Below are 115343 nucleotides of genomic sequence, written 5' to 3'. Positions count from 1 at the left end.
GGGCACGATGATCGACAGGCTGGCGACGACTTCGTTGAACGTGTTGCGGACGGGGACGGCGATACCGGTCGCGTCCTCGTGGACGTGGCCGGGGAGGAAGGCGTAGCCCTGCCTGCGCACGGCTGCCCACGCGCGGTCGAGTTGGTCCGGGGTGGTGATCGTCGCCGCGGTGTAGCGGGGCATTGGCTGCTGCAGCACGCGATCTCGGACCTCGGGTGGTGCGTGGGCGACGAGCACGTGTCCGCTGGAGGAGGCGTGCACCGGCAGCCGTCCGGCGATCTGCGAGTAGTTGATCACCGCGTCGCGGGCGGAGAGGCGTTCGGCGAACAGCACGTCGTCGCCGTCGAGCACGCCGAGTTGGGCGTGGTGGCCGACGACCGCGTGCAGGTCCTCCAGGTAGGGCATCGCCGCGTCGCGCAGCGACGAGATGGGTGATGCTCGGGAGGCGAGTTCCCACAGCCGGACGCCGATCCGGACGTCGCGGTCGGGACCCCGGGCGAGCAGCCCGTGCGTGGTGAGTTCGGCGATGAGCCTGGAAGCGGTGGCGATGTGCAGTCCCGTGCGCCGCGCGATCTCGGTGACGGTCAGGGACGTCTCCTCGGCGGTGAACGCGGCGATGATCCGCGCGGCTCGCGCGATGGACGACTCGCCGGTGGCGGCTCGTGGCATCCCCTGAGTGTCGTGATTCACCGGTCGTCTTGTCCATTGAGAGTTCGTTTTGCGTTGATCCGGGCATCGGCGACGGTCGTGGGGCACGTCGAGGAAGGATCAACGATGACCCTGATGAGTGCGCGGGACGTGGCCAGGTTGCGCGTCCAGAGCAAGACCGCGGCGGCCGATGGCGTGGTGGCGGTCGAGTTGGTCGCCGCCGATGGCGGCCGGCTGAAGGACTGGACGCCCGGTTCGCACATCGACCTGGTGTTGCCGAACGGGATGACCCGGCAGTACTCGCTGTGCGGCGATCGCTGGGATCCGCGGCAGTACCGGCTCGGGGTGTTGCGCGAGCCCGGTGGGAGTGGTGGATCGGCTTACGTGCACGACACGCTCGAGGTCGGCGACGTGGTCGGTGCGGGTGGTCCGCGGAACAACTTCCCACTGGTGCCCTCGCCGGAGTACCTGTTCGTCGCCGGCGGTATCGGGATCACCCCGCTCCTGCCGATGGTGCGGCAAGCCGAGCTGCTCGGGGCCCGGTGGCGGCTGCTCTACGGCGGCCGGACCCGCGCGGCGATGGCGTTCCTCGACGAACTCGACGCCTGCGGCGACCGCGTCGAGGTCCGCCCGCAGGACGAGCACGGGCTGCTCGACCTACCCGGATTCCTCGGCGCCCCTCGCCCAGGGGTGACGATCTACGCCTGCGGTCCGGCGCCGCTGCTGGACGCGGTCGAGCACACCTGCTCCGCGTGGCCGCCGCACACACTGCGCACCGAGCGGTTCGTCGGCGACAACTCCGCCGCACCCGCCCGCGCAGCGCCGTTCGAAGTCGAGCTGGCCCGCACCGGCGGGAGCGTCACGGTGGCGACCGAGGCCAGCGTGCTCGACGCCCTCGCGGACGCGGGGGTCGACGTTCTGTCGTCGTGCCGCCAGGGGACGTGCGGCACGTGTGAGACGACTGTGCTCGCGGGCCGTCCTGAGCACCGCGACGCGATTCTGGAGGACCACGAACGCACCGCGGACGACTGCATGTTCGTCTGCGTGTCCCGTTCCCTGTCCGACCGGCTCGTCCTCGACCTGTGACCCGCGGAGGCAACCATGACGACTCCCACAACACCGTGTCCGGTCATCGTCGGTGACCCGTTCGATCACGCCGTCCTGGAAGACCCGCTGCCGTTGCACGCCGAACTGCGGGAAGCCGGGCCGGTCGTGTTCCTGCCCGAGCACGACGTCTTCGCCGTCGCCCGCTACGAGCAGGTGCGTGCCGCGCTCACCGACTGGCAGCGGTTCCAGTCCGCCGCAGGCGTGGGTCTGGCGAACTTCCGCACCGAAAAGCCCTGGCGGACCCCGAGTCTGCTGCTGGAGGCCGACCCGCCTCATCACGACGCGCCACGTCGGGTGCTGAGCAAGGTCCTCGGCCCCCGCGCCCTGCGTCGACTGCGCGAGCAGTGGATGGCCGACGCGGACGAGCTCGTCGACCAGGTTCTGGCCCGGGGAACGCGGTTCGACGGTGCCACCGAGTTGAGCCACGTCTTCCCGCTGCGGGTGTTCCCGGACGCCGTCGGCCTTCCGGTGGCGGGGCGGGAGAACCTGCTGCCTTACGGGGACCACGCGTTCAACGCGTTCGGCCCGAACAACGCCCTCGTCGCCAAAGGCGCGCCCCGGGTCGAGGAGCTGTCGGACTGGGTCGGCGAGCAGTGCTGTCGCAAAACCCTCGCCCCTGAGGGATTCGGTGCGGACATCTGGGCCGCCGCCGACCGCGGCGACATCCTGCCGGACCAGGCCCCGCTGATCGTGCGGTCTCTGCTGACCGCCGGAGTCGACACGACCGTGCACGCGCTTTCGGCCGTGCTGTACGCCTTCGCCACGCACCCCGACCAGTGGGCACGGCTGCGGAACAACCCCGGATTGGCGCGTGTGGCGTTCGACGAAGCCGTGCGATGGGAATCGCCGGTGCAAACGTTCTTCCGCACCACGACCACCGAAGTGGCTGCGGGCAACGTCCACATCCCGGAGGGCCGCAAGGTTCTGATGTTCCTCGCCGCCGCCAACCGCGACCCCCGTCGCTGGGAAAACCCCGATGCCTTCGACCTGTCCCGCGATCCCTCCGGCCATGTCGGGTTCGGCATGGGCCTGCACCAATGCGTCGGGCAGCACGTCGCCCGCCTCGAATCCGAAGCACTGCTCACCGCCCTCGCCCGCCGGATCGAAACCATCGAACTCGACGGCACACCCACGCGGCACCACAACAACACCCTCCGCGCATGGGACTCCGTTCCCGTCCGCGTGGGTGTCGCGAACTAACGCCCGTCGCCGAGGGCGATCGCAGTCGTTCGCACCTTCGACGCATGCGTCGGTACCCGTGCTGATGGGCGTTACGAGCCGTGCCGGAGTTCGCCGTGGACGAAGGTGGGGCTGGTGCCAGGGCTGAGCACCGGTCGGGCGGTCAGCTCGCTGGTGGGGAAGAACTGCAGAAACCGGCTGTCGCGCTGGGAGCGGTCGACGAGGGTCTTCTCCACCACGCAGGAGTTGTACTGCGCTGCGGTGGTTTCCAGCACGTTGGCGTTGAGGATGACCTCTTGGCCCCAGCTGCGGGCCCAGCCCTTCACGCCGGGGATCTTGCTGTGCTCCGGTGTGAGGCACTCGGTGGCGATCATGTTCTCCGACAGCGCCCACACGCCGGTGTCGGTGTTGAGGACCAGGGTCTGGTTTCCGGTGGCGTGCCCGGGAGTCCGGATGATGGCCACACCGGGGGCCAGCAGCCGGTCACCGTCGATGGGCATGATCCGCTCGGGGTCCAGATCGACGTAGGTCTCGGGCTGGTACCACGGCCGCTGCAGCGGGTGCAGGTCGCGCATGGCCTCCAGTTCGGTGCGCTGCACCACCAGCTTGGCGTTCGGAAGCCAGGCCGGGACCGGCGCGTTCGGTGAGATGTCGGCCTGCGGCTCGGTGGTGCCGATCAGGTGGCGCACGTCCTGGGTGTGCAGGTGGTCGAAGGCCACGTAGTCGACCTCGGCAGGGTCGATGCCCACCTCCGCGAGGCGTTCGAGCACCGTTGCCTTGAACTGGACCACGGCGCCCATCAGCAGCTTGGGGGTGCGGGCCTGCAGCGTGGCGAAGTAGGGGGTGTTGCCGTCCAGCTCGGTGTCGCTGGGCTCCCACAGCAGGGTCCTGCGCCGGCCGTCGGTGTCGGTCCAGCGGACGATCACCAACCGGTTGGTGATGAACAGGAACGGCGAGGGGGAGGCGGGGGCGCGCCACAGCCCGAACTTCGTCGGGTACGGCAGCGTGATCAGGTCGTGGGTGGACACGTGCGCGGGCGTACCGGTGGCGGTGAACTCGCGTTTGAAATCGGCCGCGGCCGTGCGCGCCATCCGCAAGCTCGCACCTGGGCCGCCCTCGGTGCGGTGGATGCGTTCCAACGTCGTGATCGGCGCGCCCAGCTCGACGACCTCCGGGACCGGGATGGCCAGCGGGTGGGCCTGGACCGGCGGGGCAGCGGTCGGTGCGGTCGGCAGTGGGTTGAGCCGCTTGCGCGCGGCAGTGGGGGTCGCGGTCATCGGGGTCTCCTCTTTCAGTGCGGTGCCCGGTTTTCGGGAGCGGATGCAGATCAGCGGGAAAGCCGGTTGAACATCTCGCGGATCAGCCAGGAGGGCGCCACCCGGTTGACCACGGCGGTGGCCTTCGTCCGGCGGCCGATGATGCGGTGGGGGTGCGGCAGCCGGGGCTGATGCTCGGCCGCGGCGAACACGGCCTTGGCCACCTTCTCGGCCGTCAGGCTGCCCGAGAGGCGTTTGATGCGGGTGCCGGGCATGGACACCGCGCCCATGTCGGTGGCCACGAAGGTCGGCTGCACATCGCACACGCGGATGTCCTGGCGCGACCATTCCAGTTCCAGGGACTCGGTCAGGGACCGGACCGCCGCCTTGGTCGCCGAATAGGTGGCCAGACCGGCTACGCCATACATGGCGCTGGCCGAGCACAGGTTGACCACGACCGAACCCGGGGTGCGCTTCAAGTACGGGAAGGCGGTGTGGCAGCCGTTGAGCATGCCCTTGAAGTTGATCTCCACGATGTCGGCGTGCCGGGAGAGGGGCACCTCGGCGAAGTCGCCGGTGGTGAGGATGCCGGCGTTGTTGACGAGCACGTCGAGCCGTCCGCCGGACGCGGACCAGAACTGCTCGAGGCAGGCCTGCCAGGCGGCGGGGTCGGCCACGTCGAGTGCGCTGGAGGTGGTGGTGTCCTCGCCGGTGGTAGCGGCGATTTCCTTGGCGGTGGTGGCCGCGCCGTGGGCGTCGATGTCGTAGAGGCCGACGAGGTAGCCGGCGCGGGCGAAGCTCTCGGCGGTGGCGCGGCCGATGCCGCGGGCGGCCCCGGTGATGAAGACGGCCTTGCGGCGCATGGGATCTCCTCGGATGTGCAGGGCGGTCAGTCGGGGTTGGGCTCGGCCGATGGGCCGTTGATGGCCTGGGCCGCAGGCGAGCTCGCCAGGTACGCCAGGGCCTGGTCGGTGGAGCCGTGCTCGATGGGGTGGTACTTGGGGTTGAGGAACTGCGGGATGGCCTCGAAGAGCAACTTCGGGCGTGGCAGCAGCCCTTGTTTGGCGGCTCGGCGCCATTCGCGCAGCACCTGCGCGTCGCGCAGCCTGCCGCGGTAGCGGCTCTTGGTTCGCTCGTCCACGGTGGGATCGGCCAGCATCAAGAACGCCGCGCCGTCGATCATCAGCTTCATCAGTCTGGGGAAGACCAGCGTCATCATGACGGTCTGGCGCAGCGGGTAGTTGCCCGAGATGTGCTGGTACGCGTCGAAGGCCACCGCTCGGTGTTCGACTTCTTCCGCGCCGTGCCAGCGCAGCAGGTCCAGCATGACCGGATCGGCTCCGACCGCATCGAGCTCCTCGGCGTCCAGCAGCCACTGGCCCAGCACGGCGGTGTAGTGCTCGAGCGCCGCGATGGCCGCGATCCGGGCTTCCAGCCATCGGTTGCGCAGGGCTCGCGGGGCGGTGTCGTCGCTGAGGATCTGGCTGAAGACGTGCTCGACCCGCTCCATGTAGGCGGTGCAGTCCATCCCTTGGGCCTGCAGGTGGTCCAAGGCGGTGGTGTGGGCCACGGCGTGCACGCCTTCTTGGCCCATGAAGGCCCGGACCTGCTCGCGCAGCAGTTCGTCGGTGATGCGGGGCAGGATCTGCCGGTAGTCGTGGATGAACCAGCGCTCCAGCGGCGGCAGCAGCATGTGGAACACGTTGATCATGTGGCCGACGAAGGGATCGTCGGCCTTGACCCAGTGCAGCGGGGTGTTCGACCAGTCGAAGCTGACCTGGCGCACGGTGGGGATCGCGGCGTGGTCTTCCGCCGAGGAGGTCGTGGGGTTCGTGGGCGTGTCTCCAGACGAGTCCATGGGTTTCTCCAGGGGTTGGTTCAGGATTCGATGCGGCAACGTCACAGGTCGTAGTTCACGACGACGGTGGGAGTGGTCGGCCGCGCTTGGCAGGTCAGCACGTAGTCGTCGGCGATCTCGTCGTCGTGCAGGGCGTTGTTGGCCGCCATCTCGACGCTGCCGGTGCAGACCTTGGCTCGACAGGTGGCGCACGCAGCGGCCAGGCAGGAGTAGGGCATGTCGCCGCGGATGCGCATCGCCGCGTCCAGGATCGTCTCGGTGCCGGGCACCAGTGGGAACGAGGTCTCCTCCTCGTCGACGATCACGGTGACCTCGCTGGGCGCCACTCCTGCGGGGGCGGCGGGTTCGTCCACCCCGGGCTGACGGGTGGACCCGGCGACGAACAGCTCCAGGTGCACGTGCTGGGAATCGACTCCGTGGGCCAGCAGGGTGTCGCGGGCGGGCAGGACCATCGGCTGCGGCCCGCACAGGAACCACTCGTCGGCGTCCTCCGGTGGCACGAACTCCTCGAAGAGGCCTGCCAGGGCCTCGGGGGTCAGCTGCCCGGCGGCCACGTCGTCATCGGCGAGGATCGGGCTGTCTGCGGGCTCGTCGCTGAAGTAGTGCCGGATGCGCAGCCGGTCGGGGAAGCGGCGCTGGAGTGCGGCCAGCTCGTCCCGGAACATGATCGAGTCCCAGGTCCGGTTGCCGTACAGCAGCGTGCACCGGCTCTTCTCCTCCTCCTCGAGGACCGTGGCCAGGATGGACAGGATCGGGGTGATGCCCGAGCCGCCGACGATGCCCACGTAGTGCTTGGCGTTGGCCGGATCCAGTTCGGTGAAGAATCGCCCGGTGGGCGTCATGATCTCCAGCACGTCCCCGACCTGCAGCTGCTCCATCGCGTAGGTGGAGAACGTCCCGCCCGGCAGGAGCTTGATGCCGATGCGCAGCCGACCGGAGCTCACCGGTTCGCAGATCGAGTAGTTGCGGCGCACGCCCTCGCCACCCAGGTCGGTCTGGACGGTGATGTGCTGGCCCTGGGTGAACCGGTAGGCCTCGCGCAGCTCCTCAGGTACGTCGAAGGTGACCGCCACGCTGTCGGCGGTCAGCAGCTCGATCTCCGCGACGCGCAGCGGGTGGAACGTGCCGTGCCGCGGCTTCTTCGCCGGGGCCTGGGCCTGCTCGCGCCGGGCGCGGTCCTCGGTGACCTCGACCAGCTCGCCGATCCAGTCCGCCAACCGCTCGGGGTGGGTCAGCTGGATCCAGTGCCCGGCCTCGGGCAGGTCCCGCCGCCACAGGTGGGGCAACCGGGAAGCGGTCTCCTCGTACATCCCCGGGGCCACGCACAGGTCGTGGCCGCCGATGACCACCTGCACCGGGACCTCGGTGCGCCCGTCTCCGGGGTGCAGCAGCTTGTGGGTGAAGTTGGCCCGGTACATCCACATGCCGCGCTTGGCGTCCGCGGCATTCGAGCCGGCGTAATCGGGTCCGGGGCGGATGCCCTCGCGGCGGCGCATCAGACCGAACCAGGCCCGGCCGGCTCTCGACAGCCACGCCAGCGGGGCGATCCCGGGCAGGTGGAACGTGAAGATGTACCAGGAGCGGGTCATCTGGTCGGCGAGGGCGGCCAGGCGGCGCGGGGTGGGGTGGCGCAGGCGGTCGCGGATCCACCAGGAGGCGTGATCCAGGCAGGGAGCGCCGAAGGCCGTGTAGGAAGCGAATCGGCGGGCGATGCGGGTACCGGTGACGGCCTCCCAACCTTGGATCGCTCCCCAGTCGTGGCCGACCAGGTGCACCTTCTTGCCGGGGGCGGTGATGTCCAGCACGGCCTTGAGATCGCCGACCAGCCGGTCGAGTTCGTAGCCGCCGTAGGACCAGCCCCGCCCGGACCGGCCGGACCCCCGCACGTCGTAGGCCACCACGTGGTAGCGGTCGATCAGGTGCGGCAGCAACGGGTTCCAGACCTCGCCGGTGTCGGGGTAGCCGTGGACGAGCACCACGGTGGGCGCATCCGGCTCACCCCATTCGCGGGCGTGGAGCGTGACCCCGCCGCTGCCGGAGATCCGGTGTTCCTTCATCGCTGCACTCCTTGGATCCACGAGGCGGTCGTCCACTGCCACGACCAGTCGTCGGAGGCCACAGCCGCCCTGAGCTGGGAAGCGAGTGGCGTTACGTCGACGTTAAAGATCGTGGGCGTTCACCGGGAGCCGCTCCGTGGCCAAGGATTTAACATTTCCGGACAGGCTCACAGGGAGGCTTCGATGAGCGATTGGGATCTGCCTCGCGCCCCGGCGAGCGCCCTGGTGCTGACCGGACTGGGCGTGGAGAACGGAGTGCCGCACGAAGTCAGCTTGCGCGGGACCCGTCTGGACCCGGATGCGCTCGCCGACACCCAGGCCACCGTGACCGCCCACCAGGAGCTTCAGATCATCCGCAACCTGCTCAACGCTCTTGGCGAGGACGTGCCGTTGGGGATCGAGGCCGGGATGCGCTACCACCTGACCACCCACGGCATCTGGGGCTTCGCCCTGTCCAGCAGCCCCACCTTGCGCTCCGCGATCGCCGTCGGCCTGCGGTACGTGAACCTGACCTTCGCCTTCACCCGGATGTCCGCCGTCGAGCAGGACGACGGGATACGACTGGTGCTCGACGGCTCGCACCTGCCCTCCGACGTCCGCCGCTTCCTGGTGGAACGCGAAATGGCCTCGAGCATCCACCTGGCCCGCCAGCTCTTGTCGGACCAGAGCGCCGTTTTCGAGGTGCACTTCCGCCACGCCGCTCCTGCTGCGAGCGCACCGCATGAGAAGGCGTTCGGCATGCGCCCGACCTTCCAAAGCGCCAACAACGCCGCCGTGGTCCCTGCCGAGCTGCTGGATCGTCCCCTGCCCCAGGCGGATGCCCACACCGCAGCGGTCACCGAAGACCAGTGCCGCCGACTGCTGGCAGACCGGCGGGCCCGGGCAGGCATCGCCGGCACGGTGCGCGATCGCCTGGCGGCCCAGCCGGGGGACATGCCCGACATCGAGACGGTCGCCGTCGAGCTGCACATGAGCTCCCGTTCCTTGCGCCGGCGGCTGACCGCCGAAGGCACCTCCTACCGGGCGCTGGCCGACGAGGTCCGCGAACACCTCGCCGAGGAACTGCTGGCCACCAAAGCGCTGAGCGTGGAAGAGATCGGCCGCCGCCTCGGCTACGCCGCCACGCCGGCCTTCACCACCGCGTTCAAACGCTGGAAGGGCATGTCACCCCAGGCCTACGCGCGCCGCTGAACCATTTTCGGTAGCCGGCTCGCCCGGCGGATCATCGTGGTGAGCCGACGCGGGGGCCTCCCGTCACCGAGTGAGCAGACCGCGCAGGTGCCCGCCAACTCAGTGAAATCGCTCCCGCTGGCGAGGACCGCCGGCACCAGCTGGTCGACATCCCGTCGTTGTCGCGATGCCCTCCGGTTTTGCGGCCACATGCGCTTCTGGCGGTCGCGAATTCGTCGACGTGGCGTGACATAGCACTCCCTCGCCCGGGTTGTGGATCTCGCCGTCGGGTCGTTACGGTCCCCGCCGGAACAAGGGTAGGCAAACCTAATTGGATCTGGATGGAGCCGCGCGTGAACAACCGCGGCCGGTCCGGCTGTTCCTCGCCGCTTCGCGGCGTGAAATCGCACAACCCGACTACGAGGTGGAGCGCACGTGACGATCAGTACCCAGCTGGCGGGTGGTAGCAGCGGTCCCGGATTCTTGCGTCCGCTGCTGGCCACCGCGCTCGAGGCTCTCGAGAAGGGGACTGTTGAGCGCGATGGCCCCTTGCCCGCGGGCGGTCCCGGCGCCGTCAGCTCGCTGTTCTCCGGCGAGGTGCTTCCGGCGGAGGGACAGGGCGCGGAGACCGCGCTCGCCGGTGTGGCGCAGGGCTTCACCGCAGGTGCGGCGGATCCGGCCGACCCGGGATGCGTGGCGCACCTGCACACGCCCCCGTTGGCGGTCGCGGTCGCGGCGGACCTCGTCGCAGGGGTGTTGAACTCCTCTTTGGACTCCTGGGACCAAGCGCCTTCGGGCACCCAGATCGAATCGGAAGTCGTGCGCGCGCTGTCCTCGCTGGTCGGCTACGACCCCGAGGTCGCCTCCGGGGCGGTGACCTCGGGCGGTACCGAATCCAACCTCACGGGCCTCCTGCTGGCGCGGGAACACGCGGTTGCTCGCGCTTTCGGCGCGCAGGCGGTCGATTCGGGAATTCCGCCGCAGGCGCACGGGCGGCTTCGGGTTCTGTGCTCAGCGACGTCGCACTTCTCGGTCGCGCGCAGCGCGGGAGTGCTCGGACTCGGCGAGGACTGCATCGTGCACGTTCCCGTCGATGACAAACAGCGGATGGACGCCAACGCACTTCGCGCGGTGCTGTCCGACTTGAGCGACCGCGGCGACATCCCGATCGCGGTGATCGCCACGGCAGGTACGACCGACCTCGGCACCGTGGACGCGCTGTCGGACATCGCCGACATCGCCGCCGAGCACGAGGTGTGGATGCACGTCGATGCCGCGTACGGCGGAGGTGCGTTGTTCTCCGAGCGGCTGGGTCCGTTGCTGGACGGGATCGAGCGCGCTGACTCGGTCGCCATCGACCTGCACAAGCTGGGCTGGCAACCGGTCGCGGCCGGGGTGCTGCTGGCACAGCGAGCCGCCGCGTTCGATCCGATGGAACGCAGGGTTGCCTACCTCAACACCGAAGATGATGAGGTCGCCGGATTCCAGAGCCTGCTGGGGCGTTCGTTGCGCACGACCCGTCGACCGGACGCGCTCAAGATCGCGGTGACCTTCCGCGCCCTGGGGCGTCGCGGGCTCGGTGAGCTCGTTGATCAGTGTCACGAGCAGGCGTTGCACGCCGCCGCGGTGTTCCGCGACAGTCCCGATTTCGAGCTCTACCAGGATCCTGTGCTGACCACGGTGATCTTCCGCTACCGGCCGGAATCCCGCGACTCGGACCAGGTCAACGCCGAATTGCGGCGGGCACTGCTGACCGAGGGCCGGGCGGTGGTCGGGCGCACCGAACTGGACGGCTCGGTGTGGCTCAAGCTCACGCTGCTCAACCCGCACACCACGCCCGTCGAGATCGCTGCGCTGATCGATGACGTGCGCGCCGCTGGAGAAAGGGAAAGCCGATGACCGGCATCGCGAGCGCGATGGACCACTCCCGTGTCGCCGATGCGGCGACCATCACCGGACTGCTGCGGTGCTGGTTGCGCGAAACCGCCGCGGAGGTACCGGAATCAGGGGTCCTTCGGTTGCCGCTTCCTGCCGCTGGGACGAGCGTGCACGTCGATGTGCTGCGCCGCTCGCCGACCGGTCACCACCAGTTCGGCGAGGTGCGGTTCCCCGGCGGTGGTGTCGTCAACGCCGTGACGTTGGCGGGGCTGCTGTCCGCGGAGAGCACGACCGACCCCGACACGGCCTCGGACCTCGTCGGACGCGTCGCGGACTCGCAGTACCGCACGGCTCGCCACCTGCGTGAACGTCGTGCCGAGACGGACGTCCCGCAGGGGATCACGCCGTTCCTGGCCGCCGAGCAGGCCCTCCTGCTGGGGCACCCCATGCATCCCACGCCGAAGAGCCGCGTGGGCTGGACCGATGCCGAGGCCACAGCCTACTCCCCGGAACTGCGCGGGGCTTTCCAGCTGCACTGGTTCGCCGCGGACCGGTCCGTGGTGTCCTCGCAAGGCGAAGTCGCCGACCTGCTGAGCGGGTATGCCCCGGAGGTTGACGCGGGAGCGGTCGCGGTGCCCTTGCACCCGTGGCAAGCGGCAGAGGTGCGCGAAAGGCCCGGTGTGCGAGAGCTGTTCGACACCGGACTGCTGCGCGACCTCGGACCATCAGGCGTGCCGTGGTTCCCCACCGCGTCGATCCGGACGCTGTACCGGCCGGACGCCCCGGTGATGCTCAAGTTCTCGCTGGGCATGCCGATCACGAACTCCAAGCGGGAGAACCTCCGCAAGGAGCTGCACCGCGGCGTCGAGATCGACCGCTTGTTGGAATCGGGGTTGGCCGCCGAGATCTCCGCGGCTCATCCCGGGTTCTCCGTCGTGCGCGACCCGGCCTGGCTGGCCGTGGACCCGGCCGCCGGCAGCGGCAGGCAGGAGAGCGGGATCGAGGTGGTCGTTCGGGACAACCCGTTCGGCGTCGACGAGCGCGCGGCATGCGTGGCCGGGCTGCTCGCCGAGCGCCCCGACTTGGGCCGATCCGCGCTCGGAGAGCTCATCGCGGGCTTGGTCGACCGGACCGGCACGACGGTCGCGGAAGTCTCCGAGCAGTGGTGCGCCCGCTACTTCGACAACGTGATCGCACCGGTGCTGTGGCTCTACCGTGCCCACGGGCTGGGACTCGAAGCGCACCAGCAGAACACCGTCGTGGCCCTGGACGCCGAGGGCTGGCCGTGCGGCGGGTGGTATCGGGACAACCAGGGCTACTACATCTCCGCGACTCGGGTCGGCGAGCTGGAGCGGTTCCTGCCGGGCGTGGGCGAGTTCGGTGACAACCGGGTCGAGGACGCCGTCATCGACGAGCGCCTGGGCTACTACATCGGCGTCAACAACCTGCTCGGGCTCGTCGGTGCGTTCGGCTCGCAGGGCCTGGCCGACGAGCGGCGGCTGCTGGGGCTGCTCGGCGAACGGCTGCGGGAGTTCTCCGACCTGCCGCTGGCCAAAACGCTCGCCGACGCGACGACCCTGCGCTGCAAGGCCAACCTGCTCACACGCATCGACGGACTCGACGAACTCGTCGGGCCGCTTGAAACCCAATCGGTCTACGTCGACATCGACAATCCGTTCGCAGAGGGGGAGACCGTCGCATGACCCGCGTGCACGACCTCGTCGGAGTCGGCATCGGACCGTTCAACCTGTCCCTGGCGGCCCTGGCCGACCCGGTGGAGGACCTCTCGGTCGCGTTCTTCGACGCCAAACCGGAGTTCTCCTGGCACTCCGGGTTGCTCATCGACGGCACCACCTTGCAAGTGCCGTTCCTGGCGGACCTGACAACCCTGGTGGACCCGACCAGCCGCTGGTCGTTCTTGTCCTACCTCCGCGAGCACGAGCGGCTCTTCCCGTTCTACTTCGCGGAGAACTTCCACATCTCGCGCCGCGAATACGACCACTACTGCCGGTGGGTGGCCGAATCGCTGCCGTCCTGCCGCTTCGGCCACCGCGTCACCGAAGTGCGCTGGGACGCCGACGACGAGGTGTTCCACGTCGAAGCCGAGGACGTCCAGACGGCGCGGCGGGAGACCGCGGTCGCCCGCAACGTGGTCCTCGGCGTGGGCACCGAGCCCGTGGTGCCGCAGCCGTTGCGCGGGCTGCTGGGCAAGGAGGTCTTCCACGCCTCGTCCTACCTGGAACGCCTGGAGTCGCTGCGCGGCGCCGAGGACGTGACGGTGATCGGCTCCGGGCAGTCGGGCGCCGAGGTCGTGCTCGACCTGCTGCGGCACCAGGAGGAAATGGGGTGGCGGCTGCGTTGGCTGACGCGCTCGCAGGCGTTCGCGCCGATGGAGTACTCGAAGCTCGGACTCGAGCACTTCACCCCGGACTACACCCGCTACTTCCGAACCCTGCCGCAGGAAACGCGGGACCGCGTGGTTCCCGCGCAGTGGCAGCTCTACAAGGCCAGCAGCGCCGGAACGCTCGCGGAGATCCACGACGTGCTCTACGAGCGCAGCATCGGTGGACGCTTTCCGGACGTGACGCTCATGCCGAACGTGGCCGTGACAGGTGCGCACCAGGACGGCTGCGGTCTTGAGCTGGCGTGCCACCACATCGAGCAGGATCGCGCCTTCGACGTCCGCACCGACCGGGTCGTGCTCGCCACCGGGTACTCGGCCAGCACGCCGTCCTGCTTGCACTCGCTGACCGACGTGATCGACTGGGACGACCGCGGTCGCTACCAGGTCGACGACCACTACCGGTTGGCGCTGTCCGACGAGGTCACCGGCGAGGTCTACGTCCAGAACGCGGAGATGCACAGCCACGGCGTGGGAGCACCCGACCTCGGACTGGGCGCGCACCGCGCCGCGGTGATCCTCAACTCCGTCTCCGGTCGCGACGCGTACGCGCTGCCGCAGCGCAACGCGTTCACGACCTTCGGCGTCGAGTGATGCGCTCGCGGCACGTCCTGCTCACGGCGGCAGGACTGCACATGGTGACCGAAACCGCACTGGCCCCGTTCTACCCGGAACTGTTCCGAGCCGCGTTCGGGGTGCACGACCTCGCCGCGACCGGCTGGTTCGTGGGCCTGAGCCGCATCGCGGCGATCCTCGCGCTCCCGTTGTGGGGGCTGGCCACGCGGCGGTGGCGCATGGAACACCTGGTGCTGTGCGGTCAATCGGTTGCCGTCGTGCTGACCGGATGTCTCGCGCTGGCGCCGAGCTGGGCGGTGTTCACCGCCATCGGCGTCGCCCTGGTCGCTGCCAAGGCGGTCGTGCTGCTGGCCTATCCAGCCACGGCCCGCACCCATCCGAACGGACTGCTGTCGGGCGTGCGCCAGTACGTCGCGGTGCTGCAGATCGCGATCGTCGCCGCGTCCGGACTTGGTGCGCTGATCGTCAGTGCTCCCGATCCGACGCAGGCGTTGCCGCTGCTCGCGGTGGTCGAGGGCGTGCTCCTCGTGGTGTGCGCCGTCGCGCTGCGGTCCCGACGGGCGACAGGCGAGGAAACGACGGTCAAGCCGGCGGACGTCGTGCCCCTCACGGCACGAGTGGTGCTACCGACGGCGGGGCTGGTGCTGGGTTTCCACCTCGCCGGCAACGTGGTGCGGCCCTACTTCACCGAGTACTCGTCCGAAGCGGGCTTCTCGGAATTCGCCGGTGCGTTGCTGTTCGTCGTCGCCCACCTCGCTGCACTTGTCGCCGTGAAGCAGGTGCGGACGAGGCCGCCTGGGCTCGTCGTGCCCTTCGCCGTGGCTGCGGCGGGACTGGTCCTGCAGGCCGTGACGGCGGACCCGTTGCTGCTCGCGCTCGGGCGCGCGGTGTTCGGGGCCGGCCTCGGCCTCGGTCAGGTCGCGCTGGACGTCCGGGTCCTGACGACCACCCGCGGCTCGGAGGCGGTCTACGGGCTGATCGCCGCTGCCCAGCACACCGCTCTGCTGTCGGCGCCGCTGATCGCCACCGCCGGCGCCACCTGGGACCTGGCCGTTCCGCTCGCCACCGGCGCCGGACTGTTCGCGGTGCTCGCGGTCACCACCGCCCTGGTTCCCACGACCCTTTTCCATCCCCGCTCTCCGGAGGTGTCAGATGTCCCTGTCCGTACCCGCTGAACTCACCGCGGACAACTGGCGGCGCGCCGGGCGCGATCTGCTCGCCAAAGCGCTCGGTGAGCTGTCCTACGAACTGCTGCTCGAACCGATCGAACTGGACGCCGGCCGGTACCGGCTCGACCTGCCCGGCAACGTGTCGTACCGCTTCGCCGCTCGGCGCTCCGCGTTCGGGCACTGGAGCGTCGACGCCGAGTCCATCGTGCGCACCGCCGGAGACTCGCAGCAGCCCGCCGACGATCCACTGCAGTTCCTCCTCGACGCCCGATCGACGCTGGGAATCAGCGGTGACACCGCAGGACATCTCGCCCGCGAGCTGAACGCCACGCTGGCCGCCGACGCCCGGTTGCTCGGCACCGATGGTGCCACCGCCGCCGAGCTCGCCGATCTGTCCTACGTCGAGCTCGAAGGTCACCAGACCGGGCATCCCTGGATCCTTCCGAACAAGGGCCGGGTGGGTTTCTCCGCCTCCGACGTCGCACGCTACGCACCGGAATCGCGACAGCAGCTGCGCCTGCCGTGGATCGCGGTGCACGCCTCGCTGGCCCAGTACCGCGGGGTCGAAGGCCTCACCGACGAGAGGCTGCTCAGCGGTGAGCTCGACGAGCAGACGCGCGGGCGCTTCGCGCAAGTGCTGACCGACGCGGGACTCGATCCGCAGGATTACGTCTGGATGCCCGTGCACCCCTGGCAGTGGGACGAGGTGGTGCTGCCCGCCTTCGCCCCGGACGTCGCTGAACAGCGGATCGTGCCGCTCGGCGATGGCCCGGACCTCTACCGGCCGCAGCAGTCGATCCGGACGTTCGCCAACATCGACGACCCCGGTAGGCACTACGTCAAGCTACCGCTGTCGATCCTGAACACCCTGGTCTGGCGAGGACTGCCGACCGAGCGCACGGTCGCCGCGCCGGCGCTGACGTCGTGGGTGCTCGGCTTGGCCGCCAACGACGAGTTCCTGCGCGACCACACCCGCGTGGTGCTGCTCGGCGAGGTCGCGTCGGTCACCGTCAAACATCCCGTGCTGGAGGAAATCCCCGAAGTCCCGTACCAGTACCTGGAACTGCTCGGGGCGATCTGGCGGGAGCCGATCAGCAACAAGCTCGACAGCGGCGAACGGGCCCGCACCCTCGCCTCGCTGTTGCACGTCGACCGCGATGGACGCGCGTTCGTCAGCGAGTTGGTCGAACGCTCCGGTGTGGACGCCAAGACGTGGCTGCGCAACCTCTTCGGCGCGCTGCTGCCACCGTTGCTGCACTTCCTCTACCAGTACGGTCTCGTGTTCTCCCCGCACGGTGAGAACACGATCGTCGTCTTCGACGGCGACGAGATGCCCGTCCGACTCGCCGTCAAGGATTTCGTGGACGACGTCAACGTCGCCTCCGCACCCCTGCCCGAACTGGAGGACATGCCGCGGGAAGTGGACGAGGTCCTGCTGCGCGAGGAGCCCCAGTTCCTGTGCCAGTTCATCCAGAGCGGGCTGTTCGTGGGTCACTTCCGGTACCTGGCTCCGCTGGTGGAGGAGCACCTCGGGGTGCCGGAGGGCGAATTCTGGGCGATGGTGCGCGCCGAGGTCCTCGCCTACCAGGCGGGTGCACCCCAGCTGGCGGACCGCTTCAAGATCTTCGACCTGCTCACCCCGGAGATCGAGCGGTTGTGCTTGAACCGCAACCGCCTGTTGTTGGACGCCTACCGCGACCGGCCTGAGCGTCCTCACGCCGCTGTGCACGGAACGATCCCCAACCCCTTGCACGAAAAGGGCGTCGACTGAGGAAGGAGCTCCTGCCGGGGAACGCGGCAACACCGCAGCGATCAGGTGATCGCTGCGGTGTTGGAGCGCCTGCCGCGCGTGGGTGAAAAGGCGGAGAAGCGCTGCGGCTCAGGCCGCGGCCGCGACCAGCTGCGGAGCCGCCGCCGGACGCCCGCCCTCGATGACCTCCAGAGCCGGAACCTCGCGCCGGGACTTGCGGTCCAGGCCGCTGGTCACCAGGGCCAGCGCCAGGCCCACCGCGGACAGCAGCATCCCCACCAGGTTCGGCGAGAGCAGGCCGAGCCCGTGGGCGATCATCAGACCGCCCGCGTAGGCACCGATCGAGTTCGCGACGTTGAAGGCGGACTGCAGCGCCGCGGACACCAGCGACGCCTCCCCACCGGCCTTCTCCATGACCAGCGCCTGCATGATCGGTGCGACCATGAAGCCGACGGCGCCGATGGCGAAGACGGTCACCGCGGCCGCCACCTTGTTGCCGGAGGTGATGGTGAACAGGCCGAGCACGACGGCGATCCCGATCAGCGCGGCGTAGACGCCGGGCATCAGGGCCTTGTCGGCGATCCAACCGCCCAGGTAGTTGCCGACCGTCATGCCGAGCCCGGCCAGCGCCAGCAGCAACGTCACCGCGGTCGGCGAGTACCCGGACACGTCGGTGAGGATCGGGGTCAGGTAGCTCAGGCAGGCGAAGGTTCCGCCGAGGCCGAATGTGACGACCGCCAACGCCAACCAGACCTGCGGCGACCGGAAAGCGGCGAGCTGGTCGAGCACGGCGGACTGTCCCGGCTCGGGGCGACCCTGGTCCGGGACCAGGCGCACGATGGCGGCGATGGCCACGACACCGATCGCGGCGACCACGGCGAAGGTGGCCCGCCAGCCGAACTGCTGGCCGAGCAGCGTGCCCAACGGCACGCCGACGACGTTGGCCAGCGTCAGGCCCATGAACATCATCGAGACCGCCTTGGCCCGGCTACCGGTCCCGGCCAGGCCGGCGGCGACCACGGCACCGGCGCCGAAGAACGCGCCGTGCGGCAGTCCGGCCAGGAATCGGAGGGCCACGCCGACCCCGGCGCTCGGCGCCAGCGCGAACAGCGCGTTCCCGGCGGTGAACAGCCCCATCGTCACGACGAGCATGGTCTTGCGCGGCAACCGAGCGCCGAGGATGGTCAACGCCGGAGCTCCGACGACGACGCCGAGGGCGTAACCGCTGATCAGGTGCCCGGCGGTCGGGATGGACACGCCGAGCTCGGCGGCGGCTTGGGGGAGCACGCCCATCATGACGAACTCGGCGGTGCCAATACCGAAAGCGCCAACGGCGAGCGCGAGCAGCGCGAAGGGCACAGTTCTCCTCTCGGGGAAGCAGACTCTGCGAGCAGTACGGGGGGATTCAGATCACCGAGGTCGGGGGACCCGACGATCTGTATCGATAAAGAAGAAGGTCAAAAGCAAGACAGTCGACCAAGCGGAACTCACGCTGTCATCGGCTGTCCTGATCCCAGTCTCGACCCCGAACGGCCCCGATGTCCAACCAGAGGAGCGTGAACCGAAACACTCCGTGCACGAAACGCACGCCGCAGCCACCCACACGAGTGAAGAACAGTCGCCAGCCGGTCCCGCAGTAGCACCCCGTCACCGCCCAGGTCATCGGCATGGCGTGACGGTTGGTGCGGGTGGTGTGCGTGATCCTGGCCGATGTCGAAGCGCCGTTCGCCTCGGAAATCTGCAGCACGGCAGCGGTCCGCCGCACCGAGCCCAACCGTGCCACGGCGGCGAACGCCGCAATTGTGTCGGTGCGGCACCGATCATCGACCTCGCCGATCGCGCTGGACAGCGCCTCTGGCGGGTAGCTTCGAGGTCTCTCGACCGAGCTCAGGGAACGTCGAGCGTCATGGTGACCGGGCAGTGGTCCGACGCCTTCGGGTGGTCCTGCCCGACGCCCGGGAAGCGCTCGTCGGTGTAGCGCGTCGCCCGCAACGGCAGACCTTTGCGGAGGATCTCGGGCTTCCCCGCATTGGCATCGGCGAGCGAGCGCGACAACAACAGGTAATCGAGTTGGTGGTACTTGTTGCCCTTGGCCCAGAAGTGCGTCCAGCGCTCGTCCTCGGGCAGCCGGTTGATGACGTTGTCGACCTGATCCCACTCGACGAGCTCGGTGATCCCGGAGTCTCCCTGGTCATCGGACTCCAGGTAGTCGTTGAGATCGCCCATGATGATGAAGGGATGATCACCCGGGTTCGACCCGAACCGGTCGGTGATGATGCGCTGCACCGCCGCTGCCTGCCGCATGCGGCGTGAACGCGTCGCGGCACGCCCACCCATCATCGACTTGAAGTGGTTGACGAAGAGGGTCACCATCGTTCGTTCCGTCAGCTGAACGTCGACTTCCAGGCAGTCGCGTGAGAACAGCGAGCTGGTGAGGGAGTCCGGGTCCGCGAGGTGCTGGTACGAGCGGATCCGGGTGATCGGGGAGCGCGAGAGCACCGCGACGTCGATCCGCCTCGGATCGTTGCCGTCCACGCCCGCGACGTGGGGATATTCGGAGCGTCCCCCGAGCGACCGCGCGCGGAAGTTCTTGAGCGTGTCGACGTTCTCGACCTCTTGGAAGCCGATGAGGTCCGCCTTCTCGCTGCGCACCGCCGCACCCGTGATCGCCTTGTCGCCGGCGCCGAGTTCGCTGAACAGCGTCTCGTTGACGGTCCAGCCGCTCGTGTTCGCGAGCGATGGGTCTATTCCCTCTTTGAATCGCCACCTGGCGAAGAGGTTTTCGACGTTGAACGTGGAGATTCGCACGGCGGTCATCTGCGATCCCTCCGGACGGTCAGGGTGGGCGTTGGTCTGTCCGGGTCACTGGACGTCCTCATCGGGCGGCGGCAACTGGAACGACGTTTCCCGTTCGACGGCGGCGACGCCGGGAAGCCGCTGGGCGCTGGTCAGACGATCCGCTGGAAGAGACCCGGTGATCACGCCGATATCGCCGAGCACCTGATCGATCCGCATTCCGGCCAGGCGCAGCCTCTCGGCGAGCTCACCGATCTCCGCCAACTGATCGTCATCGACGGTCACCACGACCTGCTGAGGCTCCGTCGTCACTGCGATGCCTGGGCCAGTCCCGCGCCCACGTCGATCGAGGGCAGTGGCAGTCGTCGCGCGGTGCGGGTGAGCATCGACCAGAGCGCCGCGCCGGTGGCTCCGGTCTGCTGCGCCCACAGCGAGGCGATGCCGGCCACGTGCGGCGTGGCCATGCTGGTGCCGCTGATGGTGTGGTAGCGCTTGGTCATCGGCCAGGAGGAGTACACCAGCACTCCTGGGCCGACGATGTCGACCTGGCCACCGCTGACCGGGTTGCTGCGGGCGGAGAACTCCGCGATGTGCAGCTGGGAGTCCACGGCTCCCACGGCCATGATCGACGGGCTGTTGGCCGGGATGCCGACGAAGCCGACGTCGCCGCTGGACCGGTCGGCGTTGTTGCCCGCCGCTGCCACGATCAGCGCACCGCGATCCAGCGCCCGGCGACCCACCGTCTCGTAGCGCTGCGACACAGCGGGGATGTCGGCGCCCAACGACATCGAGATGACCTTCGCGCCGTTGGCGATGGCCCAGTCGATCCCGGCGAGGATGTTGGTGTCGGTTCCGGACCCCTGATTGCTGAGCACCTTGCCGACCAGGATGTGCGCGCCGTGGTCCACACCGTAGCGGCGGCCGCCTGGCGGGGTCGGCGGGCGCTGCGGTCCGCAGGCGGTCCCGATGCAATGCGTCCCGTGGCCCTGACCGTCCTGCACCGTCTGGCCCGACACGAACGATTGGGCGGTGACGTTCCGGCCCGCGAAATCCGGGTGTCCGCCGTCGAACCCGGTGTCGAGCACCGCCACCTTGGTTCCCTGACCGGTCGGCTGCGCCGTGGCAACCCCGGTGGCCTGCAAACCCCAGGTCATCACGGGCGTGTCGACGAACTGCGCCGCCGCGGGCTCCGCCAGCATCGCGGCTCCGTCGGTTTCGCTCAACTGATCGCAGAGCAGGCTGGCCGCGTCGCGGAAACCGTGCAGGTAACCGGCCGTCAGCGCCTGCGGCTGGGCCAACGTGTGCAAGATCTGCTCGGGTTCGACCGCGATCACGCGGGAGTCCTCGTCTGCCGTGGCGATGATCGAACTCGCCCGGTCCGGGTCCGCGGACACCACGGCCACGCCCAGCTCGCTGAACACCATGGCATCGGCGGATTCGGCTTGGTCGACATCCAGCGCGCCGGCCGCGAAATCGCTCGACCGCGCGACGTTGGCGACCCCGGCCACCGACCGCAACGCCTCGGCTGTCGCGGTTTCGTCGCCCTGCACGTCGTCGGCGAGCACCACCACGTAACGTCCCGTCGGCGCGCCCAGCTCATCGGGTACTCGGCGACCGAACTCCGGATCACCGTTGGCGAACGACGGCATAGCCCCAGTCATCACAACCCCCACCGCGTACCTGCGGTTTCCCGCATGTCAAAAGGCTTTGTGCAGATCCAAAGTGGCATTCCGACGACACTTCACGACAGGGCCGTTGGACCCGGAAGCAACTTTCACAATCCGGATCCGGGCAGCTTGGGCCGTTGGCCATGCTTTTGTAGGAAGTGGCTTCGCCACTGTGAAATCGCCTCTGACTGATTGGCTGAAGCAGGCGCGCGGAGGGCTTTCAGCGTGAGCACCGAGGTTCAAGCTGAGGTTCAGTGAGGCGTCCGGCTCTCCGATTTGCGAGGCAGGTCGTCGAGGCCCGGAGCCGGGACCGCACGCATGACCGCTGTACCCCGCTCGTCGACGAACCGCGTGAACAACTGCTGGGCGGCTCCGAAGACGATGGCCCAGGCGATGATCTGCGCCGGGGTGTCGAGCGCGGTGAGTCCTGGCAAGAACTGCCCCTGCATGAGCAAGATTCCGAGGACGGCTGTGAGCGCCCCGGTCGGCAACTTGAGCACGGCGAGGGTGATGGGCACGTTGGACGCCGTCGCCGTCCCGCGGAGTTGTTGCAGGGCCGCGGCGCCGGTCACCGCGGCGGCGATCAGACCGGCCAGTTCAACCACGAGGTAGTCCCAACCCTGAACGGGTAGTGATCCAGGGTTCGGGGCTCCTCCGGTCGGGCACACCACCGCGTGGTGCGTCGGTGGAACGGGCGGTACTGGATGGAAGCACAGGGGAAGTGCTGTGGGGAAGTAGAACGCGAGGAGCGCGATCAGGACAGCAATGGCGAACAGGCCACCGGCCCACTTGTACACCAGGTAGGTGAAGCTCCGCTCACGGATGACCTCGCCCTCCTGCACGTGGTAGGAGGCGCGCATGGCTTCGGCGATGGTTCGCCTCTGGACGGCCGTGGGGATTCTCCCGTTGCCTTCTCCCCCTGGGGCACCCCCGTTCGCTTGCCGCGGCGGTGGTGAGTCAGCCGGGCCGGCGCCGCTCTCCCCGGCCACCCCTGCGGTGGTCACCCGACGCCGGTCGTGCGGCGGGAGGTGGCTTTCGATCACAGCGACGAGATCCGGAAGCATGGCCCGCAGGTCCTGGCGCGGCATCACCTGCAGCAGCAGCGCGTGCGCGGCGTTCATGTTCGCCAGCGCCCCGTCGACGGCACTGCCACGCCAGAACCAACGTGCTTCGAGCACAGCTCGTTCCGCGGTGTCCAGTTGGCCTTTGGCGTCGATCACCAGTGCCGTGCACGAGGCGCTCGACACCTGCTTCTCCACGTACCCCGCCAGTGCTCGCAACTCGCGGATGTGCGCGAGGGTTCGCTGGGCCCACGGCCAACGGCGGACGAATCGCGGTTGCTGAACCTCGGCCGCGTTCCGCTGCACCTCGTCCGATGCGGTCATCTCCGCTCACCTCGCTCGGCTGTACGAGACCACCGCGTGCGGGCGAAGCGCGCGGTGGGACCGCGGAACCCGTGCTCCCCAACATCGCCCCGTGGACGAATCTCCCGGGCGGCCTCAGCGGTGGCCGGTCTGCTGCGGAATGCAGATCTTCTGCCCTGGATGAATGGTGTCAGGATCGGCGAGGTGGTTGTAGTGCGCGAGCTTCTGCCACTTCACGTGGTACCGCTCACCGATTTCCGAAACCGTGTCCCCCGTGCGCACCGTGTAGACCTTGCACACCTGTCCATCGTGGGCCAAGCGGATTTCCTGACCCGGGTAGATCAAATCCGGGTCAGGGATGTCGTTGAGGTGCTGGAGCTCCTCCCACGGAACGTGGAACCACTCGCCGATCTCCGAGAGCGTATCGCCCCTCTGGACCGTGTAGGTGTCGCAATTCATCATGATGCCCTCCTCCGTGCACCCCCTCGGGTGCGGTCTGCTGCGGACGTGCGGTCGTTCTCAGGAAGGTGCGCACCCGTCCTCTTCGGCGATGAACCCGCTGGCTCCACCAGCAGGTGCGCTCGAACTTCTCTAGCCCGATTGAACGGTGAGCTCGACTGCTCCGGCGTTGTTGAAGTAGAACCCCCAGGCGTCGTTGGCGAAGGCGTAGAGGTAGCCAGGGCGGAAGACTTCGAAGTCGGTGATGCCATCGCCGATCTTGAAGGTGGTGTGGGGCTGCTGGAGTTCGGTGTGCGGGTCCAGCGCGCCGTCGGCGATCACGCCGACCAGGCACATCCAGGGGGTCGCGTTTCCGCTGCTGTCGGCGCAGACGCGTCTGGTGCCGAACACTCGCGCCTGATCGTTCCTCGTGGCTGCCCGGATTCCGGCTTGGAGCGCTTCCAGCGCCCGGAGACCTCCGCGCAGGAGTGCGGCGAGGCGCGCCCCTTCCGTCCGCGTTCCCGAAGGGCCAGTCGGACGCCGCTGTCGGACCATTCGCCTCGTGCTGAGATCCGATAGGTGCCTGGGGTGAGCCAGATCCCGGTGTCGTTCCACGCTTCGCGGGCCTGGACCAAAGTCTTCGCCTGTGGCGGATCTCCGACGAGCACTGTCTGAGGCCGATAGCCTTCGACGGCTTTGACGCGTTGAAGCGCGGATTCGTGGATCTCGCCCAGGGTGGTGTCGTGCCTGTTCGCGGCGAGCTGTGGGACCGCTCGCGGGTGCGGATTGACGAATCGGTAGAAGCTCCTGAGGTTCTCCGTGAAATCGCCGGAGGGGTCCGGGGTGAGCGGCAGCTGAGCGAAGGCGATGCCGCGTTCAACGGCCTGGTCGACCATCCACTGCAACGTCACGTCGGACAGGTGGCCGGTGCTGGCACCGGGCTCCTGCTCGCGGCCGGAACCACCGACGCTCCCGTGGTTTCCGGGGAACCAGACCTGGCGGAAGGTCGAACCGTTCGCGTCGGCTCGAGAGGTCCAGAGCGTGGGGGAGAACGGGCCTCGTCGCTCGTCGAGCGCGACGGCGTGGCGAGCGTGAATCACGTGATCGCTGAGGCGCGTGTTGTAGAACCGGTACTTGCCGGCGTCGAGAGTGTCGAGGATGCCGAACTCCGCGGGAATGCCGAGTGATCCCACCGTGTCCCACACGCCCAGGAAGTGCACCTGGACGGGATGTGCGAACCTGCGGTGGAACCAGCGGCGCCACACCGCCGCGCTGTCCGTGTTTCGATGGTACGCGGTATAGACGTTCTCAGCGTGCGTGCGGTCGGATTCGCTGGTGCTGGGCGCCACGGGTTCGATCCCGTAGGTCGTCAGCAGCCCCGCCAGGTTCCGCGCGAGGTAGGCGCCGCGGCTGAAGCCCACCAAGCTGATCTTGTCCGGACGACCGTCGGTGTTCTCGTGCTGGTAGTTCCGGGCCAAGAAGTCGTAGGCCTCGACCATCTTCGAGTCCAGCCCGAGCCCCACTGCTCCAGCGACGACGTCAGCGGGAAGGAAACCGGTGGTGCCGATCCCCGACACGTAACACTTCTTCTGCTCGCCGTCGGCGTTCTGATCAGCCACGGCATCGTGGAGACGACGCACGTTCGTCTCGTCGTGCGGGGAATTCCAGGTGCCGTCACAGCACACGATCAGGTGCTTCACAGCTGCCCCCAAAGCAAAGCTGGACCTCCCAAGTCTCTCCGAGGCACTCGCCACGCTGTACAGCCTTTGGTCCCGACTACACACCGCGATCGGCGAACGGTGCAGGGCCCGGGGCCTCAGGAATCGAGCGCGTGGGGCACGGTTGTTCGGCCCCTGGTCACCCCGGTCGGCACTTCAAGTTCGCGCGGGTGCAGCAGGTCCGGCGGCCCGGCTACCTGGCCACCGGCGAGGTCGTCGGTTCCACCGGGCAGGGCCGGATCTCGGGCGCTGCGCGGGCCGACTTCGCAACCGCTGCTGCCGCTGGCCTCACCGCCGGCGGCACCGAGTCACGCACCTACGAGCTGAGCGGGCCGTCGTTCGCCCCCCCGCCGAGCTCACCGACACGATCAACGCGGATGCCCTTGTGTCGCGGCTAGAACATGGGATTCCTGTGTCAGGACCGAGAAGAGAGAAATGAAAGGGCCTCCGCAACTGCGGAGGCCCTTTCTGGAACGTCAGCTCGAGTTTGACGAGCGTCTTTCGCACTTCTGAACTCCGCCTGCTCAAGAACTTCCGGCGAGGCTCAGGACTACGAACGTCCTTGACGTTGGACCATGCGTTCCTTCGGGGCTGTCGCGCCATCGCCCCTTCGGTTCACCAACCCTTTCAATCGATTCACCGCACCCTCAGTACACGCCCATCGAAGGCATAAGTCAATGAACCGTGAGCCGTCTGATCTGCTGAAACCTGAGCAGGCCCTGCTGCACGCGCCACCGCAAGCAGCCTGGCCTGAGGACGTGGAACGAGACGCCTTCGTCCGGATCAGCACGGTGGTGCCGGCTGCGACGCACTCCCGCGTGCGCATCAGCCTGGCTAGCCGCGTTCGTGGAATTCCTCGGCATTTGTTGCTGGATCGGATCCAGTGACGACACCCCGATCAACGTGCCGACAGGAGGTGAAGGCATTCATCGCCCAGGCTGGAATTCCTGCGGGTCGACTGCGGAGCTTCCTGTCGTTGATCCCGACGACCTCGCTGAGTAGCGCTTCGACGCAGCCGCTGCACTTCAGTGAGGATCGTCCCGAAAGCCGCCGTGAGGCGGAGCGGGTCCACCAGCCGGCTGGATCAGGGCCGGTCTGCGCGGTTGTTGCCACGCGGGGGAGCGGTGCGCTTCACCGTTCCCAGCAGCAGCTTTCGGTCACCGTCGATGACACTGCTTGCGTCGGGTCGAGTGCGCTTGGCGGTTGGTTTTGCGCGCCTCGGGCCTCATCGCGCGGTGGCGAGCTCGGTCTCCACGTGGCGGGGTTGGGCTGCGATGAGACCGACGATCAATTCGAGGACCAAGGTGGCGATCAGGACGATGAGGGGCACCGTCCAGGTCGTCGTCAGGTCGTTCAACGCTCCGATGGCGAGGGGGCCCAGGGCTGCGAGGACGTAGCCGCCACTTTGGACGAAGCCAGATAGCTGTGCCGCGGTGGCGGGTTCTCGGGCTCTGAGCGCGATTAGCGTCACTGCCAGCGGGAACGCGCCGTGCAGCGAGGCGAGCAGCATCACCCAGAGCAGGGGTGCGATGGCGGGCGCGAGGAGGAGACCGAGGTATCCGGCGAGCCCTCCCGCGACTATGGCGACGACGTAGCGGCGCTGGCTGCCTCGCCGGGTCGCGATTCGGGGCAGCGCGAGGCTGATGGGAATCGCGATCAACGCCGACACCGACAGCATCAGAGCCGCGTTGCGCGAGGAGAGTCCGGCGCTGGTCAGGATCGCTGGGAGCCAGCCCATCATCACGTACGCGTTGAGGGACTGAAGTCCGAAGAACGCCGTGAGGCTGAGCGCGGTCCGACTGCGCCACAGAGCGGCGGTCGAGCAGCCGCCGGGCTGATCATGTTCCACCGTCCCGTGGTGTCCAGTGCTGAGCAGGACCATCCAGGGGATCACGGCCACGGCGGCGAAGACCGCCCAGCTCCCGAGTCCGCCCCGCCAGCCATATCCGGTCGCGTCGATGAGGGGAACGGTGACTGCGGCGGGCAGCGCGACACCGGCTGCGGCGCTCATGGAGTAGATGCCCATCATCAGGCCGACTCGGTGCGGGAAGTGCCGCTTGATCAGGGACGGGAGCACGATGTTGGCGACAGCGATGCCCGCCAGTGCGAGCACGCTGCCCGCCACGAACCCCAGCGGTTCGCCCGCGGCGGCCCGGCCGCCCAAACCGACCACGATCGCGATGACCCCGACGAGCACCACCTGCTGTTCCCCGATGCGCCGGGACAGCGCCGGGGTGACCGCGCCGAACCCGGCGAAGCAGATCACGGCAACGCGGTGATCACGCCCGCCAGCGTCGCGCTGATCTCCAGTGATTCGCGCACCTGGTCCAGCACGACGCCGAGGCTGGTGACCGCGGACCGCAGGCTCAGCGCGGTCAGCACGATTCCGATGACCACGAGACCACGCCTCAGTCCGGTGCCGGCCAGGTGGGTGTCGCTGCTCTCCACTGTGACCACTCATCCTGTATAGCTGGTCGCATGTAACCAGTCAATGGTGTTCGCTGGTAACATCGGGGCATGGAGCTCCGCTACGAGCGGCCGGAGGACCGCCCCGCCGCCCCGGCGCCGCTCGACCGGGTGCAGGACTTCGTCAACACGCGGATCAACATCCGCGACACCGGTGAGTTCCGAGATGAGTTGTCCTCGCCCGCGGCGCTGCGGAACTGGATGAGCACCCGCGGGCTGATGGCCGAGCGCGTCCGCGTCAGCCGAGCCGATGTCGAGCGTGCCATCGTCGTCCGCGAGGGTCTGCGCGCTCTGCTCGCTCGCGACGGCGGCGCCGACGACGACTTGCGCGGACTCGACGAGGTGGCCGCGACGCTCCCGCTGCGGGTGAGATTCGGGACCGAAGCCGAGCCGACCCTCCTGCCCGCTGCCCGGCAGGGCGTCGACCACGCGCTCGGCACCCTCCTGGCGGACACCGTCGTAGCGCACTCGAACGGCACGCTGTCCCGGCTCAAGGCGTGCCGTGATGAGTCCTGCCGGTGGGTCTTCTACGACTCGTCGAAGAACCGGTCGGGTACCTGGTGCTCCATGGCCACCTGCGGATCCGCCGCCAAGAAACGCCAATTCAGCGAACGGCGTCGACAACAACGCCGTGGGTGATCCGTCACGATCTGACGGGGGTGGTGCTCGCAGCTCGGCCTAGGGCGAACCGTTGTCGACGTCTTGGCGTCGCAGAAGTCTCAGAGCTGTTCGGGAAGCAATGGCCGCATGAAGGTGCGCTCGTAGCGGAGCACGCACCCGCTTTCATCCCGGATGCGATCCGCTTCGACGAAGTCGGGATCGGTGCCGAAGAGTCCGCGGTACTCCTCGTAGGCGGCCAGGCTGGGGAAGCTGAACAAGGCGAGCGCTTTGTCGCTGGCGCCTTCTGCGGGCAGGAAGTAGCCGTGGTGAGTGCCGCCGTGGCGATTGACCAGTTCAATCCAACGACGGCCGAAGCGTTCGAACGCCTCGATCTTCGCAGGATCGATCACGTACTCAACAACACAGGTGATCACAGATGGATGCTAGCAACGCTGAGTCATCGGCAGAGGTGTGCGTGTCGGCTGTTCACCACGAGAGCGCGCCTGTGCATCAGGATCACGTCGCGCGTTTCGACACGCCACGATCAACGACGTCATCACACAGGTGTCAGTGACGATGCCGGCTGCTCCGGCGTGGCGCAGGAAGCTGGAATAGGCCCCGGCGTTGCCCCGCCGGGCGAGCATCGGATGATCATTTGGCCGACTGCGCGCGCCGGGACTGCGAGCATCGGGCGCTGTCATGGGCGGCATTACACGGCGAGCGCGGTACTGTCCGACTGTGGCGAGGAAGCCGTCCGCTCACCTGGCGAACCTGGACTTGAACCTGCTGGTCGTGCTTCGCGAGCTCATTCGCGAGCGCAACGTCACCCGCGCGGCCGAGCGGGTGGGCATATCCCAGCCGGCCGCCAGCGCCGCGCTCTCCCGGCTGCGCCGCCATTTCGACGATGATCTGCTCGTGCGCGGCAAGACCGGGTACGTGCTCTCCCCGCTGGGGATGCAACTGGCGGACCAGGTCGAACGGGTATACGCGGCGACCGAACGGCTGTTCGCCACCGGTAACGACTTCGACCCCGCAGTCTCGCGACGCGAGTTCACCTTGCTCATGGCGGACTACACCGTGGCGGTGCTCGGCGGGCACCTGTCCACCGAGTTGGCGGCGCATGCCCCTGGTGTTGATCTGCACATCCGGCTCGTCCGGGAGGCGTTCGCCACCAATGTCGCCGACACGATCCAGTTCATCGACGGGCTGGTGGCGCCTTCGGTGAGCCGTTTCGAACTGCCGGGTGTGCGGTCGGTCGATCTTTTCACCGACCGCTGGGTGTGCGTGATCGACGCCGGGAACCCGTATGCCGAGCAGGGTTTCGTGAGCCTCGAGGAGCTCTCCCGCATGCCCTGGGTCGTGCCGTTCCACCCGGACCGGGGGTCTCCCGCCGCAGCACCCATGAGCCGCCAGCTGATGCTCTTCGGCATCCAACCGCAGATCCGGGTGCGGGTGGAGAGCTATCAGGCCGTGCCGCACCTCGTCGCCGGGACCGACCGGGTGGCGCTGCTACAGGAACGACTCGCAGCCCAGGTGGCCGAACGTCTCGGGCTCGCGGTCCTGCCTTGTCCCGGCGAGCCCGAGCCGATCGTCGAGCGGTTCTGGTGGCACGCCGACAACGAAAGCGACCCGGCGCACCAGTGGTTGCGCGACACCCTCACCGCACTGGCGCATGCCCTCTGACGTGCACTTATAACTAGCGTTGATGCTAGGGCAGCCCGATCGTTTATTTCCGCGGGCCATGTCGAACTCCCTAGCCTATTGATGCATTCCACTCCCTGCTCGGTCGCGGCCTCGCCGAGATCGCCGGGCCGGGAGTCGAGTCCGCCGTCGGCTGATCGACCGCGACGGCTGGTTCTGGACACGGCCGACCAAGCCTCCGCAATCAGACGTGGCCAACAGCAGAGGAAGAACAGAGCGATGTCCACCGAGCTGCGAAGCAATCATCCGATCGGATCCTCACGCTGGGCCACGACGCGCACGCAGTGGAAGGCACTGGGCTACGACGACGAGGAGATCCGTCGACCCAAGATCGCCATCGTCAACTCCTCCTCCGGGTTGGCTCCGTGCTTCTCACACCTCGACGAGGTCGCGGAGGCCGTCCGCCGGTCGGTGTACGACGCCGGGGGCCTGGGCTTCGAGATCCGCACCGTCGCGCCGACCGACTTCATCATGGCTGCCGGCCGGGAGGCGGGTACGTGCTCTCGGGGCGCGACCTGGTGTCCTACGACATCGAGGCGGTCGTCGAGGGAAGCAAGCTCGACGGGATGATCTGTCTTGCCTCGTGCGACAAGACAACGCCCGGACAGTTGATGGCGGCCGCGCGGACCGACGTTCCCACGGTGATCGTGGCCTGCGGCTACCAGAGCTGCGGTGTCCTCGACGACGGCCGCCGCGTCGACATCGAGGAGGTCTTCGTCGACGCCGGCAAGCTCGCCGCGGGTGCCATCAGCTTCGACGACCTCTGCCAGATGTCCGACCGCGCCATCACCGGCCCCGGCGTGTGCCAGGGAATGGGCACCGCCAACACCATGCACATCGCCGCCGAAGCGCTCGGGATGGCACTGCCCGGCTCGGCTCCGACCCAGGCCAACAGCGAGACGATGTGGGCGGCCGCGAAAGCAGCCGGCCCGGTCGTCATGGCCGCCATCGAGGACGACCGGCGCCCCAGCACGGTGATGACCCCCGCTGCGTTCCGCAACGCGGTGACAGCGGTCATCGCGGTCAGCGGTTCGATCAATGCCGTCAAGCACCTGGAGGCGATCGCCGCGGAGCTGCCGCACGACATCGACGTCCACCGGCTCTTCGAGGAGATCGGGCGCGAGGTCGGGCCGATCGCTGCGGTCCAGCCCAACGGGCCCACGACGATCGACGAGTTCGACGCCGCGGGTGGTGCTCGCGGCGTGCTCCGACAGCTCGGTGACAAGATCGACGGCTCGTGCCCGACGGTCTCGGGCACGTCGATGGCCGCGGTCGTCGCTGACGCCCCCGTGGACGCGGAGGTGATCCGCGCCGAGCCGATGCGTCCCGATTCCACCATCGTCTTGGTGCGCGGCAACCTGTGCCCCGACACCGGCATCGTGAAACTGTCGGTGACCGAGAACCGGTCCCGCACTTTCCGCGGCACAGCACGTGTTTTCGAGTCCGCGCCCGAGGCCACCGAGGCGATCGAGCGCGGTGAGGTGCTGCCCGGCGAGGTCCTCGTGCTGCGCGGCCTCGGTGTCACCGGCACGCCGGGGATGGGCATGGCCTCCAGCGTGGTCTTCGCGCTCAACGGTGCCGGACTGAGCGAGCAGGTGGCGTTCGTGACCGACGGCCAGCTCTCCGGACTGGTCAACAAGGGCATCGTCGTCGGCGAGATCTCGCCCGAGGGCGGCGTTCCCGGTCCGCTCGGTGTCGTGCGCACCGGTGACGAGATCGCGATCGACGTTCCCAACCGGACCGTGGACCTCCTGATCGGAGACGACGAGCTCGACCGACGGATCGAGGCGTACGCCGAAACCCGCGCGCCGCAGACCTGGCCGGCCCGTCCCGGTTCCTGGCTCGACGTCTACGCCGGCGCCGTGGAACCGCTCGACCGAGGCGCGACCCTGCGCCGGAGCGCTCACTGAACCATCAATTCTCGGGAGAGAAGACAACACCATGCCCCACGCCCTGTCCGACCTCGTCGTCCACACGGTCTCCAAGCCGGTCGGTGACCCGACCGAACGCCTCGACGCCGACATCCTGGTCGTCGGATCCGGTATCGCCGGCCTCTCGGCAGCCATCCAAGCGCGCCGCCTCGGCCGCGACGTCGTCCTCGTCGACGCGCTCCCGGTTCTCGGCGGCCAGTGCGTGAACTCGATGATCGGGCTCTTCTGCGGGATCTACGGCAACGCCCCCGACTACCGGCAGCTCACCTACGGAATCTTCGGCGAGCTCTTCGAGGCGCTGGAGAAGACCAACGACCTCCACTACAACCGCACCCACACCCAGACGGTGACCTACGACGAGGTCGCCCTCGGCCGCTGGTTCGAGAACATCGTGGAGGAACTCGGCATCCGGGTGGTCCTGGGCGCTTCCGTCAGCGGCGTCGGGATGGACGGCGGCGTCATCGAGCGGGTCGACTTCGCCACCCGCTTCGGCCCGGTCAGCGTCACGGCCCGCGGATTCGTCGACGCGACCGGCGATGCGGCGCTCGCCTGGGAAGCCGGGCTGCCCTGCAAGGTCCCAGACCGCACGGTCTGGGGATCCCAGCAGATCCGCCTTGAGGGACTCGACGAGTCCGGAAAGCCGGAGCCCGCCGAGCTGGTCGCCCGGGTCGACGAGAAGGCCGCCGAGTACGGTCTGGTCCGCCGCGACGGGCTCGCGTTCTTCTTCCCGGGCCGCAACTCGGCCGTGATGAACATGACCCACGTCGAGGCGCCCCTGGGTGCAGTCGAGGCCGCCGACGCGCAACTGCGGGGCCGGGCCCAGGCGGACCGGGTCGTGGGGTTCCTCCGGCGGGAATTCCCGGCGGGATTCAGCAACGCCAAGGTCCGCGCCTACGGATTCCCGGGACGCCGGCAGACCCGATGGCTCGCCGCGGCCCACCAGCTGACCCTCGACGAGGTGCGGGCGGGGACGAGGTTCGACGACGCCGTCGCCCGCACCGCCTGGCCGGTTGAGCTGCACGATCGGGTCGAGGGCTACGTGTGGGAGACGTTCGGCTCCGACCACGTCCACTACGTCCCGCTGCGCAGCATGCTCTCGCCACAGGCGCGCAACTTCGTGGCCGCGGGCCGCTGCGTCGACGGGGATGCCGCCGCGCTCTCCAGCGTCCGTGTGATGGGCCCGTGCTCGGCGATGGGCCTCGCCGCCGCACACGCCTTGGATCTGACCCTGGGCGAAGACGTCCACCAGGTCGACTTGACGGCGCTGCGCGATCGCGTTCGCGACAACGTCGAGGACTGAGGAGGATCTGATGGTCGCTCTGACAGACGAAGGGAAAGCCATGCGCGAAGGCGTGATGGCGACTCCGTTGGGGGCGGCGATGGACCTGCTCTTCAGACCGTCACGGTGCACCCCGCATTGCACACCGGCACACACCCCTCAACGACGAGGAGACGTCCATGAGCGCCACACCACCCACCATGGAACTAGCCCCGATCATCGAACGCCAACGCGCGAGCCGGTCCTGGCTGACGATGTACGCGGTCTGCTGCCTGATCACCTTCCTCGACGGCTTCGACTTCCAGATTCTGTCGTTCGCCGCCACCTACATTAAGAAGGACCTCGGGCTCACCGGGACCCAGCTCGGCACATTAGGCACGATCGGGCTCTTCGGAACCATGGTCGGTGCTCTGATCATGGGCTATCTGGCCGACCGGGTCGGACGCCGCCCCACCATCGTCATTTCGGTCATCGGCTTCGGCCTGTTCATGCTCGGCTTCGCCTTCGCGGACACCTTCGAGCACTTGGCCGTCCTGCGGTTCGTCTCGGGGATCTTCCTCGGCGGGGTGCTCCCACTGACCTGGGCCCTGGCGGCTGAGTACGCGCCCAAGCGATTCCGGGTGACCGCGGTGGCGATCATCATGGTCGGTTATACGCTCGGCGGTGCCGCGGGCGGTCCTATCTCCAACTGGCTGGTTCCGGAGCACGGCTGGCGCTCGGTGTTCGTCGTCGGCGGTGCCTGTTCCCTGCTGACCGTTTTCGTGGTGCTCGCATTGCTGCCCGAGTCGGTCAGGTTCCTGGCGCTGAAGGCCCGTCCCGGTAGCGACGAGCGCATCGCCCGCACCCTGAGCCGCTTCCAGCCGGGCATGTCTTTCGCACCCGGTACCCACTTCATCGACACCGACCTGAAGCAGGCCGATCCGGGCAAGCGGTTCACGCCCATCCAGCTCTTCCGCGGTCATCTCGCGGGCGTCACCTCACTGCTGTGGCTGGCCTACTTCCTGTCCTCGGCACTGATCTACTTCATGGTCTTCTGGACCCCGATGATCAACGAGGTGATGGGCTTCAGCGTGAGCGCGGCCGCCACCATCGCTGCCTCGGCCAGCGTCTCAGGCGCTGTGGCGCAGCTGTTCATCAGCCGCTTCGTCGACCGCAAGGGCGCGGGCGCCATCCTGTGGATGCCCCTCGCGGCCGTCGTCTGCATGCTGCTGCTGGGCACTGGGTCCCTCGCTCCGGTCGCCTACATCGCCTTCGTCATCAGCGCCAAGATGTTCATCAACGGCGGCCATGGCGGTATCACCAGCATCGCGGGCACCTTCTACCCGACCGCGATCCGCGCCAACGGAGCGGGCTGGGCATCCTCGGTCGCCAAGGTTGGCGCCATGGTCGGCCCCTGGCTCGGCGGAGTCATCCTCGACGCCGGTCTCGGGGCAGGCGGAGCGTTCACCATTTTCGCAGCGGTCCCGGCCGTGATGGTGCTGGTGCTTTTCATGCTCGGCCGGCTCCAGCGCCGGATGCCTGCCGACGCGGAGGGCGCGCTGCCCGGCCAACCACCCACGACCGGCCCAGCAACGGAGAAGCCGTCAGTCCACTCCTGACGGCGACCGTCCCCTGACAGGGTCATGCCCTCCGCAGTGCCCGGCCGTGACTCCCGGCCGGGCGCTGGTCGGTGCCGCCCTGAGCATCACCCGGCGCGCATGTCACCACGAACACCGGTGGCGCCCGCGACCTCCTCAACTGTCCCTTCACCACCGCGATCGTCAGGCCCTGCAAGACCCCGGACGACCTCCCGGAAGCGTTGAGCGGTGTTGCTCTTGGCGAGCGTTCCGGGTCAGTAGTTGGCGGAGTCTCGCCAGAAGAGGTCGGCGAGGCGGTCGACCGTGCCCTGCATCTGCTGCAGGGCTTCGGGGATGTGGGCGCGGCCGAAGCGGCTGCGGGGGCCGTTGAGGGTCAGGATGGCGACCATGGTTCCCGCGCTGTCGCGGACCGGGCGTGACAGCGACAGCAGTTCCGGTTCGAGCTCGTTGTCGATGATGGCGAAGCCTTGTTCGCGGACTTGCTCCAGCTCCTTGAACAGGGCGTCGCGGTCGGTGATGGTGTACGGGGTGAACGCCTCGAGCTCGTCGGGCAGGGTTCGGCGCAGCTTCTCCGCGGGCTGTTCGGCGAGCAGGACCTTGCCGGTGGAGCTGGCGTGCATGGGATAGCGCTCGCCGACCATGTTGCGGGAGACGATGCCGACCACGTGCGAGCCGGCGGCCTCGGCCACCAGATCGAGGCCGTCCTGGGCGTTCGGGATCGACAGGGTCACCGACTCGTTGAACTTGTCGGCCAGCTCCTGCAGCAGCGGCTGGGCGTGGGCGACCAGGCCAGCGTAGGGGTCGGCCTGCCTGCCCAGGCGGGCGAGTTCCCAGCCGAGGACGTAGTTGGTGTCGATGCGGTCGACGAAGCCGCCTTGTTCGAGGCTGTGGAGCAGCCGGAACGCGGTGGGCCTGCTCAGGCCCGCAGCCTTGCCGAGGGTGGTGACCGTGGCGCCGGTGCGCGGTTGAGCGGCCAGTTCGCGGAGCAGGCGCATTGCCTTGGTGACCGACTTGTTGGCCAAGTCGGGGTGCTCGGGCTCGTCGCCCATCGCTGCTCGCCTCCTGATCGCGCGGGTCCTGTCGTGCGAACAGCCTAACAGGCGCGTTCACTTAGTGGACGCGCTGGCGAGGACGGTGCCGAGACGTCGTGCTCCTCGCTGGAGCGCCTCGGCGAGGTTGTGGCACCCGACGGGTGGAGTCGCCGCTGGTGAACGGGCATCGCGCCGCGGCAGGAGGTGCTGGTGCCGCCTTCCGCTCCGAGGGGTGCTAGTGGCGACGTCTTCGGGTCGACGCCGGTCGTTCCATCAGCCTCCATGAGTGTTTGCATTCTGAACGAATCGTTTGCCCGGCTGACCCTCCTTCGGGGCTTGCGGGTTGAGCAGAACCCGCAAGCCCCGAAGGAGGCAGGTCAGGCCGGGGAGACTTCGAACTGCACCGAGCCCCAGTCGGCGAACTCGCCGGTCCAGGTGCCGGGGGCGTTCATGCGGACCGCTTCCAGGCAGCTTCCCGGGAGGATGATCTGGCCGGGCTCGAACTCGACGTCGTAGGCGGCGAGGCGGTTGCACAGCCACGCGGTCGCCGACAGCGGGTTGCCGAGGATGCTGTTGGTGTTGCCCGACATCACCGGTTCACCGTTGAAGTGCAGGGTCCCTCCGGTGTCGCTGAGCCGGAGGTCGGTGATCCGGCGGGGCGTGCCGCCGAGGATCACCGCTCCGGTGGAGCCGTTGTCCGAGAGCGTGTCGGGCAGGTCGATCGCCCAGTTCTGCACCCGGGAGTCGATGATCTCGATCGCAGGCACGGCGTGCTCGACGGCGTTGATGACATCGGCGACGGTGAGGTTCGGGCCGCGCAGGTGTCGTTTGAGCAGGAACGCGGGTTCCAGCTCGACGAAGGGTTCGATGAACCGCGCGGGGTCGACCGTGGTTCCTTCGTAGGTGAACGTGCTGGCCAGCAGGAAGCCGTAGTCGGGTTGGTCGAGCCCGAACGCGGCCTGCATGGCCTTGGCGATGTTGCCGAGCTTGTATCCGACGACGCGGTCGCCCCCGGACACGGCCATCTCGACGGTGAGCCGCTGGACCTCGAACGCGGCATCGGCGTCGAGCTGCTGCCAGGTCTTGGTCGGTGCGGCGATCGGGGTGCGGTTGAGGCGCGCGTGGCGCAGCGTCGTGGCGATCTCGTGGAGTTCGGTTGTCTGCATCGGGGTTTCCTCTTCTTTGAGGGCTGGGGCGTCAGTGGCCCGCGGCGAGCGCGGCGTGGGCGTACTTGTGGCCGGGGTGGTCTTCGGCGAGCCGGGTGTTGCCGGGGCCGTGGAGCTTCTCGCGCAGCGTGCGGCCTTGGTATTCGGTCCAGACGGCCTCGCGGCGCTGGAGCTCGGGCACGACGAGCTCGATGAAGTCGGCGATGTCCTGGTACTTCACGGCGTTTCCGAGGTTGAAGCCGTCGATGTCGCAGTCCTCGACCCAGCTGATGAGCTCGTCGGCGACGGTCTGCGGGGATCCGACGATGGTGGGGCCGCTGCCGCCGATGCCGATGAACTCGGCGATGTCGCGCGGTGTCCACTCCTTGTCCGGGTCCATCTTGGAGAACAGGTCCACCATGGTCTGGCCAGCGTCGGTCTTGACGTGCCGCAGCGGCACGTCGGGGTCGAACTGGGACATGTCCAGCGCGGTCCAGCCGCTGTAGCGGGCCATCGCACCGGAGTAGCTGACCAGCTTGCGGTACTGCTCGTACTTGGCCTGCGCCAGCTCGTCGGTCTCGGCGACCACGACGTTGAGCATCTGCAGCACCCGCAGCGAACGCGGATCGCGGCCGGCTTCGGCGGCCTGCGCGCGCAGCGCGTCGACCTGGCGGCGCAGCGCCTTCTTCGAGACCGCGTTGACGAACACGCCTTCGGCGTGGGCTGCGGCCAGCGCACGGCCCTTCGACGAACCGCCTGCCTGGAAGATCACCGGGGTGCGCTGCGGCGACGGTTCGCAGAGCGCGAAACCGGGGACGTTGAAGTACTTGCCCTGGTGGTTGATGTCGTGCACCCGCTGCGGGTCGGCGTAGAGGCAGCGCTCGACGTCGCGGACCACGGCGTCGTCGTCCCAGGAGCCTTCCCAGAGCTTGTAGCAGACCTCCAGGTGTTCGGCGGCCACGTCGTAGCGCTCGTCGTGCGCGGGCAGCTGGCCGTTGCCGACGTTGCGGGCGGCGCTGTCGGCGTAGGAGGTCACCAGGTTCCAGCCGATGCGGCCGTCGGTGAGGTGGTCGAGCGTGCTGAACTTGCGGGCCAGCGTGTAGGGGTGCTCGTAGGTGGTCGAGCCGGTCAGGCCGAAACCGAGGTGCTCGGTGGCGGCGGCCATCGCTGAGATGACCAGCGCCGGGTCGTTGGCGGGAAGCTGCGCACCGTCGGCCAGCGCTCCTGCGGCGCTGCCCTGGTAGACGTCGTGGTAGCCGGCGTTGTCGGCGAAGAACACGCCGTCGAAGTGGCCCTGCTCGAGCAGCTTGGCGTACTCGGTCCAGTAGCGGACGTCCTTGTAGCGGTGGCCCTGGTCCTTCTCGTGCCGCCACAGGCCCGCCGAGAGGTGTGCGGGCCCCTGGAACTCGAAGGCGAACAGGCGCATGCGGCGAGACGGCATGTCTTCTACTCCTCTGTGAGCTTTCCGGAGAAGGGTGGAGGCACCTCGAGCCGCTTTCGGTTCGAGGTAGGGGAGAGGCCGGCGGGCTGGGGCCGCCCGCCGGCTCGTCGTCACTGCGGCGGAGCCCAGTTCTGCGAGGCGCCGGGCTGGTGGGTGCTGCGTGGCAGTCCGAGGGGGTTGGACTCGCGCAGGGCTTCCGGCAGCAGGAATTCGGGCGCGTTCTGGTAGGTCACCGGCCGCAGGAAGCGGTCGATGGCCGCGGTTCCCACCGAGGTGGTCGACACCGCGGTGGTCGCCGGGTAGGGCCCTCCGTGCTGCTGCGCCGGGGTGACCGCGACGCCGGTCGGCCACTCGTCGAACAGGACGCGTCCGGACCGCGAGGCGGCCAGCGCGACCAGGCCGGAGACCTGCTGCCGCTCGGCGTCATCGGGCTGTCCGGCCAGGTGCGCGGTGACCGTGAGCGTCCCGGGAACCGCCGAGATCACCTCGCGCAGATCGTCATCGGTGTCGTACTCGGCGATGACCGCGCAGGGGCCGAAGTTCTCCTCCATCAGCACGGGCTCGGACAGCAGGTCGGCCACCGATCCGGCGTGAAGGACGGTCGGGGACATCTGCGGGACACCGGAGGGGTCGGCGTGTTCGGTGCCGCGCACGAGCACCTCGACGCCCGGGCGTCTGCGAGCGCGGCGGTGCGTTCGCGGTAGCGCTCGGCGATGGCCGAGGTGAGCATCCGCGCCGGCGGAACCTCCTGGGCGAGTTCGGCGATCCGCTTGGGCAGCTCGGAACCGCGCGGCAGCAGCAGGATTCCGGGTTTGGTGCAGAACTGACCGGCGCCGAGGGTGAAGGAGCCGACGAAGCCCGCGGCGATCTGCTCGCCGCGCTCGCGCTCGGCCCCGCTGGTGACCACCGCGGGGTTGATGCTGCCGAGTTCGCCGAAGAACGGGATCGGGTTCGGCCGCGAGGAAGCGATGTCGAACAGCGCCCGTCCTCCGGCGACCGAACCGGTGAACGCACCCGCGGCGATGCGCGAGTCGCGCAGCGCGGAGACCCCGGCCTGCCTGCCGGTGAGCAGCGCGAAGGTTCCCTCCGGTGCTTCCGCGGTCCGCAGGGCGGAGTCCACGACTTCAGCGGTCTTGCGGGAGGTCTCGGGGTGACCGGGATGTTCCTTGAGCAGGACCGGGCAGCCCGCGGCGAGTGCCGAGGCGGTGTCGCCGCCGGCGACGGAGAAGGCGAAGGGGAAGTTGCTCGCGGCGTAGACCAGCACGGGCCCCAACGGGATCAGCCACCGGCGCAGGTCCGGCCGGGCGCCCAGCACGAAGTCCGGGTCCTGGCGGTCGAGGGCGATGCGCAAGTAGGAGCCGTCGCGCAGGTGCTCGGCGAACATGCGCAGCTGCACGGTGGTTCGCTTGAGCTCGCCGGTGAGCCGTGCCTCGGCGAGGCCGGTCTCGCGCATGGCCTCGGCGATCAGGTCGTGGCCGGCGGTGTCGAGCGCGTCGGCGACCGCCGACAGCGCGTCCGCTCGATCGTGCGGTGACCGCTGTCCCCAGTCGGCTGCCGCGGTGGTCGCGGCGGCCAGCAGCGCCTCGAGCTCCTCCGGGGCTTCTTCCGGTTCGGTCAGGTGCGGTGTGGTGTTCATCTGGTGGTGTGCTCTCACTTCGTCGTGGCAGGGCAGCGGGTTCAGGGCTGGGGCTGCTGGTAGGTGCCCAGTTGGCCGCGGTGGAAGATCAGGGGCTGGCCGTGGCCTGCTTCGAGGCGCAGGACTTCGGCGATGACGATGACGTGGTCGCCGCCTTCGAGTTCGTGCAGCGGTGTGCAGTCGATCCAGGCGTGGGCGCCGGTGATCTGGGGGCTGCCTTCGGCGGATTCGCGCCAGTCGAGCTGGGCGAACTTGTCGGCCTGCTTGCTGGAGAGGGCTTTGCAGACGTGGTGCTGGTCGTCGGCCAGGACGCTGGCGCTGAAGTGGCCGCTGCGGATCTTGGGCCAGCTGCTGGAGGTGGTGGCGACGCTGAAGGTCACCAGCGGCGGGTCCAGCGACAGCGATTGGAAGGTGCCCACCACGAGTCCGGCGGGGGTGCCGGTGGCGGGTTCGCGGCCGGCCACCACGGTCACGCCGGTGGGCAGGTGGCCGATGACGTCGCGGAAGTAGCGGGGTTCGATCGTCGGGGTCGACAGTGTCATGATCGCGTTGCCTCCCAGTCAGTGCCGGTGGTCGATGGGTGGTCAGGTGAGAGCGGTGGTGATGTCGCGGGCGACGCGGTGGCCGCTTTCGATGGCGCCGTCGATGAACCCGGCCCAGAGGTTGGCGTAGTCGCTGCCGGCGAAGTGCAGGACGCCTTCGGCGCGCTGCTGGGCGGCGAAGTAGCGGGTCAGCTGGTTCGGCTTCTGCATCAGCCAGGTCTCGCGGGAGTGCGGGTCGGCCATCCAGTCGTGCCCGGTGACCTCCAGGACCTCCAGGTCGTCGCGCCACACCCGCAGCGCCTCGGCGACGGCGTCGCGGTCGTTCGGGGAGATTCGGGAGGCGTCGGCGCCGAAGGAGACCAGCACCGCGTCGTCCTCGCCCAGGAACTCGGTGCGCACCACCGACAGCGGGTGCGCGGCCGAGGAGTAGGCGAAGAACGGCTTGATCGGGCCGCGCACCCGGATCCAGACCTTCACGCCCTTCGAGGCCGTGCCCTCCTTGCTAGCGGCCTGCTTCTCCGCGCACAACCCCGGTGAGATGTCCAGCTCGCCGAGGAGGTTCTGCGGCAGGGTCAGCACCACCCGCTTCGCTCTGATGCGCTCGCCGCCGGTGGTGGTCACGACTGCGCCGTCGGCGTCGTGCCCGATGCGGGAGACTTCGGTGGAGGTGCGGATGTCGGCGTCGGTGTCGGTGTCGGCCACGATCGCCTCGATCAGCGACCGAGTTCCCGTGGCCAGCCGGAACACCGCCGAGGCCTCGTGCATCAGGTGCCACGAGCCCGCGGTGGCCGCGGTCCAGCGCAGCGCGCTGGTGAAGGCGCCGTCGCCCAGCGGGGCGTTGAAGTGCCCCACCCACGCGGCTTCGTTGGCGCGGTACTCCTCGACGGGCAGGTCGAGCTCGTCGAGCTTGTCCTGCACGCTGAACCCGTCCACCGAAGCCAATTCGGGGTTCGACAGCGGTTTGTCGGGCCGGGGGATGTGGTGCATCGTGCCTTCGAGCAGGCGACGCATGCCCGGGTCGATGAGCTCCATGAACCCGTCGAGGGTCCCGGTGCGGACCTCGTCGCCGGCCAGCCAGTAGGCCTCCTCCGGTCGCGGCCCGCGAGTGACCTCCAAGCCGTAGCGGTTGACCTCGGCCCACGCGTGCGGCTGCACCCAGTGCAGCCAGGTCCCGCCGATCTCCAGGTCCCGGCCCAACCGGTGATCGGTCCACACCCGGCCACCCAGCCGGTCGCGGGCCTCCAGCACCGTCACGCGCAGGCCCTTGCGGCCCAGCTCGCGGGCGGTGATCAGACCGGCGACCCCGCCACCGACCACGACGACATCGGTTTCTTCAGACACAGCGGCACTCCCTCGCAGTCGGCAACGCCGGGTTTCACGCGCTCAAGATCGAGCAAATTTACGAACAGTGCGTTCAATATATGAACGCAACGGGGGATATTGTGACCCCGCTCGCTCGGCGCGTCAAGAGTCTTATCCGGTGCGGACTTGCAAGGTCAGAGGCGGATTTCTGCTTGACGGCGCACGGGCGCAGTGCGAGCATCCGTGAACAAGACGTTCATTACTTGAACGAGCGTTGCGGTATGTCCTTCGGACGGCCCAGCGCGCAGGATCCGGCCATCACTCGCAGCGGCGGTCAGCGTCCAGCCGGGTGATCCACGCGTGCAGGAGAGATCGATGCCCACGTCGAGCATTGCCGAAGCCGTCGCCACCCTCGCCGCAGGCGGGAAGGTCCTCGTCGTCGACGACGAGGACCGGGAGAACGAAGGCGACTTGATCATGGCCGCCGAACACGCCACCACCGATGAGGTCGCGTTCTTCCTCGAGCACACCTCGGGATTCCTGTGCGTGTCGGTCGACGAGCGCCGGGCCGCCGAGCTCGACCTGGACCTGATGGTTTCCGCCAACACCGAGAGCCACGGCACGGCGTTCCTGGTCAGCGTCGACTACCGGCACGGCACGACCACCGGCATCAGCGCGAGCGACCGCGCCGCCACGATCCGGGCGCTGGCCGATCCGACGCTGGCGCCCTCGGAGCTGGCCCGTCCCGGCCACGTGATGCCGTTGCGCGCCAAGCCGGGCGGGGTTCTGGAGCGCACCGGTCACACCGAGGCCGGCGTGGACCTGTGCCGCGCGGCCGGGCTCAGCGGTGCCGCTCTGCTGTGCGAGATCGTCACGCCGGACCGCAAGGCCATGATGCGCCGTCCCGAGCTGGATGCTTTCGCTGCGGAGCACGCGATTCCGATGATCTCGATCGCCTCCCTGGTGGACTGGATGCGCGAGCACGGCGGAGTTCGCCGCACCGGACAGGCCGAACTGCCCACCGACCTGGGGCACTTCCGCGCGCTGAGCTACGAGACGGCCGACGGCGTCGAACACCTCGCACTGGTGATGGGCGAGGTCGACGGCGAGGACGTGCTGGTCCGCCTGCACAGCGAATGCCTCACCGGGGACCTGCTCGGCTCGCTGCGCTGCGACTGCGGCTCGCAACTGCGCACCGCGATGGAATCGGTCGCTGCCGCAGGGCGCGGCGTCATCATCTACATGCGCGGGCACGAGGGCCGCGGCATCGGGCTCGGGCGCAAGCTGCGCGCCTACGAACTCCAGCAGCACCAGGGCATGGACACCCTGGAGGCCAATCGCGCGCTGGGCCTGCCGGTCGACAGCCGCGACTACGACCCGGCCGCGCTCATCCTCACCGAACTGGGTGTCGGGTCGGTGCGCCTGCTGACCAACAACCCCGACAAGTGCCGCGCGCTGGCCGATCGCGGCATCACCATCAGCGAGAGGCTTCCGCTGGAGGCCGAACCCAACGCGCACAACATGCGCTACCTGGCCACCAAGCGAGACCGCATGGGTCACATGCTCGAACAGCCGGCCTGAACGAGATCCTGGAGCCATCGATGACGGATTCGTCGCCGCGCACCATGCACGCGGTCCTGCTCAACGGCCACGGCGGCCTCGAACAGCTCGAGTACCGCACGGACGTGCCCGTGCCCCGGCCTGGTCCGGACGAGGTCTTGATCCGGGTCGCGGCGGCCGGGGTCAACAACACCGACATCAACACCCGGATCGGCTGGTACTCGAAGTCGGTCGGGCAGGCCACCAACACCGGTGGCGCGACCGGCTTCGACGAGGTGAACGACGCGGACGCGACCTGGTCGGGTGAGCCGATGCAGTTCCCGAGGATCCAGGGTGCCGACTGCTGCGGCCACGTCGTCGCGGTTGGAGATGATGTGGACCCGTCGCGGATCGGGGAGCGGGTCCTGGTGCGGAACATGCTGCGCAGCTACGTCGACTACCGGCCCTACGAGTGCTGGACCTTCGGCAGCGAGTGCGACGGCGGGTTCGCGCAGTTCGCCGTGGCACCGGCGCGCGAGACCCATGCGGTGGTCTGCGACTGGTCCGATGTGGAGCTCGCGGCCGTGCCCTGCGCGTATTCCACCGCCGAGAACATGCTGCACCGCGTCGATCTCGGCGCGGAGCGGGCGCTGATCACCGGCGCCTCCGGCGGTGTGGGCTCGGCCGCGGTGCAGCTGGCCAAGCGCAGAGGAGCGACCGTGATCGCGGTCTGCTCGCCAGCCAAGGCCGACGAGGTGCGCGCTTTCGGTGCCGACCAGGTCATCGATCGCGGAGCCGATCTCGTCGCCGAGCTGGGCGAGGGCTCGGTCGAGGTCGTGGTCGACCTCGTGGTCGACCTCGTGGTCGACCTCGTGGTCGACCTCGTGGTCGATCTCGTGGGCGGCGAGCAGTGGCCGGCGTTGCTCGACCTGCTGCGTCGTGGGGGGCGCTACGCCACGGCGGGCGCGATCGGCGGGCCCATCGCGCAGATCGACCTGCGTACGCTCTACCTCAAGGACCTGACGCTGGTGGGCTGCACCTTCCAGGACGACGAGGTGTTCGCCAACCTCCTCTCCTACGTCGAGGCCGACGAATTCCGGCCCCACGTCGCGAAGGTGTTCCCGCTTCACGAGATCGGGAAGGCGCAGGAGGAGTTCCTGAGCAAGAGGTTGATGGGCAAGCTCGTGCTGACGATGCCGGAGGACGAAGGGTGAGGATCGCCGAAGTCCACGTCTACAGCCACGATCTGCCCGTCCACGACGGACCCTACCGGATGGCCCACGCCGAGGTCTGGGCGCTGAAGACCACGCTGGTGAAGCTGGTCGCTGACAACGGGCTGACCGGCTGGGGCGAGACGTGCCCGGTCGGCCCCACCTACGCTGAGTCCCACGCGGCCGGTGCGGCCGCGGCGGTCTCGGAGATGGCGCCCGGGCTACTGGGGACCGAGGTGCTGCCGGTTCCGTTGCACCGGCGGATGGACGGGCTGCTGCACGGCCACCACTACGCCAAGGCCGCGATCGACATCGCCGCCCACGACCTGCTGGGCAAGCACCTCGGTGTCAGCGTCGCTGACCTGCTCGGCGGTGCGCTCACCGACCGCGTTCCCTCCTACTGCGCCATCAGCATCGGTGACCCGGGGGAGACCGCGCGCCTGGCTGCGGAGAAGCGCGACCAGGGCTACCCGCGCCTGCAGGTCAAGATCGGTGGCCGACCGGTGGAGCAGGACATCGAGACCATCCGCAAGGTCTGGGAGGTCACCCGGAGTGCGGGCACAGCCCTGGCGGTCGATGGAAACCGCAGCCTGACCACCCGCGACGCTCTGCGGATCAGCCGCGAGTGCCCAGACGTCCCCTTCGTCCTGGAACAGCCCTGCAAGACCGTCGACGACCTCCGCAAGATCCGCCCGCAGGTCGATCACGCCCTCTACCTGGACGAGAGCGGCACGAGCCTGGACGCGGCGATCAGCGCGGCCGGGACCGGACTGGTCGACGGGTTCGGGATGAAGGTCACCCGGCTCGGCGGACTGCACCCCATGCGCGGCTTCCGAGATCTCTGCGCAGCCCGGGGTCTGCCGCACACCTGCGACGACTCCTGGGGCGGCGACATCATCGCGGCGGCCTGCACTCACATCGGCGTCACGGTGGCGCCTGAGCTGTTGGAGGGCGTTTGGGCGGCGGCTGATCACATCGACGGCCACTACGACCCGGACAACGGCATCACCGCCGAGAACGGCCACATCAAGCGTCTCGATGACTCCGGGCTGGGCGTCACCCCGGACGAAAGCCTCTTCGGTGCTCCAACGGCGTCCTTCTGAGAGGACGCTGCGGTGAAGATCGAAGCTGCCCGGCGGAACGGATTTTTTGTGCTCGAGGGGCGGAAGACGATGGCGCTGGGCCGCCGCTGCTCGGTCCCGATCGTCTTCGGCACGTCTTGCGGACTGAGCATCTCGACGCTTCGCCAGAACCGGATGATGTTCGCAGACCGGTCGTCACTCACAGAATTCCCCCAGTGCCGTCGCGCAGTGTGTTCATCTGATTACCGCTCGGAGCAAGGGGCACTGTAGAACATGATCGGCTTCCCGTGGGCGGCAAGCGCGAGATCTCGTCGTCCGCCGTCACCACACGGGGCGTGGGAGGTCCTCCGGCAGAAAACCTGTCCGGAGAAATTGCGCTTCGCTGGATCTCTCGCTACCGCGGATGTGGGGCACCGTTGTAATGCCCTCTGTCGAAATGTGGCTGAGGGCCAATCGAAAGACGCGTTCTCCACTTAGGAGGTCACGGGTACCGGGGCGCCGGTGTCTGACTTCCAGCCGCTACCGTGCGGCGTATGGATTTCGCCGACCAGCTTGTCGTGGTGACCGGAGGCGGGCGCGGACTGGGTGCCGCGTTGGTGCGCGCGTTCACGAAGCAGGGCGCGCGCGTCGTGATCGACTATCGTCGCAGCCGTGAGCAGGCGGAAGCGCTGGCCCGCGAGCTCGGCGACCAGGTGATCGCCGTCGCGGCCGACGTCACCGACCAAGCCCAGGTCGATGCCCTGTTCGCCACGGCCCATGAGCGTTTCGGGACTCCGGTGACGACGGTGGTCAACAACGCTCTTGCCGATTTCACCTTCAACGGCGACGCCCGCTCGCACGCCGACGCGATCACGTGGGACGAGTTCGCCGGGCAGTTCGAGGGCAGCGTCCGCGGTGCGCTGCACACCACGCAGGCGGCTCTGCCGGGCATGCGAGAACTCGGTGCCGGCCGGATCATCAACGTCGGCACCAACCTGTTCCAGAACCCGGTCGTTCCCTATCACGACTACACGGCTGCGAAGGCGGCTCTGCTGTCGTTGACCCGCACCCTCGCTGCCGATCTCGGTCCCAATGGCATCACGGTCAACATGGTCTCGGGTGGGCTGCTGCGCACCACCGATGCGAGCGCCGCCACTCCCGAGGCGGTGTTCGACGCGATCGCCGCGAACACGCCGCTGCGTCGCGTGGTGACACCCGAGGAGTTCGCCGACGCGGCCCTGTTCTTCGCCTCGCCCTGGTCGCGGGCCGTCACGGGCCAGAACCTGGTGGTCGACGGCGGCCTGGTCAACGACTGAGCAGACACCTCGGAGGTTCCGAGGATGCGGAACGTTCGGGAACACGCCAACGCGGGTGGTCCGGTCACCGGAACCGGACCACCCGCGTCGGCGCTTCCTGGCTGTCCGGTGAACACCGCGGTCCTCCTCTCCAGGAACGCCTGAAGCCTCTCCGCCGCGTCGGCTGTCCCGATCAGGTCGGCGTCGCCCTTCTCCTCGCGCTCCAATCGAGGGGCAGCCCGTACCCCTCGTCGACGAGCCGCTTGAGCAGGGCGGTGGTGGCCGTCGGCTGCGCCGCGAGGCGGCGGGCCCGCTCGGCGACCGTCGCATCCGCAAGTCGCAGGCGAGCGACAACTCTGCGCTGCCGCCCAGCGCGTGGCCGTTCATCGCCGCGTCGACCGGCTTGGGGGTCCGCTCGATCACCCGCTGCACGTGGATCCAGCGGCGCGCATCCTCGCCTGGTTCTCCGCGGACAGGTCCCGCATGACGGCGAGGTCGGGCACAGGCGATGAAGAACCAGCCGGTGCCGGTGATGGGTCGCTGGTGCGGCGGCAGCCACAGCACCAGCGACTCACCGCTTTGGGCGTGTGGATTGGTTCGCCGGGACGGGCGCTCAGTCCTCTTCCGAACCATGATCGACCTGGCCACGGTCCTCATCTGGCCCTGAGGACACCCTGGGCGGGTTCGCCCCACACGCGGTGCGCCGCCGTTCCAGCTCGCCGTGGGCGTCCTCGACCTGCACGATCCCGCCGCCTTCGATCATGGCCGGGGCACCGGCGCGGGGGAGGTTACTGAGGTTCGGGAGACTCCGCGGTGGTGCGCAGCCTCGGGGTGAGTTGCTGGTGGCCGAGGGCAGGCAGACCGGCCTGGTCGATGTTCTCGGCGGTCTCGGTAGCGAAGGCGACCAGCTCCTCCACTGCGATGAAGTGCGGGGGATGGTGGCTGTAGGGCTGGATGTGCTCGGCTGCCCGGTGCAACAGGGCGGTGGCTCCGGTGATATTGCCTCGGCGTAGGTGGGTCAGGCCGACGGCGAGTTGGGCCAGGCCCTTCCACAGGGCGCGCTCCTCGCTGGGCGCGGTCTTCCATGCCCCTTCGAGGACTTCGTGGGCGTGGAACGGGCGGCCGTCGTCGAGGAGTTGCTGGGCCTGCTCCAGGCTTTCCTGCGGGGTGAGTACGAGGTCCTCGTCGATGCGTTCGACGCCCGGGGCGCCGTGCGGCAGCGGGCGGCCGAGCCCATCGCGCGGACGGGCATTGCGGGCCCGCCCCTGTGCATCCCGGTCGCGTTGAGCCATGCCCCCGAGTATTCCAGGTCTTCGGGTGCCGTCTCAGGGGCCGAGATGACGCAACGGGGTGTGTCCCGGGTGCTCAAGGGCTTGCTAGCCAGGTGTCCATGCGTAACCCGTGGACTCGTGCATCTCGGATGCGTTGCAGGTCCGGTTGGCCCGCTACCGCGACGATGTCCTGGCCAGAACACGACGACGGTGGTGTTCAAAGCCATCGAACACCTGCGCGCAGATCTTCCGGCGCTGGTGCGCACGGCACGCGCACGTCCGGCTTCACGGTGGGCCGCACCACCGTGGCAGCAGCGCTACCTGGGCTCCGGGCCGGTGCAGATCCGCCTGCGCCCTGGGGTCACCGAAGCCGACGTGCTGGGCCAGGTCTTTGCCGAATTGGGCGGTCAGTGCTCGCCTCAAGGCTCCGGACTCGAGCGTGAGCCCGATGACGGACAGCGGTGGGACCAGTGAGATCGCGAACGCCATCCCTGGCGGGGTGACGGAGCCATCCGAGCTTATGAGCGCGAACGGACCGACCGGATCTGGTGGCCAACGCGGCGACCAGGTCGATCAGACCCGGGTTGAACATCATCAGCGAAGCGCATGGCTTGATGAATCTTGGGAGGCGGCCCAGATCGTCATCGACACCTGTGGAGAACCACGCGAGGCGACTTCCTCGTTCCTGGTGCGGAAGCGGGTGACCAACGCAACTTCTCAATTCCCCATGTGGACTCGACCGAGCCCGCTATCGAGTGCAAGGTTCTTTCTGAAGATGTGCGCGCTTCTATCGAAGACAAGTCGTGGGTTCGAGAAAGCCGACGAGATCGCAGAGGCGTTGAGGGAGAGTGGAGTCGGTCCGGCGTGACTGGGCGTCGGCAGCAGGGACGGCGACGCCGGCCCTCAGTTCGGGGGTGGCCCCATGTCAGCGTGACGTCCGGGTACGCGTTGCGCGTGCCGCTGCCCGGGGCCCGGGCCGGTACGCGCGGCGAGGCGGTCGGCCACGAGTCCCGTGGTCACCGCGTACACGGTTTTGTGGATCAGGTCGACGGCGAGTTCATCGCGCGGCCACGTCCACGGCGGGGCACCGACTCCGGTCGCGTTCTCCAACGTTTGGTCGTTGGTCAGGCGCACGACCGCGAACATGGCGGATGAGAACGGCCCTCTCAAACCGGCGTGGGCCATGACTCCGCGGAGGGCTCCGAGGAGCATCCCCTGACCGAGGTGCATGAGGACGTTCATCCCTGCTGGTTCACGCGTCCTGCCCATCAGCCCTGCCATCGTCGCACCCGGCACGTGGGAGTTCGGGCGGCCGGTGAAGCGCTGTTCCAGCTTCTCGCTGAGCGTCATGGCAGCAACGCCGACGGTGCCGGCCACGAGACCGTGGACGACTCCCCGTCGAAAGACCTCCATTGAGGTCTGCTGCCGGGCTGGCCGGGCACGGCACCGTTTCGTCGCACTCATGCTCGAATTCCCATCCAGAGGTTCCACAGATGCACCCCATCAGTGCCTCACAACTGCGCGAGTCCCGCAATGGACCTTTGATGCGTCGCCTCGACTACCACTGGGAATCCCCGCTCTGAGCAAAGAATGGGCTGGTCATCCTGATCGGTTAGGTCGGACCCGTATGCCGCGCACGCGCTCGCAGGTACTGCCTCAACGCCCGCGCGGTCTTGGGACCCATCCGAACGCGCCGGGTCACCCTTGCCGTGATAGACCAGCGAATCCGTGCTCCAGTCGATGTCGTCCTTGTGGAGGTTGGCCACCTCGGACAGTCGTGCGCCGGTGTTGCAGAACGACCGAACTATTGCCTGATCCCGAAGGTTCATGAACCCAGAACCCGTGCAGGACGCCAACAGTCGAAGCCAGCAGAAGACGTGCTGTGGGATCTCCCGCTTGAGGTGAGCGATCCATCCAGCTGACTCCGTGGGCCGTGCTGCACGCGCTCGGCAAGCCCATCGCGCTGTCAAGACGAGGAGCCGCGCGCGGACTCGCCGAGCACCGGGAACCGCCGAAGTCACGCACCCGACTTCGCACGTGTTGGCGACCGACTCGCTGATCCCCCCGAGCACGTTCATCAGCACCTGCGCGAAGGATTCCGCCGAGGAGTCGTTCCAGACGGGCGGTGACCACGCGCTCGAGAAGGCCGGCCAGCGTCAAACCGCCAGGGACGCCGTGGGCGTCACGCGGATGACTTGGCCGTGTGCTGTTTATTGCCCTTCGGCCGGGGCTATGCCTGGGTGGCCAAGTTCGACATACACCGGAATTCCGGAGGGCAGTGCCGTGAGCAGTGCACAGGCCGAACGAGCGGAAGCCGCGACGCTTCCCGAGGGTGATGTGGTTCGTATCTTGTTGGAGCAGCACGCCGAGATCCGCGACTTGTTCGCGGAGGTCAAGAACGCGCAAGGTGAGCAGAGGAAGCAGCGGTTCGACGAGCTGCGGGCCCTGCTGGCGATCCACGAGACCGCCGAGGAGATGGTCGTGCGGCCCACGGCCAAGCAGACGGTCGGCGAGGCGGAGGCCGATGCCCGCAACCACGAGGAGGAGGAAGCAAACCACGTCCTCGCCGAGCTGGAGAAGATGGACGTCTCCGACCCGGACTTCGCCGCCAAGCTCGACTCCTTCGAGCGTTCCGTGATCGAACACGCCGAGCACGAGGAGCAGGAGGAGTTCCCAGCCCTGCGGCGGGGCTGCGGAGAGGACCAGCTGCGCGGCATGGGAACCCGGCTGCAGGCGGTCGAGAACATGGCGCCCACCCATCCGCACCCCAGTGCTGCGGGCTCCCCGGCCGCCCAGGCGTTGACGGGTCCGTTCGCGGCCATGGTCGACCGCGTCAAGGACGCACTCAGCTCCCGGTGATTGGAACATGAGGCGTTCCCGCCGGAACCGCGGCTCTCGGCGAACGCGTTCCCCTGCGGGAGGCGCTCCTGGGCGCTGCACCTCTTCGAGCGAGGGGTGCGTGCCGCGCTCCCCGCGGTGTCCCGCGTTCCTGGCAGCGGCGCGGTAGTGCGAGGAAGGTGCGAATGTTCCGCCAAACTCCGGTGATGTGGAGGTGGGCGGGTTTGGTGCTGGGAGCGGGCCTGGGCGGGTTCGTGGACGGCATCGTTGCGCACCAGTTGCTGGAATGGCATCACCTGCTTTCCGGCTGGTACCCAGCCGCTTCTGCGATGCGGATCAACATGGTTGCCGACGGCCTTTTCCACCTGGCGTGCCTGCTGGCCGTTCTCGTCGGCATCGGCCTGCTGGCGAGTTCACCTGTCGAGTCGTCGCCCGGTGCGGGGCGCCAGCTCGTGGGCTGGATGCTTGCGGGGTGGGGGTGGTTCAACCTCGCCGAGGGCCTCGTGAACCACCAACTGCTCGGCATCCACCACGTGCGCCCGGGTCCGCATGAACTTGCCTACGACCTCGGATTCCTCGCACTGGGAATCTTGCTCATCGTGGGCGGTTCCTTGTTGGGCCGCGCTCGTGGCCTGGAGCGTTGAGCGCAGGGCCTTCCGATGTCGAACGACCGGCCCGGACGGAGGGCTCCGGCTGCCACGGACGCGGGTGAAGGTGCGACACCTGCCTCGTCGGATGGCGTCACTGTCAGGCCCGGGCCTTGCCCAGCACGCAGCCGCGCAGGATCGCAGCGCCAACTGGTGCCGGAAATCCTTCGAGCGATCACCCTCAACTTCTGGTACGGCTTTCGATACGCGCGGCTGCTCCACGAGGCGAGGTGACCGTGGTCGAACCTGTGACGGAGAATCCGCCCCATCGCGTGCCCGTGCCTGTCACCAACCAGGTGTGGCGCGATGTGGTCTTCCTGCACTGGCCGTGTGCTCCGGAAGAGGTGCTTCCGCACGTGCCGGACGGCACTCAGCCTGACACCTTCGACGGCAGCGCGTGGATTGGTGTCGTCGCCCTGCGGATGCCGAGCGTGCGCGTGTTGGGTCTTCCTGTGGTTCCCCCGCTGAGGGAGCTCGTCGAGCTGAACGTGCGGACCTACTGCATCGACCGTCGGGGACGCCGTGGATTGGTGTTCCTGACGATGGAGGCCTCGAGCCCGGCCGTGCTGGCCGCGAGCGCCCTCGGCGGCCTGCCCTACCGGTGGGCGAGGGCTTCCTGCGCGGCAAGCGGGCACGAATTGGGCTTTCGCTCGCAACGGTCGGGCACCGCGATGGACTTCCGGGTCCGAGTGGGGAAGCCGGTGGAGCCCACGCCGCTGAACGAGTTCCTCACGGCCCGCTGGCACCTGCTGTTCACCTGGTACGGGCTCACCTTGCACCTGCCAGTGGAGCACGAGCCGTGGCGTCTGCACTCAGCTGAACTCCTCGACTTCACCCACAGCGGTCTGCCGGGCCCCACGCCTGCCCGGCGCATCACCAGCGTGCTGTGGGCCTCCGGGGTCAATTCCCGCTTCGGTCTTCCCACACCTGCATGATGGCGAGCGCTCACACAGCTCCTCCCCGCACCGGAGCGGGTCGCACGCAGCATCGTCACCCTCGCACGACGCCCGCGGCGCGAAGTCGTCAGTCGGACCGATGGGCCGCACCATGGTCATGCAGAGCAAGTTCACGCCCGGCTTCATCGAGAAGCTCATGGCCTACCAGGTTGATCGAGCGCACCTGGCCCGCTCACGGCCTACAGCGGCCACATCCGGGAACCTGCACGAACCTGCTGGCGGAACGGGGCGGCAGAGGGGGTTGGGCCGGCGAACGCCGTACGGCCGTTCGCCGCGCACTCAGCGTTGGAGGCGTCGCGGCAGCATGCGTTACCTCATGGCACTCGGCTGTGTGTTGACCATCGCGCTCGTGAGTTCGGGCTCCCTGTTCGTGTGATCTGAGAGTGCGAACGCGCTAGCTTCGGCGACTCTGTATGTCTGCGTTGTGACGTATGTCTGCGTTGTGAGCCGCACCATCGTCCGAGAAGTGGATGAAAGGTGACCGAACGAACTGGGGGTACCCGATGGATACGGCAAGTCCTGCGGTTGGCGGTCTGGTCAACTACGTCCGGTGTGTTGCCGAAGACCTGGCCGACGAGATCGACGAGATCGACGTCGACGTCGACGGTGGTTTGGCCACGGTGCTCATTCTGATGAACACACGTGTGCCGACGCTGATGGATTCGCCGCTGTTGCTCACCTGGGACGAGGTGAGCGGGTGGGCTCTGCGGGTGGAGACGGACGGGACGGGCGATACGACCCCGCTGGAATTCTTGGGCGAGGAAATCCTGCCGAACCCTCAGGTGGTGCAGGCATTTCTCCGGGATGCAATCCGTGGCAGGAGTCCTGGAACATTGACCGCTCCCACCTTTCGGCTGCCGAACGCCAGTGACGATCTGGAAATGCGGCTCGTGCGATTCCTCGACCATGGAAAAGAGTAGATCTGGCCATCGGCGAGGCGCGCGGCGCCGGGCGGTCGGAGCCACCGCCAACAGCGACGAGATCCCCTCGGGCCGAGCCGATCGGCGTGCAATTCGTCGCACATGACGCTCATGCTGAGCGGGTGCGTCAGCTCGCGCGTTCGCGCTCTCCCTCGAACAGCTCGTCGAGCGGCATCGAGCGGAGGCCGAGGTCCGCCACGTGGCGGGGGATCTCAACGCGGTCGTGCTCGCGCCCGCGCACGCCCACCATGCGCCCTCGGCTCACGGCGATGTCCAGTCCGTCACCGTTGGAGGGCAGGACCGACCCGGTCGGAACCCAGTCCTCCACGTCGTCCTTCGCCACTCCCGCCGCGAGGTGTCTGTCCATTGTGGACTGCCACGCTCCGCCCGCGGCGCAGGGGTTTCAACATCGACCCACCGGCGGATCTCGTCGCGGTCCGAGGCCGTACGGGTTTCGGCGCCCATGGGGAATCCCTCCAGAAACGCGTCGACCGGCTCTCGACGAGAGGTACCCGTCCGCTGCGCCGTGGAACGCACCACGCGTGGCGACCGAAAGCCCGAGCCTCCGAGCGGGGACCGGCATCACGCGGTCTCGCGTGTTGGAACGTCGAGCGTCATGCCCGGGACCACGCACTCCACGCCCGGAATTCCGCGGCGAGCGACTTCGACCTGGAACTCCGAGAGCGGCGAGGTGAACAACCCGTAATCATCGTGGTGGACCGGGAGCGCCTGCAGCGGGCGCAGCAGCTCCACGAGATCGGCGCCTTCCCGGCCGTCCATGCTGATCAACTGGCCGAGGATCCGCGTTCCTCCGAGGTGCACGACGGCGAGGTCGATGTCCGGGCACCGATGTCGGATCTCGGCGAGGTCGTCGTGCAGGACCGTGTCCCCGCTCAGGTACAACCGGAGGCGGTGCCCGGGCCGCTCGTAGTCCAGCAATGTCCCCATGACCGGTGGTGCTACGGCTCCCACCAGCCCGCGCGCGTGCCGGGCAGGCAGCGAGGTGACCGTGAGGCGGGCACCGTCCTTGGTCGTCGACCGCTCGCTCCACCGCGGCATCGGCACCGCCTCGGCGAAACCGCGCTCGTGCAGCCGGCCCGCTGCGTGGGGCGTGGTGAACAGGGGCAGCGCACGGTCGAGCTCCCGCGCCGCGACTCGGTCGAAGTGGTCTCCGTGCAGGTGCGAGAGCACCACGGCGTCCAACTCGGGAAGTTCCCCGATCGTCAGCGCTGGATCGGTGCGGCGCCGCGTGACGATCCCGTGCCCGATGTGGATCCACTGACCTCGCCGCACGAAGTTCGGGTCGGTGAGGAGCCTGAACGGCCCGAGGCGGAGCAGCGTGGTCGCCGTGCCCACGAACGTGACGGCGCATTCCGCGGTGCTTCCCGCAGTTCCGCCGGTCATCCGTGCCTCCTCATCCCACCTGCGAGGGCGTGCGGTCCTCGTCGGGGCCTTCGGGCGCGTCCGGGAGCTCCGGGGCGTCCGGTTGTTCCGGGTCGGGTGCCCGCGGTTCGTCCGGGCTCTCCGGCTTGTTCGGGAACTCGGGCTTGCTCGGTGCGGTCGGCTTGTCCGGGCTGGCGGGCTTCTCGGGTTGTTCAGGTTCTCCTGGGTCTCCCCGCCAACGGCTGAGTAGCGGCGTGCTGGACATGGTTCCTCCACCCTGGGCTCTGGTCCTCAGCGGTTACCCGCGCGCACCGGCCGGTCAACCCCGCTCGTGCGCGGTGATTTCCCCGCCTGCGGTCTCCGGCTCCGTCGAACGGCGCGCATCCACCGCGCCGCCTGCCGATGAGCAGCGCGCATGGGATCGGTGCCGCCGCGGGTAGGGCGTGGTGGTGGACTCGCCCCGACCGCAGCACGCCGCGCCGGCCCCGCGGCCGCCGGTGGCGTGGTCCCGGTTGGCCTCGATCGCGGGGTGCCTGGCCGTGCTTCTCGCATGGCTCAGCTCGTCCCGCGAGTGGTACGGCGACGAGCTGTACCTGCTCGCTGCCGGTCATCACCTGAGCTGGGGCTACGCCGACCAGCCCGTGCTGATGCCCCTGGTGGCGCGCATCGCGGAAGCCGCGCTCGGCGGTTCGCGCCTCGGTGTGCGGGCACCCGCGGTCCTCACCGCGGTCGCCGGCGTGCTGATCACCGGTCTCCTCGCGCGGGAGTTCGGGGGCGGCCGAGGGGCGCAGAGCCTGGCCGCGGCCACGTACGCCATCTCCCCGCACACGGTCAACAGCGGGAGCCTGCTGCAGACCCAGGCGGTGGATGCACCCGCGTGGGCTGTCACGACGTGGCTGGTCGTGCGGTGGGTGCGGCTTCGCGACGGGCTGTCGCTGCTGCTGATCGGCGTCACGGGCGCCGTTGCCGTGCAGGCGAAGTACCTGATCGTGGTGCTGTGGGCCGCGTGCTTCCTCGCCGCGGCGCTGATCGGCCCCCGGGAGGTGTTCCGACTGCCCGCGCTCTGGGTGGGCGCCGGGGCCTCGCTGCTGGCGATGGTGCCGTACCTGCGCTGGCAGCAACGGCACGACTGGCCCCAGCTCCGGCTGATCGGAGCCGTCCGCGAGGAGACGGCGGCCACCGCGAGCGGGCCGCTGGCGTTCCTGCCGCTGACCGTGCTGGTGGCCGGGGCGATCGCCGGTGCGGTGCTCTTCTGCTACGGCCTGTGGCGGCTCCTGCGGTCGACGGCCCTGGTCGAGTACCGGTTCCTGGGCTGGGCGTGTGCGGCGGTCGTGGTGACGTTCCTGGTCGGCGGAGGTCGCTACTACTACTGCGCCGGGTTGTTCCCGCTCTGCTTCGCGGCAGGATCCGTCGAGTTCCTGCAGCGCTCGGCCCCGACAGCCCGGCGGGCTGCGCTGATCGGCGTGGTGTGGCCGGCGTCAGCCGTGCTGGCGGTGGTGATGATCGTCGTTCCCAGCCCGCTACCGCTTACGGGGGTGGTGACCGCACCGGCGGCGCGCGGCAGCGTGGGATGGCACGAGCTGGCCGATGCGGTCGCGCGCGCGTACCCGCGCTCGCCCGAGGGGCGCGGTACACCGGTGGTCACCGGGCACTACTGGCAGGCCAGCGCGCTCGAGCGGTACGGTCGGCAACGCGGCTTGCCCCGTCCGCACAGCCCGCACCGCGGTTATTGGTTCTTCGGCGCTCCACCGGACGCGGACACCGCTCTGTTCGTCGGTGCCGATCCCGGCCCGCTGCGCGCGAACTTCCGCAGCACGCGCCTGCTCACGACCTGGCGCGGCGGGCTCGGCCACGCGGGCATCAGCGCCTCCGTGCCGATCTGGTTGTGCGAAGGTCGGATCACCCCGTGGGGCCAGGTGTGGCCATCGTTGTACGAGCCGTGACGGGAGGCGTGGTGGACGAGCTCTGGCAGCTGCCGAACATGCGCACGCGGTCGGTCTCCCCGGAGAACCCGACCGGGGCGAAGGGCGGGGGAGCGCGGGCGGTCGAGGGCACCGGTGCGTCGGCGGCCCGCGAGCTGGGTGGCGGGTGGAAGGTCTCGCCCTCGATCGAGCTGGCCGCAGGCCGGTTCGCGACGCTGGCCGACGTCGCCGGTCCCGGCGTGATCCAGCACATCTGGCTGACCACAGACGTGCCCAGCGTGCGGCAGCTGGTGCTGCGGATGTACTGGGACGGCGAAGGAGATCCGTCCGTCGAGGTGCCGCTCGGCGACTTCTTCTGCAACGGGTGGGCGGAGCTCGCGCTGGTTGACTCCGAGGTCGTGGTGGTCGCCCCCGCGGGTGGGTTCACCAGCTACTGGCCGATGCCGTTCCACAAGCGTGGCACGATCACGCTGGAGAACACGACACGCCGCAGCGTTCCCGTCTACTACCAGGTGACCTACCAGGAGACGGAGCTGCCCGAGCGGATCGGCTACTTCCACGCGAGCTGGCGGCGCAGCAACCCGCTCGGCGATCCGGCGGTGCACACGATCGTCGACGGCGTCAGCGGCACCGGCCGGTACGTGGGAACCTACATGGCCATCCTCCCGGGTGCGCCTGGCTGGTGGGGCGAGGGCGAGGTCAAGTTCTACCTCGACGGTGATCGGGAGCACCCGACGATCTGCGGGACCGGTACGGAGGACTACTTCGGTGGAGCGTGGAACTTCGACGTGGGCGGCCGCTACGAGACCTACTCGACCGCGCAGTCGGGGCTGCACCAGGTATTGCCGCCGCACGAGATCTACCGGCCGCAGCAGCGGTTCGGCATGTACCGCTGGCACCTGCGCGACCCGATCTGCTTCGAGCGGGATCTGAGGGTCACCGTCCAGGCGCTCGGGTGGAAGGCGGGCCGACGCTACCTTCCGCTGGTGGACGCCGACATCGCCACGACCGCGTTCTGGTACCAGACCGAACCGCACACCCCGTTTCCGCCGCTGCCCGCCCAGCAGCCCGCGCGACCCGGACCCCGGCGGCTCACCGCTCGGATCCGGGAACTCCTGGGCCGCCGCGCGTAGGCCTCCCGCAGAGGCGGGGAAGCGAGGGCCGCTCTCCGGCGACCGGGGCGAACGCGCCGTGGTCTCAGAGCAACGTGTCCGAATCGGATTCGTCTTGGCGGGAATACCGTTCCACGGCAAGGGGAACTCGGAGGACATGTGCACGTGGCGGGTGCGCCGACATCCCGAGGGGACCTGGCAGGTCCTGACGCCGGGCGGTACTCAGGCGTGCGCGCGAAGCACCAGCCAGACCGTGGCGATCAGCAACGCTCGAGCGCTCATGGAGCACGAAGGCGCGCACCGCCTGCGGGTCGAGGCGAGTGCCCGCGGCGACGGGGCCGATCCGGGGCTGGTCTCCACTTGTTACGCTCGCGATTCCCTCCGGTGAGGGCGATTCAGATCGACTGCGGACCGGGGTGGTGGTGCCGGGTGGTGAGGTGGCGCGATCACGTCGCGGATGTGCCGACGTGCGCGGCGTCGGCGGCGATCGCATCAGCGGAACGGGCGGACGGAGCCGTGGCGCTCAGGACGGCGCCGACCGCGAGGTGACCGTTCTCGGCCACCAGGACGTCGAACCAGATCGAGGTCAGCACCGGGTCCGCGCCGGGGCGGCTGCCGTCGGCGTTGCAGACGTCGACCACGAGATCGTCCCAGAAGTCCTCAGCCATGGTGTCACCGTCCCGGCCCGGCGCTGTGGAGTGTGAAGTGATATCGGCACATCGCCGCACGAGCTTGAGACCTGATCGCGGCACGAAGGAGGTGTTCGCCTCGGGAGCCTGAGGCCGGAACCGGGGATCACGGCGCGCGGTGCTGCGGGACGAATTGCCCCGAAGCACCTGGCAGCGCCGCATTCCACTTCCTGCGCGGTTCGCCGGTCCTGGACCTGACCGGACAGGCCGAGGGTGATCACTGCTCCACCGCCGTCGTGGCTGAGCTGCGAGCTGGCCTCGTCGATCGCGTCGCATTGCCGCGGCACGTGGTTACCTGCTCGACGGGCACGAGCACCACCAGCTGCGCCCGGCGACCGAGATGCGAGCGGTGTGCGCCCGCCGCTCACGGGCAGGGAGGTTCACGACGAGGACGGTGTGACCCGCTGATCATCGATCGCTGAGCCCGGTGCGGCCGGCGTCAGTCGAGCGCTTCGGCCGCGGTGCCCGCAGCGCGGCGTCACAGAAGAACAGGCGAATTTCTCGGTATGCTGCCGGGTCGGCTCGACCGCGTCTGACCTCAAGTGCTTCTAGCCATGGTTGTCCGGAGGGAAATCAATCACGGGTGATTCTGGCGCCGAGAGTCAGCGGCCCGAGAGGTAGGTGCGCCAGGCTCCGTGATGGGTGATGTCTTGCGTGCCGGTGAGGGCCGCCGGCTCGCAGAGGAAGCCGCGGACCTCGGTTCCGTCGGCGAGTTCCACCGCGCCGATGGCCATCGGGGCCGGTAGGGCGGCGACGAACGAGCCGAAGGCCGCCGGGGTGAGTTCCCAGACCTCGACCTCGATGGCTCCGCCGGTGTCGGTTCGTACCAGGCCCGGTTTCGGCGGCGTCGTGTTCAGGGCGTGCAGGCGGTACGTCGGCGCCGTGGTGGTGGTGCGGACCAGACGGGCGTTGCGATCGGTGAGCTGGTGGTTCAACGGCTGGCCGGTGAGGTGGGCGCCGGCGACTGCCAGCTGTACCGGTTCGGTCTCCTCGAGCAGGCTTGCGAGGTGGGCGAGGGCGCGGTCCTGGTGTGCGGCGCCCACCAGCATGACGCCGAACGGCAGGTCGTCGACCCGGCCCGCTGGGACCGCCAGCGCCGAGAGGCCCAGCAGGTTGGCGAAGTTGGTGAAGCGGCCGAGCGCGCTGTTCACGCCGACGGGATCGGCCGCGACCTCCGCGAGCGTCGGATGTCCGGTGGTGGTCGGCAGCAGTAGGGCGTGGATTCCGCCGAGCTGGACCGCGGCCTCGGCTCCGAGCTCGGCCAGCCGCTGCTGGTCGGTGAACACCCGGTGGGCCGGAATCCGCCCGGCCGCGGAGATGATCTCGCCGACGGTGGGGTCGACCTGGTCGCGGTGGGCGTCGACGAACTCGCCGACTGCCGCGTAGCGCTCGGCGACGAAAGCGCCCTGGTACAGCAGTTCCGCTGCGCGCAGGAACGGTTCTAGGTCGACCCGCACCAGCTCGGCGCCTGAGGACCTGAAGCGCTCGACGACGTCCTGAAAAGCCTCCGCCCAGCCCGGTGCGAGCTCTCCGAGGTCCTCGGGATCCGGCACGCCGACGCGGTGCGGAGCAGCTGGGGTCCACGCCTGTACGGAAGGGCTCAGCACATCCAGGGCGGCGTGCGCTTCTCCCGCGGTGCGGGCGAAGACCGTCACGCAATCGATGCTTGCGCACGCGGGCACGACACCGTCGGTGGCGACCAGGCCGTGGGTCGGCTTGAGACCCACGATCCCGTTCAAGGCTGCGGGCACCCGGCCCGAACCGGCGGTGTCGGTGCCCAGCGCGAGATCGGCGATCCCCAGCGCCACCGCCACCGCAGACCCCGAGCTCGAACCACCTGAAATGCGTTCGGGATCCACGGCGTTGCGCACAGCCCCGTGCGGCGAGCGGGTTCCGACCAGGCCCGTCGCGAACTGGTCGAGGTTGGTGGTGCCCAGCACGAGCGCCCCGGCCGCGCGCAGCTTCGCCACAGCTGAGGCGTCCTCGGCGGGGTGGTAGGCGTAGGCCGGGCAGCCCGCGGTGGTGGGCAGCCCGGCGACGTCGATGTTGCCCTTGACCGCGACCAGCTTTCCGGCCAGCGGCAACGCTTCGCCCGCGGCGGCGCGTTCGGCGACCTCTGCGGCCTCGATGAGAAGGTCGGATTCTGGGCGCAGGTCGATCCAGACCTCGGGGCGGTCAACCTCGGCGATGCGCCGGTAGGCGGCGAGCACCCGGGCGCGCAACGACTCCTGTGAGGACAAGTCGACTCCTTGCGTGGGGAGGGCGGGAGCGCTGGGGATCGCCCCCGTCGTGTCAGGGGGCGAGGGTGAGCAGGGGAGTGCCGGGGCCGACCTGGTCTCCGGGGGAGACCAGGAGTTCGGCGACCGTTCCGGTCATGGGAGCGGTGACCGAGGCTTCGGTTTTCATGGCCTCCAGGGCCAGCAGCGACTCTCCCGCCTCGATGCGTTGCCCGAGCTGGACGTCGGTTCGCCAGACAGTCGCGACGAACGGGGCCTCGACCACCTGGCCGCCGGCCGGGACGTCGACCGTCGCTGTGGTCGACGTCGCGAGGTCGGGCTCGGGTTTCGGATCGAACTCGCCCGCGGCTTCCCATGCCTGGCGCTCCGCTTCGAATGCCTCGGCCTGGGTCTTGCGGAACTCGGCGATGCTCGCGGCGTTGTCGGCCAGGAAACGCTCGTGGTCGGCCAGCGCGAACTCGTCCTCGGTGATGTCCAGTTCCAGGCGTCCTGCCGCGCAGTCGGCGCGCAGGTCCAGCAGTTCCTCGGCGGAGACCGGGTGCCACTTGATCCGGTCGAAGAACCGCAGCAGCCACGGCGATCCCGGCTCGAAGGAGCCGCGCTGTTGCCAGCCGCTCCACACTTGCACGGTGCGGCCTACGAACTGGTAGCCGCCGGGGCCTTCCATGCCGTAGATGCACAGGTAGGCGCCGCCGATGCCGACCGAGTTCTCCGCGGTCCAGGTGCGGGCCGGGTTGTACTTGGTGGTGATCAACCGGTGTCGCGGGTCCAGCGGCGTGGCCACCGGGGCGCCCAGGTAGACGTCGCCCAGGCCCAGCACCAGGTAGTCGGCGTCGAACACCGTGCGGCACACGTCGTCCACACTGGACAGGCCGTTGGCGCGGCGGATGAACTCGATGTTCCACGGGCACCACGGTGCGTCGTCGCGGACACCGGTCATGTAGCGCTCGATGGCCTGGCGGGTGGCCGGGTCGTCCCAGGACAGCGGCAGGTGCACGGTCCGGCTGGGTACCCGCAGCAGCGAGGTCGGCGGTAACTCCGCCTCCAGCTCCCGGACCAGCCCGAGTGCCTTGTGCACCGACATCTCGTCCGGATCCACGTGCAGCTGCAGCGATCGGATTCCCGGCGTGAGGTCGATGATCCCGTTCAGCCGCTGCTCGCGCAGCTTTTCGGCCAGGGCGTGGACCCGCATCCGCAGCGCCAGGTCCAGCTTCATCGGCCCGTACTCGACCAGCAGGTTGTCGTCGCCGCTGCGCCGGTAGGTCACCGACGGCCGGGCCTCGTCGGCCTCCAGGTGGCCCAGCACTCCGCCGTCGTCCACCGCGGGACGACTCGCCCGCAGCGCGGGACGGGGGTGTTGTCGTAGATCAGCGGCGTGGGCGGTGCTGATCGGGGTGAACCGGACGGTGTCGCCGGGGCGCAGCTGGCCGAGCTTCCAGCGCTCACCGGTGGCCACGGTGGCCGGGCAGACGAAGCCGCCGAGGCTGGGGCCGTCCGGGCCGAGCAGGATCGGCAGGTCGCCGGTGTAGTCCACGGCCGCGACCGAGTATGGGGTGTCGTGGATGTTGGATGGGTGCAGGCCGGCCTCGCCGCCGTTGCTGCGCGCCCACGTCGGGCGCGGGCCCACCAGTCGTACGCCGGTGCGCGCCGAGTTGAAGTGCACCTGCCAGTCGGTGGCGTAGAAGACCTCGACGTCCTGCTCGGTGAAGAACTCCGGTGCCGCGTGCGGTCCCTCCAGCGCGCCGATCAGCCACGCCTCGGTCAGCTGCGGGCGGTGCTCGACGGGAACCGGTCCCGCCGGGGTGCCGAAGGCCACGCCCGGCGCCATCACGTCGCCGACGCGGAGCGCGCGGCCTCCGTGACCGCCGAAGCGGCCGAGCGTGAAGGTGCTCGCGCTGCCGAGGAATTCCGGCACGTCGAAACCGCCTGCGACCAACAGGTAGGTGCGCAACCCCGGTCCCTTGGTGGTGCCGATGTCGAGCACCGCGCCGGCGGGGACCTCGATCGGCTCCCACATCGGCACCGCGTCGCCGTCGACGGTGACAGGAGCGGGAGCACCGGTGACGCAGACGGTGACGGCGTGGGTGAACCGCAGCGCCGGCCCGTCCACGGTGCACTCCAGCCCCGGTGCGCCCTCCGGGTTGCCGAGGGCCGAGTTGCCCAGCCGGAACGACAGGTCGTCCATCGGCCCGCACGGTGGCACGCCGACGTGCCAGTACCCGCGCCTGCCCGGCCAGTCCTGAACCGTGGTCATCGTCCCGGCGCGGCGCACCTCGATGGTCGGCTCGTCGTCGGTGACCTCGCTCAAGGTGGCGGTGTCGTGGGCTACCGCGCGGAACCGCGGCTCGTCGATCGCCGAGCGCAGGAAACCCAGGTTGGTGCGGATGCCGTCGATCCGCGTCTCCCGCGCGGCACGTGCGGCGGCGTCCAGGGCCTCCGCCCGGGTGTGGCCGGTGACCACGACCTTGGCCAGCAGCGAGTCGTAGTGCGAGGACACCTCGGTGCCCGTCTCCACCCAGGTGTCCGTGCGGACGTCGGCCGGGAACTCGACGCGGGTGAGCAGCCCGGCGCTGGGTCGGTAGTCCCGCGCCGGGTCCTCGGCGCAGATCCGCAGCTCCACGGCGTGGCCGCGGGGCTGCGGCGGTCGGTCGAACATGGCGGTGTCGCCGCCTGCCACGCGCAGCATCCACGCCACCAGGTCGACGCCGAAGACCTCCTCGGTCACCGTGTGCTCGACCTGCAGCCGCGTGTTGACCTCCAGGAACGCCGCCTCGTCCCGGTCGGCGTCGTAGACGAACTCGACCGTCCCCGCCGAGCGGTAGTACACCGAGGAGCACAACGTCAGCGCCGCGTCGGTGATCCGCTCGCGCACGTGCTCGGGCAGGTCCGGTGCCGGGCACTCCTCGACGACCTTCTGGTTGCGGCGCTGCAGCGTGCAGTCCCGGTCTCCCAGGGCCATCACCCGGCCGTTGCCGTCGCCGAAGACCTGCACCTCGACGTGCCGGGCCCGGTCGACCAGCCGCTCCAGGAACACCCCTGCGGTGGCGAAGTTCTTGGCCGCCACACCCTGCACCGAGTCCCACGCCGCGCGCAGCTCGTCGGCGTCGCGGCAGGCGCGCATGCCGATCCCGCCGCCACCACCGGTGGCCTTGAGCATCACCGGAAAGCCGATCTCAGCAGCGGCTTCCAGCGCTTCGTCCACCGTGGGCAGCAATCCGGTTCCGGGCAGCAGCGGAACACCGGAGATGACCGCCTGGTCGCGCGCGGTGTGCTTGCTGCCGAACAGCTCCAGATGACGTGGCGTCGGACCGACGAACGTCATCCCGGCGGACTCGACGGCGCGCGCGAAACCAGTGTCCTCGCTGAGGAATCCGTACCCCGGGTGGATCGCGTCGGCTCCGGTGCGCTTGGCCGCGTCGAGCACCCGCTCAACCGACAGGTAGCTCTCTTCTGCAGGTGAACCGCCCAGCAGCACCGCCTCGTCGGCCAGCCGGACGTGCGGGGCGCAGCGGTCCGCCTCCGAGTGCACCGCGACGGTGGCGATGCCCAGTTCCCGCGCGCTGCGCAGGATCCGGACCGCGATCTCGCCCCGATTGGCCACCAGCAACCTGTCAACCACGGGGAACCTCACCCTCGGAATCGGTGATTACCATCCGCACCTCGGACGGCTTGAACCCGTTGCACGGGTTGTTGATCTGCGGGCAGTTGGACACCAGCACCAGCACGTCGGTCTCGGCGCGCAGGGCCACGCGCAGGCCCGGCGCCGAGATGCCGTCGACGATGCCGAGCGTGCCGTCGTCCTCGACCGGCACGTTCATGTACCAGTTGACGTTGCCCACCAGGTCCCGCTTGCCCAGCCCCCATCGGGAGCCCTCGATGAGGAAGTTCTCCGCGCAGCCGTGCTGGTGGAAGGTGTGATGGCCGTAGCGCAGGGTGTTGGACTCCTTGCTGCAGGCTCCGCCGATGGTGTCGTGCCGCCCGCAGGTGTCGGCCACGACCGTCATCAGCGGATCGTCCTCGTGGCTGCGCAGCACGCTGCCGGTGGTCAGGAAGATGTTGCCCTGCGCGGCGATCGTGTTGCCCGCGCTGTAGCGGCGGGAGGTGTCGGCGGCGTCGTAGACGAGGAAGTCCACCGCCTGGTTGCCCTGCAGGTCGATGATGTGCAGCACGTGCCCGTTCTCGACGACCGCCGAGAACGGTGCGCGCGGGGCGACGACCTGGTCCAGCACGGCGCTCATGCGATCCCCCTCGCGGTCAGGTGCTCGGCGGTGTTGGCGAATGCCCGACGCCCCTCGGGCGTGCGGGTCCACAGTGGATCCTCGGGGCAGGTGGCCGCTTCCATCCAGGCCAACACCTCCAGGGTGGAAGCGGTGTAGTCCGGACGCGGATCCAGCGAGTGCGGGGTGTTGGCGATCGAGACGATCACCGGCATCTCCACCCGCAGCGTCACCGAGGCGCCCGCGCCGGCACCGCCGGTGAACTCCAGGCCGCCGTCGGCGCCGACCCGGGTGCCCTTCAGCAGCGCCAGGCTCGGTGGCACGTCGCGCGGACCGAGGCCGTGCTTGGCCAGCGCGAGCTTGAACAGCTCGCGACCGGCGGGGGAGTCGCTGTGCGGCTCGCCGGCTCCGTATCGGGCGGTGTTGCCCGCCAACGTGGACACCGAGCACAGCGCGTCGTGCGCGCCCGAGGTGTCGGCCACGATCGAGGCCAGCACCCGAGCCTGGTCGGACAGCAGCAGGTCACCGGTCCGCAGGTAGGCGTTCCACTGGACCTTGATGGTGTCGTTGACGTTGAGCCGCTCGATCGGTTCGAAAGCGTTGTGCAGCAGCAGGTTCGCGCAGGCGTCTCCGTGCAGGTCGGTCAGCCGCAGGTGCGTGCCGCGCGCCAGCAGCTTGTGGGTGTAGCCGCCGCCAGCGACGGTCTCTGCCCACACCAGCGACTCCGGCGCGACGTCCTCCGGCGGGTTCGGCCAGTCCGAGGCGGGCAGCACCGGCATCGCTTCAGCGGTGGCGCCCTCCTGGGCCCGCGCGTGCTCGCGGGCTCCGTGCGTGGTCGAGGTGGTCACGTTCGCCTCCTTCATGCGTGAACGGGTCGGGCGTCGGGCTCGCGGCGCACGCCGCGCCAGCACGACCAGCCGGTGAGGGCTGCGAGGGCGAGGAATTCCAGCGGGAACAGCAGCAGCCACGGGGAACCGGTGCCCGCGGTGTCGTAGACCTCCGGGCGAGGCCAGGCGATGTTGACGATCATCGCGACGCCCCAGACGACCGCGGCGGCGTTCACCGGCAACGCCCAGCGGCCCATCGAGAACAGCCCTGGGCGAGCCGGGAACTCGCCGCGCATCCGGCGGCGCAGCAGCGGGAACGTCACCAGCAGGTAGGCCACGTAGACCACCACCACCGAGGTGCCCGTGATCGCGCTGAAGATCGTCGGGTTCCCCAGGTTGACCAGCAGCAACGCGATCGCGACCGCGCCGGAGACCAGGGCCGGCAGCAGCGGCGTGCCAGTGCGCGGGTGCACCTTCGCCAACCGCGCGGACGCGGGCAGCGCGCCGTCGCGGGCCATCGCGTAGCAGAGCCGGATGGTGCCGGTCTGGATGGTCAGCGTGCACACCACGACCGCGATCGCCACGTCGGCGAGGAAGACCCGGCCCAGCGCGTCGCCGAAGACGGCCTGGATGACGTAAGGCAGGCCCTGGTCGGCGAGGTTGCCGTCGGTCAGGCTCGGCGCGGCCATCAGCGCCACGAGGATCACCGCGAGTCCGCCGATGCCCGAGATCAGCAGTGCTCGCAGCACTGCGCGCGGCGCCGCTCGGCGGGCGTTGACGGTTTCCTCGGCGACCGAGGCCGCCGTGTCGAAGCCGTAGAGGACGTACCCGGCCATCAGCGCGGACGCCAGCAGCCCGGCGCCGGTCCCGGTGGCGGGCAGTGGATCGGTGACCACCTGCGGGCCGCGCACCGCGAACAGCGCCAGACCGATCACCAGCACCGCAACACCGGCGAGCTCGGCGGCCACGCCGATGTCGTTGATGCGCGCCATCACCCGCACGCCGGCGGCGTTGGCGGCCGTGGTGCACACGATCAGCGCGCTGCCCAGCAGCACCGCGTTGGTCGCGCCGCTCGGCGAGGTGATCGACGGATCGCCGCCGACCAGCTGGAATCCGCTCCACACTGACGGCAGCACCACCTGCAGCGCGATCGCCGCGGCGGCCAGCGCCACCGTGCAGCCCAGCAGCATCATCCAACCGGCCAGCCAACCCGCGAAACCGTGCGAGAGGTGCTTGGCCCACTGGTAGATCGACCCGGCCAGCGGATAGCGCGCGGCGAGCTCGGCGAAGTTCAGCGCCACGAACAGCTGGCCGACGATCACCACCGGCCAGGTCCAGAAGAACATCGTGCCGCCGAAGGAGTAGCCGAGCCCGAACAGCTGGAAGACCGTGGTCAGGATCGACACGAAGGAGAAGCCGGCGGCGAATGCGCTGAACGAGCCCAGCGTCCGGCGCAGTTCCTGCCGGTAGCCGAAGGTGCTCAGCTCGTCGGATTGGGTGGCTGTCACGCGACCTCCCTGAGGTCTATTTCTGTCGCACGACAGAAATTAGGGACCTGCGAAGACGTGGGTGTGGCGACGAGATCACGTCTGGGTTAGCCGGTGTGAGAACCGTGTTTCGCGGCCGGGCGGAACCCACCCGTCGCGCGTTCGCGGGCCATCGAGGTCGGGCATGATGGGGGCGTGCGAACGAAGGTGGGACGGCCCAGGGCGGGATCGGCGGGAACCGGCGACTCGCGGGAGGACCTGCTGTCGTCCGGTGCGGCCTTGTTCACCGAACGGGGGTTCGCCGCCACGACCACTCGCGCGCTGGCCGAGCGGGCCGGGCTCCGGCAGGCCGCGCTCTACCACTACTTCGAGACCAAGGAGGACGTCCTCGCCGCGCTGCTGGAACGCACCGTGCGGCCCTCGGCGGAGTTCGCCGCCGCACTGCTGCAGCGCACCGAGGACCCGGCGGTTCGGTTGTGGGCGCTGTGCCGCACCGACATCGCGCTGCTCGCCGGTGGCGAGCACAACCTCGGCGCGCTCTACCTGCTGCCGGAGATCGCCGGCCCGCGGTTCGAGGAGTTCCGCCGCCAGCGGACCGAGCTCAAGGACGCCTACCGGATCCTCGTCGAAACCCTCGCCGGACCTGAGCAGACGGCCCGCGCGGACTTCGTCTTCGGCGTCGTCGAGAGCGTCATCCTCATCCGGCGCGACACGCTGCGCCTCGACCCCGACGACTTCGCCCGCACCGGCGCCGACGCCGCCCTGCGGGCCGCGGGAGTCGATGACGAATGCCTGCCCGAGATCCGCGAAGCCGCGGAAACCCTCCGCCGCACACACTCCTAACTCACGTCATCGACACGGCGAAACGCGACATCTACCGGGGCTACGGTTGTGGTCAATGCGCCAGGAGCGATGACCCCGGCCTCCGCCTACGAACAGGGCACCGCTCCCATCAAAGGCGCCCCGGACGACGGCGAAACGATCTCCTGCACTTCCGCCCCGTCGAGGTGCTTCGCCCTGCTGCGTAGCAGCACGCCCTGGGTCGGTCCGTCCAAGGGGCCAGCCCAATCCCATCGCCGAGGGCCTCAGCGATCGCAACGTGTGGTTAGTGCGCGAATCTGGAGGGGACGTGCACCCCCACAAGTAAACCTGCTGGTCAAGAGATTTCAGCAGAGCTCAACCGAAACTTGCCTACCAAAAAACCCCAGTTCAGAGGCTTGACCTGGGGTTGATGTTGTGTCCGAGGACGGACTTGCACACTATTCACCCGACTTCTGCTCCCCGAAACAGGTTGAAGCAGTGGGCTTTTTGCTGTCCCATGTGTCCCGACGAGGTTCCAGCTGGGACACCGGTGCCGGGACAGGTCAGGTTGCTTGTGAACTGGGAAAACGTGGAGTGGTGGGCGGGCGGGACAGGGTTGTGGGGGTGTCCCTGCGCGTCCCACCTGGCTCTGGCAGGTGTTCGACAGGTCTCAGATGCGTTTAGGGCCATCGGACGGGACGGCCTCAGCCAATTTGCCGACCCTCGGCGGCGTGGCTTTGTGCGACAACGCCCTTGGCGCCCTGGTCGACCTGAACTCTGAGAGCCGTGCTGAGAGCAAGGCTCGTCGCCAGGGCGAGGCCCCTCTGGAGGCGGTGCGCTCCCTACCATGCTCGTTCGCCGGTTTCGACGAGGCCATTCTCTCGTTCTATGCGGACGGGTTGATGATCTCGGGGTGGCCGAACATCATCGGTGACTGAGAAGGCGCGCCAGCCCGTCGTCGTGGAAGACCCGGTCCAGGGCGAGGGTGGTTGCTCCGGTGACGCCCGCTCGGTCGCCGAGGGCGCTGGTGGTGATGGTGAGCTTGCGGGTGAACAGCGGAGCGGCGCGGTCGTAGACCGCGGCCCGGACCCCGGAGAGCACCTCGTCGTTGAGCTGGGCGAGCAGTCCGCCGAGGACGAGGGTGCGCGGGTTGTGGACCTGGATGAGCAGGGCCGCCGCGTCGCCGAGATGCGTTGCGGCGCGGCGGATCCGCCGCAGTGCGGCCGGATCACCACCGGCGGCGAGCTCGGCCAGTCGCCGGGAGCCGTGCAGCGGGTCTTCGGCGAACGGGATGCCGAGGTCGTTGAGCACGGCGCGGTAGGAGGCGACCGAGCCGAGGCATCCGGTGTGCCCGCAGGCGCACACGACCTCGCTGTCGTGGGCGATGCGGAGGTGGTTGATGTCGCCGGCGGCTCCGTCGGCGCCGCGCAGCACGGTTCCCTCGGCTGTGACGACGCCGGAGCCGATGCCGGCGCCGACCTTGATGAACAGCAGCGGTCCCTGCGCGTCGTCGTGAGAGGACTCCCCGAGGGCCATGAGGTTGACGTCGTTGTCGACCGTGACCGGCACGGAGAGGATCTCCTGCAGGTGGGTCGCGACCGGGGTGCCGTCCCAGCCGGACATGGTCGCCGCCCGCAGCGTCACCGGGGCTTTGACGGTGCACCCGTCGGGGGTCACCGGGGCCGGCAAGCCCACGACGACGTGCCGCAGCGGCCGGTCGGGGGCGTGGTCGGCCGCCAGGGACCGGATCCGTTCTCCCAGTTCGTCGAGCGCTCGGTCCGGTCCGGCCTCGATCGGGATCGTCGTGACCTCCCGGCCCAGGACTTTCCCGGTGAGGTCGCTGAGCGCGAGGTGAGTGGCCGTGCCGTCGACGTCGGCGGCGGCGATCACGCCCGCCTGTGGGCTGATCCGCAGCACTCGCGGTGGTCGGCCGCGCACCGTCTCGCTGCCCTCGTCCTCGCTGACCAGGCCTCGGGAGACGAGGTGGTCGACCTGCTGGCCCACGGTGGAGCGGGCGAGACTGGTCCGGCGGGCGATTTCGGCTCTGCTGGTGGCCTCGCCGTTGCGGACGAGTGCCAGCACCTTGCGCAGCGCCACGTCATCTTTATGCACTGAATCAAACTAAATGCGGCATCTTGTGTCGGTCAATGGACTAATTCAGGCTTTGCTCCATCGTTCGCCTGGTGCGTTCGATGGTTCGTCGGCTTTGTCGAGTTCAAGGGAGAACTCCGTGTCCAGAGAGATCGCCGCGCCGCCGGCGTCGCTGCTCCCGCCGCCGCAGCAGAAGGCCAGCGGGCGCGTGGTGGCCACCATGACGCTCGCGCGGCTGGGGCTGATGCTCGCCCTGACCGCGCCCCTGATCGCCGGGCTCACGTTGAAGGTCCAGACGCTGGTCGGCCCCGATCAGGCGGTCGCCGTGGTCGGTGTCGTGACGACGGCGGGCGCGGTCGGTGCGCTGGTCTTCGACCCCGTCTTCGGCCGGATCAGCGACCGCACCACCGGGCGCTTCGGCCGCCGCCGCCCGTGGCTGGTGGCCGGTTCGCTCGGCCTGATGCTGGGACTGCTGGTCATCGCTGTGGCGCCGAACGTGTGGGTGCTGGCGCTGGGCTGGTTGTTCGGGCAGATCGCGGGCAATGCCGCGGTGGCCGCGCACACGGCCTCGCTGGCCGACCAGCTGCCGACCGCGCAGCGCGGCAAGGTCGGCGGCCTGATCGGCATCGCGCAGCAGGCGTCGACGGTCGGGTCTGCCTACGCCGGGAAGTTCCTCGGTCAGGACATGCTCCTGCTGTTCCTGGTGCCCGGTGCGATCGGCCTGGTGCTGGTCCTGGCGTTCGTCCTGGTCCTGCCCGACCGGCCGCTGCCGGAACGCCCGGAACCCGACGTCGGCCTGCGCGCGGTGCTGAAGACGTTCTGGGTGAGCCCGCGCCGGCATCCGGACTTCGCGTTCGCGTGGGTGTCGCGGTTCTTGATCGTGCTGGCGGCGTGGATGTTCCTCACCTTCCGGCTGCTGTACCTGCAGCACGAGATGGATATGTCGGCCAAGGAGGCCGCGAGTGTGATGGCCACCGGCGTGCTGATCTACACCGTCGCGTTGGTGCTGGCCGGTCAGCTCGCGGGCTGGGTCTCGGACCGGATCTCGCGCCGGAAGGTCTTCATCGGCGCCTCCGCGGTGATCTTCGGGATCGGTACCTGGATGCTCGCCCACGCCGAATCGGTGACGGGCTTCTACGCCGCCGAGGTCGTGCTCGGTGTGGGCTTCGGCGTCTACGTGGCCATCGACCTCGCGCTGGTGCTCGACGTCCTGCCGAACCCCGACGAAGCGGGCAAGGACCTCGGCGTGTTCAACATCGCCATGTCGCTGCCGCAGACGCTCGCTCCGGGCTTGGCCGCGGCCCTGGTCTCCGCCGGTGCGGGCCAGAACTACGACCTGATGCTGACCGTGGCCGCCGTGATCGCGGTGGCCGGTGCGCTGGCCATCGTGCCCGTGCGGTCGGTTCGCTGACGAGCCTGAGAGGAAGACATGACCGGGTACGACGAGGGCGAGCTGCCGATCGTGATCGACAAGGCGATCGGCGCCCTGGACCTCGCGCGCAAGGTGCGCCTGCTGACCGGAGCGGCGATGTTCGCGCTGCCCGCGGAGCCCGCCATCGGGCTGTCCGAGGTGCGGATGTCCGACGGCCCGACCGGTTTGCGCGGTGCTGAGCTCGCGGGCGGCCGCAAGTCGTGCCTGCTGCCCAACGCCACTTTGCTGGCTCAGCACTGGGACGTCGGGGTGGCCGAGCAGGTGGGTGAACTGCTCGCCGACGAAGCGGCGGCGCACGACGTGCACGTCGTGCTCGGACCGACGATCAACCTGCACCGGAGTCCGCTCGGCGGACGGCTTTTCGAAGCGTTCAGCGAAGACCCGCTGCTCAGCGGAGCGCTGGCCACCGGCTACGTGCGCAGCCTGCAGGCGCGGGGCGTGGCGACCTCGGCGAAGCACTTCCTGGCCAACGAGTCCGAGACCGAGCGCTTCACCGTCGACTGCGCCATCGACGAGCGGACCGTGCGCGAGCTCTACCTGCTGCCGTTCGAGATGGTCGTGACCGACGCCCACCCGTGGTCGGTGATGGCCGCCTACAACCGCGTCAACGGCACCCCCGCGACCGAGCACGGCGAGCTGATCAACGACGTCCTCAAGGGGGAATGGGACTACGACGGGCTGGTGATGTCCGACTGGTTCGCCACCAACTCCACGACCGCCAGCGCCAACGGCGGCCTCGACCTCGTCATGCCCGGCCCCGAAGGACCGTGGGGCGATGCGCTCGTCGCCGCGGTCGAGGCCGGCGAGGTCGCCGAGGAGACCATCGACGAACACCTCCGGCGCCTGCTGCGCTTCGCCGCCCGCATCGGCTGCTTCCCGGGCGAACCCGCGCCGAGGACCGCGAGCGCGACCCCGGACAGCCCGCCGACCCGGCAACGCCTGCGCCGGTTGGCGGCCGGCGGCATGACCGTCCTGGTCAACCGCGACGAGACACTTCCGCTGACCGCTTCCGGCGGTCCGATCGCCGTGATCGGGCGGCACGCGTTCGACACCGTCGCCCAGGGCGGCGGCTCCGCGCAGATCCGCCCGCCGCACGTGGTCGGCATCGCCGACGGGCTCTCCGGCGCGCTGGGTGCGGAACGGGTGTCCGTTGTGGACGGTGTCGAGGTGCGAACTCGGCCCATCGCGGCGTTACCCGATGCCGTGCGCGACCCGGAAACGGGGGAGAGCGGCATGCGCGTGACCGCACGGGACGCCTCCGGGCAGGTGCTGGAGTCCCGGCACGTCGACGCGACGGAGGTCGAAGTCGTCGAGGACGGCTGGCTCGGCTCCGCCGCGAGCATCGAGCTCTCCGCCGAACTCGTCCTCGACGCGCCCGCGCGCACGCGCATCGGCGTGCGCGGCCCCGGGCGGTGGGAACTCACCGCACCCGGCCTGCGCGAGGAGCTGGAGCTGCACCGGTCACCCGGTCCCGGCGGCGGGCTGCACCGGCCACCCGCGCGCGGTTTCGACGTCGAGCAGTCACCGGGCGCGCGGATCAACGCCGTCACGCGAGCGGATTCGGGCATGCGCATCATCGGCCTGGTCGCCGCCCCGGCCCCGCCTTCCGACGACGAGGCGATCCGCGCCGCCACGGCCGCGGCCTGCGAGTCCGAGGTAGCGGTGGTCGTCGTCGGCTTCACCCAGGAGCAGGAGACCGAGGGCGTCGACAAGACCACGCTCGCCCTGCCGGGCCGACAGGACGAACTGGTGCGCGCAGTGGCAGCGGTGGCCGAGCGCACCGTGGTCGTGGTCAACGCGGCGACACCAGCGCTCATACCGTGGATCGACGACGTCGACGCCGTGCTGTGGGCCGGTCTGCCGGGACAGGAGGCGGGCGATGCCGTGGCCGCCGCACTGCTCGGCGAGGTCGAACCCGCAGGCCGCCTGGTCACCACGTTCCCCGCAGCGGACGGCGACGGCCCGGCCTGGAACACCACGCCCACCGACGGGGTGCTGACCTACGCCGAGGGCGGTGGGGTCGGCTACCGGGGCTGGGCCGGCCGGGAGCCGCTGTTCTGGTTCGGCCACGGACTCGGCTACGGGACCTGGCGCTACGAGTCCGCCGAGGCCGTGGCTGAACACGGCATCGCGCGCAGCGCGCGGGTCGAGGTCACCAACATCGGTGACCGCACCTCCCGCGAGGTCGTCCAGGTCTACGCCCGGCCCGCTGATCCCGACGAACCGATCCGGCTGATCGGCTGGGCCGGCGCCCGCGTCGAACCCGGCCGCACCGCGACCGTCGAGGCGCCCTGCGACCAGCGAGTCCAACGCCGATGGGATCCCGAGCAGCGGACCTGGAACCCGCTGCCCAACGCCGAGCTGCTGATCGCCCGGGGCCTCGGCGACGTCCGCCTGACCCTGCCGCTCACCGAGGAGAACTGATGCCCACCCCACCGCTGCCCATCGAAGTCCAGGCCGCGTTGGCCGAGCCGGTCCCGGCCGTGATCGCCACGGTCCGCCCGGACGGTCAGCCCGTCACCGTCCCGACCTGGTACCTCGTCGAGGACGACCGGCACCTGCTGCTGAGCATCGACGCCGCCAACGCTCGAGGCGATCGGCTGGCCCACCTGCGCGCACACCCGCTGGTCTCGATCACGGCGCTGGGCCGCGTGAGCTGGTACGACGCCGTCATCGTCCAGGGTCGGGCGGTCGAGTTCTTCGACGACGTCGACCTCGAACTCGTCGACCGCATGTCCGCGGTGCACACCGGTGCCCCGTACGGAATCCGGCGCCCCCGCACCGCGGTGCGCGTCGAGATCACCGAGTGGTCCCGCCCGGTGCCGAAGACCTAGCTCAGTGCCGGGATCATCGCCGCCTCGCCCGATGATTCCGTCGGCCTGCTCACCCTTCCAGCTCGGATCGGTTGGAACTTCAGCCTCGGCAGCGGCATGGCCATCATCACCGACACCGTGCCGCTCGCCACGTGCGTGAAGCCGCGGCCGCCGAACCGCTCGGCTTCGCCGTCGAGGTGCTCTCGGATGCCACCGGAGCCATCCACCTGGCGAAAGAGGCGGGCAAGGTCTCGGCCCAGCAGGTGCACGACGCGCTCATGGTCCTGCTCCACTCCAACTGGGCCGCGGTCACCGACACCGCCACCTGGACCGAGGCCGTCTCGGCGCACAAGCCCCTCGACAAGAGCGACCTCGGAACCTCAGCCGTACTGGGCCGGTCCGCCCACTGTCGCGACCCCATGCACCTCGCGGCTTCGCGTAGGAAACCATGTGTGGTGCAGTGGGATGGATCCCGTTTCACTGGTGTTCGAGGACGGAACCGCACACGGGTTCATTCCCATCTGATTCCTGAAACTAGTTGAAGCAGGAGACGTTTGAAGTCGGCCTGCGTCCGCTGAATGGTGGGCGCAGGCCGACCATGTGTGCCGCATCCGCCACTGCCTGCAGCCGTGGCGGTCCAATACCGTGAGATCCCATCAGGGCTCGGCGGGCGTACGTGCAGGGCGAGGTGCGAGCACCGCGTTCAGTGCGAGATGTTGGTGCTGCGGGCGGCGGTGATCCGGTGGCGGAGTTGCTCTTCGTGCTCGATGACTTGCTCGACGCGGTCGGCCGCCCACTCGGCGCGATCAGCCGGGACGATCGCCACGCCGTCGCCGTCGGCGACGACGATGTCGCCAGCGGAGACGACCACACCACCGATGGCGACCGGGGAGCCGATGGTTCCGGGACCGTTCTTGAACGGCCCTGCTGGGGTGACGGCGCGTGCGAAGACGACGAGGCCTTGCGCCGAGAGGGCGTCGACGTCGCGGACGGCGCCGTCGACGATGGCGCCGAGAACGCCCTGGTTGACCATGATCTCGCCGATGAGGTCGCCGATGACGGCGCGGGACAGGTCCGCTTGGCCGTTGATGACGAGGACGTCGCCGGGCTGGGCCTCGTCGAGGGCGCGGTGGATGGCGAGGTTGTCGCCGGCGCGGGTGTGGATGGGCAGGGCTGTACCGACGAGCGAGGTCTTCTCGGAGTGGGCGCGGATGCCGCCGTCGAGGACCAGCATCCGTTGGAAGACGTCGCCGATGTTGGCTGCTGGTGCTTTGCCGAGCCGGTCGAGCAACTGGGGGTCGGGTCGGGCGTGCGGTTCGGTGACGGTGATGGTGTCGGTAGGGGCGTTGATGTACACGGGTGCTCCTCCGGAGGCTAGGCCGCGGTGCGGGCGGGCACGACGACGGTGTTGTCAGGGGTGTCGCCGGCGAGGGCCTGGCGGATGCAGTTGACGGCGGCGTGCCCGACCTTGCTCAGGGCTTCGTCTGTTTGGCCGCCGATGTGCGGGGTGACGATGAGGTTGTCCAGCTCATCGAGCGGGAGTTCGTTGTGCGGTAGGGGATCGCGCATATCGGTGCTTTCGGCGTCGAGGACGTCGAGCCCGGCTCCGCCGAGCCGGCCGGAGCGCAGGGCGGTGAGCAGCGCGTTCTCATCCACGAGTCCTCCTCGGGAGGTGTTGATGAGCAGCGCGCCGGGGCGCATCCGGTCGAACTGGGCGGAGCCGATGATGTGACGGGTCGAGGACACCAGCGGAGCGTGCAGGCTGAGCACGTCCGAGCTGCTGACCAGTTCGTCGAGATCCACGCGCCGACCGCCGACGGCCGAAACCGCCACGTCGTCGACGGCGGGGTCGCTGACCAGCAGGTCCATCCCGAGTGCGCGCCCGATCTCGGCGACGTGACCGCCGATGTTGCCGAGCCCGAGCAGTCCCAGCGTGCGGCCGTGGAGCTCGATGCCGGTGAGTTCGCTCTTGCCCTCGGTCCAGATGCCCCCACGTGTGCGGTTCGACGCCGTGGTGACCTTGCGAGCCAGGGTGAGGGTCAGGGCGAAGACGTGCTCGGCGACGGCACGGCTGTTGCCGCCGGGCGTGATGGTGACCCAGATGCCGTGCTCCCGGGCGGCGTCGAGGTCGACGTTGTTCGTCCCGACCCCGTGCCGGGCGATGATCCGAAGCTGGGGCGAGGCTTCGATCTTGTCGCGACCGAAGTCCTCAGCCCGCAACAGCACGGCATCGACGTCAGGGCTGACCGTCGCGTAGTCCACCGCGTCCGGGCCGTAACCCAGGTGAACGGTGTGCTCGGCGCGAAGGGCGGCGATGACCGAGTCGTGAACGGGGTCGGAGACGTAGATCGTTGGCACAGCGCTGCTCACTTATCGGTAGAGGTGCGTGACGTTCTCGGGGGTCCGGCGCACCATTGCTGACACCGCCAGGCCCAGAGCACCGGCCAGCACCAGGATGAAAGCGGGGATGAGGTTGTTGCCGGTGGTGTCGATCAACCAGGTCGCGAGGTAGGGGCCGCCACCGCCGCCGATGACGGCGCCGACGCTGTGCCCGAAGGCGACACCGGTGTGGCGCACCTGCACCGGGAAGAACTCCGGGATCGTCGTGTAGGTGCCCGCCTGGCAGAGCGCGTAGGGGATCATGCTCAACCCGAGTCCCAGCACGGCCATGCCGACCGACCCCAGACCGATCAGCATGAACGACGGGATGACGATCACGATGTAGGCGAGGTAGGACCACACCAGCAGGCGCTTGCCGCCGACGCGGGCGCCGACCTGTCCGGCGACCGGGATGAGCAGGGCTGCGAGGAGCACGGCGACCAGGACGATCGTCGACGAGGCGGCTTTGGAGAAGTTCAGGACGTCGCTGAGGTAGACCGCGACGAAGACGGTGCCGACGTAGGTACCGATGTTCTGCACCAGGGCGATCGCCACGACCTTGATCAGCGCCGCTCGGTGACCGGCGAACAGCTCTCGGACCGGGCGGTGATCGCTGTTGCGCTGCTTCGCGCTGTTCTCGACGTACTCGGGGCTGTCCTCGACCTTCAGGCGCGCCACCAGCACCAGCGCGCCCAGCGGGATCGCCAGCAGGAACGGCACTCGCCAACCCCAGTCGAGCATCACTTCGGCGGGAACGGTTACGGCCACGAGGGCGGTCACACCGGCGGCCAGGCCCTTGCCGACGTTGCCGATGCTGGGAACGAAGGAGATGTAGAGCGAGCGACGTCGTTCAGGAGCCCACTCGCGGATGTAGGCGGCGGCGCCACCGATCTCCCCGCCGGTCGAAAAGCCCTGCAGCAGGCGCAGAGCGACCAGCAGGATGGGTGCCCAGATGCCGATCTGGGCGTAGCCCGGCAGGAGACCGGTCAGACCGGCGGCCAGGCCCATGCAGGTGATGCAGGCGATCAGGCTCTTGCGACGGCCGACCTTGTCGCCGAGCCGGCCGAAGTAGATCGCGCCGAGCGGTCGAACGAGGAACGCCGAGCCGAAGACCAGCAGCGTGCTCAGCAGGCCCAGGATCGGGTCCTCGCTGGGGAAGAACACCGTGGCCAGCGTGGCGGCCACGTAGCCGTACACGCTGAAGTCGTAGTACTCCACGAGCGTGCCGAACACCGCGGCCGCGGTGGCTCTCTTGGCCTTGCGCTCCCGCGTGGACGCGGAGTTCGCGCCGTCTTCGATTTCAGTCATGGACATGCCAGCTCCATTGCTGTAAAAAAATGGGACAGTGTCTCAGATGTGAGCTAGAGTGTTGGCCGTGGCGCACGTGCCTGTCAAGGCATGGCGGATGACTCGCACGTCCGCGACAGCGCCAGACCGATGGAGGCAGGCGATTACGATGCAACGTGGACGAAGCTCGGTGACGTCGGATTGAGGTGGGATGACGGGCGACGACGGCTACAGGAACGCGGGGCCCATCGTCGGCAACGACCGCATCGTGCGCATCCTCGATGCCCTGGCCGCTCAGCCGTCGCCGAACGGGTGGGGCGTCCGCGAACTCGCCGGTGCCATCGGCGAGACCCGCAGCACCGTCAACCGCCTCCTCCAAGGCATGGTCGAGCGCCGCTTGGCCCAAGTCGACTCCACAACCACCTACCGGGCTGGTCCGCGGCTTCGCTTCCTTGCAGGACGCCTCCACGTGCGGCACCCGGTGCTGAGCCAGGCTCCGGGTGTCATGGCCGACCTCGCCGCTCGATGCGACGCCACGATCATGATCGTCATGCAGGGGCCGCAGCCGACCACGGGCTTTCTGGCCGTCCTGCACGAACACGACGGTCCGGTCCGCTACCAGCTCGCCCCCGGCATGACCCTCCCGCTTCATGCCGGAGCCGCGGGCAAGGCGCTGCTGTCCACCCTCGGCCTCGACGTCCTCGACGGTGTGGAGCTGCGGCGCTTCGGTGAGGACACCATCGTCGACCGGGAACAGCTCGCAGCGGATCTCGCCGAAGCCGAAACCGCCGGATACGTCACCAGCGTCGGACAGCACATCCCGCTCGCGGCCGGAGTTGCCGCACCGTTCCAGGCCGCGACGGGGGAGAAGGCGGCCGTGTCGGCCACGCGACCCCGTTACAGCACATCCGACGAGGAGCTCGCCGAGATCGGACCGCTCGTGCGCGACGCCGCCGCGGCACTCGGCAAGCTCGGCGACGTCGAGAAGCCCGAGCGACCCCGTTCGATCGACCTGGCCGGATCGGGCGAGGTCGATACCACCGCGCTCGGCAGGTTCGAACGCCTCCTCGCGCTGCTCGCCGACAACCCGGGCGGGGTGTCGTCTGGGAGTGAACTCATCTCCCGCATCGGTGCCAGTCCCTCCACCGTCGCCCGTCTTCGCGCGACAGCGGAAACATCGGCCATCGCCAGAACCACCGACGAGGGCGATCTGGCCGCAGGCCCCTTGTTGCTGCGCTGGGCGGCAGCGCTCGGACCACGGCCTCCGTTGCCCGACCTGCTCACCGAGGACCTCACGCGACTCGCCGCCGACACCGGCGAGACCACCGCGCTCACGGTATTCGACCGCTCTGCCCGCACCGCGGTCCTGACCACCGTCGTTCCGGGGCAGAACCCCGTCCACTACGGGCTCGCCGCGGGCTCCGCGATTCCGCTGCACGCCGGCGCCGCGGGCAAGGCGGTCCTCGCTCACTGCACCCCTGAGCTGATCGAGGAGCAATCGCTCGAACCCCTCACCGCCAACACGACGACGGAGCGGGACGAGCTCGAACGCGATCTCGCTCTCGTCCGCGATCGCGGCTGGGCCGAGGGCAACGGAGAACGGATCCCCGACGCCTTCGGGATCGCAGCGCCCTTTTTCGAGGACGCGCGCATCGCAGGATCGGTGACGCTGACGATCCCGCGCTACCGCAAGGACGAACTCGACATCGCCCGACTCGGCACCACGCTCACCGAGGCCGCCGCTCGCATCACCAGGTTGCTCACCCTCTGAGACCTAGCGCCCGGACTGAGCACCAGTATCCGCTCCGGGCTGGGTTCGCGCTGAAATCCTTGCGTCTCGAGCAGTTTCGCCGCACCTCGGGCGAGAACCGCTGTGCCCGCCTTCCTGGTGCCCTCTCTTGACATCGGAGAGGCGATCCGCAGAGACTGCCTACATCATCGAGACACTGTCCCAGTTTTTCAACTGTGCGGTCGTGGCCGCCGAGTGACTTGCGGGCGATGGAACCCGAGATCGCTCTGCGCGAGCGCACAGCGAACAAGACCACGGCTGCGGTCGTGGTCGCTGCGGTCGTCCAGCACTGAGACTTCAGCGTCCACGACTGACGCGGAAACCAACGCCGCAGTCCCGAGTTCACGTGCCGGGGTCGCTGAACCCAGCGGTCGAGGTGCTTTCACCGGGCCGGGTGGAGACTCCCGGCCCGCACCGTCCCACTGCCGTCGTCGGCAGTCGGTCCGTTCAACCGATCAGAGGAGATACGTTGAGCAGCAGATCAAAGATGATCACCTGCTTACTCGCCAGCGCTCTGGCCGTCACCGGTTCGCCGGTGGTCGCATCGCCGGCGTCCGCCGCGGAGCCCTCGCAGGTGGACTTGCACCTGGAGGCGGCCACCAAGGACGCGCTCGGTGCCCAGGAGCTCGTTGACACCTACCGCAAGTACTCCTGCTTCGAGGTCGAGGACCCGGCCGTCCGGGACGAGTACCGAGCCGGAAAGGGTGTTCGGGTTCCGCTGACGCAGGTCTTCGACGACCTCTGGTACATCGGGGACGAGTACGTCGGCCAGTACATCCTCAAGACGGCCAACGGCGGGTTCGCGCTGCTGGACACCCTGAACAACAGCAGCGAGGTGATGACCTACACCCTCCCCGCCCTGAAGTCCTTGGGGATGGGCCCGCAGCACCCGCTGGAGGGTGCGTTCCTCTCCCACGGGCACGAAGACCACGATGGTGGCGCGGCCCAGCTGCGCGCCGTGTTCGGACCGGATCTGCCCATCTACCTCGGCTCCGCAGATGCCACCGGCAAGACCTACGCCCCGAAGCTCATCGACTCGGCGAACCCGCAGCCCCAGACCGTGACCATCGGGGGCAGCACGATCGTCGCGCAATCGGTGCCCGGGCACACGCCCGGCTCGTTGGTCGCCCTGATCCCGGTCCACCAGAACGGAGCGCGCCAGTTGATGCTGTTGAACGGCCGCGCGGGCATTCCGGACACCGTTGAGGGATCGAGGCAGTACCTGGAAGGCACCGAGCGGGCCTACCGGCTGGCGCAGGAGCACGGCGCAACCGGCACGATCCACACCCATCCGCTGTCGGATGGTTCCACCGGGCACATGAACGCGATCCGCGATGCGGGAACCCGCGACCCGAACCCGTTCGTCATGGGGACCGAGAAGACCCTGCGCGCCGCCGCGATCTGGCGCGAGTGCGCGGCAGCGCGAGCTGCACAGGTGGATCCCGCTGCGACCATCCCGGTGTGGCGGACGACGGCCACCGAGATCCTCGACGCGAGGCCGTTCACCACGCGCTTGTCCGCTCGCGTTTCGAGCGGGTGGGGGACGTCCGCGGGACAGTCGGTGACCTTCGACGTCAATGGCGCGGGTGGCTGCACCGCCGTCACCGACGAGAGCGGTATCGCGTGGTGCGAGTCTGCCGTCCCGCTGCTGCCGAAGCAAACGCTCAGCGCGACCTTCGACGGCAACCGCACCGCCGAGTACATGAACCTCCCGAGCGTCGGCTCTGACAGAGTTCCTGCGCCGCGCGGTGACGCGGGTTAACGCGGCCGGCGAACGCCGCTGGCGGCACAGCAGGCGACGCGGATCCTCGGTCCGCGTCGCCTGCTGTGCCGTGTCCGACCTTGAGACCGGGTCCAGCACGCTTCGCGAACGATCGCAACGCCGGAGTGGAAGTGGCGTGGACCTTGGTTGGCAGCAGCAGATTGGAGGAACGGTCACGGTGCTGCTGGTCGTGGCACTGCTGAGACTGGCATTTTAGTGGTGTACGTGAGGTCACGCCACCACCTCCCTGGCACCACCGACGTGCGCAAGTCGCTCGCGCTGGGCGCGTTCACATTCACCACGACGGCGGCAGTGGCAGCCCATCTCGTGCAGGCGAACGGATGCGGTGCGCGACTAGATCATCAAATGGGTCCAATGTGGAGTACCTGGCCGCCTCGAGTTCTCGCGCGGAAGTCACGCGTGCCGGGACTCTCAGCCCCGGCGGGCCGCCGCGACGACGGCGTCGGTGAGCGATTCGGCGTAAGCGTCAGTGAGCCGGTTGAAGTCGAACAGCAGGGCGTACCACATCGGCCCGTAGATGAGATCGATGAGCAGCTCGTCGTCGGGGCACGTCACTTCGCCGCGCTCGCGCGCGCGGCCGAAGACGTCGCGGAAGAATTCCCGGCGCGGCTTGATGACGGACTCGAGGGCCCGCTTGGCGAAATCCGAGCCGTGGGCTGTCTCCGCGGCGACGGCCTGGCTGAAGGCGCTGTTGTTTGACCGGTGCATGTCGAAGCCTGCCCTGATGAGAAGCAGCAGGTCTTCTCGCAAGCTCCCGGTGTCCGGCGTGGGGAGGGTCTCGTGGAGAACGGAGTCCAGGGCGGCCAGCAACAACTCGCCCTTGGAGGCATAACGACGGTAAACGGCCTGCTTGGAAGCGCCGCTGCGCGCCGCAACGCCTTCCATAGTCAAAGTGCCGTACCCCCGCTCGGCGACGATGTCGAGCGCCGCCTTGCGGATCGCCGCATCGATCGCGGGGTCTCGTGGTCGTCCCTGCACGATGGTCAGGTTACTTCATCCCCGTGTCGTTGCGTGGTGCGTGCCCGCTGGTCACGGGCCTTGCGGAGGCCTCGGCGCACCCGCGCCGGGCCCCGCGGCCGAGCTGGCGGTGAGACGTGAGATCACCTGTCGGGGATTTGTGAGGATGCGTGCTCGATGCATCCCCCGGATTCCGCGGGCGGTGCCGTCGTGTGGCAGCCGGTCGGGTCTTCGGTGAAGGCGCTCAAGTGGCAGAAGCAGGAAGCGGCGATCGGGACGTCGGCGGTGGCGGTGGCGATGTCGCGGGCGAGGGCGATCCGCTCGATCTCATCGGTCCGTCCGAGTTCGGTCAGGCATTCGTGAAGTCCGTGCAGACTCCACACGTTGTTGGGGTGGGTGCGCCGGCGGGCGAGGGTGCGGTCGAGGTAGAGGTCTGCCCGGTAGACCGAGGCGGCTTCTTCGAACTGTCCCTGCTCCATCAGCAGAGCGCCGTAGGCGTGGCGCACCGGTTGCAGCCAGGCAGGCGGGTCGGTGTAGGGGAGCGCGTCTTCGAGTTCGATGGCACGACGGAGCGAAGCGAAGGCGTGATCGACGTTGCCCTTGCGGTATTCGAGCTCGCCGTCGAGCATCCAGTCGGCGACCTCGAGCACGTCGACTTCCCGGGCCGGCACGGCGTTGAGCCGTGATTCGGGGACCGTGGCTCGGGCGGTGTTGAAGGCGTCGCGGGCCACCTCGGCTTCATCGATGCGGCCCAGCGCGGACAGGGCGATGCCGCGCGCGTAGTGGAGCATCGTCGTGGTGGCGCAGAACAGCTCCTGGTCTTGCGGGAGTTCGAGGTCGAGAATCTCGGTCCAGCGGCCGAAGCGGATGAGAACATGCGGCAGGGTGGAGCGGTAGCTTTCCACCAGGTCGGCCATGGGTGGGCTGGTGATCTGGAGCAGCTCGGGCGTGATGATCTCGTCCAGCCGTTGCGCGGCCCGCACGGCCTCGTGCGACCTGCCCGACATCATGGCGCCGTAGGCCAGGACGCACAGGTTGTGCATGCGGTAGGGCCAGATCCAGCCGCGCGGGTTCTCGCGTGCGAAGTACTCGTCATCGGCCGCGACGGCGTTGGAGTCCACGACTCGGCGCCAGTCGCCGCACGCGGCGTCGATGTGTGTGGCCATGTGCGCCATGTGCGAACCGTCGGGTGCCATGTTCCGCAGCCGGTCGGCCGCCGGCAACGCGATCTCTGGGCGAGGCGACATCTCCATCAGGTGGATGTAGAGGTGGTTGAGGGCCGGGTGCTGGTTGCCCTCGACGTCGGTCAGGTTTTTTTCGATCACCTCGAGGGCGTCGATGGTGCCGTACCCGACCGGCTCTCCGCTGTCCAGGTCCCACAGCGCGCGCGGGCTCACGCACATCAGCGCATCGGCGAACAACGCCGCGGCGTCGAGGTCGTCGGGATGCGCCCGGTAGACCTCGCGCATGGCTTCGGCGTAGGCCACGTTGAGCGCGCCGAAGTCATCCGGTCCCTCGGGCAGGCCGTCGGTGGGGTACCGCGCGGCGAGCGCCTCGATGATCGCCCGCTCGAACGGTGTGCACTGCTCGGCGCAGGTGCGCGCCCGTTCCAGCGCGGCGTGGGCGCGGGTGATGGATTCCTCAAGGTCGGCAGCGTCGAACAGGCGCCATGCCTTGTTGTAGTTGGGCCCCTTCGCGAAGGCGACGCCCCAGTGCGCCATGGCGCACCGGGGGTCGTGATGTGCCGAGCGCTCGAAGCAGCGGACGGCCTCGTCGAAGTTGAAGCAGTACGCCCACCGCAGACCTCGGTCGAACCACAACTGGGCTTCCGCGGAGGACGTCGTCACCTCGCGGCGGTATTCGCCGAGGTCGTAATAGGCGTCGGACACGTTACGGCTCCGATCTCGTAGGTGGTGTGGTCGTCTGCTGGCTAGTATTAAATACGGAACGGTGCGTATTGTAAATCTATTACGTACCGTTCCGTATTGGAGTCTTGATGGCGCACCGTTCGCGGCTCCCAGCCCTGCTGGCTCTGGCTCTGGCTTACTTCGCCGTGGTGGCCACCGCTCTTGCCGTCGTGGGACTCGGATCACTGATCACCGACGAGCTCGGAGTCGAGTCCACCACAAGCGGGATGCTGGTCACCGTGTACACCCTGGTGTTCGCCCTCGGTGCGCCAATCGCCGCGCTGGTGCTGCGGACGATCAATCGAAAATCGGCTCTGCTCCTGGGCTTGGGTCTGATGCTGATGGGCGGCGTGGCCGGCGCCCTTGCACCGCAGCTGCCGGTCCTGGTCGGCGCGCGCCTGTTCCAGGGGCTGGGTGCGGCGATCTTCGCCCCCACCGCGTCCATCGTCGCTGCGAGGCTCGTCCCACCGCAACGACGGGCCCGGCACTCTCAGTTCTCGGCTTCGGCGCAACAGCCGCCATGGTCCTCGGTGCGCCCCTGGCTTCCGCGGTCGGCGCAGTGATCGGGTGGCGCTGGACCCTGGCAGTGCTCGCCGCGCTGGTGCTCGCGAGCATGACCGCGCTCATGTCGCTCCTACCGCCACTGCCCACGGACGCCGGAGCGCGGATGCGCGACTTCGCCACAGCGCTGCGTACCCCGGGTGCCCAGCCGATCTTGTGGACGACGCTGTTGGTCCTCACTGCTCAGTACGTCGTGTACGGGGTGTCCGGTGCCTACCTCGCCCAGCGTTTCGGCGCGTCGGACGGGACGGTCTCGGTCATTTTGCTGCTCTTTGGCGTCGTGGCTCTGTGCGGCAACACCTTTGGTGCTCGCGCATATGGCCGTTTCGGCGGAGACTGCACCCTCGCTGTCGGGCTCGCGGGCATTGCGCTCGCTTTCACCGCCGCAGCCCTGCTGCCGGCGGAACCTGCTCTGGGCTTCGCGGTGTTCGCCGTGTGGGGCTTGGTCAGTCCGCTCTTCATCGCACCGCAGCAGCCACTGTGTGACTGGTGGTAGTTGTAATGGATGTTCAGACGGCAATCGCCGCTCATCAAGCCTTCTCACTGGCGAACGCAGGGGCGTAGAGGAGTTCCTCGACCAGGATGCGTTGGTAGCGCTCCACCTTGCCGTTGTGCGCTGGGTGTATGGCTTGATCTGCTGGTGTCGCGAGTTGGTGCCGAGGAGTCGAGCGAAGTCCCGGACCAGTAGCAGGCGTCGTTGTGGGTGACGATCCGATGCATGTGCTCGATGGCGTGGGTGGCAAACCACACGTTCGCTCGTTCTGGCGGTTGCGCTCGTCGCCGGGGTCGATGAACTTTTGCCTGCCGCGGCCGAGCCGAGTGAGAGGTCGATGCACAGGCCGCCGGTTGAATACGAAACCCACGCCGGCCAGCTAATCCGTGGTCCGATGAGCGGACGACTTGTGTGTTCGGCGCCAGGATACGATCTGCTCGATGGCCTAGGCCGGTGGCGCGTCCGACGCGGAGTCAAGCAACGATCACGCAGTCCAGCATCGCCGTGCCGACGATCGAGCTGACAATGCCGGGACGGCCCGGTGCAGCCTCGCCACGCCATCGTGTTCGCTGACGGCTACTACGCCGATTCCCCACACACGACATGCCCGCTGTACTCCACCGCCGTATCGTGCTTGATCGCGGGCCAGGAACATGTGCGCAACCTCCTGCCCGCAATGCCGAGACCGTTCGTTCGACGGTGTCTTTAGTGATGATCAACTCTGATTAATGGCAAGCTGCAATATCCGGCCAGGCGGTTACTGCCGGATCGCGTTCGTGGGAATTCACCGATGGGGCGGCTGTGGCCCTTGGCTGAGAAGCTCGGCCATTATCGACGAGGGGATCTCGCAGTGGGCGAGAACACGTATAAACCAATAACCCGTGAGTATCATGGATGTCGCGAGCGCGTACCATGATGGTATGGAGGAGCTCGCTACGTTTGAGCCTGGTTTGCCGCCGGCGCCGGGGGAGGGTGAGCACCACTCTCTCGCGCTCGCCAACAGTTCTCTCGCGCTGCCGGGCGGACACCGCGTGGACCTGCTCGGCAGCCCGGCCGCAGCGAACGAGTGGCTGTCCGTACGTGGGCTCGCGCCGGTAGAGACGGACATGCGGGAAATGTGCGCGAGTCAGCTGCGCTCGTTGCGCGAGCAGGTCAGAGCGCTGTTTGCATCACGTGTGGCTGGCCTGCCCGCGCTGCCCGCCGCGCTGTCCGCGATCAACGATGCACTGACGCGGGTGCCGACTGCGCCACTGCTGCAGTGGGACGATAAGGATGGTCCTTATCGTGCCACGCCGCACCCCACGACGCAGGTCGTCGACCATGCTCTGGCGACGCTTGCCGCCGACGCCGCCGACCTCCTCACTGGGCCCGACGCCGAACGCCTTACCGCCTGCGGCTCGACTCCTTGCAACCGGTTCCTGATCCGCAACGGTCGTCGCCACTGGTGCTCGACGCGGTGCGGTGACCGCGCCCGTGCTGCCCGCGCCTACGTGCGCCGTACATCGAATACTGCGCAATAATCTGCCATTCCAAGGTCGTTCAGTGTTCGCAGCGAATTCGCCCATTCATTCGAGAATTACCACTGGCCTGCTCCATCTGTTCAGGAAGTTAAACGAGGCGGGCTCCCAAAAATGGCAATCGCGTAATCGAAGTGCCGAAAAGCCGACGGCGAGATGTTGTTAGAATAAAGTGCCTTCAGGAATGGTTTCTTGGGTCGAATGTTGGTGCGCAGGCATTTGGCACCAATCCGAGATGTCCGCTGATGGCTTGGTCCACTGCCGTTTGGAATGCTTGTACGTGCTGTCGACGGTCTTCTCGCCGGGTAGCGACGTTAACGGTGGCTGGCGCGGTGTCGTCGGACAGTGGTACGTAGGTCACCCCGGGGTGTTGAAAGAACCGGGTCGTCGTTTCCGGGACCGTATCAACCGCGTCGAGGGATGAGATCGCCATAAGGCACTCTCCGACTGAACGTACTTGGGCTGCTACCTTCCCGGGCTCGCCACGGCGTTCGTCACAGGCCCAGTACGCAGCCCAGCCTGGCGGGGCGTGGGGGTCGGCCAGAGCGAACGACTCGTCGAGCAGATCATCCACGGAGATGCTGGCCGCATCGGCCAGTGAGTGCCTTCGGGAAACTGCAGCGAGCCGCGGCTCGGTGAAGATGGGTTTGAGCACGACCCGCTGGTCCTCGAACGGTGCGTGGACGGCAGCCACGTCGATGTCGCCGGCCACGAGCTTCTCGAGCTGGTCGATCATCGTCAGCTCGGTGAATTCGATCCGCACGTCCGGTCGGATCTGCTGGAAGACGGAGAGGATGGTAGGCAGGAGCTCACCGGCAGCTTGAGCGAAAGTGCCGATCCGGAGAACCTGGTGCTCCGAGGTGGCCTGGGCCCGTGCTTCGGCCGCGGCTTCGGTCAACTGCGCCAACACCTGTTCGGCCCGCTCGACGAAAGCCGTTCCCGCAGGGGTCAAACTGACGCGATGGTGGCTCCGGTCGAACAGTTGAACACCAAGTTCGCGTTCGAGACGGGCAACGTGGCCGCTGAACGCCGACTGCGCGATGTGCTCCAGGTTCGCTGCGCGACCGAAGTGCAGCGTCTCGGCCAACCGCACCACGTAACGGAGCTGGCGTGTCTCCATATCGGCTCCCAAGTCCACGAGGCGACTTCCGCCCGGCATGTCTTCGTAGGCGTACCACGTCCGACCTCGGCGATCGTGGTACGCGATTGTGTGTTCTCTGATTCGTCGTTGTCCAGGCCTTCGATGCCTATTCATAGTCAGTTCACAACTTGACCGGCGCCCAGCCGCGTCGTGCGAGTTGGCCAGTGGTGAGCGGCGACTGCGGGACTTTTTCCAGGTCAGAAGCTGTGGCGTTGTTGGCCGAATTTGGTGATCGAGCACCCGTACGACAGCACAACGAGCCGATCGATGCGAGAGGAACGACGACAATGACCATGACGAGTCCACAGACGACGCGAAGCGGAACCGAGCTCGCAGAGCTGGACCGGAAGTACCTCGTTCACCCCAACCTGCACGGCGCGATCAGCAATCGCTGTGTGCTGGTACGGGGGCAAGGGTGCCGGCTGTGGGACGCCGATGGCACCGAGTACCTCGACGGCACCGCAGGGCTGTGGCTGGTGGAGGTCGGCCATGGCCGGGAGGAGATCGCTGAAGTAGCGGCACGGCAGATGCGGGAGCTGGCATACTTCACGAGCTTCTGGGAGTTCTCCAACGACAAGGCGATCGCACTGGCGGAACGTCTGACCGAGCTCGCTCCCGCGAACCTGTCGAAGATCTTCTATACCAGTGGTGGTTCCGAGAGCAACGAGACAGCTATCAAGGCTGCCCGGCTCTATCATTTCCGCCGGGGTGAACCGCAGCGCCGCTGGATTCTGTCGCGGCAATTTGCGTACCACGGTGTCGGCTACGGCAGCGGCACGGCGACCGGCCTCGATCAGTACCACCACGGCTTCGGCGAAGGCATTCCTGAGGTTGAGCACCTCACCGTGCCATACCCGTTCCACGAAGAGTTCTACAACGGTCAACCGGCCACGGACTTCTTGATTGCCGAGCTTGAGGCAACGATCGAGCGCATCGGCGCCGAGAACATCGCCGCGATGATCGGTGAACCGATCATCGGCGCCGGAGGCGTCATCGTGCCACCTGATGACTACTGGCCGCGGGTCCGCACGGTGCTCAAGAAGCACGGGATCCTGATGATTGCCGATGAGGTGGTTACCGCCTTCGGTCGCACTGGGTCCTGGTTCGCGTCTCCGGATGCGGGGATGGAGCCGGACATGATCTCCGTGGCCAAGGGCATTACCAGCGGTTACGTTCCTCTCGGAGCTGTGCTCATGCGCGAGGACATTGGCGAGGTCATCGCCGGCGAAGACGGCTTTCACCACGGCTTCACCTACTACGGGCACCCAGTCGCGTGTGCGACCGCCTTGGAGAACATCGACATCATCGAACGGGAGTCGCTTGCAACGGAGGCCAAGCGCAAGGGCGAGCTGTTGCGAGCGGAGCTGGCGCCGCTGGCCGACAACCCGCTCGTCGGTGACATTCGAGGCCGAGGGCTGCTCGCGGCACTCGAGTTCGTGGCGGATCCGCAGACCCGGGCACCGTTCGAGTTCCCAGTAGGGGAGGGACTCGCGGACCTGCTGCGCGACGAGTACCACGTCATCGTCCGCGAGCTGGGACCAGTCGTGGCCATGTCACCACCGCTGGTCATCACCGATGACCAGATCCGCCGCCTGGCCAGTGCCATCCGCGACGCTGTGGGTCGGCTCCGTCCGGACGGAACCTTCGAGGCCAGCTGACCGGCAGGTGCCGCTGACCAACCACAGCGTCAGCGGCACCTTCTCGGGAACATCTCAGGCCTCCCAACTCGACACCACGCGCCCCCGAGTCGGAGGCCAACCGGCCAAAAACCAGCCCGCGGGTGGTGATGCGACGACCCTGTGTTGGAAGCAACGAGCCTACTGATCGTTTCATCTCGCGTCCCCCACACACGACCTGAGTCCACGTACCGGCGTTACCGCCGGAACTTCCGCGTTGTCACCGGTCCCGTCGCCATCACCTGGGCACGAATGACCACCGAATTCCGATCACCGCCCATTGCGCGTCGCAAGAGCATACGAGATTTCAACCAAGGAGAGATGCAATGAAGATCGGCGTCCCTAAGGAAGTCAAGAACCACGAGTACCGGGTCGCGATCACTCCGATCGGCGTGCACGAGCTGACCACCCGTGGCCACGAAGTAGTTGTCCAGGAAGGTGCTGGAGTCGGATCGCAGATCAGTGACGAGCAGTATCTCTCCGCAGGCGCCAAGATCATCTCTGATGCCGACGAAGTGTGGGGCGACGCCGAGTTGGTGTTGAAGGTTAAGGAACCAGTCTCGGAGGAGTACCACAGGCTGCGCCCAGACCTTGTGCTTTTCACCTACCTGCACCTGGCCGCGGAGAAGCCCTTGGCCGAGAAGCTCGTGGAGCAGCAAGTCACCGGGATCGCCTACGAGACCGTGCAGCTGCCCTCCGGCGCCTTGCCGCTGCTCTATCCGATGTCGGAGGTTGCCGGCTGTCTCGCCCCACAAGCCGGTGCTCAAGCGTTGCTCAAGGCTCAGGGAGGCCGTGGCGTGCTGCTCGGAGGTGTCGGCGGCGTGGCCAACGCGAAGGTGATCGTCATCGGTGCGGGGGTCGCGGGTCAGAACGCGGCCAACATCGCACTTGGCATGGGAGCGAACGTCACGCTGCTGGACACGGACCTGGACAAGCTTCGGATGTCGTTCTGGCGCTACAACAATAGGGTTCACGGGTTGGCGTCGTCGAAGCTGGCGATCGACGAGCAGGTAACCCAGGCCGACCTCGTGATCGGTGCGGTGTTGATTCCTGGTGCCGCGGCGCCGAAGTTGGTCTCCAACGAGCTCGTTTCGCGGATGAAGCCCGGCTCCGTTCTAGTCGACATTGCTGTGGATCAGGGCGGGTGCTTTGAAGACACCCGGCCCACGACCCATGCGGACCCCACTTATCAGGTGCACAATTCGATCTTTTACTGCGTGGCTAATATGCCGGGAGCAGTGCCCAATACCTCCACCTACGCGCTGACCAATGCCACACTTCCGTACGTGGTAGCGCTGGCTGACAAAGGCTGGCGACAGGCTTGTCGCGACGACCTCAGCCTGGCAATGGGTCTCAACACCCAGGCCGGCCGCATCACCAACGCCGCCGTCGGCCGTGCGACCGGTCTGGAAACTGTCGTCCTCGACTCTTTCCTCGGGTGATCGTGGAACGGCAGTATTGCCTGCGAACGGGAGAAAGTGATGGAACAAAATCGTGAAGTCGCGATTGTCAACGCAAAAGTCAGGACGCTCGACGAGCGGGACGCGGTCGCCTCAGCCTTGTTGATGGGCGCGGGTCGCATCATCGCGATCGGCACGAGCGACGAGGTTCGTGCGGCGGCAGCTTCAGACGCCGAGATCGTCGACGTGAATGGCCGCGCCGTCGTTCCAGGTTTCATCGATGCCCACAACCACCTCAGCATAGCGGCGTTCGCACCGCTACACGTCGACTGCACGACACCGCCGCTGACCACGTTGGACGAGGTCCTCGATGCGATCCATCGACATGTCCGTGAGATTCCTCCGGGACAATGGGTCGTCGGGATGGGATTCCACGAAGGCAACATCCGGGAGCAGCGCAATCCCAGCCGGTACGAGCTGGACGAGGTAGTACCGGGCAACCCATTTTTCCTGATGGACGCGAGTTGTCACATGGGCATCGCGAACAGCCGTGCCCTCGCCGAGGTCGGCATCGATGCGCATACTCCCCAGCCGTGGGGTGGCCTGATCGAGACGTACGACAACGGTGAGCCCACCGGCACTCTCCTGGAAACGGCAACCAACCTCCTCTACTCCGCTTCATGGGAAGAACAGGCATCACGTGACTGGGAACGGGCCGTCACCCTCCTCAACGCGAAAATGACGGAGTACACGTCCGTTGGGCTGACTGGTGTCGGGGACGCTTTGGTCACCCCTGCAGCTGCGGAACTGTACCGCCGGGCTGACGCTGCGGGAATGCTGCCGCTGACGGTCCAGCAACTGCACGGGGGCGACCACTTCTTCGCCATGCAGGACCTTCGCCGCGGTGATGCCATCGACCGGATCAAACAGCCAGCCAGCGCCATGCTGCGCGGTGGAACGATGAAGATCTTCGTCGATCGCGCCTACCCGGACGGTCCGGCCATCGACGAGATCCACGATGGATGTACACGTCACGTGGGCACTCCGTTTTACTCCAAGAGCGAGGTACGTGAGCTCGCGACCCGTGCGAGCGAACTCGGCATCGGGACCGCGATCCATGCGATGGGCAACTGTGCGGTTGACACGGTGCTGGATGCCTACGAAGCCGTCCGCCGTGCCTCAGGCACGGACTCGATTCTGCGTATGGAACACGCTTTCGTCGCTGATCCGAGGCAGGGTGAGCGTCTGGCTTCCCTCGGCGTCGATCTGGTGGCCAACCCGGGCCTCGGCTACTTCTGGGGCGACGTCTTCCAATTGTGGCGAAGCGAGCGCCAGCGGCATCTCCGTGTGCTGCCGGTCCGAAGCATGATCGACGCCGGCGTCCGCGTCAGCCTCGCCTCCGACCACCCGTGTGGGACGTTCAGCCCCGCCGCCATCATGGCCACCGCCGTCAACCGCAAGACCCACAGTGGCAACGAGGTGGATTCCGAGGAAGCGATCACCGCCGCAGAGGCGCTGCGCGCCTACACGATCAACGCTGCCCATGCGTCGGGACGCGATTCTGAGGAAGGCAGTATCGAGGTCGGGAAGCGCGCCAACGTCCTGGTGCTCGATCGCGACATCGTCACTTGCCCCGTCGAGGAGATCCGCGACATGCAGGTGGATTTCACCTACATCGACGGCCGTCTGATACATGAGCGAGGTGCCGAATGATTCCGTTCGGCGTTTTTTGGGAGAGCACGTGGCGTAAGCAGTACCTCCGTCACTTCCGGAGGGAGTTACACACCGTGCTGCCGGAAGCAGAGCGGAAGGTGCTCCGGCAGGTCAAGACCCAAGCCCGTGAGATCTACGAGGCACGGCGCGGTGAATCGCCAGATCCACAAGGACCTGAGGACACGCCGTTTTCCCAGGTCGAGTCATGAGGTCGTGGTGAACCGGTGCCGGTAGGAACTGGGGGTGGTGTTGAAGTGAGTGGTGAAGTTCTGCCTGAACGTCACGGTACTCGCGAACCCGCAGGCTTCGGCGATGCGGGTAATGCTCCAGGTGGTCGTCTCGAGGAGTCGGCGTGCTTCGTCGAGGCGGTGGATTAGGACCCACCGCGCGGGGCTCAAGCCAGTGGTTTCGCGAAAGCGACGTGAGAAATTTCGCGGGCTCATCGACGCGTGGGCGGCTAGGTCCTCAACGGCGAGGGGTTGGTTGAGGTTGGCCAGAGCCCACGTGATTGTCTTGCCCATTGGGCCGTCGGCGCTGTTAGAGAGCGGTCGTTCAATGTATTGGGCCTGGTCACCGTCGCGGTGGGGAGCGATGACGAGGTGACGGGCGATGGTGGTGGCTGCTGTCGACCCGAGTCGGGTTCGAATGAGGTGGAGGCAGGCGTCGAGGGCGGAGGCGGTGCCTGCAGAGGTGAGGACGTCGCCGTGATCGAGGTAGAGCGCGTCGGCCTGTACTTGCACGGTTGGGTACTGTTCGGCCAGAGCAGTGGCGGCGGCCCAGTGGGTGGTCGCGGTCCGACCGTCGAGGATCCCGCTGGCGACCACCGGGAATGCGCCGAGGCAGAGCCCGATGATCGTCGCGCCGCGCGCGTGCGCCTCGCGGATGCGGTCGACAAAGGTCGGCTCGGGTGCTGGCAGGTGCACGGGCCACGACGGAAATACCAGGACGTCGGCCGACGCAGTCATATCGGGGCCGACGAGATCGTCGATCACGACCCCTTCGTCGGCGCGCACGGGCCGCCCATCTGAGCTCCAGACGGTGGTGGTCCAACCTTCGGCGAGGTTCTGGCGGGAAACCTCGCCGAAGGTGAGCAGTGGTGCGGCGAGGTGGAACGTCGTGATCCCGTCGAAGACGTGGATGGTGATCCGCATTGTTGGCCTGATCTCATCGAAGATGGGCATCTATGCCACTCACGCTATCGCAGTGGCGGTCAGCAGCATGGGTGGTGACGGTGCATCCGCCGTTATGCCGATCATCTGAGGAGGATTTCGCAGTGAGCGCCCCACGCCGAGCTCTTGTCGTCATCGATGTCCAGCAGGAGTACTTCCAAGGGCCGTTGACCATCCAGTACCCGCACCGCGACGAGTCCCTGGCCCGGATCGTGCGCGTGATGGACAGTGCCGTTGATGCGGGACTGCCTGTGATCACCATTCAGCACGAATTCCCGGAGGGGGCACCGGTTTTCGCGCCTGGAACCGAGGGCTGGCAGCTGCACCCCGAGATCGAGCGCCGGGCGAAGGCGGCGTCGAAGCACGTGGTCAAGGGATTCTCCAGCGTGTTCACCGTCGGTGATCTGACTGACTGGCTCCGCGCCAACGAGATCGACACTCTCACCCTGGTCGGGTACATGACGAACAACTGCGTGCTCGCCACCGCCGCGGCGGCCGAGCCGCTCGGCTTCACCGTCGAAGTGTTGTCGGATGCTACTGGTGCCGTCCACCTCGCGAATGAGGTTGGGAAGGTCTCGGCGCAGCAGGTTCACGAGACGCTGATGGTCCTTCTCCACTCCAATTGGGCAGCCGTGTCCGACACCGAAACCTGGACCGCAGCCGTGTCCGGGCAGAAGTCCTTGGAAAAGAGCGACCTCGGAACCTCGGCGGTGCAGGGCGAAGCCGCGCACTGACCAGGCCTTAGGGCTGAAACGGGCAGGTATTGCTTTCGTTCACGGCCTGCTGATTTGTGGTGGGTGGAACGCGGCAAGTGTGTTCCACCCACCACAAGCACAGGGGCAGCCCTGTCTGACAGACCCTGTCCCTAGGACTGAGCTGACCGTGCTTGCCGCGGGTGTGCTCCACGGTGTTGGCGAGCGTCTGACCTCGGCGACCCTGGAACCGGTTGCTCGTTCTCAAAACCGTCGTTGCCGCGGAGCTCACGAACATCACCACTCGGAGTCGGGAACGGAACGAAATCCCGAGTTCGAGTCGGCTTGGTGTGCTTGCCGTGGTCAGCGCTTGAGCTGATTGATGATGTCGAGCGTGTTGTAGTGGGCGCGCTTTTCGATGATCTTTCCGTCCTGGAAGGTGAACAGATTGAACATCGAGAACCTCATGTGGGAGCCTGCCGGTGGGATGCCGTTGAACTCGCCGGTCTGGTCGCCTTCGACGATGACGTAGGCGCCGACCTGGTCATCGTCGGCGACGGTCCGCTCGACCGTCATGCTGATCCCGGCGAATGCCTCGACGTTCCTCTTTTCGGCGGCGAGGAATCCCTCGGCTCCGGGGCGGGGCGTGTCGATCTGGCCGTAGAAGACGAAGTCGTCGTGGACCATGTCGGTCACAGTCGCGTAGGCGCCCTCCTCTAGGGCCTTGTAGAAACGATGAACCAGATGCGCGTTTTCTGCGGCGGACATAGAATCCTCGCTGGTCGCGGTCGGTTCGGCGGGCCCCGGTATCCGGTCCCCGCCGAATGTGAAGGAGACCCCGCCGTTTCGGCGATTTCCTCGTCGAGCGGGTCAGTTGTTGCCCCAGTCGAGGCGGTCGGCCAGGTTGGCTGAGCTGAAGGCCTGGTTCAGGTCGTCGCGACCTTCGGTGAAGTGGGCCCAACCTTCGAAGTGGACCGGGACGACGCGGCGTGCGTCGAGGATCCGGCTCGCTTCGGCTGCTCCAGCGCTGTCGAGTACCACTGGTTCGCCGTCGAAGAGCATCGAGAAGCGGGGCGCCCCAGCGAAGAGGATGGCGGTGTCGATCGGGCTGAAACGACCGGCGATCTCGCGAACCAGGTCGAGCGAGGCGTTGTCGCCGCTGACGTACACAGTCGGCAGTCCTTCGCCGGTGAGCACGAAGCCCACGACCTGTCCGGCGAACGGCTCGACCTCTTCACGGGAAGCTGGACCGTGGATGGCGGGAACGGCTGTGACGATGACCTTGCCTCCGCCGGGCCGATCCAGCTCGACGGCCTCCCAATCAGACAGGCCCTTGGCCTTGTCACCTAGGCGCTCGCCTCCGCTCGGAGTGGTAAGCGTCAGGGGGACTTCGGAGAGGAGGGCGCGGCCGGTGTTGTCGAGGTTATCGGCGTGCTCGTCGTGGGAGAGCAGCACCACGTCGACGCGGCCCAGATCGGCCGGGGTGCCTTGCGGGGAGCTGGTCTTGGTCAGGACCGGGCCGGCGCTTTCGTAGTCGCCGGGACCGTCGAAGGTTGGATCGGTCAGGAAGCGCAGGCCACCGTACTCGAACAGGGCGGTTGGGCCGCCGAAGACGCGGACGGGGAACTGCGAAGGCGCAGATGCGGAAGTGGACACGGGAATACCTCTCACGGATGTTCTGCCAGGAACCGTGAGAACTACGGTAGGGCACGTCACGGACTAATGCAACCTCAAACATGAGTGTCATGGATAGTTGAGCTATCCAGTGCGAACCCGGGATGGGTGCATCGGGTAGCTGGGGGTGTGTCCGCTGGGGAGGATCCTCGATGGCCTCGCAGATCGGGTGTGGTTCTGGACACGCGTATGTGCCGGGCGTGATACTTCACCCGTGTCCAGAGTCGTCGATCGTCATCGGTATGCCCAGCTCAGCACAGCTGAGGTGGGTGAGCGGGACGCGTTTGCCTACTGGCGGGAGATGATCTGCGCGACGTTCGTGCGGTTGGTCGCCGAACCAGTGGAGGGGGCACGGTTCACCGGTTCGATTGAGCACGTCCCGGTCGGTGACGTCGAACTGTCTACCGTGGTCGCGGGCGGCCAGCATGTTCGTCGCACGAGTGGTCTCATCGCCGAAGGTACCGAGGAGTACCTGCTGGCGAGCATTCAAGTAGAAGGTCGAGGCAGAGTCGAGCAGGACGGCCGGATCGCGGAGTTGTCGGCGGGCGAGATGGCGTTCTACGACAGCACCAGGCCTTACGCGTTGCATTTCGACGACCCGTTCCACCAACTGGTGGTGCAGGTGCCCAAGCGCGAACTGTGGGTGCGCGACACGCGAGGTCTGACCAGCCGAACGCTCGGCACCGGGACTCCCGGTGCGGTCGTGGCAGCGTTCTTCCGGTCGTTGTCCGACACGGTCGCGACTTCGCCCGATGGGGGCGTCGGCCTGGTGCCGCATGCGCTCGGCTTGTTGTCGGCGGCGGCGACTTATGCGGGTGGATCGGCTCCTGCGCACGACGCGGCCGAGACGTTGGTGCGCCAGCGCGTGCTCGACTTTTTGCGGCGCAACCTGTTCGATCCGTCGCTCGACGCGGACGCAGTTGCGAAGGCGTGCAATGTTTCGCGGCGAACGCTGTATCGGATCCTCGGCGACGAGGGTGCTGCTACGCGGCTTCGGCGGATGCGTATTGAGCGAGCTCGAGAGCTCCTGGCGGCAGACCGTTCCCGGCCCGTCGGGTGGGTGGCTACGGCTTGCGGTTTTGAGACTGAATCGGGGTTTTACCGGGCGTTCCGGGCTGCTACGGGGGAAACACCTGCCGAATATCGCCGCCGATGCGGCACGGCTGGTCAGTAACGCTGGCACGTTCGGTCAACCGTGCACCGCGGACTCCGCGCATCGTGACAGCCATCACGCTGTTGGCGATGTTTCAGGAGGCATCATGCAGGGCAATGTTCGTGTGGCAGCGGTGCAGGCTGAGCCGGCCTGGCTCGACCTCAACGCTGGGGTTGACCAGGCGATCGAGCTGATCGGTCAGGCCGCCGAAGGCGGAGCGCAGCTCGTCACGTTCGGTGAAACCTTCATTCCCGGCTATCCCTGGTGGATCTGGCTGGACTCCCCTGCGGCCGGCATGGCCTACGTTCCGCGCTATGCCCAGAACTCTATGACCCGTGATGGCGCGGAGATGCAGCGGATCACCGACGCCGCGGCCCGTTACGGCATCCATGCCGTGCTGGGGTTCAGCGAGCGCGCGGCCGGCAGCTTGTACATGGCGCAGGCGTTCATCTCCGACACAGGCGAGCTCATCTCTGTTCGGCGCAAGCTCAAGCCCACGCACGTGGAGCGAACGGTGTTCGGTGAGGGTGACGGCAGCGACCTGCAGGTCCACGACACGCCGCTGGGGCGGATCGGCGGACTCAACTGCTGGGAGCACCTGCAGCCGTTGACGAAGTACGCGATGTACAGCATGGACGAGCAGATCCACGTCGGTGCCTGGCCGAGCTTCTCGATCTACCGGGGCGCGGCATGTGCCCTGTCGCCCGAGGTGAACACCGCGGCCAGTCTGATGTACGCGGTCGAGGGGCAGACGTTCGTCGTCGCACCGACGGCGGTCATCGGAGAGGCGGCTCAGGAGCTGTTCTGCGATACCGACGCCAAGAAGCAGCTGTTGCAGCTCGGGGGTGGGTTCGCACGCATCTACGGCCCTGAGGGCTCACCGCTGGCCGAGCCGTTGCGCGAGGACGAGGAAGGCATCCTGTACGCCGACTTGGACCCGGCACTGATCGCGATCGCCAAGTCTGCGGCGGATCCGGTCGGTCACTACTCGCGGCCGGACGTGTTGCGCCTGCTGGTGAATCGCAACCCCGCCCCGCGTGTCGTGGAGACACCGGCGCCCGCCGCTCGTGCGCCCGAGGTCGAGGAGTTTCCGCCGGTGATGGCATCGGAATGACGATCAGGCTAACGCGTCCGGCCTGACCTTCACGCAAGTTGACTCAGATACCCCCTGGGGGTATAAATACCCCCAGGGGGTATCTGCTCGTCTTGGTGCCCACCAACCGCAAGATTTGCCGAGGCGTCCCGGGTGGTCACGCGAACGTCCGTTTGCGTGCAAAGGAGAAGGTGTGACAACGAGAACGGCGGGCGGTCTGATCCCGCTGCTGGTGATCGCGACGGCTCAGCTGATGCTGGTGCTCGATGACTCGATCGTGAACATCGCCCTGCCGAGCATTCAGGCGGCATTGGGGGTGGGCGCGGTGCACCTGCCGTGGGTGGTCAACGCCTATATCCTCGCCTTCGGTGCCCTGCTGCTCCTAGGTGGCCGGATGGGTGACCTGTGGGGGCAGCGCCGAATCCTGCGATTGGGTATCACGATCTTCGTGATCGCCTCATTGGCAGGAGGTTTCGGGCAGAACACTGAGATGCTCATCGTCGCGCGTGCGACGCAAGGGGTGGGTGCGGCTCTGACTGCGCCAAACGCCCTGGCGCTGATCACGACCACATTTCCGGATCGCAAGACGAGGGACACGGCCCTGTCGCTCTACGGTGCGATGTCCGGCCTCGGCGTTGTCGTCGGCCTGCTGCTCGGTGGGATCCTGACCGGCACACTCGGCTGGCGCTGGGTGTTCTTCATCAACGTTCCGGTCGGACTACTGGTGCTCCTTGGCAGTCGTACGCTCATCGGCACCAGGCGCCACAGCGGGCAACTGGGCGTCACGGGTGCTGTCGTGGGAACCGGTGGAATGGTCGCCCTCGTCTACGCCATCACGCGGTTCGGCGAGGACGGTTTCACGGACCCGATCGCGGCCTCGTTGCTCGGTGCGGCGGCGGTTCTCATGGCGGCGTTCATCATCACGCAGAGGCGCAGTCGTAATCCCCTGGTGCCGCTGAGCCTCTTTCGGGACCGCAATCGCACCGGCGCCTACGCGACCATGCTGCTGCTGGCCATCGGTCCGATGGGCACGTTCTACGTGGTCACTCTTTACTTGCAGAAGGTGCTGCAGTTCAGCCCACTACTCGCGGGAGCGGCGTGGCTGCCGTTCGCGGTAGGGCTCGTGTTCAGTGCTGGCAGCGCTCCGAAGCTGCTGCTGCTTGTCGCTCCGCGTTTCGTGGCCGGATTCGGTGCGCTGTTGAGCGCTCTGGCCGCGTTCTGGTTCTCCGCCATCGCTGTCGAAACGAGTTACTGGTTGCACCTGGCGCCGGCGATGTTCGTTCTCGCTCTCGGCTTCGGTCTCGGCGTTATGGCACTCACCCAGGCGGCGGTCTACCGGGTCGACTCGGATGAAGCCGGCATTGCATCGGCTCTGCTCAACTCGGCCCAGCAGATCGGGGTCGCCCTCGGTCTAGCCGTGCTCGCCAGTGTCGCGGCAACGGTGTCCGCCTCGCAGAATCACGCCGATGTCCAGGCCGGAGGCGTTCTCGTCGCCGGGTACAGCACAGCTCTCGTGGTGGCGGCAGGTTTGTTGATCCTGGCCGGAGGGCTCGCGTTGACAACGCTCAACGCGCGACCAATGGGCGATCAGCACTCGGACGGCACGCTGGCCGAACGTGGCGCGCCGACATCCTGACTACCGTGAGCACGTGGAAGCCGTGGAGTTCGACGTCGTTCTCCGAAACGATGCGTGGCTACATGGTCTGTGGGCGCCAAGATTAAATGCTACGCGCTGCGGCAACGACTACGCGCGTGATTGATTCCGCGTAGGAATCTGTGAGCTTGTCCAAATCGAAGAGGAGGGCGTACCACATGGGGCCGAGGATGAGGTCGATCAGTTCGTCGTTGTTCGGGTAGGTGGCCTCGCCGCGTTCTCTTGCTCGGTTGAAAATCACATGAAATGCCTGCCGGCGGGGTTCGAGCACGAGTTCGGCAGCTCGCTGGGCAAACGCCGGTTCTTGCGCCGCTTCCACGACGAGTGCCTGGCTGAACGCGCCCCTGTAATTGCGGTGGGCGGCAAAGCTCGCTCGGACGAGAACGAGCAGGTCGTCGTGGAGGCTACCTGAATCGGGTTCTGGAAAGGTCTCTCGCGCCAGGGAGTCGAGCGCATCCAGAAGCACATCGCCTTTGGACGAATACCGTCGGTAGACTGCCTGTTTTGAGGCGCCGCTCCGGTGAGCGATTCCTTCCATCGTCGTGCCTCGGTAGCCGAGTTCTTTGACGAGGTCGAGCGCCGCTTGCCGGATGGCGGCTCCGACGGCGGGGTCGCGCGGTCTGCCTTTCATGGGTCTAAGTCTACTTCGCTGGCCGTCTTGAGGTTCGGCCAGTGGTCTCCGTGGAATGGGCAGAGCGCGCTTTCTCTGAGAGTGATGCCGACCGGACCATTCATGCACGTGATATGAATGGTCCGCTCAGCAATCTAATTGGCCCCAGGAAGCGGGGCGAAAGAATCCGACCGAAAAGTGTGAACTGGATTCAATCGACTTCGGTTCATTCCCAACTTGTGCCGCAACACGCGGTTTCGTTGGCGCGCGAGGCGCTCAGGCGACAGAAGCACGACGCCGAGATTTCGATGTCAGCTGAGGCGATCGCGATGTCGCGTGCGAGTTCGATCTGCTGAGCATCCTCGTGACGGCCAAGTTGGGTCAGGCATTCGTGTAATCCGTGCAGGCTCCATACGTTGTTGGGGTGCGTACGCCTGCGAGCCAGCGAGCGATCGAGGTAGAGGTCCGCGCGGTAGACTGCAGCTGCTTCCTCCGTGTGCCCTTGCTCCATCAGGAGCGCGCCGTAAGCGTGGCGGACGGGTTGCAGCCAGGCTGGGGGATCGGTATAGGGGAGTGCATCCTCGAGTTCGATGGCATGGCGCAGGGCGGCGAAGGCTTCCTCGAAATTGCCCTTGCGGTACTCCAGTTCGCCATCGAGCATGCCGGATGCGACTTTGAGGACGTCGACTTCCTTAGCTGGCACCGCATTGAGCCGAGTGTCGGGCACAGTGAGGCAGGCCGCACGGAATTCCACACGGGCGCGCTCAGCTTCCCTGATCCGGCCAAGCGCGGCGTACGCGACGCCGCGGGCGTAATGCACCATCGCAGTGGTCGAGCAGAACAACTCCTGGTCTTCGGGTAGCTCGAGAGCGAGCACTTCGTGCCAGCGGCCGAAGCGGATCAGAACGTGTGCGAGAGTGGCGCGATAGCTCTCGACCAAGTCGGCCATCGGGGGGCTGTCGATCTCGAGGAGTTCGGGCGTGATGAGGCCTTCCAGGCGCCGCGCGGCCTGCAGCGCCTCGTGGGACTTGCCGGCCATCATGGCGCCGTAAGCACGAACGCAGAGGTTGTGCATGCGATATACCGAGTACCAGCCTGCGGAATTGCTTTGGGCAAAGTACTTGTCGTCGGCAGTCACCGCGTCACCGTTGGATTCCACGACTTGACGCCAGTCACCACAGGCAGCGTCGATGTGGGTGGCCATGTGCGCCAGATGCCCCCCATCAGGAGCAAGGTGTCGCAGGCGGTCGGCAGCCGGTAGCGCGAGTTCAGGATGGGGCGACATCTCCATGACGTGGATGTACAGGTGGTTCAAGGCGGGATGCCGATCACCACCGGGGTTGCTCATGGCGCGTTCGAGCACGCCCCTCGCCTCGACCGTTCCATAGCCCACGGGTTCGCCGCTGTCCAAGTCCCACAAGGCTCGAGGGCTGACGCACATCAGTGCGTCCGCGAACAACGCCGCCGCATCCAAGTCCTCGGGGTGAGCTTCATGCACCGGGCGCATCGCTTCTGCGTACGCGACATCGAGGCGGTGGAAATCCTCCATCGTCGCGGGAGTTGGGCCTGATGGGAACCGGGCGAAGAGTGCTTCGACCAAGCCGCGCTCGAGAGGTGTGGCCTGCGAGACAGCCTTGCTGGCGCTTTCGAGTGCGGCCTTCGCGGAGCTGATCGACGTTTCCAAGTCGGCGCGGTCGAAAAGTCGCCACGCCTTGTTGTAGTTGGTGCCCTTGACGAAGGCGATGCCCCAGTACGCCATTGCGCAGTGGGGGTCGTGCTGGGTTGCCGTCTCAAAGCAGCGAGCCGCCTCTTCGTGGTTGAAGCAGTACGCCCACAGCAGCCCGCGGTCGAACCACAACTGGGCCTGGGTTGACGAGCTCGTCACCGGACGACGGTATTCACCCAGTTCGTAGTAGGTGTCGGACACGTTGCACAACTCCGATCGCGAGATACGTGACACCTGACGGGCATGCCCCGTCGTGGAAGGCTGCAATGTCGCCTCCGGGAGGACGGCGGAGCCTGGTTCTTGCCAACCTAGATTAAATACGAGACGGTGCGTATTGTAAACTAAGTGAACGTTCGGCTCTGAAAGGCGGTCTCGTGGAGTTTCGCTCGAGGACTCCTGCTCTGCTCGCCCTTGCCTTGGCCTACTTCGCTGTGGTGGCTGCCGCGCCGATGGTGGTGGGGATCAGCGCGCCGATCGCTGGCGAGTTGGACGTAGGTGAACCCGCCGTTGGCATGCTCGTCACGCTCTTCACCCTGGTGTTCGGCCTGGGTTCACCGATCGTGGCGATGCTGGTGGGGGTGGTGAACCGCAGGTCGGTGCTGCTGATCGGCCTTGGGTTGATGGTTCTGGGCGGTGTGGGCAGTGCGGTGGCGCCAAACTTTGCGTTTTTAGCTGCCGCGCGTGTGGTCACTGGGCTGGGAGCTGCCGCGTTCATCCCGCGCGAGGAGGATCCGCGGTTCCCCGACGTCGAGCTGCCTGCGCCCGCACGATTGGAAGGATCACTGTGACCCAGTACAACAACCCGGACCCCTCGCTGCTGTCCGAGTGCCTGGCAAAACTGACCTTGGAGGACAAGGTCCGGTTGCTGACGGGCCGGGACTTCTGGACGACGTGGCCGATCGAGGAGATCGGGTTGCGGCGGATGGTGGTCTCGGACGGTCCGAGCGGGGTGCGCGGTGAGGTGTGGGACGAGCGCTCGCCGTCGTTGAACCTGCCGTCGGCCAGCTCCTTGTCGTCGTCCTGGGACACCGGCATCGCCGCCCGCTACGGCGCGGTGGCCGCGGTGGAGGCCCGTCGCAAGGGGGTGGACGTGGTGCTGGGGCCGACGATCAACCTGCACCGGTCCCCGCTGGGCGGCAGGCACTTCGAGGCGTTCAGCGAGGACCCGCTGCTGACCGCGCACCTGGCGGCGGCCTACGTGCGGGGCGTGCAGGACAACGGCGTGGGGGCCACGCCGAAGCACTACGTGGCCAACGACTTCGAGACCGACCGGTTCACCGTCGACGTGCGGGTGAGCGACCGCGCGTTGCGGGAGGTCTACCTGCGGGCGTTCGAGGACGCGGTGGTGCGGGAGGGGGCGTGGCTGGTGATGAGCGCCTACAACTCGATCAACGGAGCCACGGCGACCGAGAACGAGCTGCTGGAGACCCCGCTCAACAGCGAGTGGGGTTTCGACGGCGTGGTGATCAGCGACTGGACGGCCGTGCGCAGCGTGGAGAGCGCGAAGCACTCCCAGGACCTGGTGATGCCCGGCCCGGACGGGCCGTGGGGTGCTGCGCTGGTCGAGGCGGTGCGCAGCGGTGCCGTCGACGAGGCCGCCATCGACCGCAAGGTGCTCCGCCTGTTGCGCCTGGCCGCCCGCGTCGGAGCGCTGGAGGGGTTCGAGCCCACCGAGCCCGAACACCGGGAGGACGGTGTGGCTTTCGCCCGCGAGGCCGCCGTCGAGGGTTCGGTCCTGCTGGCCAACGACGGGCTCCTGCCGCTGGCGGACCCCGCTCGCATCGCGGTGATCGGCCACAACGCGCTGCACGCGCGCACCCAGGGCGGCGGCAGCGCCACCGTGCTGCCGGAGCGCATCGTGTCGCCGCTGGAGGGCGTTCGGGCGGCGTTCCCCGACGCGGAGGTGTCGTACTCGCTGGGCGCGATCGTGCAGGAGGGGCTAGCCGAGCTCGACCGCGACGCGATGCGCAACCCCGTCACCGGCGAGCCCGGGGCGCGGGTCGAGATGCTCGACGCCGACGGCGCGGTCCTGTTCACCGAGGACCGGCTGGCCAGCGGACTGGTCTACTTCGGCGGCGATGCGCCCATCGGCGAGATGACGACGCTGGTGTTCGAAACCGACTACACACCGACCGAATCCGGCCCGCAGCGCATCGGCTTTGCATCGGTGGGCACCGGGCGGGTGCTCATCGACGGCGAGCTGCTCACCGAGCAGACCGCGCAGGCCATCGGGACCGACCTCGGCGCAGCCTTCCTGTCACCACCGGCGGTGTCGGCACCGGTGCAGTTCCGCTCCGGGCGCAGCGTGCGGCTGCGCGTGGAGTTCAGCCCGCAGCGGATGGACGGCGGCCTGAGCAACGCCTTGAGCATCACCATCGGCACCGAACCGGCGGACATGGACGCCGACGACCTCATCGCCGAGGCCTCCCGCGCCGCCGCCGAGGCCGATGTCGCGGTGGTCGTGGTGGGCACGAACTCCCGCGTGGAATCGGAAGGCTACGACCGGGCCGACCTGAACCTGCCCGGGCGCCAGGACGACCTGGTGCGGGCGGTGCTGGCGGCCAACCCGCGCACGGTCGTGCTGGTCAACTCGGGTTCCCCGGTGCTGCTGCCGTGGCGGGAACAGGCCGCGGCGATCGTACTCAACTACTTCGCGGGCCAGGAGTACGGCGCGGCCGTCGGTGACCTCCTCACCGGTGCCCGCGAGCCCGGCGGCAGGCTGCCCACCACGTGGCCGGCCGCCATCGACGACGTCCCGGTGCTCGACGTGACCCCCGTAGACGGGGCGCTCGCCTACGACGAGGACCTCCACATCGGCTACCGCGCCTGGCTGCGCGCCGGGACGACACCTGCCTACCCGTTCGGTCACGGACTCGGGTACACGACCTGGGAGCTCACCGGAGTCACCACCACCGAGTTCACAGAGGGCGTCGCCGCGGTCGAACTGACCGCGCGCAACACCGGCGACCGAGCGGGCAAGCACGTCGTGCAGGTCTACGCCTCCCGACCCGACTCCACCGTCGACCGGCCCGTTCGCTGGCTCGTCGGCTTCGCCACCGTCCGCGCCCAAGCCGGCCAAGCCGTGCGGGTGCGCGTCCCGGTGCAGGACCGTGACCTCGCCCACTGGGACGACGGCTGGCAGCTCGAGCCGGGCGAGTACACCCTGCACATCGGGTCGAGCGTGCTCGACATCTCCACCACCACGACCGCGCGCCTGTGACGACACGCCCGCGCGAAGCGTCCGCCCGGCATCGGCCGGGCGGACGTTTCGCGGCACGTCAGACGAGCCCGCTCAACCGGCGCACTTGCTCGTCGGTCAGGCGGATGCCCCGGGCGCGGAGGTGGCGGACGCTCGTGGTGCCGGGGAGCGGGACGGCCAGGACGGCAAGAGCTCATCTGGCTGGCAGTGGCATGACGATTCGGTAAGCGACTACTCCGATTGAAGCCACGGCTACGTGCATGAGTAGCAGCGCAGCGACTCCGACAGCGCCGCCGTCTTCGAACAGAAGGAAATCGGGGACGAAACTCGCCCCGACCACGATTGGAACCAGCCACCGGAGTAGGTGCCCAGGTTTCTTCGACGCTCGGCGCACCAACGCCCAGCCGACCGCCCCCAAGATGACACCCACGGCGGTTAGGAAGATGTACGACCGCGGAGTCAGTGGCTGGAAGTCGTCGGGCACGTTCGCCGCGCGGGCGAGAAGCGCCAGAACGGCATTGGTTGTGCTGGCGGCGACGATCGCGGCGGCCACACCGCCGGCGATGATCAGAGGGCGACATCGAGTGTGGACGTCACGGTTGAGTGTGCACACGTGAACTCTCGGCTCCTGGATGAAGGATCGGTCTACTGAGGACGAAGTGGATAGCCCACGAGGGGAAGCTTTGCCTTATGACTGAAGTCTTCACTTCGGACGTCACACAGGACTGGAGTCTGAGAGGAAGCCTCTCCTCGGGCAGGGGCTTGGTGCCAGCCTTGCCGCACCTATTGGCCAGCGATGGGCGGGAGCTGGGCGGCGAGCTTCAGTGACTCGCCCATGGTGAATGCCGGAGCCCAGGTGGTGGCGAGTTGTTGTGTGGTGAGGCCGGCGGTGAGAGCGTAGGTGGCTGCGGTGATGATGTCGCCGGCTTCGTCGCCGACCATGTGGACGCCGAGCAGCCGTTGAGTGCTCGGTTCCGAGATCAGCTTGAGCACACCGTTGGCCTTGCGCTCCAGAATCGCCCTGGGAACGAATTGCATGGGGAGTTCGCGGTATTCGTACTCCTGCCCGGCGGCCTCGGCCTCCGCAGGAGTCATGCCGACGGCAGCGAGGGCGGGTGAGGTGAAGGTGACGCGGGGGAGGGCGGCGTAGTCGAGGGTGTCCTTCTCGTCGCCGAGTGCATTGGCTGCAGCGATGGTGCCTTGAGCGTGCGCCGCGTAGACGAACTGGGCATTACCAGTGACGTCGCCGGCGGCCCAGATTCGCGGGTTATCGGTGCGAAGCTGCTCGTCCACGACAACTTCGCCGCGACGTCCGGTGTCCACGCCGACGGCAGCGAGGTTGAGCCCGTCAGTGGCCGGTAGACGGCCGGTGGCGATGAGGATCTTTTCCGCGGTGATGGTCCGGGTTTCCCCGGCGAAGACGACCGTTGCGATGACACCGGTGCGGGTTTGCTGGACGCGAGTGAGTGTTGTTGCCGTGCGGAAGGCGATTCCTTCTTCGCCGAGTGCCTGTTCCAGGGCGGTTGACAAGGTTGGGTCCTCGTTCGGCGCAATCCTGGGGGCGATCTCGACGACAGTGGTCTTGGCTCCCAACCGGGCGAAGAGCTGCGCCTGCTCCAGGCCAACGGCGTTCCCACCAATCACGAGCAGCGACTCGGGCACGTGGTCGAGTGCCATCGCGGAGGCGTAGGTGAGATAGTCGGTGTTCCGGAGGCCTGGGATCTCGGGGATCACGGGTTGGGCGCCGGAGGCGATGACGATCTGGTCGGGGACGAGGCGCGTTTCGGTGCCGTCGAGAGCGGTGACGACGAGGACTGGCCGGCCGGGAGACCCCGTGAAGGCCGCGGAGCCTTCAAGGACGTCAATGTCGTCCGCGGCCAGCTTCTCGACGTGGTGCAGCTGCCGAACCTGGGCGAGCATGTCGTCCTTGTCGGCGACGAGCTGTGCCAGGTCGACCGGCCCCGCTGAGGTGCTGATACCGGGGAAGCGGGACCCCTCGGCTGTCGCTCGGACAGCGGCGGCAGCGAGCAGAGACTTCGAGGGTACGCAGCCAACGCTCGAGCACGTGCCGCCGATAAGACCGCGCTCCACCAGCACGACCGACTTGCCACGCCGCCGTGCTTCTGCTGCAGCCGCCTCGGCAGCGCTCCCGGCCCCTACGACCGCCAGGTCGTAGGGCTGGCCACTGTTCTCGTTCTCCAAGGGTTGCACTGAATGGTCCTCCGAGCCAACTGTACAGACAGGTCTGTCTAATCGCAGGGCGATGCTAGACAGAACTGTCTGTTAAAGTCAAGGCATGCGGAAGGTATCCGGCGGCATGACAGCGCGAGACCGCATCCTGAACACAGCGTCAGGGCTCTTCTACACGCAGGGAGTGCGGGCGGTCGGCGTCGACAAGGTGATCGATGAGGCGAAGGTCGCCAAGGCGACGTTGTATGCGCATTTTCGGTCGAAGAACGAGCTCATCGAGGCGTATCTGCGTCATCAGGCCAGTCAGGCGCGTGAAGACCTCCAGCGCATCGAACGTGACACGCCTCCCGGTACGGACCGGATCTCCGCGGTGTTCGATCACGCGGCGATGGCAGCCGATCGGCCCGGCTACCGGGGCTGTTGCTTCATCAATGCGGCGGCCGAGGGCCTTGACTCGGAGAGTCGGGCATCCGAAATCGTCGCTGAGCACCGAGAACTCGTGCTCGACTACTTCGTGCGTAATGTGGACGCTCCCACTCTGAAGGAGCGTACGGAAGTGGCCAGGGTCGTCATGGCGCTTTTCGACGGTGCCAAGGTGGCCTCCGTCAGCGAGGGCAGCGCAGCGTTCGAGACGGTCCGGCGAGCGACCTTGGCGCTGGCTGGCTCGCCGACCGCCGTCCGGTAAGCGGCTTACACCTGCGTGAGGGGTCCTCGTCCACCCACGTCAAAGCCGAGGGATCTTTCGGGCGATGACTGTTCGACCCCGGACGCACTAACAAACCGGGATTCCTGTTGGTTTCGTCGCGTTTCGCAGTTCCGGACACGCCGAGGTGCGCAGCTGGCGTTCTCAGCTCGCCACGTACGTGCGCCTGCAGTGCCGTAGCGGTGCTGTCCCACTGTCTCTGGTTTCCAGCGGTGCGATGAACGGGCTCCTCCTTGGTCGGAAAAGGGGGTACTGGAGAACCCGCTGCGTCAGTCTTGCCAGCTCGCTCCCGCCTCGTACCTCGCGTACTACCTGATATCCGATAAGCGTGTTGACTGCCGGAGCCGCGTAGGCCGGCTCCGGCAGTCAACGCTGTTCAACTCAGAATGGGAACGGATGCGGGGTTCCGCGGTAAGTCACCCACTGCCACTGGGTGAACTCGTCCCAGCTGCTCTGAGAGCCGAACCTGGCCCCGTTGCCCGAGGCGCCGGTACCGCCGAACGGTGCGTAGGCGTCGTTGTTGAGGGTCTGGTCGTTGACGTGCACGATGCCGGTCCGCAGGCGCTGGGCGAGCTCCTTGCCTCGCTCGAGCGAGGCGGTCTGTACTGCTGCGACGAGACCGTATTCGGTGGAGTTTGCGACCTCGACCGCTTCGTCCGCGTTGCGGACCACCACGACAGGGGCCACCGGACCGAAGATCTCTTCGTGGAACGCGGGCATGTCGGTGGTCACCCCGGCGAGCACGGTGGGCTCGTAGAACAGGCCTTCGTAATTGCCACCTGCGCGCAGCTGGGCGCCGGCGTCGACTGTCTCGTTGACGATGCGGTCGACCCGTCGCAGCTGGTTCTCGTTGATCAGCGGTCCAAGGCCGACCTGCTGGGTGTTCGGGTCCCCGACCGGTAGTGCGTGAGCCCGCTTCGCAAGGCGTTCGAGGTACTCGTCGGCGACGTTCTCGTGCACGATGTGTCGGCCCGCGGTCATGCAGACCTGGCCCTGGTGCAAGAAGGAACCCCACGCACCGGCGGAACTCGCCACTTCGATGTCCGCATCGTCGAGCACGATGAGCGCGTTGTTGCCGCCCAGCTCCAGGGATACCCGCTTGAGGGTGCGGCCTGCATTGGCGCCGATCTCGCGTCCAACCGCGGTAGAGCCGGTGAACGAGATCATCGCGACGTTCGGGTCCTCGACCAGAGCAGCGCCGGGCTCCGCATCACCCGGAAGCACGTGCAGCAACCCGGCCGGCAGCCCGGCTTCCTCGAATAGCCGCGCCACGAGCGCACCCCCGGACACCGCGGTCTGGACATCGGGCTTGAGCACCACTGCGTTGCCGAGCGCCAGCGCGGGTACGACCGCACGCATAGAGAGGACCAGCGGGAAGTTCCAAGGACTGATCACGCCGACCACACCGAGCGGGACACGTTTGGCGATGCTCTCCATGCCGCTTTCGCTGGCGGGAAGTAGGTGCCCGTGCGGCTGCGTGGGCAGGGCCGCGGCCTCCCAGAGCTCGCCGAGGACGAGGTCAACCTCGAAGGCAGCCTTTCCAGGAACGGAGCCTCCTTCTCGGATCAGCCAGGTCTCGAATTCAGAGCGGTTGTCCGCGAGGATTGCCGCAGCTTTGCGAATCAGCGCCGCGCGTTCAGGGCCGATGACCGCAGCCCATTCGGGCTGGGCCGCCCGGGCGCGCGCAGTGGCCTCGGAGACGTCGGTGGCATCAGCCAAGCCGATCTGCGCGAGGGTGACACCTGTGGCCGGCTCAACCGTCGCGGAAGTCCCGCCGTTGCCCTTCACCCATTCCCCGGTGAAGATCCGACCCTGCCAGTCGTCGCCATCAAGAAGTGTGGACATTTCTATGAATCTCCTTTGTCGAAGTTAACTTTCAGGACGAGCCAGCACGAATGAGGTCGCCTGCCTTTTCGCCGATCATGATCGTGGCGGCATTGGTGTTGACGCAGACGATGCGCGGCATAACCGAAGCGTCGGCGACTCGCAGACCCTGTACACCGCGCAGGCGCAGATCGAGGTCGACCACGGACTCGGGCCCTGTACCCATTGCGCATGTGCCGACCGGGTGGAAGTACGTTCCTGTCGCGCGGGAGACGAAGTCTCGCAGGCCGCGGGCGTCGCGTGTGTCAGTCCCCGGGTGGACCTCCTTGCCGCGCCATGCGGCGAAGGGGGGAGCGGCGGCGATCTCACGGGCCACTTCGACCGCGTCAACGAGGCGCTTCACGTCGTTGTCGGAGCCGAGGTAGTTCGGGTCGATCACTGGCTGTGCGGCGGGATCCGGCCCGGTGATCCGAACAGTCCCGCGAGCGTCCGGGATCGTCGCCAGTCCGAAGGTGAAACTGTTCGGTGGTGCTGGCAGGCTTGGCGGCCCGAAGGGTGTGTGAATGAACATCAGCTGCATGTCTGGGCCGCTGAGCGCCGGATGGCTTCGCCACAGCAGAGAGGTCTCTGCGTGATTGGTCTCCCCGGGCGGGATCGGTTGCGTGGCTTCGTAGATGACGCTGCAAAGAGGGTGGTCGTGGAGATTGCGGCCGACGCCGGGGAGGTCGTGAACGACTTTGACACCGACTTGTTCGAGCTCCGCCGCGGGGCCAACACCGGACAGCAACAGCAGACGGGGCGAGTCGACCGCGCCCGCGCTGAGAACGACCTCACGGTCAGCATGCACGGTTCGCGTCTTACCGTCTTGCCGGTACTCGACACCGGCACATCGGTCGCCGTCGAACAGCAGGCGGTGGGCGCGGGCGAAGGTGGAGACGGTGAGGTTGGGTCGCTGGTCGAGTACCGGGTGAAGGTAGGCCGCGGCGGTGCTTTGTCGCAGTCCTGCGGTGATGGACAGGTCGTGCCAGCCTGCGCCTTCACCATGGGCGCCATTGAAATCGTCGGTGTGTGGATACCCGGCGGCCACAGCGGCCTCGACGAACACCCGCGACAGCGGGTTCGGCGCGCTCGAGGGAGCAGGCCGCAGCGGGCCTTCGGTGCCGCGGAGACGGGAATCGCGGCCGAAAGTCGTCTCCATCCGACAGAAGTACGGGAGAAGCGAGTCGTAGTCCCATCCAGTGCAGCCCAGTTTGGCCCATTGGTCGAAATCGTCGCGGTGACCGCGCAGGTAAACCATCGCATTGATGCTGTGCGAACCGCCGAGTGCGTGTCCGCGGGGCCAGTCGTGCGCGGCACCGCGAGTACCGCTTTGGGGAACGGTCCGGTAGCCGTAATCGACGTCCGTGCCCCAAAGAGCGGGCCATGCGGGAGGCGCCGCGATGTCGGGCCTGGTGTCGGGGCCGCCCGATTCGAGCAGCAGCACCCTGCAGTCCGCGTCTTCGGACAGGCGGGTGGCCACCACGCAACCAGCCGAGCCCCCGCCAATGATCACGTAGTCGTAGCGGGTGCTCATGCTGAGACCCCGCTCGCGTAGGCGCGCCCGACGCGCGTTGTTGCTTGGTTCGCGGGGTAGGTGCCCATGCTGACTCCTCTGGCCTGTGCGGTGTGAACCACACTGAACGCTAGGTGCCAGGGCGGGTGACCGAGTGTAAAGATTTTGGACACTCGGCGACCGTGCAGAGCTCAGAGTTTGAGCGCGCGCATCCGGTTGTAGAGCGTCGTACGGCTGATACCGAGTTCCCGGGCAGCCTGGAGCTTGTTGCCGCCGCAACGCTCAAGCACGGCGCGAATAGTGTCGTGCTCGGCGCGCTCAAGAGGAGTGAGTCGGCTCAACCTGTGGCTTGTGCGGTACTCGGCGGGAAGATCATTGAGAGTGATGTCGCCTGTCTTGCGGGCACGAAGGATGGCGGTGACGAGCCCCCGGAGCTCGCGGAGGTTTCCTGGCCAGGAGTGCCCTGCGAGCGCGGTGTGCGTAGCAGGCGTGAAGCGGACTGTGTCGTCTGCTCCTGCTTCTCGGAGCATGTCATGCAGGAGGTGCGATAGTTCGTCAATCCGGTCGCGCAGCCGCGGAAGCTCAACCTGCTGCGGACACGACGCCGCCAACGCGGCGATGTGCCCACTTGTGTTGGACACGGGTGGGCCAGTGACGACCATGAGGGACCGGGAGTCGTTGACAAGGCGGGCAAGCCGTGTTGAACAGGCGTGAGAAAGGGCGTGCACGTTCTCGACCACGATGGAGGTGGAATCGTTGGCCGCGGCGGCTTCAAGACGACCGCACCAAAGCCCGGGGTCTCCAGTGAGTAGGTCGGCCGCGTCGAACACGGCAACTTGACCTGTTGTCTGTGCGATGGACCGGGCACGTGTGGTGCGACCTGTGCCCGGTTCGCCTCCGATGTAAAGAGGTTCCCCTCGTGCCAGCTCGGTTTGCCTCGGGCGGGACGTGCTCTGTTCGAGACGCGCTTCTTCTAGTGTGAGGTCGAAAAGGACACCGCAGCCCCCGTCGACGCGATGGCCTCTCACGGTGACACTTCGACCGGAGAACAAGAGCAGGTCCTGCGAGAGAGGGGCCGTCATGTTCGCCGAGTCCCGCCCGATCAGCTCGGTGGCGAGTTCTCGCAATCTGAGGTGGTCGTGTGGTTCGAGTAGCTCGGCCGCTGAATCGCTTACCAGCGTCATACCATCACCACATGCGACCACAGCGCGCCTCCGCTCGGAGCACGCGACCTGGAAGGCATTCAGCAGTCGCTGCTGGCTGTATCGAGCTGCAGCAAGTAGACGTTCACTGATCTCTTGGACCGCCCGCCCCAGAAACGGTTTTAGCAGGGGCGATTCGTCTCCGGCGGAGCACGTGATGTCTAGGATGCCTTGGAGTCGTCGAGTGGCCGGATGGAAGATCGGCTGGCCGTAGCAACTATACGGTTTGAACGCTTCGAGGTAATGCTCGTAGCCACGGACAGTGATGCCCTGCCTAAGCTCGTGCGCCGTGGCGATGGAGTTGGTTCCGGTCGTTTCCTCGCGGAAGACTCCGCCGCGGACCACTCCGAGCGCGGCCAAGCGCTCGCGAAGCTGGGTGGACCCGGCTGTGCACTCCATGATGCGAGACTGACGATCAGCGAGCACGACGCAGTACGAGGCGCCATCTAGCTGTTGGGCCAATTCGGCGAGAACCGGCTGCGCCGCCACCATCAACGCGCTCCGTCGGTCCACGGCGCCCTGCTCGACCGGCAGGTCGGCAGCCGCGGGTGATAGGCCGCTGAGTTGAGCGCGGTGCCAAGAAAGAGCGATCTCCGGGCGTAGGGCGCTCTGGTGGTCGACGTCGTTGTCGATGACACTCATGTATGTCCTCCGGGTGGTGCCCTTCGCGATTCGTCCGGTGGAGCGAGCGCGACAGCGAGCGTTTACGAATGCGGCGACTGGCTTGGCATGCCAGGTACGCCACTCCGATCCTGCTCGGCCGTATCGACGATATCTACAGGTCCCGACCATGCCAGGGGTGACAGTGCAACATGGCGCTGTGGACGCGAAGGATCAGATCGGGGCCCGCAGTCTTGGTGGTCGCTGGCGCCACGCGGCGGTCTCAAGCACCGCTCAGCGTGCGGCGCCCGGTCGTCGGGGGCCAGAGTTTGTCAGCCCTTTTCGAGTCCCAGGTCCTCGCGGGCGGTCGTTCTCGCGGCCTCACGCTCGTAATGAGGTCAACTCGTGAGGTCGGTGCGGTCACGAATCCTCCAACAGCCCAAATCAGCGCTGATCGGCCCGCGGTGATCCCCGCGCTGCCGTGACTTGGTCCCGAAGCGTGCCAGATCGTGTCGCCGGGCACACCGGAGAAAAACCTAGCCCTGATTCAGGTGCCATTGATTAACAGAATCTATCATTAGAGTGGCGTTCGTAATACGACAAACCTAGCGGCAAATTGATGAGCCGTGACTCTCCGCGACGTCATACGCTTCGAGCGCCGCGCCTTGGTCGAGGGTTGCAGGGCTTCAATTCTCCGACAACTTCCAGTCTGACGAGCCTCCGGCCGGCTAGGCTGCGTCAGTTGCTGGCGGAGTCGCGCCAGAAGAGGTCGGCGAGGTGGTCGACGGTGTCTTGCATCTGCTGCAGGGCGTCGGGGATGTGGGCGCGGCCGAAGCGGCTGCGGGGGCCGTTGAGGGTGAGGATGGCGACCATGGTTCCCGCGCTGTCGCGGACTGGGCGTGACAGTGACAGCAGTTCTGGTTCGAGCTCGTTGTCGATGATGGCGAAGCCTTGCTCGCGGACTTGCTCCAGCTCTTTGAACAGGGCGTCGCGGTCGGTGATGGTGTGCGGGGTGAACGCCTCGAGTTCTTCGGGCAGGGTTCGGCGGAGCTTCTCCACGGGCTGCTCGGCCAGCAGGACCTTGCCGGTGGAGCTGGCGTGCATTGGGTAGCGTTCGCCGACCATGTTGCGCGAGAGGACACCGACCACGTGCGAGCCGGCGGCCTCGGCGGCTAGTGTCCTGCGTCGGAAATGCGTTGTAGATATCGGGCGAGGGAATCGAGGATCTCTTCGGCGGTCTTCTTCCACACGAAGGGCTTGGGGCTAG

Annotated in this window: 95 protein-coding genes and 3 pseudogenes (1 of these 98 running past the window's edge); 45 read left to right on the top strand and 53 right to left on the bottom strand. The window is 67.9% G+C overall.

Annotated elements, in window-relative coordinates; all coding sequences use genetic code 11:
* Positions 1 to 669, bottom strand: the 5' portion of a protein-coding gene (locus AB0J78_RS20585) for an IclR family transcriptional regulator (protein WP_363791314.1). Its footprint begins 105 nt before the window's first position; only the first 669 of its 774 coding nucleotides appear in the window; its start codon is at positions 667 to 669; its stop codon lies off the left edge, out of view.
* A 105-nt stretch (positions 670 to 774) separates the two neighbouring features.
* On the opposite strand from AB0J78_RS20585, the gene AB0J78_RS20580 reads away from it, so the two are divergent.
* Together AB0J78_RS20580 and AB0J78_RS20575 are read left to right on the top strand one after the other, a co-directional pair.
* Positions 775 to 1734 (top strand): PDR/VanB family oxidoreductase, encoded by a 960-nt coding sequence (locus AB0J78_RS20580; RefSeq protein ID WP_363791312.1) that lies wholly within the window; start codon positions 775 to 777, stop codon positions 1732 to 1734.
* 15 nt (positions 1735 to 1749) lie between these two features.
* On the top strand, positions 1750 to 2955 hold the full coding sequence (locus tag AB0J78_RS20575) for a cytochrome P450 (RefSeq protein WP_363791310.1): 1206 nt from the start codon (positions 1750 to 1752) through the stop codon (positions 2953 to 2955).
* Between the two features lie 71 nt (positions 2956 to 3026).
* Here AB0J78_RS20575 and AB0J78_RS20570 read toward each other — a convergent pair whose 3' ends face one another.
* From AB0J78_RS20570 to AB0J78_RS20555, 4 genes are read right to left on the bottom strand one after another with little or no spacing between them, the layout of a single operon-like run.
* A complete protein-coding gene (locus tag AB0J78_RS20570; RefSeq protein WP_363791308.1) occupies positions 3027 to 4211 on the bottom strand; it encodes a hypothetical protein in 1185 nt (394 codons plus the stop codon).
* Positions 4212 to 4261: 50 nt separating this feature from the next.
* Positions 4262 to 5053, bottom strand: coding sequence for an SDR family oxidoreductase (locus AB0J78_RS20565; RefSeq protein WP_363791306.1), 792 nt, complete (start codon positions 5051 to 5053; stop codon positions 4262 to 4264).
* Between the two features lie 26 nt (positions 5054 to 5079).
* Positions 5080 to 6048, bottom strand: coding sequence for a metal-dependent hydrolase (locus AB0J78_RS20560; protein WP_363791304.1), 969 nt, complete (start codon positions 6046 to 6048; stop codon positions 5080 to 5082).
* Positions 6049 to 6089: 41 nt separating this feature from the next.
* The gene (locus AB0J78_RS20555; RefSeq protein WP_363791302.1) at positions 6090 to 8105 is read right to left on the bottom strand and encodes an alpha/beta fold hydrolase; all 2016 of its coding nucleotides are present in this window, start codon (positions 8103 to 8105) and stop codon (positions 6090 to 6092) included.
* Between the two features lie 183 nt (positions 8106 to 8288).
* On the opposite strand from AB0J78_RS20555, the gene AB0J78_RS20550 reads away from it, so the two are divergent.
* The 6 genes from AB0J78_RS20550 (at position 8289) to AB0J78_RS20525 (ending at position 17070) form a co-directional block, all read left to right on the top strand.
* A complete protein-coding gene (locus AB0J78_RS20550) occupies positions 8289 to 9296 on the top strand; it encodes an AraC family transcriptional regulator (protein ID WP_363791300.1) in 1008 nt (335 codons plus the stop codon).
* Positions 9297 to 9710: 414 nt separating this feature from the next.
* A complete protein-coding gene (locus AB0J78_RS20545) occupies positions 9711 to 11174 on the top strand; it encodes a pyridoxal-dependent decarboxylase (protein ID WP_363791299.1) in 1464 nt (487 codons plus the stop codon).
* Positions 11171 to 12856, top strand: a complete 1686-nt coding sequence (locus tag AB0J78_RS20540) for an IucA/IucC family protein (RefSeq protein WP_363791297.1) — start codon at positions 11171 to 11173, stop codon at positions 12854 to 12856. The genes AB0J78_RS20545 and AB0J78_RS20540 overlap by 4 nt, the downstream gene beginning before the upstream one ends.
* Positions 12853 to 14148, top strand: a complete 1296-nt coding sequence (locus AB0J78_RS20535) for a lysine N(6)-hydroxylase/L-ornithine N(5)-oxygenase family protein (protein ID WP_363791295.1) — start codon at positions 12853 to 12855, stop codon at positions 14146 to 14148. Before AB0J78_RS20540 ends, AB0J78_RS20535 begins: the two co-directional genes overlap by 4 nt.
* Positions 14148 to 15305, top strand: coding sequence for a hypothetical protein (locus AB0J78_RS20530; RefSeq protein ID WP_363791293.1), 1158 nt, complete (start codon positions 14148 to 14150; stop codon positions 15303 to 15305). Before AB0J78_RS20535 ends, AB0J78_RS20530 begins: the two co-directional genes overlap by 1 nt.
* Positions 15283 to 17070 (top strand): IucA/IucC family siderophore biosynthesis protein, encoded by a 1788-nt coding sequence (locus tag AB0J78_RS20525; RefSeq protein WP_363791290.1) that lies wholly within the window; start codon positions 15283 to 15285, stop codon positions 17068 to 17070. Before AB0J78_RS20530 ends, AB0J78_RS20525 begins: the two co-directional genes overlap by 23 nt.
* Before the next feature lie 108 nt (positions 17071 to 17178).
* Here the strand turns inward: AB0J78_RS20525 and AB0J78_RS20520 are convergent, their stop codons facing one another.
* A complete protein-coding gene (locus AB0J78_RS20520) occupies positions 17179 to 18408 on the bottom strand; it encodes an MFS transporter (RefSeq protein WP_363791288.1) in 1230 nt (409 codons plus the stop codon).
* A 338-nt stretch (positions 18409 to 18746) separates the two neighbouring features.
* Between AB0J78_RS20520 and AB0J78_RS20515 the strand changes: the two genes are divergently transcribed.
* Complete coding sequence (locus AB0J78_RS20515; RefSeq protein WP_363791286.1) at positions 18747 to 18914, top strand: hypothetical protein; 168 nt, start codon at positions 18747 to 18749, stop codon at positions 18912 to 18914.
* 22 nt (positions 18915 to 18936) lie between these two features.
* Here AB0J78_RS20515 and AB0J78_RS20510 read toward each other — a convergent pair whose 3' ends face one another.
* The 9 genes from AB0J78_RS20510 to AB0J78_RS20470 all read right to left on the bottom strand — a co-directional run bounded on the left by AB0J78_RS20510 (position 18937) and on the right by AB0J78_RS20470 (position 27489).
* A complete protein-coding gene (locus AB0J78_RS20510) occupies positions 18937 to 19866 on the bottom strand; it encodes an endonuclease/exonuclease/phosphatase family protein (protein WP_363791284.1) in 930 nt (309 codons plus the stop codon).
* Between the two features lie 45 nt (positions 19867 to 19911).
* Positions 19912 to 20130 carry a hypothetical protein gene (locus AB0J78_RS20505; RefSeq protein ID WP_363791282.1) on the bottom strand — a complete coding sequence of 73 codons (219 nt, stop codon included), beginning with the start codon at positions 20128 to 20130 and terminating at the stop codon, positions 19912 to 19914.
* Positions 20131 to 20153: 23 nt separating this feature from the next.
* A complete protein-coding gene (locus AB0J78_RS20500) occupies positions 20154 to 21506 on the bottom strand; it encodes a S8 family serine peptidase (protein ID WP_363791706.1) in 1353 nt (450 codons plus the stop codon).
* Between the two features lie 257 nt (positions 21507 to 21763).
* The gene (locus AB0J78_RS20495; RefSeq protein WP_363791280.1) at positions 21764 to 22897 is read right to left on the bottom strand and encodes a hypothetical protein; all 1134 of its coding nucleotides are present in this window, start codon (positions 22895 to 22897) and stop codon (positions 21764 to 21766) included.
* 114 nt (positions 22898 to 23011) lie between these two features.
* On the bottom strand, positions 23012 to 23338 hold the full coding sequence (locus AB0J78_RS20490; RefSeq protein ID WP_363791278.1) for a LysM peptidoglycan-binding domain-containing protein: 327 nt from the start codon (positions 23336 to 23338) through the stop codon (positions 23012 to 23014).
* 129 nt (positions 23339 to 23467) lie between these two features.
* Positions 23468 to 23656, bottom strand: coding sequence for a hypothetical protein (locus AB0J78_RS20485; protein ID WP_363791276.1), 189 nt, complete (start codon positions 23654 to 23656; stop codon positions 23468 to 23470).
* On the bottom strand, positions 23653 to 24999 hold the full coding sequence (locus tag AB0J78_RS20480; RefSeq protein ID WP_363791704.1) for a DUF2235 domain-containing protein: 1347 nt from the start codon (positions 24997 to 24999) through the stop codon (positions 23653 to 23655). The genes AB0J78_RS20485 and AB0J78_RS20480 overlap by 4 nt, the downstream gene beginning before the upstream one ends.
* 1258 nt (positions 25000 to 26257) lie before the next feature.
* Entirely contained in the window at positions 26258 to 27298 is a 1041-nt protein-coding gene (locus AB0J78_RS20475; protein WP_363791274.1) for an MFS transporter, read from the bottom strand.
* Positions 27295 to 27489, bottom strand: a complete 195-nt coding sequence (locus AB0J78_RS20470) for a hypothetical protein (RefSeq protein WP_363791272.1) — start codon at positions 27487 to 27489, stop codon at positions 27295 to 27297. The genes AB0J78_RS20475 and AB0J78_RS20470 overlap by 4 nt, the downstream gene beginning before the upstream one ends.
* 60 nt (positions 27490 to 27549) lie before the next feature.
* On the opposite strand from AB0J78_RS20470, the gene AB0J78_RS20465 reads away from it, so the two are divergent.
* Complete coding sequence (locus AB0J78_RS20465) at positions 27550 to 28137, top strand: CGNR zinc finger domain-containing protein (RefSeq protein ID WP_363791270.1); 588 nt, start codon at positions 27550 to 27552, stop codon at positions 28135 to 28137.
* An 80-nt stretch (positions 28138 to 28217) separates the two neighbouring features.
* Here AB0J78_RS20465 and AB0J78_RS20460 read toward each other — a convergent pair whose 3' ends face one another.
* Positions 28218 to 28532 carry an NIPSNAP family protein gene (locus AB0J78_RS20460; RefSeq protein WP_363791268.1) on the bottom strand — a complete coding sequence of 105 codons (315 nt, stop codon included), beginning with the start codon at positions 28530 to 28532 and terminating at the stop codon, positions 28218 to 28220.
* 304 nt (positions 28533 to 28836) lie between these two features.
* On the opposite strand from AB0J78_RS20460, the gene AB0J78_RS20455 reads away from it, so the two are divergent.
* The 5 genes from AB0J78_RS20455 (at position 28837) to AB0J78_RS20435 (ending at position 34607) form a co-directional block, all read left to right on the top strand.
* Positions 28837 to 29781 (top strand): LysR family transcriptional regulator, encoded by a 945-nt coding sequence (locus AB0J78_RS20455; RefSeq protein WP_363791266.1) that lies wholly within the window; start codon positions 28837 to 28839, stop codon positions 29779 to 29781.
* Positions 29782 to 30018: 237 nt separating this feature from the next.
* On the top strand, positions 30019 to 30369 hold the full coding sequence (locus AB0J78_RS20450) for a dihydroxy-acid dehydratase (RefSeq protein WP_363791264.1): 351 nt from the start codon (positions 30019 to 30021) through the stop codon (positions 30367 to 30369).
* Positions 30297 to 31709: a dihydroxy-acid dehydratase gene (locus tag AB0J78_RS20445; protein WP_363791262.1), complete on the top strand. Its 1413-nt coding sequence runs from the start codon at positions 30297 to 30299 to the stop codon at positions 31707 to 31709. Before AB0J78_RS20450 ends, AB0J78_RS20445 begins: the two co-directional genes overlap by 73 nt.
* Before the next feature lie 31 nt (positions 31710 to 31740).
* Positions 31741 to 33030: an FAD-dependent oxidoreductase gene (locus AB0J78_RS20440; RefSeq protein ID WP_363791260.1), complete on the top strand. Its 1290-nt coding sequence runs from the start codon at positions 31741 to 31743 to the stop codon at positions 33028 to 33030.
* Positions 33031 to 33188: 158 nt separating this feature from the next.
* Positions 33189 to 34607: an MFS transporter gene (locus AB0J78_RS20435; protein WP_363791258.1), complete on the top strand. Its 1419-nt coding sequence runs from the start codon at positions 33189 to 33191 to the stop codon at positions 34605 to 34607.
* A 233-nt stretch (positions 34608 to 34840) separates the two neighbouring features.
* Here the strand turns inward: AB0J78_RS20435 and AB0J78_RS20430 are convergent, their stop codons facing one another.
* From AB0J78_RS20430 to AB0J78_RS20405, 6 genes and pseudogenes are all read right to left on the bottom strand, one after another.
* Positions 34841 to 35635, bottom strand: a complete 795-nt coding sequence (locus AB0J78_RS20430; protein WP_363791256.1) for an IclR family transcriptional regulator — start codon at positions 35633 to 35635, stop codon at positions 34841 to 34843.
* A gap of 359 nt (positions 35636 to 35994) precedes the next feature.
* Entirely contained in the window at positions 35995 to 36783 is a 789-nt protein-coding gene (locus AB0J78_RS20425; RefSeq protein WP_363791254.1) for a 2-keto-4-pentenoate hydratase, read from the bottom strand.
* Positions 36784 to 36814: 31 nt separating this feature from the next.
* Positions 36815 to 38203: an LLM class flavin-dependent oxidoreductase gene (locus AB0J78_RS20420; RefSeq protein WP_363791252.1), complete on the bottom strand. Its 1389-nt coding sequence runs from the start codon at positions 38201 to 38203 to the stop codon at positions 36815 to 36817.
* Positions 38204 to 38313: 110 nt separating this feature from the next.
* Positions 38314 to 39839: pseudogene (locus AB0J78_RS20415) on the bottom strand (aldehyde dehydrogenase (NADP(+))).
* Between the two features lie 41 nt (positions 39840 to 39880).
* Positions 39881 to 40381 (bottom strand): flavin reductase family protein, encoded by a 501-nt coding sequence (locus AB0J78_RS20410; protein ID WP_363791251.1) that lies wholly within the window; start codon positions 40379 to 40381, stop codon positions 39881 to 39883.
* 42 nt (positions 40382 to 40423) lie between these two features.
* Positions 40424 to 41722: an NAD(P)/FAD-dependent oxidoreductase gene (locus tag AB0J78_RS20405; protein ID WP_363791250.1), complete on the bottom strand. Its 1299-nt coding sequence runs from the start codon at positions 41720 to 41722 to the stop codon at positions 40424 to 40426.
* A gap of 336 nt (positions 41723 to 42058) precedes the next feature.
* Here AB0J78_RS20405 and ribA point away from each other — a divergent pair, with 336 nt between their 5' ends.
* The 4 genes from ribA to AB0J78_RS20385 all read left to right on the top strand — a co-directional run bounded on the left by ribA (position 42059) and on the right by AB0J78_RS20385 (position 46810).
* Positions 42059 to 43264: a GTP cyclohydrolase II gene (ribA, locus tag AB0J78_RS20400; RefSeq protein WP_363791249.1), complete on the top strand. Its 1206-nt coding sequence runs from the start codon at positions 42059 to 42061 to the stop codon at positions 43262 to 43264.
* Between the two features lie 20 nt (positions 43265 to 43284).
* Positions 43285 to 44436 carry an alcohol dehydrogenase family protein gene (locus AB0J78_RS20395; protein ID WP_363791247.1) on the top strand — a complete coding sequence of 384 codons (1152 nt, stop codon included), beginning with the start codon at positions 43285 to 43287 and terminating at the stop codon, positions 44434 to 44436.
* Positions 44433 to 45536: a mandelate racemase/muconate lactonizing enzyme family protein gene (locus AB0J78_RS20390; RefSeq protein ID WP_363791245.1), complete on the top strand. Its 1104-nt coding sequence runs from the start codon at positions 44433 to 44435 to the stop codon at positions 45534 to 45536. The genes AB0J78_RS20395 and AB0J78_RS20390 overlap by 4 nt, the downstream gene beginning before the upstream one ends.
* A 512-nt stretch (positions 45537 to 46048) precedes the next feature.
* Positions 46049 to 46810: a 3-oxoacyl-ACP reductase gene (locus AB0J78_RS20385; RefSeq protein ID WP_363791243.1), complete on the top strand. Its 762-nt coding sequence runs from the start codon at positions 46049 to 46051 to the stop codon at positions 46808 to 46810.
* A gap of 767 nt (positions 46811 to 47577) precedes the next feature.
* On the opposite strand, the gene AB0J78_RS20380 is transcribed toward AB0J78_RS20385, so the two are convergent.
* From AB0J78_RS20380 to AB0J78_RS20370, 3 genes are all read right to left on the bottom strand, one after another.
* Complete coding sequence (locus AB0J78_RS20380) at positions 47578 to 48081, bottom strand: DUF309 domain-containing protein (RefSeq protein WP_363791241.1); 504 nt, start codon at positions 48079 to 48081, stop codon at positions 47578 to 47580.
* Positions 48082 to 48345: 264 nt separating this feature from the next.
* Positions 48346 to 48549, bottom strand: a complete 204-nt coding sequence (locus AB0J78_RS20375) for a hypothetical protein (protein WP_363791239.1) — start codon at positions 48547 to 48549, stop codon at positions 48346 to 48348.
* 414 nt (positions 48550 to 48963) lie between these two features.
* Positions 48964 to 49473, bottom strand: coding sequence for a hypothetical protein (locus AB0J78_RS20370; RefSeq protein WP_363791237.1), 510 nt, complete (start codon positions 49471 to 49473; stop codon positions 48964 to 48966).
* A gap of 870 nt (positions 49474 to 50343) precedes the next feature.
* On the opposite strand from AB0J78_RS20370, the gene AB0J78_RS20365 reads away from it, so the two are divergent.
* The 4 genes from AB0J78_RS20365 to AB0J78_RS20350 all read left to right on the top strand — a co-directional run bounded on the left by AB0J78_RS20365 (position 50344) and on the right by AB0J78_RS20350 (position 53421).
* Positions 50344 to 50919 carry a hemerythrin domain-containing protein gene (locus tag AB0J78_RS20365; RefSeq protein ID WP_363791235.1) on the top strand — a complete coding sequence of 192 codons (576 nt, stop codon included), beginning with the start codon at positions 50344 to 50346 and terminating at the stop codon, positions 50917 to 50919.
* 206 nt (positions 50920 to 51125) lie between these two features.
* Positions 51126 to 51542, top strand: a complete 417-nt coding sequence (locus AB0J78_RS20360) for a DUF2243 domain-containing protein (protein WP_363791702.1) — start codon at positions 51126 to 51128, stop codon at positions 51540 to 51542.
* Between the two features lie 233 nt (positions 51543 to 51775).
* Positions 51776 to 52480: a DUF2071 domain-containing protein gene (locus AB0J78_RS20355; RefSeq protein WP_363791233.1), complete on the top strand. Its 705-nt coding sequence runs from the start codon at positions 51776 to 51778 to the stop codon at positions 52478 to 52480.
* Between the two features lie 524 nt (positions 52481 to 53004).
* Positions 53005 to 53421 carry a DUF6292 family protein gene (locus AB0J78_RS20350; RefSeq protein ID WP_363791231.1) on the top strand — a complete coding sequence of 139 codons (417 nt, stop codon included), beginning with the start codon at positions 53005 to 53007 and terminating at the stop codon, positions 53419 to 53421.
* 127 nt (positions 53422 to 53548) lie between these two features.
* Here AB0J78_RS20350 and AB0J78_RS20345 read toward each other — a convergent pair whose 3' ends face one another.
* The 3 genes from AB0J78_RS20345 to AB0J78_RS20335 all read right to left on the bottom strand — a co-directional run bounded on the left by AB0J78_RS20345 (position 53549) and on the right by AB0J78_RS20335 (position 55069).
* On the bottom strand, positions 53549 to 53788 hold the full coding sequence (locus tag AB0J78_RS20345; RefSeq protein ID WP_363791229.1) for a hypothetical protein: 240 nt from the start codon (positions 53786 to 53788) through the stop codon (positions 53549 to 53551).
* Between the two features lie 215 nt (positions 53789 to 54003).
* On the bottom strand, positions 54004 to 54825 hold the full coding sequence (locus AB0J78_RS20340) for an MBL fold metallo-hydrolase (RefSeq protein WP_363791227.1): 822 nt from the start codon (positions 54823 to 54825) through the stop codon (positions 54004 to 54006).
* Between the two features lie 10 nt (positions 54826 to 54835).
* The gene (locus AB0J78_RS20335; RefSeq protein ID WP_363791225.1) at positions 54836 to 55069 is read right to left on the bottom strand and encodes a hypothetical protein; all 234 of its coding nucleotides are present in this window, start codon (positions 55067 to 55069) and stop codon (positions 54836 to 54838) included.
* A gap of 184 nt (positions 55070 to 55253) precedes the next feature.
* Here AB0J78_RS20335 and AB0J78_RS20330 point away from each other — a divergent pair, with 184 nt between their 5' ends.
* Together AB0J78_RS20330 and AB0J78_RS20325 are read left to right on the top strand one after the other, a co-directional pair.
* A complete protein-coding gene (locus AB0J78_RS20330) occupies positions 55254 to 56747 on the top strand; it encodes a glycosyltransferase family 39 protein (protein WP_363791223.1) in 1494 nt (497 codons plus the stop codon).
* Positions 56748 to 56758: 11 nt separating this feature from the next.
* Positions 56759 to 57859, top strand: a complete 1101-nt coding sequence (locus AB0J78_RS20325; RefSeq protein WP_363791221.1) for a glycoside hydrolase family 172 protein — start codon at positions 56759 to 56761, stop codon at positions 57857 to 57859.
* A gap of 425 nt (positions 57860 to 58284) precedes the next feature.
* On the opposite strand, the gene AB0J78_RS20320 is transcribed toward AB0J78_RS20325, so the two are convergent.
* Complete coding sequence (locus AB0J78_RS20320; protein ID WP_363791219.1) at positions 58285 to 58506, bottom strand: hypothetical protein; 222 nt, start codon at positions 58504 to 58506, stop codon at positions 58285 to 58287.
* 313 nt (positions 58507 to 58819) lie between these two features.
* On the opposite strand from AB0J78_RS20320, the pseudogene AB0J78_RS20315 reads away from it, so the two are divergent.
* Positions 58820 to 58935, top strand: a pseudogene (locus AB0J78_RS20315) (ectoine synthase); the annotation flags it as partial.
* 194 nt (positions 58936 to 59129) lie between these two features.
* Here the strand turns inward: AB0J78_RS20315 and AB0J78_RS20310 are convergent.
* The 5 genes from AB0J78_RS20310 to AB0J78_RS20290 are packed head-to-tail and all read right to left on the bottom strand — an operon-like array spanning position 59130 to position 67316.
* The gene (locus AB0J78_RS20310) at positions 59130 to 60767 is read right to left on the bottom strand and encodes an allophanate hydrolase (protein WP_363791217.1); all 1638 of its coding nucleotides are present in this window, start codon (positions 60765 to 60767) and stop codon (positions 59130 to 59132) included.
* A 52-nt stretch (positions 60768 to 60819) separates the two neighbouring features.
* On the bottom strand, positions 60820 to 64383 hold the full coding sequence (gene uca, locus AB0J78_RS20305; protein WP_363791215.1) for an urea carboxylase: 3564 nt from the start codon (positions 64381 to 64383) through the stop codon (positions 60820 to 60822).
* Positions 64376 to 65002, bottom strand: coding sequence for an urea amidolyase associated protein UAAP2 (locus tag AB0J78_RS20300; RefSeq protein WP_363791213.1), 627 nt, complete (start codon positions 65000 to 65002; stop codon positions 64376 to 64378). Before AB0J78_RS20300 ends, uca begins: the two co-directional genes overlap by 8 nt.
* Positions 64999 to 65829, bottom strand: coding sequence for an urea amidolyase associated protein UAAP1 (locus AB0J78_RS20295; RefSeq protein WP_363791211.1), 831 nt, complete (start codon positions 65827 to 65829; stop codon positions 64999 to 65001). Before AB0J78_RS20295 ends, AB0J78_RS20300 begins: the two co-directional genes overlap by 4 nt.
* Before the next feature lie 11 nt (positions 65830 to 65840).
* Entirely contained in the window at positions 65841 to 67316 is a 1476-nt protein-coding gene (locus AB0J78_RS20290) for an amino acid permease (protein ID WP_363791209.1), read from the bottom strand.
* A 174-nt stretch (positions 67317 to 67490) separates the two neighbouring features.
* Here AB0J78_RS20290 and AB0J78_RS20285 point away from each other — a divergent pair, with 174 nt between their 5' ends.
* Positions 67491 to 68138, top strand: coding sequence for a helix-turn-helix domain-containing protein (locus AB0J78_RS20285; RefSeq protein WP_363791207.1), 648 nt, complete (start codon positions 67491 to 67493; stop codon positions 68136 to 68138).
* A 689-nt stretch (positions 68139 to 68827) separates the two neighbouring features.
* Positions 68828 to 69034, top strand: a complete 207-nt coding sequence (locus tag AB0J78_RS20280) for a hypothetical protein (protein ID WP_363791205.1) — start codon at positions 68828 to 68830, stop codon at positions 69032 to 69034.
* Here AB0J78_RS20280 and AB0J78_RS20275 read toward each other — a convergent pair.
* Entirely contained in the window at positions 69021 to 70193 is a 1173-nt protein-coding gene (locus AB0J78_RS20275; RefSeq protein WP_363791203.1) for an ROK family transcriptional regulator, read from the bottom strand. The genes AB0J78_RS20280 and AB0J78_RS20275 overlap by 14 nt on opposite strands.
* A gap of 133 nt (positions 70194 to 70326) precedes the next feature.
* Between AB0J78_RS20275 and AB0J78_RS20270 the strand changes: the two genes are divergently transcribed.
* The 3 genes from AB0J78_RS20270 to AB0J78_RS20260 are packed head-to-tail and all read left to right on the top strand — an operon-like array spanning position 70327 to position 74453.
* Positions 70327 to 71598 carry an MFS transporter gene (locus tag AB0J78_RS20270; RefSeq protein WP_363791201.1) on the top strand — a complete coding sequence of 424 codons (1272 nt, stop codon included), beginning with the start codon at positions 70327 to 70329 and terminating at the stop codon, positions 71596 to 71598.
* 18 nt (positions 71599 to 71616) lie between these two features.
* Positions 71617 to 74043, top strand: a complete 2427-nt coding sequence (locus AB0J78_RS20265; protein WP_363791198.1) for a glycoside hydrolase family 3 C-terminal domain-containing protein — start codon at positions 71617 to 71619, stop codon at positions 74041 to 74043.
* Positions 74043 to 74453: a pyridoxamine 5'-phosphate oxidase family protein gene (locus AB0J78_RS20260; RefSeq protein ID WP_363791196.1), complete on the top strand. Its 411-nt coding sequence runs from the start codon at positions 74043 to 74045 to the stop codon at positions 74451 to 74453. Before AB0J78_RS20265 ends, AB0J78_RS20260 begins: the two co-directional genes overlap by 1 nt.
* On the opposite strand, the gene AB0J78_RS20255 is transcribed toward AB0J78_RS20260, so the two are convergent.
* The 4 genes from AB0J78_RS20255 to AB0J78_RS20240 form a co-directional block, all read right to left on the bottom strand.
* Positions 74450 to 74701, bottom strand: a complete 252-nt coding sequence (locus tag AB0J78_RS20255) for a hypothetical protein (RefSeq protein ID WP_363791194.1) — start codon at positions 74699 to 74701, stop codon at positions 74450 to 74452. The genes AB0J78_RS20260 and AB0J78_RS20255 overlap by 4 nt on opposite strands.
* A gap of 434 nt (positions 74702 to 75135) precedes the next feature.
* Positions 75136 to 75789, bottom strand: a complete 654-nt coding sequence (locus AB0J78_RS20250; RefSeq protein ID WP_363791192.1) for an RraA family protein — start codon at positions 75787 to 75789, stop codon at positions 75136 to 75138.
* A gap of 17 nt (positions 75790 to 75806) precedes the next feature.
* The gene (locus tag AB0J78_RS20245; RefSeq protein WP_363791190.1) at positions 75807 to 76790 is read right to left on the bottom strand and encodes an NAD(P)-dependent oxidoreductase; all 984 of its coding nucleotides are present in this window, start codon (positions 76788 to 76790) and stop codon (positions 75807 to 75809) included.
* Between the two features lie 12 nt (positions 76791 to 76802).
* Positions 76803 to 78125 carry an MFS transporter gene (locus AB0J78_RS20240; RefSeq protein WP_363791188.1) on the bottom strand — a complete coding sequence of 441 codons (1323 nt, stop codon included), beginning with the start codon at positions 78123 to 78125 and terminating at the stop codon, positions 76803 to 76805.
* A gap of 184 nt (positions 78126 to 78309) precedes the next feature.
* Here AB0J78_RS20240 and AB0J78_RS20235 point away from each other — a divergent pair, with 184 nt between their 5' ends.
* A complete protein-coding gene (locus AB0J78_RS20235) occupies positions 78310 to 79869 on the top strand; it encodes an IclR family transcriptional regulator C-terminal domain-containing protein (protein ID WP_363791186.1) in 1560 nt (519 codons plus the stop codon).
* A gap of 487 nt (positions 79870 to 80356) precedes the next feature.
* Positions 80357 to 81649: a hypothetical protein gene (locus tag AB0J78_RS20230; protein ID WP_363791184.1), complete on the top strand. Its 1293-nt coding sequence runs from the start codon at positions 80357 to 80359 to the stop codon at positions 81647 to 81649.
* A 432-nt stretch (positions 81650 to 82081) separates the two neighbouring features.
* Here the strand turns inward: AB0J78_RS20230 and AB0J78_RS20225 are convergent, their stop codons facing one another.
* The gene (locus AB0J78_RS20225) at positions 82082 to 82648 is read right to left on the bottom strand and encodes a TetR/AcrR family transcriptional regulator (RefSeq protein ID WP_363791182.1); all 567 of its coding nucleotides are present in this window, start codon (positions 82646 to 82648) and stop codon (positions 82082 to 82084) included.
* Between the two features lie 122 nt (positions 82649 to 82770).
* Positions 82771 to 84516, bottom strand: coding sequence for a hypothetical protein (locus AB0J78_RS20220; protein WP_363791180.1), 1746 nt, complete (start codon positions 84514 to 84516; stop codon positions 82771 to 82773).
* 107 nt (positions 84517 to 84623) lie between these two features.
* On the opposite strand from AB0J78_RS20220, the pseudogene AB0J78_RS20215 reads away from it, so the two are divergent.
* Positions 84624 to 85591 (top strand): annotated as a pseudogene (locus tag AB0J78_RS20215) (MFS transporter).
* A 917-nt stretch (positions 85592 to 86508) separates the two neighbouring features.
* Entirely contained in the window at positions 86509 to 87108 is a 600-nt protein-coding gene (locus AB0J78_RS20210; RefSeq protein WP_363791178.1) for a CGNR zinc finger domain-containing protein, read from the top strand.
* A 175-nt stretch (positions 87109 to 87283) separates the two neighbouring features.
* Here the strand turns inward: AB0J78_RS20210 and AB0J78_RS20205 are convergent, their stop codons facing one another.
* Complete coding sequence (locus tag AB0J78_RS20205; RefSeq protein ID WP_363791176.1) at positions 87284 to 88225, bottom strand: LysR family transcriptional regulator; 942 nt, start codon at positions 88223 to 88225, stop codon at positions 87284 to 87286.
* 308 nt (positions 88226 to 88533) lie between these two features.
* Between AB0J78_RS20205 and AB0J78_RS20200 the strand changes: the two genes are divergently transcribed.
* The 3 genes from AB0J78_RS20200 to AB0J78_RS20190 all read left to right on the top strand — a co-directional run bounded on the left by AB0J78_RS20200 (position 88534) and on the right by AB0J78_RS20190 (position 93035).
* Positions 88534 to 89904 carry an aspartate aminotransferase family protein gene (locus AB0J78_RS20200; RefSeq protein WP_363791174.1) on the top strand — a complete coding sequence of 457 codons (1371 nt, stop codon included), beginning with the start codon at positions 88534 to 88536 and terminating at the stop codon, positions 89902 to 89904.
* Between the two features lie 344 nt (positions 89905 to 90248).
* Positions 90249 to 91364, top strand: a complete 1116-nt coding sequence (gene ald, locus AB0J78_RS20195; protein ID WP_363791172.1) for an alanine dehydrogenase — start codon at positions 90249 to 90251, stop codon at positions 91362 to 91364.
* Between the two features lie 39 nt (positions 91365 to 91403).
* The gene (locus tag AB0J78_RS20190) at positions 91404 to 93035 is read left to right on the top strand and encodes an amidohydrolase (protein WP_363791170.1); all 1632 of its coding nucleotides are present in this window, start codon (positions 91404 to 91406) and stop codon (positions 93033 to 93035) included.
* A 203-nt stretch (positions 93036 to 93238) separates the two neighbouring features.
* On the opposite strand, the gene AB0J78_RS20185 is transcribed toward AB0J78_RS20190, so the two are convergent.
* A complete protein-coding gene (locus AB0J78_RS20185; RefSeq protein WP_363791168.1) occupies positions 93239 to 94216 on the bottom strand; it encodes a helix-turn-helix domain-containing protein in 978 nt (325 codons plus the stop codon).
* Between the two features lie 41 nt (positions 94217 to 94257).
* Here AB0J78_RS20185 and AB0J78_RS20180 point away from each other — a divergent pair, with 41 nt between their 5' ends.
* On the top strand, positions 94258 to 94938 hold the full coding sequence (locus tag AB0J78_RS20180; protein ID WP_363791166.1) for a cysteine hydrolase family protein: 681 nt from the start codon (positions 94258 to 94260) through the stop codon (positions 94936 to 94938).
* 321 nt (positions 94939 to 95259) lie between these two features.
* Here the strand turns inward: AB0J78_RS20180 and AB0J78_RS20175 are convergent, their stop codons facing one another.
* Together AB0J78_RS20175 and AB0J78_RS20170 are read right to left on the bottom strand one after the other, a co-directional pair.
* Positions 95260 to 95664 carry an ester cyclase gene (locus tag AB0J78_RS20175; RefSeq protein ID WP_363791164.1) on the bottom strand — a complete coding sequence of 135 codons (405 nt, stop codon included), beginning with the start codon at positions 95662 to 95664 and terminating at the stop codon, positions 95260 to 95262.
* Positions 95665 to 95766: 102 nt separating this feature from the next.
* Complete coding sequence (locus tag AB0J78_RS20170) at positions 95767 to 96552, bottom strand: MBL fold metallo-hydrolase (RefSeq protein ID WP_363791162.1); 786 nt, start codon at positions 96550 to 96552, stop codon at positions 95767 to 95769.
* Between the two features lie 232 nt (positions 96553 to 96784).
* Between AB0J78_RS20170 and AB0J78_RS20165 the strand changes: the two genes are divergently transcribed.
* From AB0J78_RS20165 to AB0J78_RS20155, 3 genes are all read left to right on the top strand, one after another.
* Positions 96785 to 97744, top strand: a complete 960-nt coding sequence (locus AB0J78_RS20165) for an AraC family transcriptional regulator (protein ID WP_363791160.1) — start codon at positions 96785 to 96787, stop codon at positions 97742 to 97744.
* 85 nt (positions 97745 to 97829) lie between these two features.
* On the top strand, positions 97830 to 98837 hold the full coding sequence (locus AB0J78_RS20160; protein ID WP_363791158.1) for a carbon-nitrogen hydrolase family protein: 1008 nt from the start codon (positions 97830 to 97832) through the stop codon (positions 98835 to 98837).
* 172 nt (positions 98838 to 99009) lie between these two features.
* Positions 99010 to 100452: an MFS transporter gene (locus tag AB0J78_RS20155; RefSeq protein ID WP_363791157.1), complete on the top strand. Its 1443-nt coding sequence runs from the start codon at positions 99010 to 99012 to the stop codon at positions 100450 to 100452.
* 82 nt (positions 100453 to 100534) lie between these two features.
* Here the strand turns inward: AB0J78_RS20155 and AB0J78_RS20150 are convergent, their stop codons facing one another.
* Both AB0J78_RS20150 and AB0J78_RS20145 read right to left on the bottom strand, forming a co-directional pair.
* Positions 100535 to 101101 carry a TetR/AcrR family transcriptional regulator gene (locus AB0J78_RS20150; protein WP_363791154.1) on the bottom strand — a complete coding sequence of 189 codons (567 nt, stop codon included), beginning with the start codon at positions 101099 to 101101 and terminating at the stop codon, positions 100535 to 100537.
* 205 nt (positions 101102 to 101306) lie between these two features.
* Complete coding sequence (locus tag AB0J78_RS20145) at positions 101307 to 103007, bottom strand: hypothetical protein (protein WP_363791152.1); 1701 nt, start codon at positions 103005 to 103007, stop codon at positions 101307 to 101309.
* Between the two features lie 173 nt (positions 103008 to 103180).
* On the opposite strand from AB0J78_RS20145, the gene AB0J78_RS20140 reads away from it, so the two are divergent.
* Together AB0J78_RS20140 and AB0J78_RS20135 are read left to right on the top strand one after the other, a co-directional pair.
* Positions 103181 to 103594 (top strand): MFS transporter, encoded by a 414-nt coding sequence (locus tag AB0J78_RS20140; protein ID WP_363791150.1) that lies wholly within the window; start codon positions 103181 to 103183, stop codon positions 103592 to 103594.
* The gene (locus AB0J78_RS20135; RefSeq protein WP_363791148.1) at positions 103591 to 106026 is read left to right on the top strand and encodes a glycoside hydrolase family 3 C-terminal domain-containing protein; all 2436 of its coding nucleotides are present in this window, start codon (positions 103591 to 103593) and stop codon (positions 106024 to 106026) included. The genes AB0J78_RS20140 and AB0J78_RS20135 overlap by 4 nt, the downstream gene beginning before the upstream one ends.
* Positions 106027 to 106198: 172 nt before the next feature.
* Here the strand turns inward: AB0J78_RS20135 and AB0J78_RS20130 are convergent, their stop codons facing one another.
* Positions 106199 to 106558, bottom strand: a complete 360-nt coding sequence (locus tag AB0J78_RS20130) for a DUF6069 family protein (protein ID WP_363791146.1) — start codon at positions 106556 to 106558, stop codon at positions 106199 to 106201.
* A gap of 230 nt (positions 106559 to 106788) precedes the next feature.
* Complete coding sequence (gene merA, locus AB0J78_RS20125) at positions 106789 to 108207, bottom strand: mercury(II) reductase (protein ID WP_363791144.1); 1419 nt, start codon at positions 108205 to 108207, stop codon at positions 106789 to 106791.
* 94 nt (positions 108208 to 108301) lie between these two features.
* On the opposite strand from merA, the gene AB0J78_RS20120 reads away from it, so the two are divergent.
* Positions 108302 to 108880 (top strand): TetR/AcrR family transcriptional regulator, encoded by a 579-nt coding sequence (locus AB0J78_RS20120; RefSeq protein ID WP_363791141.1) that lies wholly within the window; start codon positions 108302 to 108304, stop codon positions 108878 to 108880.
* Positions 108881 to 109279: 399 nt separating this feature from the next.
* Here AB0J78_RS20120 and AB0J78_RS20115 read toward each other — a convergent pair whose 3' ends face one another.
* The 4 genes from AB0J78_RS20115 to AB0J78_RS20100 all read right to left on the bottom strand — a co-directional run bounded on the left by AB0J78_RS20115 (position 109280) and on the right by AB0J78_RS20100 (position 115201).
* Entirely contained in the window at positions 109280 to 110743 is a 1464-nt protein-coding gene (locus AB0J78_RS20115; RefSeq protein ID WP_363791139.1) for a benzaldehyde dehydrogenase, read from the bottom strand.
* 31 nt (positions 110744 to 110774) lie between these two features.
* Positions 110775 to 112295: a GMC family oxidoreductase N-terminal domain-containing protein gene (locus AB0J78_RS20110; RefSeq protein WP_363791137.1), complete on the bottom strand. Its 1521-nt coding sequence runs from the start codon at positions 112293 to 112295 to the stop codon at positions 110775 to 110777.
* 170 nt (positions 112296 to 112465) lie between these two features.
* Positions 112466 to 114118 carry a helix-turn-helix domain-containing protein gene (locus AB0J78_RS20105; protein WP_363791134.1) on the bottom strand — a complete coding sequence of 551 codons (1653 nt, stop codon included), beginning with the start codon at positions 114116 to 114118 and terminating at the stop codon, positions 112466 to 112468.
* 696 nt (positions 114119 to 114814) lie between these two features.
* Entirely contained in the window at positions 114815 to 115201 is a 387-nt protein-coding gene (locus AB0J78_RS20100) for an IclR family transcriptional regulator C-terminal domain-containing protein (RefSeq protein ID WP_363791131.1), read from the bottom strand.
* Positions 115202 to 115343 lie beyond the last annotated feature (142 nt).

Source organism: Saccharopolyspora sp. NPDC049426 (assembly GCF_040676935.1).
Taxonomy (GTDB): Bacteria; Actinomycetota; Actinomycetes; order Mycobacteriales; family Pseudonocardiaceae; genus Saccharopolyspora.
This window is presented reverse-complemented; position numbering and strand designations above follow the sequence as displayed.

Coding starts and splice junctions, on each gene's coding strand:
- AB0J78_RS20580 (WP_363791312.1), top strand. CDS start 775: ATGACCCTGATGAGTGCGCGGGACGTGGCCAGGTTGCGCGTCCAGAGC.
- AB0J78_RS20575 (WP_363791310.1), top strand. CDS start 1,750: ATGACGACTCCCACAACACCGTGTCCGGTCATCGTCGGTGACCCGTTC.
- AB0J78_RS20570 (WP_363791308.1), bottom strand. CDS start 4,211: ATGACCGCGACCCCCACTGCCGCGCGCAAGCGGCTCAACCCACTGCCG.
- AB0J78_RS20565 (WP_363791306.1), bottom strand. CDS start 5,053: ATGCGCCGCAAGGCCGTCTTCATCACCGGGGCCGCCCGCGGCATCGGC.
- AB0J78_RS20560 (WP_363791304.1), bottom strand. CDS start 6,048: ATGGACTCGTCTGGAGACACGCCCACGAACCCCACGACCTCCTCGGCG.
- AB0J78_RS20555 (WP_363791302.1), bottom strand. CDS start 8,105: ATGAAGGAACACCGGATCTCCGGCAGCGGCGGGGTCACGCTCCACGCC.
- AB0J78_RS20550 (WP_363791300.1), top strand. CDS start 8,289: ATGAGCGATTGGGATCTGCCTCGCGCCCCGGCGAGCGCCCTGGTGCTG.
- AB0J78_RS20540 (WP_363791297.1), top strand. CDS start 11,171: ATGACCGGCATCGCGAGCGCGATGGACCACTCCCGTGTCGCCGATGCG.
- AB0J78_RS20535 (WP_363791295.1), top strand. CDS start 12,853: ATGACCCGCGTGCACGACCTCGTCGGAGTCGGCATCGGACCGTTCAAC.
- AB0J78_RS20530 (WP_363791293.1), top strand. CDS start 14,148: ATGCGCTCGCGGCACGTCCTGCTCACGGCGGCAGGACTGCACATGGTG.
- AB0J78_RS20525 (WP_363791290.1), top strand. CDS start 15,283: ATGTCCCTGTCCGTACCCGCTGAACTCACCGCGGACAACTGGCGGCGC.
- AB0J78_RS20510 (WP_363791284.1), bottom strand. CDS start 19,866: ATGACCGCCGTGCGAATCTCCACGTTCAACGTCGAAAACCTCTTCGCC.
- AB0J78_RS20500 (WP_363791706.1), bottom strand. CDS start 21,506: ATGACTGGGGCTATGCCGTCGTTCGCCAACGGTGATCCGGAGTTCGGT.
- AB0J78_RS20495 (WP_363791280.1), bottom strand. CDS start 22,897: ATGACCGCATCGGACGAGGTGCAGCGGAACGCGGCCGAGGTTCAGCAA.
- AB0J78_RS20490 (WP_363791278.1), bottom strand. CDS start 23,338: ATGATGAATTGCGACACCTACACGGTCCAGAGGGGCGATACGCTCTCG.
- AB0J78_RS20465 (WP_363791270.1), top strand. CDS start 27,550: ATGGAGCTCCGCTACGAGCGGCCGGAGGACCGCCCCGCCGCCCCGGCG.
- AB0J78_RS20450 (WP_363791264.1), top strand. CDS start 30,019: ATGTCCACCGAGCTGCGAAGCAATCATCCGATCGGATCCTCACGCTGG.
- AB0J78_RS20440 (WP_363791260.1), top strand. CDS start 31,741: ATGCCCCACGCCCTGTCCGACCTCGTCGTCCACACGGTCTCCAAGCCG.
- AB0J78_RS20435 (WP_363791258.1), top strand. CDS start 33,189: ATGAGCGCCACACCACCCACCATGGAACTAGCCCCGATCATCGAACGC.
- AB0J78_RS20430 (WP_363791256.1), bottom strand. CDS start 35,635: ATGGGCGACGAGCCCGAGCACCCCGACTTGGCCAACAAGTCGGTCACC.
- AB0J78_RS20425 (WP_363791254.1), bottom strand. CDS start 36,783: ATGCAGACAACCGAACTCCACGAGATCGCCACGACGCTGCGCCACGCG.
- AB0J78_RS20420 (WP_363791252.1), bottom strand. CDS start 38,203: ATGCCGTCTCGCCGCATGCGCCTGTTCGCCTTCGAGTTCCAGGGGCCC.
- AB0J78_RS20410 (WP_363791251.1), bottom strand. CDS start 40,381: ATGACACTGTCGACCCCGACGATCGAACCCCGCTACTTCCGCGACGTC.
- ribA (WP_363791249.1), top strand. CDS start 42,059: ATGCCCACGTCGAGCATTGCCGAAGCCGTCGCCACCCTCGCCGCAGGC.
- AB0J78_RS20395 (WP_363791247.1), top strand. CDS start 43,285: ATGACGGATTCGTCGCCGCGCACCATGCACGCGGTCCTGCTCAACGGC.
- AB0J78_RS20385 (WP_363791243.1), top strand. CDS start 46,049: ATGGATTTCGCCGACCAGCTTGTCGTGGTGACCGGAGGCGGGCGCGGA.
- AB0J78_RS20380 (WP_363791241.1), bottom strand. CDS start 48,081: ATGGCTCAACGCGACCGGGATGCACAGGGGCGGGCCCGCAATGCCCGT.
- AB0J78_RS20375 (WP_363791239.1), bottom strand. CDS start 48,549: ATGGCGTTCGCGATCTCACTGGTCCCACCGCTGTCCGTCATCGGGCTC.
- AB0J78_RS20370 (WP_363791237.1), bottom strand. CDS start 49,473: ATGGAGGTCTTTCGACGGGGAGTCGTCCACGGTCTCGTGGCCGGCACC.
- AB0J78_RS20350 (WP_363791231.1), top strand. CDS start 53,005: ATGGATACGGCAAGTCCTGCGGTTGGCGGTCTGGTCAACTACGTCCGG.
- AB0J78_RS20345 (WP_363791229.1), bottom strand. CDS start 53,788: ATGGACAGACACCTCGCGGCGGGAGTGGCGAAGGACGACGTGGAGGAC.
- AB0J78_RS20340 (WP_363791227.1), bottom strand. CDS start 54,825: ATGACCGGCGGAACTGCGGGAAGCACCGCGGAATGCGCCGTCACGTTC.
- AB0J78_RS20335 (WP_363791225.1), bottom strand. CDS start 55,069: ATGTCCAGCACGCCGCTACTCAGCCGTTGGCGGGGAGACCCAGGAGAA.
- AB0J78_RS20320 (WP_363791219.1), bottom strand. CDS start 58,506: ATGGCTGAGGACTTCTGGGACGATCTCGTGGTCGACGTCTGCAACGCC.
- AB0J78_RS20300 (WP_363791213.1), bottom strand. CDS start 65,002: ATGAGCGCCGTGCTGGACCAGGTCGTCGCCCCGCGCGCACCGTTCTCG.
- AB0J78_RS20265 (WP_363791198.1), top strand. CDS start 71,617: ATGACCGGGTACGACGAGGGCGAGCTGCCGATCGTGATCGACAAGGCG.
- AB0J78_RS20260 (WP_363791196.1), top strand. CDS start 74,043: ATGCCCACCCCACCGCTGCCCATCGAAGTCCAGGCCGCGTTGGCCGAG.
- AB0J78_RS20240 (WP_363791188.1), bottom strand. CDS start 78,125: ATGTCCATGACTGAAATCGAAGACGGCGCGAACTCCGCGTCCACGCGG.
- AB0J78_RS20235 (WP_363791186.1), top strand. CDS start 78,310: ATGACGGGCGACGACGGCTACAGGAACGCGGGGCCCATCGTCGGCAAC.
- AB0J78_RS20210 (WP_363791178.1), top strand. CDS start 86,509: ATGGAGGAGCTCGCTACGTTTGAGCCTGGTTTGCCGCCGGCGCCGGGG.
- AB0J78_RS20205 (WP_363791176.1), bottom strand. CDS start 88,225: ATGGAGACACGCCAGCTCCGTTACGTGGTGCGGTTGGCCGAGACGCTG.
- AB0J78_RS20200 (WP_363791174.1), top strand. CDS start 88,534: ATGACCATGACGAGTCCACAGACGACGCGAAGCGGAACCGAGCTCGCA.
- ald (WP_363791172.1), top strand. CDS start 90,249: ATGAAGATCGGCGTCCCTAAGGAAGTCAAGAACCACGAGTACCGGGTC.
- AB0J78_RS20190 (WP_363791170.1), top strand. CDS start 91,404: ATGGAACAAAATCGTGAAGTCGCGATTGTCAACGCAAAAGTCAGGACG.
- AB0J78_RS20185 (WP_363791168.1), bottom strand. CDS start 94,216: ATGCCCATCTTCGATGAGATCAGGCCAACAATGCGGATCACCATCCAC.
- AB0J78_RS20175 (WP_363791164.1), bottom strand. CDS start 95,664: ATGTCCGCCGCAGAAAACGCGCATCTGGTTCATCGTTTCTACAAGGCC.
- AB0J78_RS20160 (WP_363791158.1), top strand. CDS start 97,830: ATGCAGGGCAATGTTCGTGTGGCAGCGGTGCAGGCTGAGCCGGCCTGG.
- AB0J78_RS20150 (WP_363791154.1), bottom strand. CDS start 101,101: ATGAAAGGCAGACCGCGCGACCCCGCCGTCGGAGCCGCCATCCGGCAA.
- AB0J78_RS20120 (WP_363791141.1), top strand. CDS start 108,302: ATGCGGAAGGTATCCGGCGGCATGACAGCGCGAGACCGCATCCTGAAC.
- AB0J78_RS20115 (WP_363791139.1), bottom strand. CDS start 110,743: ATGTCCACACTTCTTGATGGCGACGACTGGCAGGGTCGGATCTTCACC.
- AB0J78_RS20110 (WP_363791137.1), bottom strand. CDS start 112,295: ATGAGCACCCGCTACGACTACGTGATCATTGGCGGGGGCTCGGCTGGT.
- AB0J78_RS20105 (WP_363791134.1), bottom strand. CDS start 114,118: ATGAGTGTCATCGACAACGACGTCGACCACCAGAGCGCCCTACGCCCG.
- AB0J78_RS20100 (WP_363791131.1), bottom strand. CDS start 115,201: ATGGTCGGCGAACGCTACCCAATGCACGCCAGCTCCACCGGCAAGGTC.